Annotated in this window: 106 protein-coding genes, 2 pseudogenes and 1 riboswitch (2 of these 109 running past the window's edge); of the genes and pseudogenes, 33 read left to right on the forward strand and 75 right to left on the reverse strand. The window is 71.5% G+C overall.

Going from position 1 to position 111,750, the window contains the following annotated elements:
- The 3 genes from N1F89_RS00265 to N1F89_RS00275 all read left to right on the forward strand — a co-directional run.
- Positions 1-54, forward strand: partial view of a TRAP transporter small permease gene (locus N1F89_RS00265; protein ID WP_290080382.1) — the end only. It extends 474 nt beyond the left edge of the window; 54 of the gene's 528 nt are visible here — the last part of the coding sequence; its start codon lies beyond the left edge, outside the window; it ends in the stop codon at positions 52-54.
- Between the two features lie 6 nt (positions 55-60).
- The gene (locus N1F89_RS00270) at positions 61-1,371 is read left to right on the forward strand and encodes a TRAP transporter large permease subunit (protein WP_290080383.1); all 1,311 of its coding nucleotides are present in this window, start codon (positions 61-63) and stop codon (positions 1,369-1,371) included.
- Between the two features lie 103 nt (positions 1,372-1,474).
- Complete coding sequence (locus N1F89_RS00275; RefSeq protein ID WP_290080385.1) at positions 1,475-2,767, forward strand: amidohydrolase family protein; 1,293 nt, start codon at positions 1,475-1,477, stop codon at positions 2,765-2,767.
- A gap of 371 nt (positions 2,768-3,138) precedes the next feature.
- On the opposite strand, the gene N1F89_RS00280 is transcribed toward N1F89_RS00275, so the two are convergent.
- From N1F89_RS00280 to N1F89_RS00315, 8 genes and pseudogenes are all read right to left on the reverse strand, one after another.
- Positions 3,139-3,624, reverse strand: coding sequence for a YbaK/EbsC family protein (locus N1F89_RS00280; protein ID WP_290080386.1), 486 nt, complete (start codon positions 3,622-3,624; stop codon positions 3,139-3,141).
- Positions 3,625-3,643: 19 nt separating this feature from the next.
- A complete protein-coding gene (locus N1F89_RS00285; protein WP_290080387.1) occupies positions 3,644-4,462 on the reverse strand; it encodes an MBL fold metallo-hydrolase in 819 nt (272 codons plus the stop codon).
- Positions 4,463-4,466: 4 nt separating this feature from the next.
- Positions 4,467-5,261: a TatD family hydrolase gene (locus tag N1F89_RS00290; protein WP_290080388.1), complete on the reverse strand. Its 795-nt coding sequence runs from the start codon at positions 5,259-5,261 to the stop codon at positions 4,467-4,469.
- Between the two features lie 7 nt (positions 5,262-5,268).
- On the reverse strand, positions 5,269-6,822 hold the full coding sequence (gene metG, locus N1F89_RS00295) for a methionine--tRNA ligase (RefSeq protein WP_290080389.1): 1,554 nt from the start codon (positions 6,820-6,822) through the stop codon (positions 5,269-5,271).
- A 71-nt stretch (positions 6,823-6,893) separates the two neighbouring features.
- Entirely contained in the window at positions 6,894-7,958 is a 1,065-nt protein-coding gene (locus N1F89_RS00300) for a DNA polymerase III subunit delta' (protein WP_290080391.1), read from the reverse strand.
- The gene (gene tmk / locus N1F89_RS00305; RefSeq protein ID WP_290080393.1) at positions 7,958-8,638 is read right to left on the reverse strand and encodes a dTMP kinase; all 681 of its coding nucleotides are present in this window, start codon (positions 8,636-8,638) and stop codon (positions 7,958-7,960) included. Before tmk ends, N1F89_RS00300 begins: the two co-directional genes overlap by 1 nt.
- Before the next feature lie 251 nt (positions 8,639-8,889).
- Positions 8,890-10,002 (reverse strand): D-alanyl-D-alanine carboxypeptidase family protein, encoded by a 1,113-nt coding sequence (locus tag N1F89_RS00310; protein WP_290080696.1) that lies wholly within the window; start codon positions 10,000-10,002, stop codon positions 8,890-8,892.
- 437 nt (positions 10,003-10,439) lie between these two features.
- A pseudogene (locus N1F89_RS00315) lies at positions 10,440-11,087 on the reverse strand (septal ring lytic transglycosylase RlpA family protein); the annotation flags it as partial.
- A 335-nt stretch (positions 11,088-11,422) separates the two neighbouring features.
- Here N1F89_RS00315 and mazG point away from each other — a divergent pair.
- Entirely contained in the window at positions 11,423-12,253 is an 831-nt protein-coding gene (mazG, locus tag N1F89_RS00320; RefSeq protein ID WP_290080395.1) for a nucleoside triphosphate pyrophosphohydrolase, read from the forward strand.
- 55 nt (positions 12,254-12,308) lie between these two features.
- On the opposite strand, the gene hflX is transcribed toward mazG, so the two are convergent.
- The 9 genes from hflX to dusB all read right to left on the reverse strand — a co-directional run bounded on the left by hflX (position 12,309) and on the right by dusB (position 23,892).
- Positions 12,309-13,682, reverse strand: a complete 1,374-nt coding sequence (gene hflX / locus N1F89_RS00325) for a GTPase HflX (protein ID WP_290080396.1) — start codon at positions 13,680-13,682, stop codon at positions 12,309-12,311.
- Complete coding sequence (gene hfq / locus N1F89_RS00330; protein WP_290080398.1) at positions 13,683-13,934, reverse strand: RNA chaperone Hfq; 252 nt, start codon at positions 13,932-13,934, stop codon at positions 13,683-13,685.
- Between the two features lie 140 nt (positions 13,935-14,074).
- Complete coding sequence (locus tag N1F89_RS00335; protein WP_290080399.1) at positions 14,075-14,941, reverse strand: D-amino-acid transaminase; 867 nt, start codon at positions 14,939-14,941, stop codon at positions 14,075-14,077.
- A gap of 128 nt (positions 14,942-15,069) precedes the next feature.
- Positions 15,070-16,446, reverse strand: a complete 1,377-nt coding sequence (gene trkA, locus N1F89_RS00340) for a Trk system potassium transporter TrkA (protein WP_290080400.1) — start codon at positions 16,444-16,446, stop codon at positions 15,070-15,072.
- A 124-nt stretch (positions 16,447-16,570) separates the two neighbouring features.
- On the reverse strand, positions 16,571-17,932 hold the full coding sequence (locus N1F89_RS00345) for a sigma-54 dependent transcriptional regulator (protein ID WP_290080402.1): 1,362 nt from the start codon (positions 17,930-17,932) through the stop codon (positions 16,571-16,573).
- Positions 17,922-20,192: a PAS domain-containing sensor histidine kinase gene (locus tag N1F89_RS00350; protein WP_290080404.1), complete on the reverse strand. Its 2,271-nt coding sequence runs from the start codon at positions 20,190-20,192 to the stop codon at positions 17,922-17,924. The genes N1F89_RS00345 and N1F89_RS00350 overlap by 11 nt, the downstream gene beginning before the upstream one ends.
- Positions 20,193-20,282: 90 nt before the next feature.
- Positions 20,283-21,740 (reverse strand): nitrogen regulation protein NR(I), encoded by a 1,458-nt coding sequence (ntrC, locus tag N1F89_RS00355; protein WP_290080406.1) that lies wholly within the window; start codon positions 21,738-21,740, stop codon positions 20,283-20,285.
- Positions 21,740-22,873 (reverse strand): nitrogen regulation protein NR(II), encoded by a 1,134-nt coding sequence (locus tag N1F89_RS00360; protein WP_290080408.1) that lies wholly within the window; start codon positions 22,871-22,873, stop codon positions 21,740-21,742. The genes ntrC and N1F89_RS00360 overlap by 1 nt, the downstream gene beginning before the upstream one ends.
- On the reverse strand, positions 22,870-23,892 hold the full coding sequence (gene dusB / locus N1F89_RS00365; RefSeq protein WP_290080411.1) for a tRNA dihydrouridine synthase DusB: 1,023 nt from the start codon (positions 23,890-23,892) through the stop codon (positions 22,870-22,872). Before dusB ends, N1F89_RS00360 begins: the two co-directional genes overlap by 4 nt.
- Before the next feature lie 153 nt (positions 23,893-24,045).
- Between dusB and N1F89_RS00370 the strand changes: the two genes are divergently transcribed.
- Both N1F89_RS00370 and N1F89_RS00375 read left to right on the forward strand, forming a co-directional pair.
- Entirely contained in the window at positions 24,046-25,278 is a 1,233-nt protein-coding gene (locus tag N1F89_RS00370) for a bifunctional 2-C-methyl-D-erythritol 4-phosphate cytidylyltransferase/2-C-methyl-D-erythritol 2,4-cyclodiphosphate synthase (RefSeq protein ID WP_290080413.1), read from the forward strand.
- Positions 25,275-25,775: a nicotinamide-nucleotide amidohydrolase family protein gene (locus N1F89_RS00375; protein ID WP_290080415.1), complete on the forward strand. Its 501-nt coding sequence runs from the start codon at positions 25,275-25,277 to the stop codon at positions 25,773-25,775. Before N1F89_RS00370 ends, N1F89_RS00375 begins: the two co-directional genes overlap by 4 nt.
- Positions 25,776-25,870: 95 nt before the next feature.
- Here N1F89_RS00375 and N1F89_RS00380 read toward each other — a convergent pair whose 3' ends face one another.
- The 12 genes from N1F89_RS00380 to eno all read right to left on the reverse strand — a co-directional run bounded on the left by N1F89_RS00380 (position 25,871) and on the right by eno (position 36,875).
- On the reverse strand, positions 25,871-26,335 hold the full coding sequence (locus N1F89_RS00380) for a type II toxin-antitoxin system RatA family toxin (protein WP_290080417.1): 465 nt from the start codon (positions 26,333-26,335) through the stop codon (positions 25,871-25,873).
- A 12-nt stretch (positions 26,336-26,347) separates the two neighbouring features.
- The gene (gene lipA, locus N1F89_RS00385; protein ID WP_290080419.1) at positions 26,348-27,313 is read right to left on the reverse strand and encodes a lipoyl synthase; all 966 of its coding nucleotides are present in this window, start codon (positions 27,311-27,313) and stop codon (positions 26,348-26,350) included.
- 130 nt (positions 27,314-27,443) lie between these two features.
- Positions 27,444-27,698 (reverse strand): GlsB/YeaQ/YmgE family stress response membrane protein, encoded by a 255-nt coding sequence (locus N1F89_RS00390; RefSeq protein ID WP_290080421.1) that lies wholly within the window; start codon positions 27,696-27,698, stop codon positions 27,444-27,446.
- 104 nt (positions 27,699-27,802) lie between these two features.
- Positions 27,803-29,251 (reverse strand): dihydrolipoyl dehydrogenase, encoded by a 1,449-nt coding sequence (lpdA, locus tag N1F89_RS00395; protein ID WP_290080423.1) that lies wholly within the window; start codon positions 29,249-29,251, stop codon positions 27,803-27,805.
- Positions 29,252-29,338: 87 nt separating this feature from the next.
- Positions 29,339-29,608: a DUF465 domain-containing protein gene (locus N1F89_RS00400; protein ID WP_290080425.1), complete on the reverse strand. Its 270-nt coding sequence runs from the start codon at positions 29,606-29,608 to the stop codon at positions 29,339-29,341.
- Between the two features lie 114 nt (positions 29,609-29,722).
- Positions 29,723-30,361, reverse strand: a complete 639-nt coding sequence (locus N1F89_RS00405) for an SGNH/GDSL hydrolase family protein (RefSeq protein ID WP_290080428.1) — start codon at positions 30,359-30,361, stop codon at positions 29,723-29,725.
- A 29-nt stretch (positions 30,362-30,390) separates the two neighbouring features.
- Entirely contained in the window at positions 30,391-30,933 is a 543-nt protein-coding gene (locus N1F89_RS00410) for a DUF308 domain-containing protein (RefSeq protein WP_290080430.1), read from the reverse strand.
- A 41-nt stretch (positions 30,934-30,974) separates the two neighbouring features.
- The gene (locus N1F89_RS00415) at positions 30,975-32,432 is read right to left on the reverse strand and encodes a pyruvate dehydrogenase complex dihydrolipoamide acetyltransferase (protein ID WP_290080432.1); all 1,458 of its coding nucleotides are present in this window, start codon (positions 32,430-32,432) and stop codon (positions 30,975-30,977) included.
- A 12-nt stretch (positions 32,433-32,444) separates the two neighbouring features.
- Entirely contained in the window at positions 32,445-33,914 is a 1,470-nt protein-coding gene (locus tag N1F89_RS00420; protein ID WP_290080434.1) for a pyruvate dehydrogenase complex E1 component subunit beta, read from the reverse strand.
- Positions 33,915-33,926: 12 nt separating this feature from the next.
- Positions 33,927-35,024, reverse strand: coding sequence for a pyruvate dehydrogenase (acetyl-transferring) E1 component subunit alpha (pdhA, locus tag N1F89_RS00425; protein WP_290080436.1), 1,098 nt, complete (start codon positions 35,022-35,024; stop codon positions 33,927-33,929).
- A 174-nt stretch (positions 35,025-35,198) separates the two neighbouring features.
- The gene (locus N1F89_RS00430; RefSeq protein WP_290080438.1) at positions 35,199-35,522 is read right to left on the reverse strand and encodes a septum formation initiator family protein; all 324 of its coding nucleotides are present in this window, start codon (positions 35,520-35,522) and stop codon (positions 35,199-35,201) included.
- A gap of 78 nt (positions 35,523-35,600) precedes the next feature.
- Positions 35,601-36,875: a phosphopyruvate hydratase gene (gene eno / locus N1F89_RS00435; RefSeq protein WP_290080440.1), complete on the reverse strand. Its 1,275-nt coding sequence runs from the start codon at positions 36,873-36,875 to the stop codon at positions 35,601-35,603.
- A gap of 170 nt (positions 36,876-37,045) precedes the next feature.
- On the opposite strand from eno, the gene N1F89_RS00440 reads away from it, so the two are divergent.
- Positions 37,046-37,894 carry a dienelactone hydrolase family protein gene (locus N1F89_RS00440; protein WP_290080442.1) on the forward strand — a complete coding sequence of 283 codons (849 nt, stop codon included), beginning with the start codon at positions 37,046-37,048 and terminating at the stop codon, positions 37,892-37,894.
- On the opposite strand, the gene kdsA is transcribed toward N1F89_RS00440, so the two are convergent.
- Complete coding sequence (kdsA, locus tag N1F89_RS00445) at positions 37,888-38,724, reverse strand: 3-deoxy-8-phosphooctulonate synthase (protein WP_290080443.1); 837 nt, start codon at positions 38,722-38,724, stop codon at positions 37,888-37,890. The genes N1F89_RS00440 and kdsA overlap by 7 nt on opposite strands.
- Positions 38,721-39,635, reverse strand: coding sequence for a VOC family protein (locus N1F89_RS00450; RefSeq protein ID WP_290080444.1), 915 nt, complete (start codon positions 39,633-39,635; stop codon positions 38,721-38,723). The genes kdsA and N1F89_RS00450 overlap by 4 nt, the downstream gene beginning before the upstream one ends.
- 286 nt (positions 39,636-39,921) lie before the next feature.
- Between N1F89_RS00450 and cml the strand changes: the two genes are divergently transcribed.
- Positions 39,922-41,121, forward strand: coding sequence for a CmlA/FloR family chloramphenicol efflux MFS transporter (gene cml / locus N1F89_RS00455; RefSeq protein WP_290080445.1), 1,200 nt, complete (start codon positions 39,922-39,924; stop codon positions 41,119-41,121).
- 82 nt (positions 41,122-41,203) lie between these two features.
- Here cml and N1F89_RS00460 read toward each other — a convergent pair whose 3' ends face one another.
- The 7 genes from N1F89_RS00460 to tpiA all read right to left on the reverse strand — a co-directional run bounded on the left by N1F89_RS00460 (position 41,204) and on the right by tpiA (position 48,188).
- The gene (locus N1F89_RS00460; RefSeq protein ID WP_290080447.1) at positions 41,204-41,944 is read right to left on the reverse strand and encodes an energy-coupling factor transporter transmembrane component T; all 741 of its coding nucleotides are present in this window, start codon (positions 41,942-41,944) and stop codon (positions 41,204-41,206) included.
- Entirely contained in the window at positions 41,932-43,587 is a 1,656-nt protein-coding gene (locus N1F89_RS00465) for an ABC transporter ATP-binding protein (protein WP_290080449.1), read from the reverse strand. Before N1F89_RS00465 ends, N1F89_RS00460 begins: the two co-directional genes overlap by 13 nt.
- The gene (locus tag N1F89_RS00470; RefSeq protein ID WP_290080450.1) at positions 43,584-44,183 is read right to left on the reverse strand and encodes an ECF transporter S component; all 600 of its coding nucleotides are present in this window, start codon (positions 44,181-44,183) and stop codon (positions 43,584-43,586) included. Before N1F89_RS00470 ends, N1F89_RS00465 begins: the two co-directional genes overlap by 4 nt.
- Positions 44,184-44,272: 89 nt before the next feature.
- Positions 44,273-44,884: a YkoF family thiamine/hydroxymethylpyrimidine-binding protein gene (locus N1F89_RS00475; protein WP_290080451.1), complete on the reverse strand. Its 612-nt coding sequence runs from the start codon at positions 44,882-44,884 to the stop codon at positions 44,273-44,275.
- Positions 44,875-44,986: riboswitch (TPP riboswitch) on the reverse strand. (Overlaps the previous gene by 10 nt.)
- A 66-nt stretch (positions 44,987-45,052) precedes the next feature.
- Positions 45,053-46,681 (reverse strand): CTP synthase, encoded by a 1,629-nt coding sequence (locus N1F89_RS00480; protein WP_290080453.1) that lies wholly within the window; start codon positions 46,679-46,681, stop codon positions 45,053-45,055.
- A gap of 221 nt (positions 46,682-46,902) precedes the next feature.
- Positions 46,903-47,283 carry a preprotein translocase subunit SecG gene (gene secG, locus N1F89_RS00485; RefSeq protein ID WP_290080455.1) on the reverse strand — a complete coding sequence of 127 codons (381 nt, stop codon included), beginning with the start codon at positions 47,281-47,283 and terminating at the stop codon, positions 46,903-46,905.
- Between the two features lie 140 nt (positions 47,284-47,423).
- Positions 47,424-48,188 carry a triose-phosphate isomerase gene (gene tpiA, locus N1F89_RS00490; protein WP_290080457.1) on the reverse strand — a complete coding sequence of 255 codons (765 nt, stop codon included), beginning with the start codon at positions 48,186-48,188 and terminating at the stop codon, positions 47,424-47,426.
- Between the two features lie 146 nt (positions 48,189-48,334).
- Between tpiA and N1F89_RS00495 the strand changes: the two genes are divergently transcribed.
- The 6 genes from N1F89_RS00495 (at position 48,335) to lexA (ending at position 54,607) form a co-directional block, all read left to right on the forward strand.
- The gene (locus tag N1F89_RS00495; RefSeq protein ID WP_290080458.1) at positions 48,335-50,221 is read left to right on the forward strand and encodes a SurA N-terminal domain-containing protein; all 1,887 of its coding nucleotides are present in this window, start codon (positions 48,335-48,337) and stop codon (positions 50,219-50,221) included.
- Between the two features lie 5 nt (positions 50,222-50,226).
- On the forward strand, positions 50,227-51,246 hold the full coding sequence (gene trpD / locus N1F89_RS00500) for an anthranilate phosphoribosyltransferase (protein WP_290080459.1): 1,020 nt from the start codon (positions 50,227-50,229) through the stop codon (positions 51,244-51,246).
- Between the two features lie 7 nt (positions 51,247-51,253).
- The gene (trpC, locus tag N1F89_RS00505; RefSeq protein WP_290080461.1) at positions 51,254-52,069 is read left to right on the forward strand and encodes an indole-3-glycerol phosphate synthase TrpC; all 816 of its coding nucleotides are present in this window, start codon (positions 51,254-51,256) and stop codon (positions 52,067-52,069) included.
- A gap of 2 nt (positions 52,070-52,071) precedes the next feature.
- A complete protein-coding gene (gene moaC / locus N1F89_RS00510) occupies positions 52,072-52,575 on the forward strand; it encodes a cyclic pyranopterin monophosphate synthase MoaC (protein ID WP_290080463.1) in 504 nt (167 codons plus the stop codon).
- A gap of 4 nt (positions 52,576-52,579) precedes the next feature.
- On the forward strand, positions 52,580-53,785 hold the full coding sequence (gene glp / locus N1F89_RS00515; RefSeq protein ID WP_290080464.1) for a gephyrin-like molybdotransferase Glp: 1,206 nt from the start codon (positions 52,580-52,582) through the stop codon (positions 53,783-53,785).
- A 105-nt stretch (positions 53,786-53,890) separates the two neighbouring features.
- Positions 53,891-54,607 (forward strand): transcriptional repressor LexA, encoded by a 717-nt coding sequence (gene lexA, locus N1F89_RS00520; RefSeq protein ID WP_290080466.1) that lies wholly within the window; start codon positions 53,891-53,893, stop codon positions 54,605-54,607.
- 409 nt (positions 54,608-55,016) lie between these two features.
- On the opposite strand, the gene N1F89_RS00525 is transcribed toward lexA, so the two are convergent.
- Positions 55,017-57,314, reverse strand: coding sequence for a ComEC/Rec2 family competence protein (locus N1F89_RS00525; RefSeq protein WP_290080468.1), 2,298 nt, complete (start codon positions 57,312-57,314; stop codon positions 55,017-55,019).
- 227 nt (positions 57,315-57,541) lie between these two features.
- On the opposite strand from N1F89_RS00525, the gene gltX reads away from it, so the two are divergent.
- Both gltX and gltA read left to right on the forward strand, forming a co-directional pair.
- On the forward strand, positions 57,542-58,963 hold the full coding sequence (gltX, locus tag N1F89_RS00530; protein ID WP_290080469.1) for a glutamate--tRNA ligase: 1,422 nt from the start codon (positions 57,542-57,544) through the stop codon (positions 58,961-58,963).
- Between the two features lie 171 nt (positions 58,964-59,134).
- The gene (gltA, locus tag N1F89_RS00535) at positions 59,135-60,424 is read left to right on the forward strand and encodes a citrate synthase (RefSeq protein WP_290080470.1); all 1,290 of its coding nucleotides are present in this window, start codon (positions 59,135-59,137) and stop codon (positions 60,422-60,424) included.
- 63 nt (positions 60,425-60,487) lie between these two features.
- Here the strand turns inward: gltA and N1F89_RS00540 are convergent, their stop codons facing one another.
- The 14 genes and pseudogenes from N1F89_RS00540 to N1F89_RS00605 all read right to left on the reverse strand — a co-directional run bounded on the left by N1F89_RS00540 (position 60,488) and on the right by N1F89_RS00605 (position 74,974).
- On the reverse strand, positions 60,488-61,660 hold the full coding sequence (locus N1F89_RS00540; protein WP_290080471.1) for a lipid-A-disaccharide synthase: 1,173 nt from the start codon (positions 61,658-61,660) through the stop codon (positions 60,488-60,490).
- Positions 61,653-62,552 carry a UDP-2,3-diacylglucosamine diphosphatase LpxI gene (lpxI, locus tag N1F89_RS00545; protein ID WP_290080473.1) on the reverse strand — a complete coding sequence of 300 codons (900 nt, stop codon included), beginning with the start codon at positions 62,550-62,552 and terminating at the stop codon, positions 61,653-61,655. Before lpxI ends, N1F89_RS00540 begins: the two co-directional genes overlap by 8 nt.
- Positions 62,539-63,366 carry an acyl-ACP--UDP-N-acetylglucosamine O-acyltransferase gene (lpxA, locus tag N1F89_RS00550; RefSeq protein ID WP_290080474.1) on the reverse strand — a complete coding sequence of 276 codons (828 nt, stop codon included), beginning with the start codon at positions 63,364-63,366 and terminating at the stop codon, positions 62,539-62,541. Before lpxA ends, lpxI begins: the two co-directional genes overlap by 14 nt.
- 1 nt (position 63,367) lies before the next feature.
- A complete protein-coding gene (gene fabZ / locus N1F89_RS00555; protein WP_290080476.1) occupies positions 63,368-63,850 on the reverse strand; it encodes a 3-hydroxyacyl-ACP dehydratase FabZ in 483 nt (160 codons plus the stop codon).
- A complete protein-coding gene (gene lpxD, locus N1F89_RS00560; RefSeq protein WP_290080478.1) occupies positions 63,847-64,896 on the reverse strand; it encodes a UDP-3-O-(3-hydroxymyristoyl)glucosamine N-acyltransferase in 1,050 nt (349 codons plus the stop codon). The genes fabZ and lpxD overlap by 4 nt, the downstream gene beginning before the upstream one ends.
- A gap of 151 nt (positions 64,897-65,047) precedes the next feature.
- On the reverse strand, positions 65,048-67,429 hold the full coding sequence (gene bamA / locus N1F89_RS00565; protein WP_290080479.1) for an outer membrane protein assembly factor BamA: 2,382 nt from the start codon (positions 67,427-67,429) through the stop codon (positions 65,048-65,050).
- Positions 67,430-67,633: 204 nt separating this feature from the next.
- Positions 67,634-68,773 (reverse strand): RIP metalloprotease RseP, encoded by a 1,140-nt coding sequence (rseP, locus tag N1F89_RS00570; RefSeq protein ID WP_290080480.1) that lies wholly within the window; start codon positions 68,771-68,773, stop codon positions 67,634-67,636.
- Positions 68,774-69,064: 291 nt separating this feature from the next.
- A complete protein-coding gene (locus tag N1F89_RS00575) occupies positions 69,065-69,943 on the reverse strand; it encodes a phosphatidate cytidylyltransferase (protein ID WP_290080481.1) in 879 nt (292 codons plus the stop codon).
- A pseudogene (locus N1F89_RS00580) lies at positions 69,940-70,671 on the reverse strand (isoprenyl transferase); the annotation flags it as partial. The pseudogene N1F89_RS00580 and the gene N1F89_RS00575, both read right to left, overlap by 4 nt.
- A gap of 22 nt (positions 70,672-70,693) precedes the next feature.
- Positions 70,694-71,254, reverse strand: a complete 561-nt coding sequence (gene frr / locus N1F89_RS00585) for a ribosome recycling factor (protein WP_290080483.1) — start codon at positions 71,252-71,254, stop codon at positions 70,694-70,696.
- A 4-nt stretch (positions 71,255-71,258) separates the two neighbouring features.
- Positions 71,259-72,017 (reverse strand): UMP kinase, encoded by a 759-nt coding sequence (pyrH, locus tag N1F89_RS00590; protein ID WP_290080484.1) that lies wholly within the window; start codon positions 72,015-72,017, stop codon positions 71,259-71,261.
- 99 nt (positions 72,018-72,116) lie between these two features.
- Positions 72,117-73,040 (reverse strand): translation elongation factor Ts, encoded by a 924-nt coding sequence (gene tsf / locus N1F89_RS00595; RefSeq protein ID WP_290080485.1) that lies wholly within the window; start codon positions 73,038-73,040, stop codon positions 72,117-72,119.
- A 117-nt stretch (positions 73,041-73,157) separates the two neighbouring features.
- Positions 73,158-73,976, reverse strand: a complete 819-nt coding sequence (rpsB, locus tag N1F89_RS00600; protein WP_290080486.1) for a 30S ribosomal protein S2 — start codon at positions 73,974-73,976, stop codon at positions 73,158-73,160.
- A 173-nt stretch (positions 73,977-74,149) separates the two neighbouring features.
- Entirely contained in the window at positions 74,150-74,974 is an 825-nt protein-coding gene (locus tag N1F89_RS00605) for a cell envelope integrity EipB family protein (RefSeq protein ID WP_290080487.1), read from the reverse strand.
- A gap of 131 nt (positions 74,975-75,105) precedes the next feature.
- On the opposite strand from N1F89_RS00605, the gene N1F89_RS00610 reads away from it, so the two are divergent.
- The 3 genes from N1F89_RS00610 to N1F89_RS00620 are packed head-to-tail and all read left to right on the forward strand — an operon-like array spanning position 75,106 to position 77,526.
- Complete coding sequence (locus N1F89_RS00610) at positions 75,106-75,570, forward strand: RidA family protein (RefSeq protein ID WP_290080489.1); 465 nt, start codon at positions 75,106-75,108, stop codon at positions 75,568-75,570.
- A gap of 5 nt (positions 75,571-75,575) precedes the next feature.
- A complete protein-coding gene (locus N1F89_RS00615) occupies positions 75,576-76,286 on the forward strand; it encodes a glycerophosphodiester phosphodiesterase family protein (RefSeq protein WP_290080491.1) in 711 nt (236 codons plus the stop codon).
- Positions 76,287-76,326: 40 nt separating this feature from the next.
- Positions 76,327-77,526: a GNAT family N-acetyltransferase gene (locus N1F89_RS00620; protein ID WP_290080493.1), complete on the forward strand. Its 1,200-nt coding sequence runs from the start codon at positions 76,327-76,329 to the stop codon at positions 77,524-77,526.
- Positions 77,527-77,542: 16 nt separating this feature from the next.
- Here N1F89_RS00620 and N1F89_RS00625 read toward each other — a convergent pair whose 3' ends face one another.
- Positions 77,543-77,872: a multidrug efflux SMR transporter gene (locus N1F89_RS00625; RefSeq protein WP_290080494.1), complete on the reverse strand. Its 330-nt coding sequence runs from the start codon at positions 77,870-77,872 to the stop codon at positions 77,543-77,545.
- A gap of 121 nt (positions 77,873-77,993) precedes the next feature.
- Here N1F89_RS00625 and N1F89_RS00630 point away from each other — a divergent pair, with 121 nt between their 5' ends.
- Complete coding sequence (locus tag N1F89_RS00630; RefSeq protein WP_290080495.1) at positions 77,994-78,428, forward strand: HIT family protein; 435 nt, start codon at positions 77,994-77,996, stop codon at positions 78,426-78,428.
- A 6-nt stretch (positions 78,429-78,434) separates the two neighbouring features.
- Here the strand turns inward: N1F89_RS00630 and N1F89_RS00635 are convergent, their stop codons facing one another.
- From N1F89_RS00635 to N1F89_RS00655, 5 genes are all read right to left on the reverse strand, one after another.
- Positions 78,435-78,782 carry an AzlD domain-containing protein gene (locus N1F89_RS00635; protein WP_290080497.1) on the reverse strand — a complete coding sequence of 116 codons (348 nt, stop codon included), beginning with the start codon at positions 78,780-78,782 and terminating at the stop codon, positions 78,435-78,437.
- The gene (locus N1F89_RS00640) at positions 78,779-79,507 is read right to left on the reverse strand and encodes an AzlC family ABC transporter permease (protein ID WP_290080498.1); all 729 of its coding nucleotides are present in this window, start codon (positions 79,505-79,507) and stop codon (positions 78,779-78,781) included. Before N1F89_RS00640 ends, N1F89_RS00635 begins: the two co-directional genes overlap by 4 nt.
- Positions 79,508-79,936: 429 nt before the next feature.
- Positions 79,937-82,390: an ATP-dependent Clp protease ATP-binding subunit ClpA gene (clpA, locus tag N1F89_RS00645; protein ID WP_290080499.1), complete on the reverse strand. Its 2,454-nt coding sequence runs from the start codon at positions 82,388-82,390 to the stop codon at positions 79,937-79,939.
- Positions 82,391-82,397: 7 nt separating this feature from the next.
- Positions 82,398-82,748, reverse strand: a complete 351-nt coding sequence (gene clpS, locus N1F89_RS00650) for an ATP-dependent Clp protease adapter ClpS (protein ID WP_290080697.1) — start codon at positions 82,746-82,748, stop codon at positions 82,398-82,400.
- Positions 82,749-83,010: 262 nt separating this feature from the next.
- The gene (locus tag N1F89_RS00655; protein WP_290080501.1) at positions 83,011-83,337 is read right to left on the reverse strand and encodes a phasin family protein; all 327 of its coding nucleotides are present in this window, start codon (positions 83,335-83,337) and stop codon (positions 83,011-83,013) included.
- 250 nt (positions 83,338-83,587) lie between these two features.
- Here N1F89_RS00655 and N1F89_RS00660 point away from each other — a divergent pair, with 250 nt between their 5' ends.
- Complete coding sequence (locus N1F89_RS00660; protein WP_290080503.1) at positions 83,588-84,982, forward strand: D-alanyl-D-alanine carboxypeptidase; 1,395 nt, start codon at positions 83,588-83,590, stop codon at positions 84,980-84,982.
- A 55-nt stretch (positions 84,983-85,037) separates the two neighbouring features.
- Here the strand turns inward: N1F89_RS00660 and N1F89_RS00665 are convergent, their stop codons facing one another.
- From N1F89_RS00665 to N1F89_RS00715, 11 genes are all read right to left on the reverse strand, one after another.
- Entirely contained in the window at positions 85,038-85,733 is a 696-nt protein-coding gene (locus N1F89_RS00665; RefSeq protein WP_290080504.1) for a DnaJ domain-containing protein, read from the reverse strand.
- Positions 85,730-86,467: a VWA domain-containing protein gene (locus N1F89_RS00670; RefSeq protein WP_290080505.1), complete on the reverse strand. Its 738-nt coding sequence runs from the start codon at positions 86,465-86,467 to the stop codon at positions 85,730-85,732. The genes N1F89_RS00665 and N1F89_RS00670 overlap by 4 nt, the downstream gene beginning before the upstream one ends.
- 72 nt (positions 86,468-86,539) lie before the next feature.
- Positions 86,540-87,478, reverse strand: a complete 939-nt coding sequence (locus N1F89_RS00675) for a division plane positioning ATPase MipZ (protein WP_290080506.1) — start codon at positions 87,476-87,478, stop codon at positions 86,540-86,542.
- Positions 87,479-87,602: 124 nt separating this feature from the next.
- Complete coding sequence (locus N1F89_RS00680; RefSeq protein WP_290080507.1) at positions 87,603-88,034, reverse strand: DUF1489 family protein; 432 nt, start codon at positions 88,032-88,034, stop codon at positions 87,603-87,605.
- Positions 88,035-88,098: 64 nt separating this feature from the next.
- Positions 88,099-89,499, reverse strand: coding sequence for an L-serine ammonia-lyase (locus tag N1F89_RS00685; RefSeq protein WP_290080508.1), 1,401 nt, complete (start codon positions 89,497-89,499; stop codon positions 88,099-88,101).
- A 607-nt stretch (positions 89,500-90,106) separates the two neighbouring features.
- The gene (locus tag N1F89_RS00690) at positions 90,107-90,238 is read right to left on the reverse strand and encodes a hypothetical protein (RefSeq protein ID WP_290080719.1); all 132 of its coding nucleotides are present in this window, start codon (positions 90,236-90,238) and stop codon (positions 90,107-90,109) included.
- Positions 90,239-90,401: 163 nt separating this feature from the next.
- Positions 90,402-91,277, reverse strand: a complete 876-nt coding sequence (locus N1F89_RS00695) for a YdcF family protein (protein WP_290080510.1) — start codon at positions 91,275-91,277, stop codon at positions 90,402-90,404.
- Positions 91,278-91,302: 25 nt separating this feature from the next.
- Entirely contained in the window at positions 91,303-91,908 is a 606-nt protein-coding gene (locus N1F89_RS00700) for a hypothetical protein (RefSeq protein ID WP_290080511.1), read from the reverse strand.
- Positions 91,902-93,383: an Asp-tRNA(Asn)/Glu-tRNA(Gln) amidotransferase subunit GatA gene (gatA, locus tag N1F89_RS00705; protein ID WP_290080513.1), complete on the reverse strand. Its 1,482-nt coding sequence runs from the start codon at positions 93,381-93,383 to the stop codon at positions 91,902-91,904. The genes N1F89_RS00700 and gatA overlap by 7 nt, the downstream gene beginning before the upstream one ends.
- A 128-nt stretch (positions 93,384-93,511) precedes the next feature.
- Positions 93,512-93,799: an Asp-tRNA(Asn)/Glu-tRNA(Gln) amidotransferase subunit GatC gene (gene gatC, locus N1F89_RS00710; protein WP_290080515.1), complete on the reverse strand. Its 288-nt coding sequence runs from the start codon at positions 93,797-93,799 to the stop codon at positions 93,512-93,514.
- Between the two features lie 204 nt (positions 93,800-94,003).
- Positions 94,004-94,711 carry a metal-dependent hydrolase gene (locus N1F89_RS00715; RefSeq protein WP_290080518.1) on the reverse strand — a complete coding sequence of 236 codons (708 nt, stop codon included), beginning with the start codon at positions 94,709-94,711 and terminating at the stop codon, positions 94,004-94,006.
- Between the two features lie 74 nt (positions 94,712-94,785).
- Here N1F89_RS00715 and ruvX point away from each other — a divergent pair, with 74 nt between their 5' ends.
- Positions 94,786-95,271 carry a Holliday junction resolvase RuvX gene (gene ruvX / locus N1F89_RS00720; RefSeq protein WP_290080519.1) on the forward strand — a complete coding sequence of 162 codons (486 nt, stop codon included), beginning with the start codon at positions 94,786-94,788 and terminating at the stop codon, positions 95,269-95,271.
- On the opposite strand, the gene N1F89_RS00725 is transcribed toward ruvX, so the two are convergent.
- On the reverse strand, positions 95,238-95,549 hold the full coding sequence (locus tag N1F89_RS00725; RefSeq protein WP_290080522.1) for a DUF6105 family protein: 312 nt from the start codon (positions 95,547-95,549) through the stop codon (positions 95,238-95,240). The two genes, ruvX and N1F89_RS00725, sit on opposite strands and share 34 nt — an antisense overlap.
- Complete coding sequence (locus N1F89_RS00730; RefSeq protein ID WP_290080523.1) at positions 95,549-96,061, reverse strand: hypothetical protein; 513 nt, start codon at positions 96,059-96,061, stop codon at positions 95,549-95,551. Before N1F89_RS00730 ends, N1F89_RS00725 begins: the two co-directional genes overlap by 1 nt.
- A 132-nt stretch (positions 96,062-96,193) precedes the next feature.
- On the opposite strand from N1F89_RS00730, the gene N1F89_RS00735 reads away from it, so the two are divergent.
- A complete protein-coding gene (locus N1F89_RS00735; protein ID WP_290080524.1) occupies positions 96,194-97,132 on the forward strand; it encodes an AEC family transporter in 939 nt (312 codons plus the stop codon).
- Here N1F89_RS00735 and N1F89_RS00740 read toward each other — a convergent pair.
- Positions 97,114-98,742: an acyl-CoA dehydrogenase family protein gene (locus tag N1F89_RS00740; RefSeq protein ID WP_290080526.1), complete on the reverse strand. Its 1,629-nt coding sequence runs from the start codon at positions 98,740-98,742 to the stop codon at positions 97,114-97,116. The two genes, N1F89_RS00735 and N1F89_RS00740, sit on opposite strands and share 19 nt — an antisense overlap.
- 164 nt (positions 98,743-98,906) lie before the next feature.
- Between N1F89_RS00740 and N1F89_RS00745 the strand changes: the two genes are divergently transcribed.
- The 4 genes from N1F89_RS00745 to dprA all read left to right on the forward strand — a co-directional run bounded on the left by N1F89_RS00745 (position 98,907) and on the right by dprA (position 103,020).
- Positions 98,907-99,866: an aspartate carbamoyltransferase catalytic subunit gene (locus tag N1F89_RS00745; protein WP_290080528.1), complete on the forward strand. Its 960-nt coding sequence runs from the start codon at positions 98,907-98,909 to the stop codon at positions 99,864-99,866.
- Complete coding sequence (locus N1F89_RS00750) at positions 99,863-101,149, forward strand: dihydroorotase (protein WP_290080530.1); 1,287 nt, start codon at positions 99,863-99,865, stop codon at positions 101,147-101,149. The genes N1F89_RS00745 and N1F89_RS00750 overlap by 4 nt, the downstream gene beginning before the upstream one ends.
- A 123-nt stretch (positions 101,150-101,272) precedes the next feature.
- A complete protein-coding gene (gene plsY / locus N1F89_RS00755; protein WP_290080531.1) occupies positions 101,273-101,884 on the forward strand; it encodes a glycerol-3-phosphate 1-O-acyltransferase PlsY in 612 nt (203 codons plus the stop codon).
- Positions 101,881-103,020, forward strand: a complete 1,140-nt coding sequence (gene dprA / locus N1F89_RS00760; protein WP_290080532.1) for a DNA-processing protein DprA — start codon at positions 101,881-101,883, stop codon at positions 103,018-103,020. Before plsY ends, dprA begins: the two co-directional genes overlap by 4 nt.
- Here dprA and N1F89_RS00765 read toward each other — a convergent pair.
- The gene (locus tag N1F89_RS00765) at positions 102,982-103,185 is read right to left on the reverse strand and encodes a hypothetical protein (RefSeq protein ID WP_290080534.1); all 204 of its coding nucleotides are present in this window, start codon (positions 103,183-103,185) and stop codon (positions 102,982-102,984) included. The two genes, dprA and N1F89_RS00765, sit on opposite strands and share 39 nt — an antisense overlap.
- A gap of 275 nt (positions 103,186-103,460) precedes the next feature.
- On the opposite strand from N1F89_RS00765, the gene topA reads away from it, so the two are divergent.
- The 6 genes from topA (at position 103,461) to rpmG (ending at position 110,973) form a co-directional block, all read left to right on the forward strand.
- Positions 103,461-106,010 carry a type I DNA topoisomerase gene (gene topA, locus N1F89_RS00770; protein ID WP_290080535.1) on the forward strand — a complete coding sequence of 850 codons (2,550 nt, stop codon included), beginning with the start codon at positions 103,461-103,463 and terminating at the stop codon, positions 106,008-106,010.
- A gap of 4 nt (positions 106,011-106,014) precedes the next feature.
- Entirely contained in the window at positions 106,015-108,303 is a 2,289-nt protein-coding gene (gene rnr / locus N1F89_RS00775) for a ribonuclease R (RefSeq protein ID WP_290080537.1), read from the forward strand.
- Complete coding sequence (locus N1F89_RS00780) at positions 108,303-108,737, forward strand: DUF983 domain-containing protein (RefSeq protein WP_290080538.1); 435 nt, start codon at positions 108,303-108,305, stop codon at positions 108,735-108,737. Before rnr ends, N1F89_RS00780 begins: the two co-directional genes overlap by 1 nt.
- 22 nt (positions 108,738-108,759) lie before the next feature.
- Complete coding sequence (locus tag N1F89_RS00785; protein WP_290080698.1) at positions 108,760-109,500, forward strand: NUDIX domain-containing protein; 741 nt, start codon at positions 108,760-108,762, stop codon at positions 109,498-109,500.
- An 18-nt stretch (positions 109,501-109,518) separates the two neighbouring features.
- Positions 109,519-110,703 (forward strand): MFS transporter, encoded by a 1,185-nt coding sequence (locus N1F89_RS00790; protein ID WP_290080539.1) that lies wholly within the window; start codon positions 109,519-109,521, stop codon positions 110,701-110,703.
- Positions 110,704-110,805: 102 nt separating this feature from the next.
- Complete coding sequence (gene rpmG, locus N1F89_RS00795) at positions 110,806-110,973, forward strand: 50S ribosomal protein L33 (protein WP_261514167.1); 168 nt, start codon at positions 110,806-110,808, stop codon at positions 110,971-110,973.
- A 476-nt stretch (positions 110,974-111,449) separates the two neighbouring features.
- On the opposite strand, the gene N1F89_RS00800 is transcribed toward rpmG, so the two are convergent.
- On the reverse strand, positions 111,450-111,750 hold the 3' end of the coding sequence (locus tag N1F89_RS00800; protein ID WP_290080543.1) for a PleD family two-component system response regulator. Its footprint extends 1,067 nt past the window's final position; the window shows 301 of its 1,368 coding nt (coding positions 1,068-1,368); its start codon lies off the right edge, out of view; the stop codon is at positions 111,450-111,452.

Below are 111,750 nucleotides of genomic sequence, written 5' to 3' on the forward strand. Positions count from 1 at the left end.
GGCGCGCTGAAGGACAACCGCGCCGAGGCGCCCCACGACACAACGGACGTGTGACGACGCATGGAGTGGTATCTCGCATTTCTGCTGCTGATCGGGACGTTCTTCTTCCTGATCCTGCTCGGCGTTCCCGTGGTGTTCGCCTTTTTCGGCGTCAACATCATCTATCTCGGCTATTTCATGGGGGAGGCCGGCTTCGAGCTGCTGATCGACGGCGTCTACGGCAGCCTGTCGGTCTTCGTGCTGTTGCCGATCACGCTGTTCATCCTGATGGGCGAGGTGCTGTTCCGAACCGGCATCGCCATGAAGATGATCAACACGCTCGACACCTGGATGGGCGCCATTCCGGGCCGGCTGTCGCTGCTGGCGATCGGTTCGGGCACGCTGCTCGCCACGCTGTCGGGCGCCAGCATCGGCACCACGGCGATGCTGATCCGCACGCTGACGCCGGCCATGCAGGAGCGCGGCTACAGCAAGTCGCTGAGCATCGGTCCGCTGCTCGGCAGCGGCGGCCTGGCGATCATGATCCCGCCGAGCGCGCTCGGCGTCATCCTCGCCGTCATCGCCTCGGTGTCGGTCGGCAAGCTGCTGATCGCCATCATCATCCCGGGAATCCTGCTGGCGCTCGCCTATATCGTCTATGTGGTGCTCGCCAGCCGGCTCGACCCGAGCGCGGCGCCGGCCTATTCGTCCGATCCGGTGCCGCTCGGCGAACGCCTGGTGCTGACGGCGAAATACATCCTGCCGCTGTCGATCATCATCTTCCTGGTGATCGGCGTCGTCTTCCTCGGCGTGGCGACGCCGACGGAGGCGGCGGCGCTCGGCACGGCCGGCGCCTTCGGGCTGGCAGCCTGTTACGGCCGGCTGACCTGGTCGGTCACGGTCGAGGCCCTGATGTCGACGCTGCGCATCTCGGTGATGGTGCTGGCGATCCTGGCCGCCTCCAAGGCGTTCACCCAGCTTCTCGCCTATACCGGCGCGACGCAGGAACTCATCGGCTGGGCGACGGCGTTGCCCATTCCGCCGATCTGGGTCATCGTGATGATGCATCTCATCACGCTGTTCCTCGGCGGGCCGATCGGCGGCATCCCGCTCATCATGATGACCGTGCCGATCTTCCTGCCGGTCGTCACCGCGCTCGGCTACGATCCGATCTGGTTCTGCGTGGCGATGCTCATCAATGTCGAGCTGGCGCAGATCACGCCGCCGTTCGGCGTGCTGCTCTACGTGGCAAAGGGCATCCTGCACGACACGACGATGGGCGAGATCACGCGTGCGGCGGTGCCGATCATCATCTGCAACCTGATCGTGATGGCGCTGTTGATCGCCATCCCGGCGCTGTCGCTGTGGCTGCCGGCGCAGATGCTGCAATGACGGCGGTGGACGCGAAGCCGGCGGCCGGGGCTGCCGGCCGCGACGCCCAGACCGCGAAAGCGACGGCACGGCAGCCGCCGCGCCGGACATGACGAGGACCGCAATGCCGACTTCACACACCAGCACCGTCCTGGCCAACGGCCGCATCGTCGACGGCCGTGGCGCGGTCTTCACCGGCTATGTGGCGTTCGAGGGCGCGCACATCCAGGCGGTGGGCGAGGGGGAGCCCGCCGGGGCAGCGGCGCGCTCCGGGGCGCGCGTCGTCGACCTCGGCGGACGCACGGTTCTGCCCGGCCTGATCGACTGCCACGTCCATCTCTCGATGGACGCGCTCGCCGCGCCGGTCGCGCTCGACACGCCGCAGGCGCAACTCGTCGGCCTGATGACGGCATCGAAGAACGCGCTCGCCTCGCTCGGCAGCGGGCTGACGACGGTGCGCGACTGCGGCACGCCCGGCGGCATCGACTTCGCGCTGCGCCAGGCGGCGGCCGACGGTCTGTGCGTGACGCCGCGACTGGTGCTGAGCGGCCGGGCGCTGTGCATGACGGGCGGGCATGGCTGGCAGCTTCTCGGCGTCGAGGTCGACGGTGCCGATGCCGCCCGGCGGGCGGCGCGCGCGCAGCTCAAGGCCGGCGCCGACAACGTCAAGCTGATCGCAACCGGCGGCATCCTGACCCAGGGCACCGAGATCGGCAGCCCGCAGCTCACCGTCGACGAGATGCGCGCGGCGGTGGAGGAGGCGCACAAGGCCGGCAAGATCGCCGCCGCGCATGCGCATGGCGCCCAGGGCATCAAGAACGCGGCCGTCGCCGGCGTCGATTCGGTGGAGCACGGCTATTTCGTCGACGCCGAGGGCATCGCGCTGATGCTCGAGCACGGCACGACGCTGGTGGCGACGTCGGCAGCGGTGCGCAACGTGGTGCGGCAAGGCACTGCGGCCGGCATCCCGGCGCATTCGGTCGCCAAGGCGCAATCGGCGATCGACGCCCATGTCGCCGGCTTCAAGGCCGCGCACAAGGCCGGCGTCAGGCTCGCCATGGGCACGGATTCGGGCGTGCCTTTCACCCATCACGGCAACAATCTCGACGAGCTCGTCTATCTCGTCGAGATGGGGCTGACGCCGATGGAGGCGATCCTGGTGGCGACGCGCGACAGCGCGGCGATGCTGAAGCTCGACGGCCGCGTCGGCACGCTCGAGGCCGACAAGCTCGCCGATCTGGTGGTGGTCGACGGCGACCCGCTGACCGACATCGCGGTGCTGCGCGACCCGCAGCGCATCCGCCGGGTGGTGCTCAACGGCCGCACGGTCGTCGACCGCGACGCCAGCCGCTTCGTCGTCGGCAGCGCCTTCGCCGGGGCATTGGCCGGCGGCGCGGCCGAGGTCGTGGCGGGCTGAGCGACGCCGCCGGCGACACGGGCGGCCGAAGGCGCTGTCCTTCAAAGCCGTCAGGCGCGCTGGGGCGCGCGACCGGGAAGGCGGCGGGCTTTGCCGGCTGCGTGGTGTCCGTCGGCCGGTCGCATCATGGCGATCCGAAAGTCGCATAAGATGGATTATGGAACTTTCCGGTCATGACGGCAGGGCGGATCCGCGGTCGGCCCGGCGGGTCGCGAACGCGCCTGTTCCGGCGTCGCGCCGCGGCTCACGGGGTCGCTGGGCGGCGCCGACGCCCGTGTTCCGACCCGACCTGGCCGCCGCTGCGACCCTGCGGCGGCAGAACCGCCGCGCTTTCGATGGACGGCCGCGGCGCCGGTGTGCGCGTGCCGCGCTCAGCCCTTGTCGGCGGCCGAGGCGATGTCGGCCAGCCGGGCGCCGGCGGCGGCGATGAGCGCGGCCGGTGCGGCGCTGAACACCGCGTCATGCGCGCCGGCCGCCGCCCACACGACGTCATGCGCGAGCAGCCCGCGGTCGGCATAGACCGTGGGCGCGCTCAGATGGCCGATCGGCGCGACGCCGCCGATCGCGAAGCCGGTCTCGTCGCGCACCCGGCGCGGCTCGGCGCGCGTCAGGTTCTCGCCGGCCAGCGCGGCCGCGCGCGCGTCGTCCAGCCGGCGGTCGCCGGGCACCAGAAAGAGAAACAGCCGGCCGCTGTCGGCGCCTGCGAAGACCAGCGACTTGACGATCTGCGCCGGTTCGCAGCCGCATTGCGCGGCTGCTTCCTCGGCCGTGCGCGTCGAGGCGCCCATGCGGCGGACCTCGATGTCGAGGCCGGCGTCGGCCGCCGCGCCGCGCACCCGCTCGATGCTCTTGCTCATCGCGAAAACCTCTTTCCGATCAATCTTCTGGAAAAGGACGTTCAATCACCATGCCATCGTGGCCCGGCGTCACGTGGTCGGGCGTCTCGGCGCGCACCGTGGCATAGTCGAGCGGAATGTGCATGTGGGTGAGCACCGCGCGGCGCGGCTTCAGCCGGTCGATCCAGGCGAGCGCCTGGCCGAGCGACAGATGGCTGGGATGCGGCTTGTACTGCAGCGCGTCGATGACCAGCGTGTCGAGGCCGGCGAGCCGCGGCACGGTGGCTGAGGGAAAGTCGCTGACATCGGGACAATAGGCGATGTCGGCGATGCGGAAACCGAGCGACAGGATGTCGCCGTGCAGCTGCGGCAGCGGCGTGAAGACGATCGGCCCGGCCGGGCCGTCGATGGCGACGGGATCGTCGTGGCTGATCGCGTGGCCGCGCAGGATCGGCGGATAGCCGCTGCCCGGCGGCGTCTCGAAGCAGTAGCCGAACGCCTCGTGCAGCCGCTCCAGCGTCGGCCGGTCGGCATAGACGTCGATCAGCCGGCGCTGCGCCAGCGCATAGCCGCGCAGGTCGTCGATGCCGTGGATGTGGTCGGCATGGGTGTGGGTGTAGAGCGCGGCGTCGAGCGTGCGCACGCCGGCGTCGATCATCTGCTCGCGGAAATCGGGGCCGGTGTCGATGACCACGCGGGTGGCGCGGCCGTCCGGCGCCAGGCGCTCGACCAGCGCGGCGGCGCGCCGGCGCCGGTTGCGCGGCTCGGCCGGGTCGCAGGCGCCCCAGTCGCCGGTGATCCGCGGCGTGCCGGGCGACGAGCCGCAGCCGAGCAGCGTGAAGCGCAGCGTGTCGCGCACGGCCTCAGCCGGCCTCCAGCGCGGCCGGCGGCACCTTGGCAAACAGCCGCAGGAAGTTTTCCGTGGTCAGCGCGGCGACCGCCTCGGCACTCTCGCCGATCGTCTCGGCGAGCACGCGCGCGGTGTCGGCGACATAGGCCGGCTCGTTGCGCCGGCCGCGGTGCGGCACCGGCGCCAGATAGGGCGCGTCGGTCTCCACCAGCAGGCGCTCGCGCGGCACCTCGGCGGCGATCGTGCGCAGCGCCTCGGACTTCCTGAAGGTCAGGATGCCGGAAAACGAGACGTAGCCGCCGAGCGCGACGCCGGTGCGCGCCAGCCCCGCGCCGGAGGAAAAGCAGTGCAGCACGAAGGGGAAGGCCCCCTTCCCGCTCTCCTCCTCGAGGATCGCGGCCATGTCGGCGTCGGCGTCGCGGGCATGGATGACGAGCGGCAGGCCGGTGGCGCGGGAAGCCGCGATGTGGGTGCGCAGGCCCGTCGCCTGGGCGGCGCGCGGCGCCTTGTCGTAGAAGTAGTCGAGCCCCGCCTCGCCGATCGCCACCACCTTGGGGTGATCGGTGAGCCGGGCGAGCTCGTCGGCCGTGACGTCGAGCTCCTCATGCGCGTTGTGCGGATGCGTGCCGACCGAGCAGAAGACCGCGGGATGGGCCTCGGCGATGGCGCGCACGGCCGCGAAACGCCGCACGCGGGTCGAGATCGTTACCATGGCGCGCACGCCGGCCGCCGCGGCGCGCGCGATCACCGCGTCGCGCTCCTCGGCGAAGTCGGGAAAGTCGAGATGGCAGTGGCTGTCGACCAGCATGGCGCCGCTACCCCGCGGCCGCGTCGCGCTCGACATAGCGCGGGAAGACCGGCTGCGGCGCGGGCAGCGGCGTGCCCGGCTCGAGCGCATGCGCGTCGTCGAGATGGGCGAACAGCCGCGCCTCCTGCGGCACGGCCAGCAGGTCGAGCAGCCGGCCGGCCGAGACCGGCATGTAGGGCAGGCACAGGATGGCGATGCGCCGCACCGCCTCGACCGTCGTGTAGAGCACGGCCTGCATGCGCGCCGGGTCGGTCTTCTTCAGCGCCCAGGGCTCCTGCGCGGCGAAGTAGCGGTTGGCGTTCGCCACCACCGCGAAGACGGCGGCCAGCGCGCTGTGGATCGCCTGCGTCTCCATCGCCTTGCGGCCCGTGGCCAGCGCCCCGGCGGCCTGCTCGAGGATCGCCCGGTCGGCCTCGGTGACGACGGCGTTCTGCGGCACCTTGCCGTCGCAGTTCTTGGCGATCATCGACAGCGAGCGCTGCGCCAGATTACCGAGGTCGTTGGCCAGATCCGCGTTGGTGCGGTTGACGATGGCGTCGTGGCTGTAGTTGCCGTCCTGGCCGAACGGCACCTCGCGCAGCAGGAAGTAGCGCACCGCGTCGAGCCCGTAGTGCTCGACCAGCGCGAACGGGTCGATCACGTTGCCGACCGACTTCGACATCTTCTCGCCGCGGTTGAACACGAAGCCGTGGCTGAACACGCGGCGCGGCAGCGCGATGCCGGCCGACATCAGGAAGGCCGGCCAGTAGACGGCGTGGAAGCGGGTGATGTCCTTGCCGATGACGTGCAGGTCGGCCGGCCAGTAGGCCCAGCGCTCGGCCGCCGCGTCGGGATAGCCGGCGGCGGTGATGTAGTTGGTCAGCGCGTCGACCCAGACATACATGACGTGCCGCTCGTCGCCCGGCACCGGGACCCCCCAGTCGAAGGTGGTGCGCGACATCGACAGGTCCTTCAGCCCCGAGCGCACGAAGCTGACGACCTCGTTGCGCCGCTCCGGCGGGCCGATGAAGGCGGGGTTCTCCTCGTAATGGGCGAGCAGCCGGTCCTGATAGGCCGACAGGCGGAAGAAGTAGCTCTCCTCCTCGACCCATTCGACGGGCGTGCCCTGCGGCCCGTAGCGCACGCCGTCGTCGCGCAGCTCGGTCTCGTCCTCGCCGTAATAGGCCTCGTCGCGCACCGAGTACCAGCCGGCATAGGAATCCAGATAGATGTCGCCGCGCTCGGCCATCGCCGTCCAGATCGCCTGCACGGCAGCGTGGTGGCGCGCCTCGGTGGTGCGGATGAAGTCGTCGTTGGAGGCGCCCAGCACCTCGGCCATGCGGCGGAACTCGGCGGTGTTGCGGTCGGCCAGCGCGCGTGGCGACAGGCCCTCCGCCTTGGCCGTCTGCACCATCTTGAGGCCGTGCTCGTCGGTGCCGGTCAGGAAGAAGACGTCCTTGCCGTCGCAGCGCTGGAAGCGCGCCAGCGCGTCGGTGGCGATCAGCTCATAGGCGTGGCCGATGTGCGGCTTGCCGTTGGGATAGGAGATCGCGGTGGTGATGTAGTACTTGTCGCGGGGCATCGGGCGGGAATCCGGGGCGTGTCGTGCTTGCTGGCGCCCAGATAGCGCATCGTCCGGCCGAAGGCCATCCGTCAGTTCGCCGGCCGGCCGGCGAAGGCGGCGTGCAGCGTCTGCAGCGTGCCGACCACGTGCTGCCGGCGGTCGAGATTGTAGGTCTCGGCCTGGCGCACGCTTTCCGTCAGCGTCTCGCACAGCCGCGCCGCGTGCGCGGCGGCGGCGACGTCGCCGGCCTCGGCGGCAGCGGCCGCGCGCGCGGCGACGAGGTCGAACAGGTGGCGGTTGAAGATGGTGAACTGCACCGCCTTGTCGCGGCCGGTCAGCGCGTCGGCCAGACGCTGCGCGCGCACGATGTCGAAGCGGCCGGTCGACAGCAGCGCCTCGCTCTCGGCGGCGATCTCCAGCCCGCCATACTGGGTGAGCAGGATGGCGTTGCGCGCGCTGCCGAGCGACCGGCCGGCGAGCGCCCGGCGCGCGGCCGGGTCCTGCGGCAGGTCGGCCCCCGCCCCTTCGAGCGCGGCGAGCAGCGCATCGTCGTCGAGCGGCTGGAAGCGCATCACCTGGCAGCGCGAGCGGATGGTCGGCAGCAGCCGGCCGGCCGACTGGGCGATCAGCACGAAGACGGTGCGCGCCGGCGGCTCCTCGAGGTTCTTGAGCAGCGCGTTGGCGGCGTTGGCGTTCATGTCGTCGACCGGATCGACGATGACGAAGCGGTGGCTGCCGTCATGCGCCGTCAGCGACAGGAAGCGGTTGACCCGGCGCACCTCGTCGACGGTGATCATCGTCTTGAAGCGCTTCTCCTTGTCGGCATAGGGGCGCGTCAGGTGAAGCACGGCGGGATGCGCGCCCTGCGCCACCAGGCGCGCGGTCTGGCCGGCCCGGTCGGGCGCGGCGAGCCGCCCGGGCGCGGTCGCGGGGTCGGGATGGGCGAGCACGTGCACGGCGAGCCGGAAGGCGAGCGTCGCCTTGCCGATGCCGGGCGGCCCGACGAACAGCAGCCCGTGCGGCAGCTTGCCGGCGCGATAGGCCGCGGCCAGTCGGTCGGCGATCGCCGCGTGGCCGGCCAGGTTGGGGTTCTCGCACGGCTCCGGGATCTCGGGCAGCGTGTCGAACTGCTCGGGCGCGCGGCGCTCGAACATCAGCCGCGCTCCGCCGCGTCGTGCGGCCCGGCGTCGGCCGTGTCGGTCGCGGGGGAAAGCCGCGGCCACACCGCCTCGGCGATCTCGGCGGCAAGCGCATCGCGCGACTGGCTGGCGTCGAACACGAGGCAGCGCTCGGGCTCGGCCCGGGCGATCTCGAGGAAGGCGCGGCGGCGCGCCTCGTGCACCGACAGCGTCTCCTTCTCGAAGCGGTCCGGCGTCTCCTCGCCGCGCCGCTCGGCGGCCCGGCGCATGCCCTCGCGCGGGTCGATGTCGAGGATGATCGTCAGGTCGGGGACCATGCCGTTGACGGCGACGCGCTCGAGCGCGGTCATGAAATCCGGCGCCAGATCGCCGCCGCCCTGGTAGACGCGCGAGGAATCGAGAAAGCGGTCGCACAGCACCACCGCGCCGCGCGTGACGGCCGGCCGGATCAGCGTCTCGACATGGTCGGAGCGCGCGGCGGCGAACAGCAGCGCCTCCATCGCCGGACCGAACGGCTCGGCCGCCCCCGACAGAAGCACGTGGCGCACCGCCTCGGCGCCCGGCGAGCCGCCGGGCTCGCGGGTGACGACGACCTCGCGGCCGATGCCGCGCAGCGCCTCGGCGAGCAGCCGCACCTGGGTCGACTTGCCGGCGCCCTCGCCGCCCTCGAAGGTGATGAACAAGCCTCGCGGCAAAGCGCTTCGTCCCGTCGCTGCCCGTTGTGTCGCCTTCGCTGTAGTCGAGTCCGGCGCCGAGGTCCAATCCGGCGTGGCGTTCGTGCCGCACGGCGCCGGATTCCCCCGGCCCGTCAGCGATCACCACCCGGTGGCGCGCGGCCGGCGCGCGCGATTCGGTCCTGCGGCCCCTCGCGCTCCGGCTCGCCGTCCCGACGCGCCTCGGACCAAGACGTCAGCCGATCTGCGGACCCGTGAAAGGCAGAGCGGCGCTAGCGCAGCCAGCCGACCAGCAGCTCCTGCAGCGCGTCGAGCGCGCGGCGGTGCAGCGGGCCGCGGCCGACGGATTCGGCGGCGTAGAGCGGCGTCTCCTGGCTCAGCGTGTCGCCGATCCACACCTTCAGATGGCCGATCTCGGCGCCCGCCTCGACCGGCGCCTCGACCGGCCCGTCATAGACGATGCGCGCGATCAGACGGTCGCGGTTGGTGATCGGCACGAAGATCGAGATCGGCCCGCGCGCCTTGAGCGCCACGCCCGCCTTCTCGCCGCCATAGAGGCTCGCCTCGCCGACGATCTCGCCGTCGGCGAAGATCTCGTTCCTCTCGAAGGCGCGGATGCCCCAGTCGAGGATCTTGCGCGCCTCCTCGGCGCGCTGCTCGGCGCTCTGCATGCCGCCCATGGCGACGAACAGGCGGCGATCCTTGCGCTGCACCGAGCCGACGATGCCGTAGCCCGATTCCTCGGTGTAGCCGGTCTTCATGCCGTCGGCGCCGATGTCCATGCGCAGGAGCGGGTTGCGGTTGCGCTGGGTGATGCCGTTCCAGGTGAACTCGGGCTGGGCGTAGTACGCGTAGAAGTCGGGATATTCGCGCCAGATGTGCAGGCCGAGCTCGGCGAGCTCGCGCGCGGTGACGAACTGGCCCTCCGCCGGCAGGCCGGTGGAGTTCTTGAACACCGACGTCTCGAGCCCGATCGCCCGCGCGCGATCGGTCATGAGCTGGGCGAAGTTGGCCTCCGAGCCGGCCATGCCCTCGGCGATGATGATGCAGCCGTCATTGGCCGACTGCACGATGACGCCCTGGATGAGGTTTTCCAGCGTGATCGAGGAGTTGACCTCGGCGAACATGGTCGAGCCACCCGAGGCGGCGCCGCCGGTGCGCCAGGCGTATTCGCTGACGTAGAACGCGTCGTCGAGCGACAGCCGGCCGGTCTTGATGGCGTGGAAGACGACCTCCATCGTCATCATCTTGGCGAGCGAGGCCGGCGGCATCGGCTCGTCCGGATCCTTCGAGAAGAGCACGGTGCCCGTCTCGGCGTCGATCATGTAGGCGGTCTGGGCCTTCGTCTCGAAAAGCTGCGCAGCGGCGCTGCCGAGCTGCCCCATCAGCGCAACGGCGATGAGCAGCGCCAGGCACGGCGCCGTCTTCCACCGGGTCGTGGCCACGGTCCCTACTCCCCTAACGGCCCTTCACGAACCGTTATAGGGACCGCACGGCAGGGTTCAACCGCAGACGTGGCGGTGGAGTGGGAAAGCCGGCTGCGCGGGGCGCGGCCTCAGCGTCCGCGCGTCGCCCGCTCGAAGCCCTGGCGCTTCCAGGACTGGGCGATGTCGGCTGCATCCATGTCGGCACGCACCCGGAGCAGGCGGTCGAACGGGCTGCCGCTCGCCTCGCGCACGCGCTGGTCGGCGTAGGAGAGCACCGGCAGGCGCGGCCGCCGACCGTCCGCCGTGTCGCGCTCCGGCCGCTCGGACAGGAGCGGACCGAGAACCGGCAGCGCCGCCGGATCGCCGACGCCCGGCAGGCTGGAGAAGGCGCGCTCGGCCGCGCCGACCGGCGCGCTCGGCGTCGGCCCGTTCATCGCCACCATCACGCCGGGCGCGGCGTCGTCGCCGCCGGGCCGGTAGGAGGCGAGCAGGAACTCGTCGTCGCGGCCGTGCAGCGGCGCCTTGCCGAGATACTCGACCTCGACCTTGGCGACGCCGGCATGGGTGTAGTCGAGCAGCTCGGCGGCACGCCGCGACAGGTCGATGATGCGGCCGCGGGCGAACGGGCCGCGGTCGTTGATGCGCACCACCACCGAGTTGCCGTTCTTCAGATTGGTGACGCGGGCGTAGCTCGGCAGCGGCAGCGTGGGATGCGCCGCCGTCAGGTGCGTCATGTCGTAGATTTCGCCGTTCGCCGTCAGCCGGCCGTGGAAGGCGTCGCCATACCAGGAGGCCGCGCCGACCGCCTTGTAGTCGGGGTCCTCCTGCGGGCGGTACCAGCGGCCCTTGATCTGGTAGGGCTTGCCGACCTGGTAGCGGCCGCCGCCGCGCGGCAGGCGCGAGCGCTTGTCGCTGACGCGCGGGCTCGCCTTCACGCCGTACTCGGCTTCGGAGAAGTATTCCTTGGTGGTTGAGGTCGACCCGGCCAGACCGAGCTTCGGCTCCGGCGTGCCGCAGGCGGCCAGAAAGACCACGGCTGCCATGGCGGCGGACAGCTTGCCGGCCTTGCGGCCGGTGCGACGCAGGTCTAGGCGCATAGGCGGTGCGTCCCCCAACTCCCTCATCCTCGACCGCCTAAAGCATGCCTGCCCTGTCATGGCAACGGATCCCCGGTCCTTCCCTCGCCGAAACGGCAAGACCAACGATCCTTATGGCACAAACTCTTTAGCGGCCGCTTAATCCCATGTGACCGGAAAGGGGCGAGAATATGACCCCGCCGCGGCGCAGCGGCGCGGCGGCGTCCGGCAACGCTGTGGACAAGCGGGCGGGCGCCGGGCCGGCGGCTCGCAATGCGGCGGGAAGCGGCTAGTCTCCCGGCATGACACCCTCGCGCCACATCGACACGCTGATCGCCATCATGGCCGCGCTGCGCGACCCGGAGACCGGCTGCCCCTGGGACGTGCGGCAGGACTTCGCCTCCATCGCGCCCTACACGATCGAGGAAGCCTACGAGGTGGCCGACGCCATCGCGCGCGGCGACCTCGACGACCTGCGCGAGGAGCTCGGCGACCTGCTCCTGCAGGTCGTCTTCCATGCCCGCATGGCCGAGGAGGCCGGCCGCTTCGCCTTCGGCGACGTCGTCGAGGCGATCACCGGCAAGATGATCCGCCGCCATCCGCACGTCTTCGGCGACGAGACGGCGCGCAGCGAGGGCATGGCCAAGGGCGCCTGGGAGCGCAGCAAGGCCGAGGAGAAGGCCGAGCGCCGCGCCCGGCGCCAGGCCGCCGGCGAGCCGCAGGAGGCCGGCTTTCTCGGCGACGTGCCGGTGGCGCTGCCGGCGCTCACCCGCGCCCTCAAGCTGCAGCAGAAGGCGGCCACCGTCGGCTTCGACTGGGGCGCGCCCGAGCCGGTGCTCGACAAGATCGCGGAGGAGACGCAGGAGCTTCGCGAGGCGCTGGCCGGCGACGACCGCGCGGCGGTGGCGGAGGAGTACGGCGACCTTTTGTTCGCGCTGGTCAATCTCGGCCGCCATCTCGGCGTCGATCCGGAGGCCGCGCTGGCCGGCACGAACGCCAAGTTCCGCCGCCGTTTCCATGCCGTGGAGGCGGCGCTGGCAGCCGAGGGCGGCAGCCTCGAAGCGGCCTCGCTCGACACGATGGAGGCGCACTGGCAGCGCGCCAAGGGAAAGAAGGCCGACGGGGGCCGCTGAGCGGCGCCCTGCCCCGCGGCCGACACAAACCGGTTGCTGCGTCGTCCGGAAACGCTCAGCCGGCGTCGGCGCCGAAGCGGCGGCGGATCTCGTCGCGCACCGCGCCGGTGGCGCGCACCGTCAGCGTCACCTGGCCGTCGTCGCCGTCGATGCGGTCGGTCACCGCGCCGTTGCGGTAGAGCCAGTCGAGCGCCGAGAGCCGGGCCGGCGGGATCGTCACGGTGATCGGCGCGACGGCGCCCGACAGGCGCTCCTCGATCATCGCCACCAGCGTGTCGATGCCCTCGCCGGTCGCCGCGGAGACGAGCGCCGGCGGCGGCGCGCCGCGATGCTGCTCCATCAGGCGCTGGCGGTCCTGCGGGGTCAGCCGGTCGATCTTGTTCCAGACCTCGATCACCCGGCCGCGATCGGCCGCGTCGACGCCGAGGTCGCCGAGGATGCGCTCGACGTCCTCGGCCTGCGCCGTGGCGTCGGGGTCGGAGATGTCGCGCAGGTGGATCACCAGGTCGGCCTCGACCACCTCCTCGAGCGTGGCGCGGAAGGCGGCGACCAGATGGGTCGGCAGGTCGGAGATGAAGCCGACCGTGTCGGACAGGATGATCGGCGTGCCGTGCGGCAGGATGACGCGGCGCAGCGTCGGGTCGAGAGTGGCGAACAGCATGTCCTCGGCGGTGACGCCGGCGCCGGTCAGCCGGTTGAACAGCGTCGACTTGCCGGCATTGGTGTAGCCGACGATGGCGACGACGGGAAACGGCACCTTCTGGCGCTTGGCGCGGTGCAGCTCGCGGGTGCGGCGCACGCGCTCGAGCTCGCGCTTGAGGCGCACGATGCGCTCCTGCAGGAGGCGGCGGTCGGCCTCGATCTGCGTCTCGCCGGGGCCGCCCATGAAGCCGCCGCCGCCGCGCTGGCGCTCGAGGTGGGTCCACGAGCGCACCAGCCGGCCGCGCTGGTAGTTGAGATGGGCGAGATCGACCTGCAGCACGCCCTCCTTGGTGCGCGCGCGGCGGCCGAAGATCTCCAGGATGATGCCGGTGCGATCGAGCACCTTGGCGCCGAGCGCGCGTTCCAGGTTGCGCTGCTGGACCGGCGTCAGCGGATGGTCGACGACGACCAGCTCGGCCCTTTCCTCGCGCACCCGCTCGGCCAGCTCGTCGACCTTGCCCGAGCCGATCAGCGTCGCCGGCCGCGGCGCGGCGACCGGCACGATTTCGGCATGCACGGTGTCGAGCTCGATGGCGTCGGCCAGGCCGACGGCTTCTGTCAGCCGCGCCTCCGGCGCGCGCATCGGCCGCGGCTCGCCGCCGCGTGCGGCTGCCCCGGCGCGCTCGCCACCGGCGAGAACCGGCACCACGACGACGGCACGCGTGGGCGGCGCGTCCTCGCCGGTCGCGCCGTTCCGGCCGTGCCCGGGGCCGTCACGCTCGGCCAATCAGGCGTCCCGCCCCGCGGTCTCGTCGGGCTCGAAGAGCTGCACGGGCTGGCTCGGCATGATCGTCGAGATCGCGTGCTTGTAGACGAGCTGCGAGTGCCCGTCGCGCCGCAGGAGCACGCAGAAATTGTCGAACGACGTGACCACCCCTGTCAGCTTCACGCCATTGATCAGGAATATCGTGAGCGGAGTCTTGTTCTTGCGAACGGAGTTCAGGAACAAGTCCTGCAAGTTTTGCGATCGTTCCGCCATTGTTCTTGTCTTCACCCATCCCCCGCGGCCTCGGCCGGGTAGCAAAGTTGTAGCGGGTCTTCGTCAAGGAGAGGTTCGGCCCCTTCGGGCCGCAGACGACCGCCGACGGCCGCCAGAGCTGCACCCGCGCGTTCGTTTGGTTAACAGGCAGGACTTTTTTCCGCAATGTCAAAAAAGGCCCGCCGCAAGGAAAGCGTGACGGAGCCGGGATGGCCATTGGCCACCGGCGCGTCGTCGATCGCCACGACCGGCATCACCACCGTCGTGGCGGCCGTGATGAAGGCCTCGCGCGCCGCCTTGGCCTCCTCGACGGTGAAGGCGCGCTCCTCCACCGCGATGCCGAGATGGTCGGCGACCTCCATCACCGCCGCCCGCGTGATGCCGCGCAGGATGCCGTGATCGGCCGGCCGGGTGACCAGCGTGCCGTCGGCGGTGACGATCCAGGCATTGGTCGCCGCGCCCTCCTTCACCGTGCCGTCGGGATCGACGAACCAGGCCTCCTGGGCGCCGGCCTCGCGCGCCGTCTGGCGGGCGAGCACGTTGGGCAGCAGGCCGACCGTCTTGATGTCGACCCGCTCCCAGCGGTTTTCCGGCACGGTGATGACCGACACGCCGGCCTCCACCTTGCGGGCGGCCGCGGCGGGATCGGTCTGCTTGGCCGTCACCACCAGCGCCGGGCGCGTGCCGGGCGGCGGAAAGACGTGGTCGCGCCTGGCGACGCCGCGCGTGACCTGGAGATAGACCAGCCCGTTGTGCACCCGGTTGCGGCACACCACCTCGCGCATGATCACCTCGAGCGCCGAGCGGTGCAGCGGCCAGGCGATGGCGAGCTCGCTCAGCGAGCGGTCGAGACGGTCGAGATGGCGGCGCATGTCCATGATGAAGCCGCGCGCCACCTCGCAGACCTCGTAGACGCCGTCGGCGAACTGGTAGCCACGGTCCTCGATGTGCACGGTCGCGGCGCCATGCGGCACGTAGCGTCCGTTCACATAGGCGATGCGCGGCATGGCGGTCCCTCCGTCTGATGGCGCCGGCGGCGCCCGATGCTGTCTCGATTCGGCGCCGCAGCGCCGGCCCCCTCTACCGTTGCGGCAGGGCGCTTTCCAGAGGGCCGCGCGGTTTTGCCGCCCGTGGCCTAAAAGAATTCCAGGCTGACGCGGAACATCTGCTCGACCTGACGCACCGCCTCCTCGAGCACGAAGATGACCACCCGGTCCTTCGGCCGGATGCGCAGCGAGCCGTCCGGCTTCAGCACCTCGCCGTCGCGGTAGACGGCGCCGATGCGCATGCCGTCGGGGAACTCGATCTCGCGCAGCGGCGGGCCGACCAGCGGCGAGGTCTCCAGCGCCTCGGCCTCGATCACCTCGGCCGCGCCGCGCTGGATGTTGTGGACGGCGCGGATGCGGCCGCGCCGCACGTGCTGCAGCACCTTGGAGATGGTCACCGAGCGCGGGTTGACGTGCGCGTCGATGCCCAGCGTGCGGGCGAACTCGTGGTAGGTCGGGTTGTTGATCAGCACCAGGTTGGACTTGCAGCCGAGCCGCTTGGCCATCACGCTCGACAGGATGTTGACCTGGTCGTCGTTGGTCAGCGCCACCATCAGGTCGGCGTGGCGGATGTCGGCCTCGAGCAGCAGCTTCTGGTCGAGCGCGCTGCCGTGCAGCACCACGGTGCGGCGCAGCTGGTCGGCGATCGTGACGGCGCGCTCGCGCGCGTTCTCGATGATCTTGACCTTGGTGCTCGACTGCTTGCGCTCCATGGCGCGCGCGACGTAGAGGCCGATATTGCCGCCGCCGGCGATGACGATGCGCGTCGCCTCCGTCTCCTCGTGGCCGAACAGGCCGAGCGTGCGGCGCACCTGGTCGCGCGTCGTCACCACATAGGCCATGTCGCCGGCGACGATCTGGTCGCCCGAATGCGGGATGAACAGCTTGTCGTTGCGCGACAGGCCGACAACGGTCGACGGCAGGTCGGGAAACAGCTCGGTGAGCTGGGCGAGCGGCGTGTTGATGACCGGGCATTCCTCGAGGCACTCGATCGCCACCATGGCGACGTTGCCGTCGGCGAACTGCACCACGTCGGTGGCGCCCGGCAGCGCGATGCGGCGCAGCACCATCTCGCCGACCTCCACCTCGGGCGAGATGATGACGTCGATCGGCATGTGGTCGCGCGAGAACAGGTCCATGTAGTGCGACTTGAGATAGGACTGCGAGCGGATGCGCGCGATCTTGGTCGGCACGTTGAACAGCGAGTGGGCCACCTGGCAGGCGACCATGTTGACCTCGTCGTAGAGCGTGACGGCGATGATCATGTCGGCCTGCTGCGCGCCGGCGGCGGCCAGCACGTCGGGGTGGGCGCCGTGGCCGACGAAGCCGCGCACGTCGAGCGTGTCGCGCACGCCGCGGATCAGCTCCGGCGAGGTGTCGATGACCGAGACGTCGTTGTGCTCGGCGGCGAGCCTTTCGGCGATGCCGTAGCCGACGCGGCCCGCGCCGCAGATGATGACCCTCATGTCCTGCCCCTACCCCTCAACGAAACGCCGCGCCGCGCCGGCGGCGGCCGAACGCCTTGCGGCGACGCCCTGTCTAACCTTTGCGCGCGCGTGAACGCAAAACCGCCGCACCGGCGCCCGGGCCTCACACGCCGAGCGACTTCAGCTTGCGGTGCAGCGCCGAGCGCTCCATGCCGATGAACTCCGCGGTGCGCGAGATGTTGCCGCCGAAGCGGTTGATCTGGGCGATCAGGTACTCCTTCTCGAACAGCTCGCGCGCCTCGCGCAGCGGCAGCGCCATGATGTGCTGGTCGGTCTGGCTCGGAACGCGCGGCATGACGTCGCCGATCTCGGAGGGCAGCAGGTCGGAGGTGATCGCCTGGTCGGCCTCGCCGTCGCGCGCCAGGATCATCAGCCGCTCGACGTTGTTGCGCAGCTGGCGCACGTTGCCCGGCCAGTTGTGCGCCTGCAGCACGGCGAGCGCGTCGTCGCCCATGCGGCGCGGCCGGATGCCCGACTGGGCGGCGATCTGCCGCATGAAGTGATCGACCAGGAAGGGGATGTCCTCGCGCCGCTCCGACAGCGGCGGCACGACGACCGGCACCACCGCCAGCCGGTGGAACAGGTCCTCGCGGAAGCGGCCCTCGGCGATCATCGCCTCCAGGTTCTGCGCCGTCGAGGAGATGATGCGCACGTCGACCTTGACGCGCTTGGTGCCGCCGACGCGCTCGAACTGCTGGTCGACCAGCACGCGCAGGATCTTGCCCTGCGTCTCGCGCGGCATGTCGGCCACCTCGTCGAGGTAGAGCGTGCCGCGATGCGCCTCCTCGAGCGCCCCGACCTTGCGCTCGCCGCCGTTCGATTCGGTGCCGAACAGCTCGATCTCCATGCGTTCGGGCGTGATGGTGGCGGCGTTGAGCGAGACGAAGGGGCCGGCCTTGCGCGCCGAGCAGGCGTGGATGGCGCGCGCCGCCAGTTCCTTGCCGGAGCCGGACGGGCCCATGATCATGATGCGGCTGTTGGTCGGCGCGACGCGCTCGATGGTCTGGCGAAGCTGGCTCATCGGGCCGGAGGTGCCGATCAGGTCGAAGGTCTCGCCGCTGCGCCGGCGCAGGTCGGAGACCTCGCGGCGCAGCTTCGAGGTTTCCAGCGCCCGCTCGCAGATCAGGATCAGCCGGTCGGCCTTGAACGGCTTCTCGATGAAGTCGTAGGCGCCGCGGCGGATCGCCGACACCGCGGTCTCGATGGTGCCGTGGCCGGAGATCATCACCACGGGCAGCTCGGGATGCAGCGTCTTGACGCGGTCGAGCAGCGCCAGGCCGTCGAGCGTGGAGCCCTGCAGCCAGATGTCGAGCAGCACGAGGCGCGGCACCCGGTCGGCGATGGCGGCCAGCGCGCTGTCGCTGTCGCGCGCGGTGCGCGTTTCGTGGCCCTCGTCGCTCAAGATGCCGGCGACGAGCTCGCGAATGTCTTCCTCGTCATCCACGATCAGTATGTCAGACGCCATTTTCGACCTTCTCGTTCTTCTCCGCGTTCCGCGGCGCGGGTCTGGTCCCGCCGCCCGCGGCCGCCGGCAGCACCATGCGGATCATCGCGCCGACACCGCCGTGGAAGTCGGCCGGCGCGTCGTGCAGCTCCAGCCGGCCGCCATGGTCTTCGACAATCTTCTTGACGATCGCAAGGCCGAGGCCGGTGCCCTTCTCGCGCGTCGTCATGTAGGGCTCGAGCAGCCGCTGGCGGTTCTCGCGCGGCAGGCCCTTGCCGTTGTCGGTCACGTCGACGCGGATCGTGTTGCCGATGCGGCGCGCCACGATGCGGATGGCGCCGCCCTCGCTGTCGCCCGTCGCCTCGATCGCCTCGGCCGCGTTCTTGATGACGTTGCCGAAGGCCTGGCTCATCAGCCGCGTGTCGAAGCGGCCGGTCAGCGGCTCGGCGCCGAAGTCGCGCTCGAAGGCGATGTCGCTGCGGCTGACCTCGATCAGGAAGGAGGCCTCGCGCAGCGGCTCGCGCAGGTCGAGAAGCTGGATGTCGGGCTTGGGCATGCGCGCGAAGGCGGAGAACTCGTCGACCATGCGGCCGATGTCGCCGACCTGGCGGATGATCGTGTCGGTGCACTGGTCGAAGATCTCGCGATCCTCGGTGATGACCTTGCCGAAGCGCCGGCGGATGCGCTCGGCGGAAAGCTGGATCGGCGTCAGCGGGTTCTTGATCTCGTGCGCGATGCGCCGCGCCACGTCGGCCCAGGCGGCCGAGCGCTGCGCCTGCACGAGATCGGTGATGTCGTCGATCGTCACCACGTAGGAGTGCGCGCCGCCCTCGCCCTCGCCCTCCTCCGTGGTGATCTGCACGTTGAAGGTGCGCTCGGCGCCGGCGCGGTAGAAGGTGACCTGGTCGCGGTAGACGCGGCGGCCGGCGCGCCGCCCTGTCTCGAACACGCGGCCGACATGCGGCAGCACCTTGGACAGGTTGCGGCCCACCGTGTCGCCGGCGGCGATCGCCAGCATCGTCTCGGCCGAGCGGTTGACGATCGACACCGTGCCGGTCTCGTCGACGCCGATGACGCCGGCCGTGACGCCGGCGAGCACCGCCTCGGAGAAGCGGCGGCGCTCGTCGATCACGTCCTTGGCCGTCACCAGCTCGTCGCGCTGCGACTTCAACTGGAGGATCATCTTGTTGAAGGTGTCGCCGAGCGAGGCGACGTCGCCGTCGGAGGCGCGCACCGGCACCGAGACCTCGAGATTGCCGGTCGCCACCTCGTCGGCCGCGCCGATGAGCTGGCGGATCGGCCGCACCAGCCGGTCGGCGACCGCGATGCCGGTCCAGATCGCCGACAGGATGATGACCAGCGTGACGACGAGATAAAGCAGCGCGAAGGCGACCTGGGTCTGCACCCGGTTGGCCTCCAGGCCGCGGTACTCGTCGGTGTTGGAGCGCACGATCTGGCGCGCGCGGATCACCTCCGGGTCGAGCAGGCGCGAGGTGTAGAGATAGACGCCGGGGATCTGGCGCAGCTTGACGATGGCGCCGACGAGGTTGCCCTGGCGCGGCTCGATCAGCGCCGTACGGCCCTCGGCGGCGGCCTCGAGCGCGCCCGGCGGCGGCTCGGGCAGGCTCGTCTCGCTGGGCATCTGCGCGGCCATGATGACGGAGCCGTCCTCGCGCATCAGCACCGCGTTGGCGAGCGCGCGGCCGACCGCCTGCTGCGTCAGGAGGTTGCGGAAGCCGTTGCGGTCGAGGCTGTAGACCTGGCGCGCCCGGTCGAGATCGAAGGCCATCGACAGCGTCGTGCCCTGCAGGTTGCGCGCGTTCTCCTGCACATAGGCCTCGGCGATCGACAGCGAGGACGAGATGATGACCTTGGTGCGCAGCTCGAACCAGCGGTCGAGGCCGAGGTCGAGGGTGACGGCGGCGATGACGGCCACCAGGATCGCCGGTATGGCGGCGACCAGCGAGAACATCGCGACGATGCGCACATGCAGCCGCGAGGCCGCGCGGCCGCGCCGGCGCGCGGTGTAGATGCGGTGCGCCTCGCGGCCGATCAGCGCCACCAGGAGCACGATGAAGGCGGCGTTGACCGCCATCAGCGCCAGCGTCGTGGTGTCGTCGGGGGTCAGCGGCGTGAGGCCGAGCAGCACGGCGAAGGAGGCGGCGGCCGTGACCAGCGCGCAGGCGACGGCGATGATGCCCGGCCAGGCGAGCAGGCGGCGGCCTTCGCTCAGGCGCGGTCGCGAGAAAAGCCGTCCGGCGGTCGGCGTCTGGGTGCTCATGGATCGCTACAGCCCGTCGTCTGCGTTGCCCTTATGCAACGCCTTGTGGCGCATGTGCAACAGGCGCCTGCGGCCAATCGTGGGCGCCGGCTAAGGCTGTTTTGAGGCGCGGTAGACGTTGACGCCGAGCTCGCGGATCTTCTTGCGCAGCGTGTTGCGGTTGACGCCGAGCAGCTCGGCCGCCTTGATCTGGTTGCCGCGGGTGGCCGAGATCGCGGCCAGAACCAGCGGATACTCCACCTCGCTGACGATGCGATGGTAGAGCCCCGGCGGCGGCAGCTCGCCGCCGAAGCCGGCAAAATAGCGCTGCAGGCAGTGCTCGACGGCGCGGCCGAGCGACAGGTCCTCGGGCAGATCGTCGCGGCTCGGCTCGGCCGGCCGGCCGGCGCTCTGCAGCTCGGCCTCGACGATCTCGGCCGAGATCTCCTCCTGCGGATAGAGCGCGGCGAGCCGGCGCACCAGGTTCTCCAGCTCGCGCACGTTGCCCGGCCAGCGGTAGCGCTTCATCAGATCGATGCCGGCCGGCACGATCTGCTTGGCCTGCAGCCCCTCGCGCTCGGCCTGGCGGAAAAAGTGGCGCACCAGGTCGGCGATGTCCTCGACGCGCTCGCGCAGCGGCGGCAGGCGCAGCGGCACGACGTTGAGCCGGTAGAACAGGTCCTCGCGGAACAGCCCCTGGTGGATCAGCGCGCGCAGGTCCTTGTTGGTGGCGGCGACGATGCGCACATCGGTGCGGATCGGCGTGCGGCCGCCGACGGTGGTGTACTCGCCCTGCTGCAGGACGCGCAGCAGCCGCGTCTGCGCCTCCATCGGCATGTCGCCGATCTCGTCGAGGAACAGCGTGCCGCCTTCCGCCTGCTCGAAGCGGCCGGAGGAGCGGTACTGGGCGCCGGTGAAGGCGCCCTTCTCGTGGCCGAACAGCTCCGATTCGATCAGGTCGCGCGGGATCGCCGCCATGTTGATGGCGACGAACGGGCCGTTGCGGCGCCGGCCGTACTCGTGCAGCGCGCGCGCCACCAGCTCCTTGCCGGTGCCCGACTCGCCGTTGATCATCACGGTGAGGTCGGTCTGCATCATGCGCGCCAGCATGCGGTAGATGTCCTGCATGGCCGGCGAGCGGCCGACCAGCGGCATCGATTCGGGCTGCTCGTCGGCCGGCGGCGCGCTCGGCCGGCGGCGCGGCTCGGCGAGCGCCCGGCCGACGATGCCGAGCAGCTCGTTGAGGTCGAACGGCTTGGGCAGATACTCGTAGGCGCCGGTCTCCGAGGCGCGGATCGCCGTCATGAAGGTGTTCTGCGCGCTCATCACGACGACCGGCAGCTCCGGCCGCGCCTTGCGGATGCGCGGCAGCATGTCGAAGGCGTCGCCGTCGGGCATCACCACGTCGGTGATGACGAGGTCGCCCTCGCCGGCGGCGATCCAGCGCCACAGCGTGGCGGCGTTGGAGGTCACCCGCACCTCGTGGCCGACGCGCGAGAGCGCCTGGTTGAGCACCGTGCGGATGGCGGCGTCGTCGTCGGCGACGAGGATGCTGCCCGTCGCGCCCATCAGACGACCGCCTCGTCGGCCGTCTCCGCGCCCTCCGCGCCGCCGTCGCGCCAGGCCGGCATCAGGATGCGGAAGACGGTGCCGCGCGTGGTGGAATCGCACTCGATGACGCCGCCATGGTCGCCGACGATCTTGGCGACCAGCGCCAGACCGAGGCCGGAGCCGTTCTGCTTGGTGGTGATGAAGGGGTCGAACAGGATCGGCAGGATGTCGTCGGGCACGCCGGGCCCGTTGTCCTGGACGCAGAACTCGAGCGGCAGCGAGACGCGGTCGCGGGTGCCCGGCACCGACAGCCGCATGCCGGGACGGAAGGCGGTCGACAGGCGGATCTCGCCGTCCTCGCGGCCCTCCAGCGCCTCGGCGGCGTTCTTCACCAGGTTGAGGAAGACCTGGACGAGCTGACTGCGGTTGGCCGGCACGGGCGGCAGCGAGGGGTCGTAGTCCTCGACGATGCGCAGCTTGCGGGCGAAGCCGTTCCGCGCCACCGCCTTCACGTGGTCGAGGATGACGTGGATGTTGACCGGCATGCGGTCGACCGGCCGGTCGTCCGAAAATACCTCCATGCGGTCGACCAGCGAGACGATGCGGTCGGTCTCCTCGGTGATCAGCCGGGTCAGCGCGCGGTCGGCGTCCGACACCGCGCTCTCGAGGAGCTGGGCGGCGCCGCGGATGCCCGACAGCGGATTCTTGATCTCGTGCGCCAGCATGGCGGCGAGCCCGGTGACCGAGCGCGCCGCGCCGCGATGCGTCATCTGGCGGTCGATCTTCTCGGCCATCGACCGCTCCTGGAAGAGCACGACGACCGAGCCCGGCAGCTCCGGCACCGGCGCGACATAGATGTCGACGATGCGGTCGGGGCCGAGCCGCGGCGAGGAGACGTCGACGCGGTACTCCTTGAACGGCGCGCGGCGCTCGCGCACCTGGGAGACCAGCGTGATCAGCGGGCTGCCGAAGGGCACGACGTCCGACAGCCGGTTGCGCGCCAGCACGGCGGCACTGGCGCGGAAGAAGTCCTCCGCCTCGGCATTGGCGTAGCTCACCCGGCCATCGGCATCGACCATGATGACGGGATGGCGGATCGTGTTGAGCACGATCTGCGCGGCCTCGGCCGGCGGCGGCACCGACGCGCTCATGCGGCCGCGCCCCGCGTCTCGCCGGCCGCCAGCAGCGCCGCGCACATCAGCCGCATCACGGTGGCGGGCTCGGCGCCGGTGAGGATCGCGCGGCGCGCCTCGGGTGCGGTCCGCGGCGCATGGCGGTCGAGATACCAGCCGAGATGCTTGCGCGCCTGACGCAGGCCCGACGCCGTGCCGTAGAGCGCCAGCATCGCCTCGTAGTGCGCCGCCACGTAGCCGGCCAGCGCGGCGGCATCGCGCGGCACGCCCGGCGCCGCGCGGCCCGCCGCGGCGGCCGCGATCGCGCCCGCCGTCCACGGCGCGCCGTAGTGGGCACGGCCGACCATCACCGCATCGGCGCCGGAGCGCGCGAGGATCGCCGCGGCATCGGCCGGGCCGGCGACGTCGCCATTGGCGACGACCGGGATCGCCACGGCGCGCTTGACGGCGGCGATGGCGCGCCAGTCGGCGCGGCCCTTGTAGAACTGGCAGCGCGTGCGGCCGTGCACGGTGACCATGGCGACGCCCGCCCGCTCGGCCCGCGCGGCGATCAGCGGCGCGTTGAGCGTGGTGTCGTCCCAGCCGAGCCGCATCTTGACCGTCACCGGCACGGCGACGGCGCCGATCACCGCCTCGATCAGGGCGAGCGCGCGGTCGGGCTCGCGCATCAGCGCCGAACCGCAATAGCCGCCGGTCACCTTCTTGGCCGGGCAGCCCATGTTGATGTCGATGATGTCGGCCCCCTCGCCGGCCGCCACGCGCGCGGCCTCGGCCATCGCCGCGGCCTCGCGGCCGGCGAGCTGAACCATGTGCACGTCGACGTCGGGCCGGCGGATGCGCCGCGCGGTGTCGCCGCGGCCGCGCGCCAGCTCGCCGCTCGCCACCATCTCGGAGACGACGAGGCCGGCGCCGTGACCATGCGCCAGGCGGCGGAAGGCGGCGTCGGTCACGCCGGACATCGGCGCCAGCAAGACGCGGTTGCGGATGGCGACGCCGCCGATCGACAGCGGTTCGGCGAGGCTTGTCGGTTCGCTCATGCACATTCCAAGGGCAACAACTGCCATTGCCTAAATTCTAGACATTCGCGGGCGCGGGCGCAACCGGCTTTGCGGCCAGGGCGCGACAAACCGGCTGGCGCTCGCCGCCCGCGGCGACTACAGCTTCGCACGACGAGGCACAACGGGACCGGCATGACGACGACACGAACGGACAGCGCGACGACGGCGGACGACCGGGTGGCGGTGGTGATCGTGGCCGCCGGCCGCGGCGAGCGCGCCGGCGCAGCGGCCGAGGGCCCCAAGCAGTACCGGACGATCGGCGGCAAGCCGGTGCTGCGCCGCACGCTGGAGGCCTTTCTCGCCCATCCGCGCATCGGTCCGCTGGCCGTGGCGATCCACCCCGACGACGGCGCGCTCTACGCGGCGGCCGTGGGGGGGCTCGAGGGCGACGTGGTCGCGGTGCCGGGCGGCGCCTCGCGGCAGGCCTCGACGCGGCTGGCGCTGATGGCGCTGCGCGAGCGGCAGCCGCGCGCGGTGCTGATCCACGACGGCGTGCGGCCATTCGTCGACGGCGCGCTGATCGACCGCGTGGTGGCGGCGCTCGACGCCGGCGACGGCGCGCTGCCCGCCCTGCCCGTCTCCGACACGCTGAAGCGCGCCGGCGCCGACGCCGCGGTCGGGGAGACGGTGCCGCGCGACGGGCTCTACGCCGCGCAGACGCCGCAGGGCTTTGCGTTCGCGCCGATCCTGGCCGCGCACGAGCGCGCCTTCGCCGCCGGCCGCGAGGACTTCACCGACGATGCGGCGATCGCCGAGTGGGCCGGGCTCGCCGTGCGCATCGTGGCGGGCTCGCCCGACAATGTGAAGCTGACCTGGAGCCGCGACCTGGCGCTCGCCGACAGCCGGCTGACGGCGGCGGCCGCCGCGTTCCCCGACGTGCGCACCGGCAACGGCTACGACGTGCACCGCTTCGGACCCGGCGACCACGTCACGCTGTGCGGCGTGGCGATCCCCTACGAGCGGCGGCTGTCGGGCCATTCCGACGCCGATGTCGGGCTGCACGCGCTGACCGACGCGCTGCTGGCGACCTGCGGTGCGGGCGACATCGGCACGCATTTCCCGCCTTCCGACCCGCAGTGGAAGGGGGCGGCCTCGGCGCTCTTCGTCGCCCATGCGGCGGCGCTGGTGCGGGCGGCCGGCGGGCGCATCGCCAATGCCGACGTGACGCTGATCTGCGAGGCGCCGCGCATCGGCCCGCACCGGACCGAAATGGTCGCCAGCATGGCGCGGCTGCTCGGCCTCGCCGAGACGCGGGTGTCGGTCAAGGCGACGACCAACGAGCGGCTGGGCTTCGTCGGCCGCGGCGAAGGCATCGCGGCGATCGCCACGGCCACCGTCGTCTATCCCGGCGGGCTCGCCGAATGAGCGCCGACCTGACGGCGCTGGCGCGCTCGGTGCTCGGCGCGGCGGAGCACCGCGGGGTGATGATCGCCACGGCCGAATCGTGCACCGGCGGGCTGATCGCCGCGCGGCTGACCGACATCGCCGGCTCCTCGGCGGTCGTCGACCGCGGCTTCGTCACCTATTCCAACGCCGCCAAGACGGAGATGCTGGGCGTGCCGGAGGCGACCCTCGCCGCGCACGGCGCGGTGTCGCGCGAGACGGCGCTCGCCATGGCCGAAGGCGCGCTGGCGCGCTCGCACGCCGGGCTCGCCGTGTCGGTCACCGGCATCGCCGGGCCGGGCGGCGGCTCGACGGAGAAGCCGGTCGGGCTGGTGTGGTTCGGGCTCGCCGCGACCGGCCGTCCGGCGCACGCCTCGCGGCGCATCTTCGCCGACCGCGGCCGCGATTTCGTGCGCCGCGAAAGCGTCGCGGTGGCGCTGCGGCTGCTGCTCGACGCGATCGGCACGCAGGCGCGCTAGGCCGTTCTGCGTTTCACGGAATCGCAGATCGGCTCCAACTCATTGTTTTTACGCGTTTGCGGGCGGCGAACCGGTTGCCACCCCCTGCCGGCGCGTCAGCCGACGCTCGCCGGCTTGCCGTAGACGGCGTCGGCGCGGCGCTCGAAGGCCTCGGCGAACATGCGGAAGGCGCGGTCGAACATGGCGCCCATCAGCGTGGCCAGGATGCGGCTCCTGAACTCGTACTCTATGAAGAAGTGGACGTCGCAGCCGCCCTCGCCGGCCGGCTCGAAGCGCCAGCGGTTCTCGAGATAGCGGAACGGCCCGTCGAGATACTTCACGTCGATGCGCCGCTCCTGCGGCCGCAGCACGACCTGGGTGGTGAAGGTCTCGCGGATCGCCTTGTAGCCGACGGTCATCGCCGCGACCAGCACCGTCACGTCGTCGCGCTGCTTGCGCGAGCGCACGGTGAGCGCCTCGCACATCGGCACGAACTCGGGATACTTCTCCACGTCGGCAACGAGGTCGAACATCCTCTCCGGCGTGTGCCCGACGCGGCGGACCGTCTCGTGTTTCGGCATGATTCCAGCGGTTTAGGCGTGAGTCTTCAGGCGCTTCTCGCGCGCGGCGCGCAGCCGCTCGAAATCCTCGCCGGCATGGTGCGAGGAGCGCGTCAGCGGGCTCGACGAGACCATAAGGAAGCCCTTGGAATAGGCCACCGTCTCGTAGGACTTGAACTCGTCCGGCGTGACGAACTTCCTCACCGGATGGTGCTTGCGCGTCGGCTGCAGGTACTGGCCGATGGTGATGAAGTCGACGTCGGCGCTGCGCAGGTCGTCCATCAGCTGCAACACCTCGTTGCGCTCCTCGCCGAGGCCGACCATGATGCCCGACTTGGTGAACATCGTCGGGTCGAGCTCCTTGACGCGCTGCAACAGCCGCACCGAGTGGAAGTAGCGCGCGCCGGGCCGCACCGTGAGATAGTGCGACGGCACGGTCTCCAGATTGTGGTTGAAGACGTCGGGCTTCGCCTCGACGACGATCTCCAGCGCGCCCGGCTTGCGCAGGAAGTCCGGCGTCAGGATCTCGATCGTCGTGCCGGGCGCGGCACGGCGGATGGCGGCGATCACGTCGGCGAAATGGCGCGCCCCGCCGTCGGCCAGGTCGTCGCGGTCGACCGATGTGACGACCACGTGGTTGAGCCCCATCTCACCGACCGCGCGCGCCACGCTTTCCGGCTCGGCCGCGTCGAGCGGCGCCGGGATGCCGGTCGCCACGTTGCAGAAGGCGCAGGCGCGGGTGCAGATCTCGCCCATGATCATGAAGGTGGCGTGCTTCTTGTCCCAACATTCGCCGATGTTGGGGCAGCCCGCCTCCTCGCAGACCGTCACCAGACCGTTCGACTTGACGATCTCGCGCGTCTCCAGATAGCCGCGCGAGGCGGGCGCGCGCACGCGGATCCATTCCGGCTTGCGCAGCACCTCCTGGTCGGGCCGGTGCGCCTTTTCGGGATGCCGCGGCCGCGGCGCGGCGGAAACGGTGTCGAGGATGGTGACCAAGGGTCGCTTTCCCTGTGTGAGACGGTGGCGCCACGGCCGGCGCCGTCACCCGTCCATATAGCCCTTCACGCGCACAAAAACAGCCCGGCGGGCGATGGCCCGCCGGGCTGTCGGCAGCACGTGCCGCCGCTCAGCCGCGGCCGCGGATCGCGCGGTAGACCCAGATCAGCAGCGAGGCGCCGATCACCGCGATGATGAGCTGGCCGATGATGCCGCCGAGCGTCGAGCCGATCAGCGCCAGCAGGATCGCGTTGAGCACCAGCGCGCCGACGATGCCCAGCACGATGTTGGTGAGAATGCCGTGATCGGCCTTCATGATCTTCTCGGCGATCCAGCCGGCGAGGCCGCCGATGATGATCGTCAGTATCCAGCCCAAGCCTTCCATGAATGTCTCCTGTCGGACGTTTCGTTGTCGCCGCCACAACGGCGGGGACCGGCGGCAGGTTCCTCCCTCGCCAGCCGGGACCGGTGCCGACCGCAGCACCGGCGTCAGGCGTTGAGCGCACGGCCATAGGCATCGAGCACGCTCTCCTTCATCATCTCAGACAATGTCGGATGCGGGAAGATCGAGTGCATCAGCTCGGCTTCCGTGGTCTCCAGGTTCATCGCCACGACGAAGCCCTGGATGAGCTCGGTCACCTCGGCGCCAACCATGTGGGCGCCGAGCAGCTCGCCCGTGGCGGCGTCGAACACCGTCTTGACCAGTCCCTGATCCTCGCCGAGCGCCACGGCCTTGCCGTTGGCGGCGAACGGGAAGCGGCCGACCCGCACCTTGCGGCCGGCCTCCTTGGCCTGCGCCTCGGTCAGGCCGACGGAGGCGACCTGCGGGTGACAGTAGGTGCAGCCGGGCACGCGGTTGCGGTCGAGCGGATGCACGTCCTTCAGCCCGGCGATCTTCTCGACGCAGATCACGCCCTCGTGCTCGGCCTTGTGGGCAAGCAGCGGCGGCCCGGCGACGTCGCCGATGGCGTAGAGGCCGGGCACGTTGGTGCGGCAGTAGCCGTCGATCACGATGGCGCCGCGCTCGGTCTTCACGCCGAGCGCCTCGAGGCCGATGTTCTCGACGTTGCCGACGACGCCGACGGCCGAGATCAGCCGGTCGGCCGTCACCTTGGCGACCTTGCCGTCCTTGCCCTCGATGTGGGCGGTGACGGATGCGTCGGCCTTGTCGACCGTCTTCACCTTGGCTTCGAGATGGAAGGTGATGCCCTGCCTCTCGAAGCGCTTGCGGGCAAAAGCGGAGATCTCGGCATCCTCGACCGGCATGATCGTCGGCATCATCTCGACGACCGTCACCTCGGCGCCCATCGTGCGGTAGAAGGAGGCGAACTCGATGCCGATGGCGCCCGAGCCGACGACGATCAGCGACTTGGGGATCGCCTTCGGCACCATCGCCTCGAAATAGGTCCAGATCAGCCTGCCGTCCGGCTCGAGGCCCGGCAGCACGCGCGGCCGCGCGCCGGTCGCCACGATGATGTGCTTGGCGGTGTAGGTGCCCTCCTCGCCCTTGACGGTCTTCGGCTTCGGCGGCTGCGGCTCCATCGGCTTCTTCGCCGGCCTGGCAACGGCGATCTCGCCCGGCTTGGTGAGCTTCGCCTCGCCCCAGATGACGTCGACCTTGTTCTTCTTCATCAGCATGCCGACGCCGCCGTTCATGCGGCCGGCGACGGCGCGCGAGCGTTTCACCACGGCCTCGACGTCGGGCTTGAGCGTGCCGTCGAGCGTCAGCCCGTAGTCGGCGGCGTGGCTTGCCTGGTGCAGCACCTCGGCCGAGCGCAGCAGCGCCTTGGTCGGGATGCAGCCCCAGTTCGAGCAGATGCCGCCGAGATGCTCGCGCTCGACGATCGCCGTCTTGAAGCCGAGCTGGGCGGCGCGCACGGCGGTGACGTAGCCGCCGGGGCCGCTGCCGATGATGATGACGTCGTAGTCCTGTGCCATGGCGGCTTGCGCTCCTCGTATCGCGTCAGCGGCGCCGGCAGGGGCCGGCACGCCGCCGCCGGACGGGAAGCGCGAGCGCCGCTGCGCTCAGCTTTCCGTCGGCGATTCGGGCACCGGCTCGTGCCGCGCCATCATGGTGTAGAGCTCGTCCTTCAGCCGCATGCGCTCCTTGCGCATCTCGGCCATGCGGAAGTCGTCGACCGGCTCGATGTCGGTCTCGGCGCGGTGAATGGCGCGGTTGATCTCGTGATAGGCGTGCGACAGACGGGCGAAATGCGCATCGGTCTCGCGCAGGTGGTGCATCAGGCTGACATATTGCGGGAAGTCTTCGGCCAGTTCGTGCGGGGTGTTCGACATCGGGCATGCTCCATGGTTGCCATGCCCGCAGGCTAGGCCGCCGGCCGCCCGCCTCCTTGATCTCCGTCAAGCGCGGGGCCGCGCCCGCCGCTTTGCGCGCCGCGTCTGCCATCGTCAGAGCCCCAGCATCATGCGCACCATCGGCTCGAGGCCGCGGCCGAGCGCGCGCGTCGCCGCGGCGTCGAGATGCACGCCGTCGACCGGCGTCGTGCGGGCGACGGAGCCGGCGTCGTAGAAGCCGCAGTCGAGCGCGTCGGCAAGATCGGCATAGAGCGAGGCGAGCATGGCCGATTCGTCCAGCGCGCCCTCGAACATCGCCGCGAAATCGGGGTCGGCCGTCTCGCAGAGCGGCGGCGGGGCGACGATCAGCACGTCCGGCGCGGCCGCCTCGACCGGCCACGGGTGATGGCGCACGATCTCGACCAGCCGGCGCATGCCGGCCCGCGCGGCGGCCGCCCGGCCGGCGATCCACGGCTTCAGGTCGTTGGTGCCGAGCATCACGACGACGAGGTCGAGCGGCGCGTGGCTGGTCAAGAGCGTCGGCAGCAGCCGCGCGCCGTTGCGGTCGGCCGGTGCGCCATGGTCGTCATAGGCGGTGGTGCGGCCGTTCAGCCCCTCGGCGACGACCTCGACGCGCGGCCCGAGGGCGGCGGCGAGCACGTTCGGCCAGCGGTCGGCGACGGCATGCCGGGACGGACCGGCCACGTCGTAGCCCCAGGTCAGCGAATCACCGTAGCACAGCACCGTCTTCATCGGCGCGCCGTCCCTCACCGCCGGCCGCCTCAGCGCCCGCGCAGCCCGAAGGCGACGACGAGGCAGAAGACGCCGTTGGAGATCAGCTCGACGGCGAGCAGGACGCCGAGCACGGCGGCCGCCGACCAGGGAAAGTTGGCCAGGATCATCAGGCCGAGCACCACCGACAGCAGGCCCGACAGGAGCGGCAGCAGCCAGCCCGGCAACGGCCGGTAGGCGAGCGCGTAGAGCACCTTGACCGCGCCGAGCACGAGGAACAGCACCGCCACCAGCACGGTGAGCGAGATGACGCCGGCGGCCGGGTCGAGCAGCAGCGAGACGCCGACGACCACGGTGACGAGGCCGAGCAGCAGCGACCAGGTGAAGCCGCGCCAGTCGCGCATGCGGGTCGCCTGGAGAAGCTGCAGCACGCCGAAGATGAGAAACGTCCAGGCGGCCAGCATCTCCGCCGCCAGCGTGGCGGCGAAGGGATTGGCGAGCGCCAGCACGCCGCCGATCAGGGAGACCGCGCCGACGATCGCCAGCCAGATCCAGGCGCTGTGCTGCCGGCTCGGTTCGCTCGTGTCGGTCATCGCTCGTGTCCCCCTTGGCGTCAGCGGCGCGCGGCCGCGTGTCAGACCAGCATGCCCATCGGGTTTTCGATCAGCCGCTTGAAGGCGGCCAACAGCTCGGCGCCGAGCGCCCCGTCGACGGCGCGGTGGTCGGTCGACAGCGTCGCCGACATCACGGTCGCCACCGCCACCGCACCGTCGCGGACGACGGCGCGCTGCTCGCCGGCGCCGACGGCCAGGATGGTCGCGTGCGGCGGGTTGATGACGGCCGAGAAGTGCTTGATGCCGTACATGCCGAGATTGGACACCGCCGTGGTGCCGCCCTGGTACTCCTCCGGCTTGAGCCGGCGGTTGCGGGCGCGCGCGGCCATGTCCTTCATCTCGTTGGAGATCACCGACAGCGACTTCTCCTCCGCGCGGCGCACGATCGGCGTGATCAGCCCGCCGGGGATCGCCACGGCGACGCCGACATCGGCGTGCTTGTGCCTGAGCATCGCCGCCTCGGTCCACGAGGCGTTGGCGTCGGGCACCTCCATCAGCGCCAGGGCCATCGCCTTGATGACGAGATCGTTGACCGACAGCTTGTAGGCCGGCTTCTCGCCATCCTCGGTCTTGCGCATCGGCGCGGCGTCGTTGAGCTGCTTGCGCAGCGCCAGCAGCGCGTCGATCTCGCAGTCGAGCGTCAGGTAGAAGTGCGGCACGGTCGCCTTGGCCTCGACCAGGCGGCGGGCGATGGTCTTGCGCATGCCGTCGTGCGGCACGCGCTCGTAGGAGCCTTCCTCGAACAGGTTGAGGATCGCCTCGTCGGCCATCGGTGCCGGCGCGGCGGCCGGTGCGGCGGGCTTGCCGGCCGGCTTTTCCTCGGCGGCCCGGGGCTGCGGCCTGGCGGTGCCGGCCTCGGCCGCCGCCTCGACGTCGGCCTTGACGATGCGGCCGTGCGGGCCGGAGCCGGAGATCGCGGCAAGCTCGATGCCGGCCTCCTTGGCGAGGCGGCGGGCGAGCGGCGAGGAGAAGACGCGCTTGCCGTCGGCGCGCGGCGCCGGCCCGGCCGCGCTTTCGGCCGGCCGGTCGGCGGCGGGCGCCGCGTCCGCCTTCGGCGCGGCCGGCCTCTGCGCCGCGCGCTCCGCCTGGTCCGCGGCGGGCGCCGCATCGGACCCGGCCTTCTCCGGCTTCTCCGGTTTCTCGGCCTGCTTTGCCGGCTCGCCTTCGGCCTTTGCCGGCTTTTCCTCGGACTTGCCGCCGGCCTCGGCCGCCCTGGCGGCCTCGGCGGCATCCTCGCCCTCGGCGGCGAGCACGGCGATCAGCGCGTTGACCTTCACGCCCTCGCTGCCTTCCGGCACGACGATGCGCGCGACGGTGCCCTCGTCGACGGCCTCGACCTCCATGGTCGCCTTGTCGGTCTCGATCTCGGCGATGACGTCGCCCGGCGCGACACGGTCGCCCTCCTTGACCAGCCAGCGGGCGAGGTTGCCCTCCTCCATGGTCGGCGAGAGCGCGGGCATGGTGACTTCGATCGGCATCGCGCGGCTCCCTCAGTCCCTGTAGGTGACGGCCTTCACCGCCTCGATCACCTCGGCGGCGCTGGGCAGCGCCAGCTTCTCGAGATTGGCGGCATAGGGCATCGGCACGTCCTTGCCGGCGACGGTGATCACCGGCGCGTCGAGCCAGTCGAAGGCGCGCTGCATGACCTGGGCGGCGATGTGGTCGCCGACCGAGGACTGCGGGAAGCCCTCCTCGACGGTGACCAGCCGGTTGGTCTTGCGCACCGAATCGAGCACCGTGTCGAGGTCGAGCGGCCGGATGGTGCGCAGGTCGATGATCTCGGCGTCGATGCCCATCCCGCTCAGCTCGGCCTCGGCCTTGAGCGCGTAGGTCATGCCGATGCCGAAGGAGACGATGGTGACGTCCTTGCCGGTCTTGTGGACGCGCGCCTTGCCGATCGGCAGCACGAAGTCGTCGAGCTTCGGCACGTCGAAGCTCTGGCCGTAGAGGATCTCGTTCTCCAGGAAGATCACCGGATTGGGATCGCGGATCGCCGCCTTGAGCAGGCCCTTGGCGTCGGCCGCGGTGTAGGGCATCACCACCTTGAGGCCGGGAATGTGGCCGTACCAGGCGGCGTAGCACTGCGAGTGTTGCGCGGCGACGCGCGCGGCCGCGCCGTTCGGCCCGCGGAAGACGATCGGCGCACCCATCTGGCCGCCCGACATGTAGAGCGTCTTGGCCGCCGAATTGACGATCTGGTCGATCGCCTGCATGGCGAAGTTGAAGGTCATGAACTCGACCACCGGCTTGAGGCCGGCGAAGGCCGCGCCGACGCCGACGCCGGCGAAGCCGTGCTCGGTGATCGGCGTGTCGACGACGCGCTTCGGCCCGAACTCGTCGAGCAGGCCCTGGGTGACCTTGTAGGCGCCCTGGTACTCGGCCACCTCCTCGCCCATGACGAAGACGTCGCCGTCGCGGCGCATCTCCTCGGCCATGGCATCGCGCAGCGCCTCGCGCACGGTCGTCGGCACCATCTCGGTGCCCTCGGGAATGTCGGGGTCGCCGGCGACGTCGACCTTGCGCGGCTCGGGATGCACCTTGCCCTCGGCCGGCACGCGGCGCGCCTCGATGTCGGCGACCGCCTCGCCGGCGGCCGGCGCGGCGGTCGCCGGCTCGTCGTCGCCGCCATCGTCCTTCGCCTCGTGCGCCGCGGGCGCCGGACCGTCGCCGGACGAGGCCGGCGCGGCGGCAGCCTTGTCGAGATCCTCGGCGCTCTCGCCCTCGCCCAAGAGCAGTGCGATCGGCGTGTTGACCTTGACGCCCTCCGTGCCCTCGGCGACCAGGATGCGGCCGAGCGTGCCCTCGTCGACCGCCTCGACCTCCATGGTCGCCTTGTCGGTCTCGATCTCGGCGACCACGTCGCCGGCCGAGACCTGGTCGCCTTCCTTCTTCAGCCACTTGGCGAGATTGCCCTCCTCCATCGTCGGCGACAGGGCGGGCATGAGGATTTCCGTCGGCATGCCAGCGCCCCCTCAGCGTACGATGTCGGTGTAGAGCTCGGAGACGTCCGGCTCGGGATCGGTCTGGGCGAAGTCGGCGGCCTCGGCGACGATCTCGCGCACCTCCTTGTCGATCGCCTTGAGCTCGTCCTCGTCGGCCCACTTGCGCTCGATCAGGCGCTGCTTGACCTGCTCGATCGGGTCGTGCTCGGAGCGCATCTTCTGCACCTCGTCCTTGCTGCGATACTTGGCCGGGTCGGACATCGAGTGGCCGCGGTAGCGGTAGGTCTGCATCTCCAGGATGATCGGCCCCTCGCCCGAGCGGCAGCGCTCGGTCGCCATGTCGGCGGCCGCCTTGACGGCGCGCACGTCCATGCCGTCGACCTGGATGCCGGGAATCTTGAACGACAGGCCGCGGTGCGACAGGTTGGTCTCGGCCGAGGACCGGGCGACCGACGTGCCCATGGCGTAGCGGTTGTTCTCGATGATGAAGATGACCGGCAGCTTCCACAGCGCGGCCATGTTGAAGCTCTCGTAAACCTGGCCCTGATTGGCCGCGCCGTCGCCGAAATAGGTCAGCGAGACGTTGTCGTTGTCGCGGTAGCGGTTGGCGAAGGCGAGGCCCGTGCCGAGCGGCACCGGCGCGCCGACGATGCCGTGGCCGCCGTAGAAATGCTTCTCCTTGGAGAACATGTGCATCGAGCCCCCCTTGCCCTTGGAGTAGCCGCCGCGGCGCCCCGTGAGCTCGGCCATGACGCCGCGCGGGCTCATGCCGGTGGCCAGCATGTGGCCGTGGTCGCGGTAGCCGGTGATCACCTGGTCGCCCTCCTTGAGCGCCATCTGCATGCCGGTGACCACGGCCTCCTGGCCGATGTAGAGGTGGCAGAAGCCGCCGATGAAGCCCATGCCGTAGAGCTGGCCCGCCTTCTCCTCGAAGCGGCGGATCAGGAGCATGTCGCGGTAGGCCTTGAACTCCTCGTCCTTGGTGAACTTGAGCGGCGCCGGCGCCTTGAGCTCCGGCGCGGCGTCGCGGGCGGCGCCGGAGCGCGACCGGCTGGCCGACCTGGTGGAGGATTTCGCCTTGCTCGAGCTCGACTTGCTCGACGTGGACTTTCGCGCGGCCGTCGCCATCCGGTGCTCCCTGGCTGCCTCTCGGTGGTCATGAAGGCGGGGACCGGCAGGACGCCGATCCGGTTCTGCCAAGGCTAGCATGCGTGCCGCGCCCGGGCCATGCGAAAAATGCATGGCTGGTCTTCCGGCAAGCTACTGAAACGATTACGCTTTATAGGCTTGACCAGATTTCGGTCAAGGCTGCTCACGGGTGCGAAAGATGACGACCTCGCGCTCGTGGGCGAGATTGAGCGCACGCCGCGCCTGCTCGTCCAGCATGTCCTTTTCCAGGGTGCCGTCATGCAGCAGCCGGACGCGGTGCTCGAGCTCGGCGCGCGTCGCGCGCAGCGCGGCGAGCTCGCTCTCGAGCTCGGCCGTGCGCGCCTCCAGGCGATACTTGGCATAGATGCCGTAGTCGCCGTGATAGGCGTGAAAGCCGAAATAGCTGAGAAAGAGCGCGGCGATGGCCGGCACGATCAGCCGGCCGGTCCGTCGTCTCTTGCGCTGGCGCGTCCACATGGCGGCAAAACCCCTTGCCGCCCCATGTGGCCCGATCCTGCTTAATGGAGGGTTACGCCGAGGCGATCCCGCACGCCGTCAGGCGCGCAGGATGTCGCGCCCGGCGTAGCGTGCCTGCGCGCCGAGCTCCTCCTCGATGCGGATCAGCTGGTTGTACTTGGCCAGCCGGTCGGAGCGCGCCAGCGAGCCGGTCTTGATCTGCCCGCAATTGGTCGCCACCGCCAGGTCGGCGATGGTGGCGTCCTCGGTCTCGCCCGAACGGTGCGACATCACCGCCGTGTAGCGCGCGCGCTGCGCCGTCTCGACGGCGTCGAGCGTCTCGGTCAGCGTGCCGATCTGGTTGACCTTGACGAGGATGGAGTTGGCCGCGCCCATGCGGATGCCGTCGCGCAGGCGCGCCGAGTTGGTGACGAACAGATCGTCGCCGACGAGCTGCACGGTGTCGCCGAGCCGCTCGGTGAGGATCTTCCAGCCCTCGAAATCGTCCTCGGCCATGCCGTCCTCGATCGACACGATCGGATAGTCGGCGCACAGCTTGGCGAGGTAGCGCGCCTGCGCCCGGGCGTCGCGCGTCTTGCGCTCACCCTCGTAGACATAGCTGCCCTCGCGGTAGAACTCGGTCGCCGCGCAGTCGAGCGCGATCGCCACGTCGTCGCCCGGCGTGTAGCCGGCCTTCTCGATCGCCGTCAGGATGAAGTCGAGCGCCGCCTTGGCGCTCTTCAGGTTGGGCGCGAAGCCGCCCTCGTCGCCGACCGCGGTGGCGTGGCCGGCGGCCTTGAGGTCGGCCTTCAGCGTGTGGAAGATCTCCGCGCCCCAGCGCACCGCCTCGGCCAGGCTCTCGGCGCCGAGCGGCATGACCATGAACTCCTGGAAATCGATCGGGTTGTCGGCATGCGCGCCGCCGTTGACGATGTTCATCATCGGCACCGGCAGCACATGCGCCGAGGCGCCACCGACATAGCGGTAGAGCGGCAGGCCGGAGGCCTCGGCGGCCGCCTTGGCGACGGCCAGCGAGACGCCGAGGATGGCGTTGGCGCCGAGCCGGCTCTTGTTGGGCGTACCGTCGAGCGCGATCAGCGCCCTGTCGATGTGCATCTGGCCCTCGGCCTCCATGCCACCGATCGCCTCGAAGATCTCGCCGTTGACGGCGGCCACCGCCTGGGCGACCCCCTTGCCGAGATAGCGCTCGCCGCCGTCGCGCAGCTCGACCGCCTCGTGCGCGCCCGTCGAGGCGCCGGAGGGCACGGCGGCGCGGCCCATCGAGCCGTCCTCCAGCACGACGTCGACCTCGACCGTCGGGTTGCCCCGGCTGTCGAGGATCTCGCGGCCGACGATGTCGATGATGGCGGTCACGGGCAGGCTCCTTGGCTCGATCGAAAGTCGGCCCCCTCATAGCCGATGACGCCGAAAAGACAACGCCCGGCCGCACCGCCGCGCGGCGTCGGTTGCCGCCGGCCGCGCGACCCGGCTATGCAGGACGACGCCGCACGGGCGCACCGTCGCAAGACCGGCAGGGAGGCCTCATGTCCGCGACCTGGAAGCCACCGGCGAAGGGCGGGCTTCGCGCCGCCATCGTCGCCGCCGCCGCCGTCATCGGGCTCGTCGCGGCGACGACCGGCGCCGGCGCGGCCGAAAGGCTGGCCGGCGCGGGCTGGCGCGCCACGCTGAGCGTGCCCGAGCGCGCCGCGCCGGTTCCGGCCGTCGTGCTGATGCCCGGCTGCACGGGCCTCGGGCCGCCGGCGGTGCGGGCGGGACTGTCCGCGCATGGCGCGGCGCTGCTGCGGCGCGGCCATGCGGTGGCGGTGCTCGACGTGCTCGGGCCGCGCGGCCGCGCCTCGATCTGCGCGGATGCCGCGGCGCTCGCGCGGCTGGAGCGCGCGGCCGTGCGGCACGCCGGCGAGCTTGCGGCGCGGCTTGGCGCCGATCCGCGAATCGACGGCCGGCGGCTCGCCTTTCTCGGCCAGAGCTTCGGCGGCTCGGTGGCGCTCGCCCTCGCCTCGCCGGCGGCGCGCGGCGGCGGTGCGGCGCCGTTCGCCGCTGTCGTCGCCTACTATCCGTGGTGCCGCGCGCGCTACGGGCCGGCGGACGGGCGGAGCGACTTCGACGTGCCGGTGCTGATCCTCGCCGGGGCGGCCGACAGCTGGACGCCGGTGGCGCGCTGCCGGCGGCTTTCGCCGCGTGCCGGCTCGCGGGCCACCCGCGTCGTCGCCTATCCCGGCGCCGTCCACTCGTTCGATCTCGTGACGCTCGACCGCGGCATGGTGGCCGGCGTCGACGGGGCGCATCCGGTCGGCGGCGACGGCGCGGCCGCGCGGGCAAGCCGGCAGCGCTATCTCGCCTTCCTGACGGTGGCGCTGCGGCGCCCTCAGTAGCCCTTGACCACCCGGTCGAGCGCGACGAGGCGGTCGAGCAGCGCCGGCATGTCGGCGAGCGGCACCATGTTGGGGCCGTCGGACGGCGCGTTGTCGGGGTCCTGGTGCGTCTCCACGAAGACGCCGGCCACGCCGACGGCGACGGCGGCCGAGGCGAGCGGCGCGACGAAGCGGCGCTCGCCGCCCGAGGCGCTGCCCTGGCCGCCCGGCTGCTGCACCGAATGGGTGGCATCGAAGACGACCGGCGCGCCGGTCTGCTCGGCCATGATGGGCAGCGCCCGCATGTCGGAGACCAAGGTGTTGTAGCCGAAGGAGGCGCCGCGCTCGGTGACCAGCACGTTGGCGTTGCCCGAGCCGGTCAGCTTGGCGACGACGTTGGCCATGTCCCACGGGGCGAGGAACTGGCCCTTCTTGACGTTGACGGCGCGCCCGGTCCGCGCCGCCGCGACCAGGAGATCGGTCTGGCGGCAGAGAAAGGCGGGAATCTGCAGCACGTCGACCGCTTCGGCGACCGCCGCGCACTGCTCCGGCGCGTGCACGTCGGTCAGCAGCGGCACGCCGAGCTCGGCGCGCAGGGCGGCGAAGACCGGCAGCGCGGCCTCGAGCCCCGCGCCGCGGCGGCCCGACAGCGCGGTGCGGTTGGCCTTGTCGAAGCTCGTCTTGTAGACGAAGCCGAGGCCGCGCGCGCGCGCCATCTCCTTGAGCGCGCCGGCCATGTCGAAGGCGTGGCCGCGCGATTCGAGCTGGCACGGGCCGGCGATCAGCGTCAGCGGCGCGTCGTTGGCGAAGACGGCGTCGCCGACGGCGACCCGCGCATTGGCGCGCGTCATGCGTGCTCCTCGAAGGCGAAGATGGCGCCCTGGCCCTCGGCCGGCGGCACGATCAGCCAGCCCGCGTGGCGCATCGCCTCGATGCCGTCCTCGGCGAGCGCGGTGTGCACGCGCTCCAGATCGGGCGCGCGGAAGACGATGGCGCGCAGCCGCAGGTCGTCGCCGTCCTCCGGCGCGATCGCCAGCATCGCCTTGACGCCGGAGTCGTTGAGCAGCGACACCAGGCCGTTGGCCGCGTGGTAGTCGGTGCCGCCGGGGAAGGCCTCGACGTGCGCGCTGCCGGTCACCGCGCGCATCAGCGCCTCGTGGCTGTCGGGCTCGACGCAGGACAGAACCACGCGGTCTATGCCGGTGACGCCGTTCTGGTGGCGCGTCAGCGCCACACGGTCGACCTGCGGCGCGCGCACCCGCTCGCAGGCGAAGAAGAAGGCGCCGGGCTGGTCGCCGGGGGCGGTCGCGAAGGCGAGCTTGAAGCGGGCCTCGTCCTCGCCGCCCGCCGCATCGCGCACCGGGCGCGAAAAGGCGAGCTCCGGCCCGGCCGAAAGCCCTTCGGCGACGAAGCGCGCATGATCGGCATCGGCGTCGTCGGTGCGCATGACGAGCGCGGAGAACCCCTCCTCGCCGCAATGGGCGCGGAACAGCCGGTCGCGCGCGACGAACACGTTGTCCGTCGCGACGGCCGCGTCGGCGGCCGCCGCGTCGCCGACGGCCAGCGCCTCGAGAAAGGTGTCGTCCTTGAAGTAGACGCAGGCGTTGCGCGTGCCGAAGGGATGGCTGCCTTCCGGCGCGACGGTGAAGCCGAGCGCCGTCAGGCGCTCGCGCGCGCGCTCGAGATCGGCGGTCGGCAGGACGCAGTGATCGATCGCGCGGGGCGCGCTCGGGCGAGCGGAGGCGGTCTGTGCGGCTGACATGCCTGCCGTTTGCCCCAAGCCGCGCCGCTTTTCAAGGCAATGTGCGGCGCGCGACGGCGGTTGTGCCCCGCCGGCGCCCTTGCTAGGAGCGTGGCGGCGCCGGCCGGCGCCGCGGGGTCCGCGCCCCGCGCCGAACCGGAGACGCGCCATGCGAGGCAAGAAGACAGCACGCCGATAAGCCGCAGCGACAGCCCACCCGTTGCTGCGGCGCCTGCCTGCAAAGATCCGATATCCGCTTCCGATCCGGCAGTCGCCGCGAATGCCCTCATTCGCGCGGAGCGACCGCATGTCCTTCTTCAAGCCCGCCCCCTGGAGCCACAGCCTGCCCTATGCGCTGCTGCTGATGGCGCCGTTCGACATCCTCGCCTCGCTGGCGATGGACATCTACCTGCCCGTCGTGCCGGCGATGCCGGCAGTGCTCGCCACGACGCCGGGCGTCGTGCAGCTCACGCTCAGCCTGTACATGGTGACGCTCGGGCTCGGCCAGCTCGCCTTCGGGCCGCTTTGCGACCGCTTCGGCCGCCGGCCGGTGCTGCTCGGCGGCGCGCTGCTCTACGCGCTCGCCTCGCTGCTGCTGGCCGCCGGCAGCGACGCGACGGCCTTCGTCGTCCTGCGCGTGGCGCAGGCGGCCGGCGCCTCGGCGATGCTGGTCGCCACCTTCGCCACGGTGCGCGACGTCTATGCCGAGCGGCCGGAGGGCGCGGTCATCTACAGCCTGTTCGGCTCGATGCTCGCCTTCGTGCCGGCACTCGGGCCGATCGTCGGCGCGCTGATCGCGGAGCTCGCCGGCTGGCGGGCAATCTTCCTGACGCTGGCCGCCCTCGCCGCCGTCGCGCTCGGCCAGGCGCTCCTGCGCTGGCCGGAAACGCGGCCGGCGGCACCGCCGGCTGGCGGGCCGGGCCCCGGCACCATCCTGGCGAGCGCGCGGTTTTGGACCTACACGCTCGGCTTCGCCGCGGCGATGGGCGCCTTCTTCGTCTATTTCTCGACCGCGCCGCGCGTGCTGATCGAGCGGGCGGGGCACGCGTCGACCGGCTTCAGCCTGCTGTTCGGCTCGGTCGCCGTCGTGATGATCGTCACGGCCCGCTTCGTGCGGCCGCTGGTGGCGCGCCACGGCGCGGCCGGCATGCTGGCGCGCGGCATGCTCGTCATGCTGGCCGGCGCCGGGTTTCTCGCCTTCGGCGCGCTCACGGCGGCGCCGTCGTTCTGGAGCTTCGTGCTGCCGATGTGGCTGGTCGGCGTCGGCATCGTGTTCACCAGCGCGGTCGCCGCCAACGGCGCGCTGGCCGAGTTCGGCGACGCGGCCGGCCTGGCGGTGGCGCTCTACTTCGCCATCCAGAGCGTCGTCGTCGGCGCGGCCGGCACGCTGGCCGTGATCGCGCTCGGCGGCGACACCGCCTGGCCGCTGGTCGGCTTCATCGCCGTGGCCGCGGGCACCGTGCTGGCCGCCCTCGCCCGCCTGGCGCAGCGCGGCGCCGCGCCCTGAAAGAACGCGCAAAGCACGGCGCGGCCCTGACGTGGCGCATCGTGCTTTCCGAAAACCGGGAGCCGGGTTTCGGGCCGATGCGCTAAAACACGACCGGCGGCAGCGGCCGGGCGATCAGCAGGCCGAGCAGGCCGAAGGCGAGGACGGCGAAGACCGCGTCGGCGCGGCCGAAGCCCGGCACGTTGAGCATGGTGCGGTGGCCGGCGGCGGTGAAGCCGCGCGCCTCCATGGCGAGCGCGGTGCGGCTCGCCCGGCGGATGGCGAAGGCGAGCAGCGGCACCACCAGCGCCACGGTCTCGGCCGGCCGCGGGATGCGCGTCAGCGGCCGGCCGCGCCGCATCGCCCGGCTCATGCGCTGCTGCTGCGCCTCGACGGCCAGCGCCGGCACCGTCTGCAGCGCGGCGAACAGCGCGTAGCCGACGCTCTGCGGCAGCCGCGCGCGGGCCACCAGGGCGCGCACGAAGCCGCCGGCGTCGCTGGTGAAGGCGAAGAACACCGAGATCATGCCGCAGGCCACCGCGCGCAGGCCGAGGGTCACCGCCGCCCCCACCGTGCCGCTGTCGAAGACGGCGGCCGACGAGGTCGCCACCACGCCGCCGTCGGCGCGAAACAGCATGTGGGTGACGACGAAGCCCAGTCCGAACAGCACGAGCGGCACCGAAATCGCCGCCAGCACCACCGGCCGGATGCGCCGCGTGACGAGCAGAAAGCCGGCGACGAGGACGATGACCGCCGCCTGGAACACCGGATCGAGCAGCAGCGTGGCGGTGGCAAACCACACCAGGCACATGACAAAGGTCACGATCGGATTCACGGCAGACATGCAGCCTCCTGCGCGGCGAGCCAGTCGGCCGCCGCCATCGCTTCGGGGCGCACCAGCCCGGCCGTCTCCAGCGCCGCGGCGTCGGCCAGCATCTCGGCCGTCGGGCGCAGCGGGCCGACCGTGCCGCCGGCGACGAGCGCGCAGCGCGTCGTCAGGCCGAGCACGGCTTCCGGATCGTGCGTGATGAGGACGACCGCCGTGCCCCGTTCCGCCAGCGCGGCGAGGCTCGCCGCCAGCCGGTCGCGGCCGCGCGCGTCGAGGCCGGCCGTCGGCTCGTCGCAGACGAGCAGCGGCCAGCGGCCGGCGGCCGTCAGCGCGGCGAGCGCCAGCCGGCGCTTCTGGCCGGCCGAAAGCTCGAGCGGGTGCTGCGCGGCGAGCCCGTCGAGCGCCCACAGCGCCAGCGCGTCGGCGACCGCGGCGTCCGCACCGGCACGCGCCGATGCAGGCAGGAAGCGGGCCGCCTCCTCGGCCACCGTGGCGGCGGTGAACTGCGCCTCCGGCCGCTGGAAGGCCATCGCGCCGGGCGGCCCGCGGCGGCGCCCCGCCTTGAGCGGCAGCAGGCCGGCGAGACAGGCGCCGAGCGTCGTCTTGCCGGCGCCGTTGGGGCCGATCAGGCCGACGATCTCGCCGGCCGGAACGGCGAGCGAGACGTCGGTGAGCACCGGGCGGGCGAGGAACGGCGCGCAGGCCGCGCGTTCGAGCGCGACGACCGGCGGCGCGGACCCGGCCGGCGCGGCGGGCGGCGCCGTCCGGTCGGCGAGGAAGGCCGCGACCGCAGCACGGCTGCCGGCCTCGCGCCGGGTGCCGGCCAAAAGCCCGGCGATGCCGGCGAGGCCGTCGCGCGCCGGCCGGCCGAGGCGGCGGGCGAGCGTGACCGCGGCCGGCAGCCACACACCCTCGCGGGCCAGCCGCGCGCCGTGCGTCTCGAAGACCGCGTCCGGCGGGCCGTCGGCGATCAGCCGGCCGTCACCGCCGAGCGCCACCACCCGGTCGACCTCGTCGAGACGGCCGGCGAAGGCGTGGTCGACGATCAGCGTCGTCTGGCCCGGGCGCGGCCGGCCCATCATGCGGTAGAGCCGTTCGGCGGCGCGCGGCGCCAGGTGCCCGGCCGGCTCGTCGGCGACGAACAGATCGGCGTCGACGACGGCCATGGCGGCAAGCGCGACGAGCTGCTTCTCGCCGCCCGACAGCGTCGCCGTCTGGCGCCGGCGCCAGCTTGCCGGCAGGTCGAGCGCGGCCATCGCAGCCTCGACGCGCGCGGCGATGGCGTCGGCCGGCAGGGCGCGGTTCTCCAGACCGAAGGCGATCTCCTCCTCGACGCGCATGCCGCACAGCGTCTGCTCGGCATCCTGGAAGAGCTGCGCCACGCGCTCGGCCCAGGCCGCCGGCGGCCGGCTGTCGACCGGCACGCCGAACAGCGCGATGCGGCCGGCGACGGCGGCCGGGATGGTCGCCGGCACGAGCCCGGTGAGGCCGAGCAGCAGGCTCGACTTGCCGCAGCCCGAGGGGCCGAGCATCAGCACCCGCTCGCCGCGGCCGATCGCCAGCTCGACCGGCCCCACCGCGTCGCGCGCGGCGAAGCGGTAGCGCACGGCGAAGCCTTCGGCGGCGATCACCGGGCCCTCGGCCAGCGGTGCGGTCACAGCGCGCCCTCAGCCGCGCCGGCGGTGCGCCGGTCGGCATCGATGGCGAAGCCCGACAGCGCGCCGGTGCGGTAGAGCTGGTCGACGATCACCTTGCCGAGCCAGCCGCCGAGCAGCGCGCCGCTGGCGCAGCGCAGCACGAACATGACGACCAGGATGGTCGGGTCGAGGGCGCCGTAGTCGAAGCGCACCCAGGTGTAGGCGTAGCTGAAGACGGCCGCGCCGACGCCGGCCGCCATCAGCACCGGAAGCGAATAGTTGCGCCAGCGCGTGGCGGCGAAAACCGTTTCCGCGCCAAGCCCCTGGATGAAACCGCTGACGATCAGCATCAGACCCGCCGGGCTGCCGATCAGCACCTGGACGGCGGCCGCCAGGACCTCTGCGACGAGCGCCACGCCGGGCTTGCGCACGATCGCGGCGGCGACGATGGAGGCGACGAACCAGAAGCCCATGAAGATGTCCATGGACAGGCTGCCGATCGCCGCCTGGGCGATCAGCCAGAGCTGCACCCAGCCGAGATAGAGCAGCGCGAAGACGGCGCCGATGACGGCGACGACGAGGGTTTCCCTGAGAGTCCACACGTTGGAACGGGACATGACACGTCTCCTGAGGATGGCGGATGGAAGAAGCGAAAGGAGGCCGCGACCGGCCTGCGGGCCCGCGCCACGGCGCGGGCGGCGGCCTGTCAGCCGCGGCGGCTCGGGCTGTTGGCCGACACCGTCACGTCGAGCGCGACATGCGCCTGCGGCGCGCCGAAGGCGACGAAGGCCTGGCCGAGCGTGGCGAACACCCGCCCCGCATCGCCGTCGAGCCGGGTGCAGAAGTTCTTGGCGCGGCCGAACACGCCGGAGCGCTTGACGAAGTCGATGCAGGCGTAGATCTCGTCCATGTGCTCTGCGGCGCCGAGCGGGTAGAACGAGAACTGCGCGGCGACCGTCAGGCCGGTCTCGGGTGCCGCCTCCACGGCGGCGAGCGCGGCCGCGATGCGCTCGTCCATCGAGCCCGCATGGGCCGATGGCGCCAGCGGGGTGCAGCGCGGGTCGTCCGGCTCGCCGGGGCAGCCGCGCGACACGGCGGCCGACAGCACGCAGTGGACGCCGTCGCGCGAGGCGGCGCCGTGCAGGTCGCGCATCGCCGGGAACAGGTCGTCGGCCGGCCCGACGATCAGCGTCGACAGGTCGTCGGTCTCGATGCGCAGACGCTCGCGATAGGGATCGAGCGCCGACAGGCTCGACAGGATCACCGGCACGAAGTCGCCGGTCATCGGATAAAGGGAAAATTGCGCGCCAGAGAACATGTCCGCCTCGCTCCGCTGGTATTACCCAGATCAGCTTGAGGGTTTGAGGACATGCCGCCCTCCTCTCAGCCCCGGCCGTACGGAGCACCCCTGTGGTCGCGGCGAGTCATACGGCGGGCGGCGGCCGGTTGCAAGCCCGCGCGGCCCGCGAGAGACGAGAAAAGCGGATCAGACCAGGCGCGCCTGCTCGAGCGCGGCGGCGACGAAGCTGGCGAACAGCGGATGCGGCTCGAACGGCCGGCTCTTCAGCTCGGGATGATACTGCACGCCGATGAACCAGGGATGGTCGGGATACTCGATCGTCTCGGGCAGCACGCCGTCCGGCGACATGCCGGCGAAGACGAGACCGCACGCCTCGAGCCGCTCCTTGTAGTCGATGTTGACCTCGTAGCGGTGGCGGTGGCGCTCGGAGATCTGCGTGCTGCCGTAGATCTGCGCGATGCGCGAGCCGGGCTCGAGCTCGGCCGGATAGGCGCCGAGCCGCATGGTGCCGCCGAGGTCGCCGGCCGCCGCGCGGCGCTCCAGCATGTTGCCGCGCAGCCACTCCGTCATCAGGCCGACGACCGGCTCGTCGGTCGGGCCGAACTCGGTCGACGAGGCGTTCTCGATGCCGGCCAGCGACCGCGCCGCCTCGAGGCAGGCCATCTGCATGCCGAAGCAGATGCCGAAATACGGCACCTTGCGCTCGCGGGCGAAGCGGGCGGCGAGGATCTTGCCCTCCGCGCCGCGCTCGCCGAAGCCGCCCGGCACCAGAATGCCGTGCACCTTTTCCAGCCACGGCGCCGGGTCCTCCTTCTCGAAGACCTCCGCCTCGATCCATTCGAGGTTGACGCGCACGCGATTGGCCACGCCGCCGTGCGACAGCGCCTCGTTGAGCGACTTGTAGGCGTCCTTCAACCCGGTGTACTTGCCGACGACGGCGATCGTCACCTCGCCCTCGGGATTGTGGATGCGCTCGGCCACCTCGCGCCAGCGCTCCATGCGCGGCTTCGGCGCCGGGTCGATGCCGAAGGCGGCAAGCAGCTCCGAATCGAGGCCCTCCGCGTGATAGGCGGTCGGCACGTCGTAGATGTGCGCCACGTCGAGCGCCTGGATGACCGCCGTCTCGCGCACGTTGCAGAACAGCGACAGCTTGCGCCGCTCCTCCGGCGGGATCGGCCGGTCGGCGCGCACCAGAAGGATGTCGGGGGCGATGCCGATCGAGCGCAGCTCCTTGACGGAATGCTGGGTCGGCTTGGTCTTGAGCTCGCCGGCCGCCGGGATCCACGGCATCAGCGTCAGATGGATGTAGACGGCGCCGCCGCGCGGCAGGTCGTTGCCGAGCTGGCGAATCGCCTCGAGGAACGGCATCGCCTCGATGTCGCCGACCGTGCCGCCGATCTCGCACAGCACGAAGTCGTAGTCCTCGTTGCCCTCCAGGATGAAGGCCTTGATCTCGTCGGTGACGTGCGGGATCACCTGGACGGTGGCGCCGAGATAGTCGCCGCGCCGCTCCTTCTCCAGGATGTTCTTGTAGAGCCGGCCGGTGGTGATGTTGTCGTGCCGGTCGGCCGAGCGGCCGGTGAAGCGCTCGTAGTGGCCGAGGTCGAGGTCGGTCTCCGCGCCGTCGTCGGTGACGAACACCTCGCCGTGCTGGTAGGGCGACATCGTGCCCGGGTCCACGTTGAGGTACGGGTCGAGCTTGCGGATGCGCACGCGGTAGCCGCGCGCCTGCAGCAGCGCGCCGAGTGCCGCTGCCGCTATGCCCTTGCCGAGTGAGGAGACCACGCCGCCGGTGATGAAGACATATCGCGCCATGGGAGTCATCGCTTAGCTGCACGAAGCCGATTCCGCCAGCCCAAAAATCGCCCCGCGGCGGGTTTTCCCGGCCGGCATCGCAGCGCGACCCGACGGTCGCGCCGCGCCGCACATGCAGCCGCGAAAAGGCCGCATCGGGTGTGGCCGATCAGCATGTTGGACGGATTTTCCGATGTGTCCCGAGAGGCTCTCGGCCGGCCGCGCGCGGCCGGACGGAGCGGCTACTGCCCGGTCGGCACCGAGGGCGTGGGCTGACCGGTCTCGGCCGGCGGCTCGGCCGGCGACGGCGCGCCGCCCAGCTCGTCGAGAATGCCCGCACCGCCGTCGTCGGCCGGCACGCCATCCTCGGCCGGGACGCGGTCGAGAATGTCGATCGGCTGCTCGCCGTAGCGCGCGATGATCGACAGGGTGAGCGAGGTGGCGAAGAAGGCCACCGCCAGGATGGCCGTGGTGCGCGTCAGCGCGTTGGCCGCGCCGCGCGCCGTCATGAAGCCCGAGCCGCCGCCGATGCCGAGACCGCCACCTTCCGAACGCTGCAGCAGGACGACGCCGACCAGCGCGACGACGACCATGAGGTGGATGACGATGATGATCGTTTGCATGGGGCTTCCGGTGATTGACGGTGGCGGCGCCGCCCGGCCTGCGGACGCGGCTCATTACACAGTCTTGGCGGCTTTTCCAAGCCCTCCCCCATATGGGGACGGCGATTGTGATCGCAAGCGGCGCGGCCGGCGCCGCTCGCTCACAGGCCGCGGTAGGCCTCGGCGATGCCGAGGAAATCGGCCGCCTTCAGGCTGGCGCCGCCGACCAGCGCGCCGTCGACATTGGCGATCGCCAGAAGCGTCGCCGCGTTGGCCGGCTTGACAGAACCGCCGTAGAGAATGCGCATGCGTCTTGCTTCCGCGCCGCAGCGCGTCTCCAGCACGGCGCGGAGATGGGCGTGCGCGGCGGTCACGTCCTCGACGGTCGGCGTGCGCCCGGTGCCGATCGCCCAGACCGGCTCGTAGGCGACGACCGTGTTGGCCGCCGTCGCGGTTTCCGGCACCGATCCCGCGATCTGGCGCGACAGCACGGCCAGCGTCTCGCCGGCGTCGCGCTCGGCCTCCGTCTCGCCGATGCACACGATGGCGACGAGCCCGGCGCGCCAGGCCGCCTCGGCCTTGCCGGCCACCATCGCGTCGCTCTCGCCGTGGTCGGCGCGGCGCTCGGAATGGCCGACGATGACATGGCTGGCGCCGCAGTCCTTGAGCATCTCGGCGGCGATGTCGCCGGTGTGGGCGCCGGACGGCGCGGCGTGGCAGTCCTGGCCGCCCGCGGCCACCGGCGTGGCGGCGAGGATCTGCGCGGCGCGCGCCAGCAGCGTGGCCGGCACGCACACGAGCGCCTCCGTCTCGGCGTCGAGACCCGACTGGAAGCCGTGGCCGATGGCGTGCAGCTCGCCGGTGTCGGCGCTCGTGCCGTTCATCTTCCAGTTGCCTGCGACGAGGGGGCGGATGCCGGGGGTCATGGGCGCGTCCGTTTGAGCGGTTGACGATGGGCCGTCTTCCCTAGCAAAAACGACCCATAAAGCAATCGACACCGCCGGCGGGGGGCGCTATTGCCCTCGCTCGGCAAGAAACGCGTGCGTCAGCGCGCCATCCGATCGGGAGCGCCATGCTCGACAGTCTCCGCAACGCCGCCAGATCCTGGGTGGCAAAGCTGCTTCTCGGCCTGCTGGTGCTCAGCTTCGCCGTGTGGGGCATCTCCGGCCAGATCTTCGGCGGGCTCGGCCGCGACGTGGTGCGCGCCGGCGACACCGCGGTCTCGGTGCTCGACTACCGGCTCGCCTACGACCGGCAGATCGCGCAGCTCTCGCAGCAGTTCGGCACCCGCATTACGCGCGAGCAGGCCAAGGCGCTCGGCGTCGACGAGCAGGTGCTGGCGCAGCTCGTCGCCGGCGCCGTGCTCGACGAGCAGGCGCGCCAGCTCGGCCTCGGCCTGTCGCGCGACAAGCTGGCCGAGCTGACCGCCTCCGACCCCGCCTTCCAGGGGCCGGACGGCCGCTTCGACCGGCAGCAGTTCACCTTCGTGCTCAACCAGATCGGCATGCGGCCGGACGACTACATCCGCAACCGCGAGCAGGTGGCCAAGCGCCAGCAGATCGTCGAGGCGGTGTCGGAGGGCATGGCCGCGCCGGACGCCTTCCTGCGCGCCGTGGCGCTGCATCGCGGCGAGGATCGCACCATCGAGTATGTGGCGCTGCCGCGCAGCCTGGTCGAGCCGGTCGAGGCACCGTCGGAGGCCGAGCTGCAGGCCTGGTTCGAGGAGCGGCAGGCCGACTACCGCGCGCCCGAGTACCGCAGCCTGTCGCTGGTCAAGCTCGAGCCGGAGGACATCGCCGATCCGGCGGTGATCTCCGACCAGCAGGTGCGCGACTACTACGAGGCGAACGCCGGGCGCTACACCACGCCCGAGCGCCGCACCATCGAGCAGATCGTGTTCACCAGCGAGGAGGCCGCGCAGGCCGCCTATGAGAGCACGCGCACCGGCGCCACCTTCGAGGATCTCGTCGAGGCGCAGGACCGCACGCTCGAGGACGCGCGCATCGGCACCTTCACCCGCGAGGAGGTTGCCGACCCGGCGGTCGCCGAGGCGGCATTCGCGCTCGAGGTCAACGAGATCAGCCGTGTCGTCGACGGCGCCTTCGGGCCGGTGCTGGTGCGCGTCACCGACATCGAGCCGGAGGACACCCGCCCGCTGGAGGCGGTGCGCGAGGAGATCCGCAGCGAGCTCGCCCTCGACGAGGCCAACCGCGTGCTGCTCGACGTCTACGACGCCTACGAGGACGCGCGCGCCGGCGGCGCGACGATGCGCGAGGCGGCCGCGCGGCTGAAGCTCGAGATGCGCTCGGTCGAGGCGGTCGACCGCCAGGGACGCCGGCCGGACGGCACGGTGATCGACGACCTGCCGGAATCGCAGGCGCTGCTGCGCGACGCCTTCGAGACCGAGGCCGGCATCGAGAACCCGCCGATCAACATCGGCAGCGACGGCTTCCTGTTCTACGAGGTCGATTCGGTGACGCCGGCGCGCGACCGGCCGCTCGAGGAGGTGCGCGAGACGGTGCTGGCCGACTGGCGCGCGCAGGAGGTGGAGGCGCGGCTCGCCGAGCGCGCGGCGACCTATCGCGAGCAGCTCGCGGCGGGCAAGAGCCTCGACGAGATCGCCGCCGAGATCGACCAGGACAAGCAGGTCAAGCGCGGCGTGCGGCGCACCGCCGACGATCCCGATCTCGGCCGCGCCGGCGTGCAGGCGGTGTTCGGCGTGCCGAAGGGCGGCACCGGCACCGTCCAGAGTCCGACCGGCGACGCGCGGCTGCTGTTCACCGTCACCGAGGTGTTCGAGCCGGCCGGCGCCGGGCCCGACGCGGTGCCGCAGGACGTGCGCCAGACCTTCGCGCGCGGCTTTTCCGACGACCTGCTCGACCAGCTCGTCACGCGGCTGCAGGACAAGTACGAGGTGACGATCAACCCCGGCGCGATCGAACAGGCGCTGAGCTTCTGACCGCCATGACCGACCTCAAGCGCCATATCGCCAAGGCCGCCGCCGGCCAGCCGCTCGATTTCGAGGAGGCGCGCGCGGCGTTCGACGTGATGATGTCGGGCGAGGCGACGCCGAGCCAGATCGGCGGCTTCCTGATGGCGCTGCGGGTGCGCGGCGAGACGGTCGACGAGATCTCCGGCGCCGTGGCCACCATGCGCGCCAAGATGCTGCGCGTCAGCGCGCCGGCCGACGCGGTCGATATCGTCGGCACGGGCGGCGACCAGTCGGGCACCTACAACGTGTCGACGGCGGCCGCGCTGATCGTCGCGGCGGCCGGCGTGCCGGTCGCCAAGCACGGCAACCGGGCGCTGTCGTCGCGCTCCGGCGCGGCCGACACGCTGGCCGCGCTCGGCGTGGCGATCGAGATCGGCCCCGAGCGGATCGCCGCCTGCATCCGCGAGGCCGGCGTCGGCTTCATGTTCGCCCCGGCGCACCATGCCGCGATGCGCCATGTCGGCCCGTCGCGCGTCGAGCTCGGCACGCGCACCATCTTCAACCTGCTCGGCCCGCTGTCGAACCCGGCCGGCGTGTCGCGCCAGCTCGTCGGCGTCTACGCGCCGGAATGGGTCGAGCCCCTCGCCCACGTGCTCAAGGCGCTCGGCTCGCAGGCGGCCTGGGTGGTGCATGGCGACGGCCTCGACGAGATGACGACGGCGGGCACGACGCGCGTGGCCGCACTCGAGGACGGCACGGTGCGCAGCTTCGAGCTGACGCCGGAGGACGCCGGCCTGGCGCGCGCCGCGCCGGCCGACCTCAAGGGCGGCGACGCCGAGCACAACGCCGCGGCGCTGCGCGCGGTGCTGTCGGGCGCGCGCAACGCCTATCGCGACATCGCGCTGCTCAACGCCGGCGGCACGCTGGTGGTGGCCGGGCGGGCGGCGACGCTGGCCGAAGGCGTGGCGATGGCGGCGGACGCCGTCGACAGCGGCGCGGCGACGGCGACCCTGACCCGCCTCGTCCAGGTTTCCAACGACACGACGGCGTGAGGCGGCGATGGCCGACATCCTGAAGACGATCGAGGCCTACAAGCGCGACGAGATCGCCGCGGCCAGGGCACGGCTGCCGCTGGCCGAGATCGAGGCGCGGCTCGCCGACGCGCCGCCGCCGCGCGGCTTCGCCGCCGCGCTCGACGCGCGGCTTGCCGACGGCGGCTTCGCGCTGATCGCCGAGATCAAGAAGGCGAGCCCGTCGAAGGGGCTGATCCGCGCCGATTTCGAGCCGGCCGCCCTCGCCCGCGCCTATGCGGCCGGCGGCGCGGCCTGTCTGTCGGTGCTGACCGACGGGCCCTCCTTCCAGGGCGCGCCGGCCTATCTCGGCGAAGCGCGCCAGGCGGCCGACCTGCCGGCATTGCGCAAGGATTTCCTGTTCGAGCCCTACCAGGTGGCCGAGGCGCGGCTGTGGGGCGCCGACGCGATCCTCATCATCATGGCGGCGGTGAGCGACGACGAGGCGGCGGCCCTCGAGGCGGCGGCGCAGCATCACGGCATGGACGTGCTGGTCGAGGTGCACGACGAGGCGGAGCTGGAGCGCGCGCTGCGGCTCGACAGCCGGCTGGTCGGCATCAACAACCGCGACCTGCGCAGCTTCGTCACGACGCTCGCCACGGCCGAGCGGCTGGCGCCGCAGGTGCCCGGCGACCGGCTGGTGATCGGCGAGAGCGGCATCCACAGCCATGCCGACTGCCGGCGGCTGGAACGCGCCGGCATCCGCAGCTTCCTGGTCGGCGAGAGCCTGATGCGCCAGGCCGACGTCGAGGCCGCCACCCGCGCGCTGCTGGCGCCGGCCTCCGCCCCGGCCGCGGCGGGCTGACGATGGCCGGCGACCGGCACGGCTCGGGCCTCACCCATCTCGGCGCCGACGGCCGCGCCGACATGGTCGATGTCGGCGACAAGGCCGAGACGCGGCGCAGCGCCACCGCGCACGGCGCAGTGCGCATGAGCGATGCGACGCTCTCGGCGATCCTGGCCGGCAACGCGGCCAAGGGCGACGTGATCGCCACCGCGCGCATCGCCGGCATCATGGCGGCCAAGCGCACGCACGAGCTGATCCCGCTCTGCCATCCGCTGATGCTGTCGAAGGTCGCCGTCGACATCGCCCCCGACCCCGCCCTGCCCGGCCTGCGGGTCAGCGCCACGGCCGAGCTGACCGGGCGCACCGGCGTCGAGATGGAGGCGCTGACGGCGGCCTCCGTCGCCTGCCTGACGATCTACGACATGGCCAAGGCGCTGGAGAAGGGCATGACGATCACCGACATCGCCCTGGTCGAGAAGACCGGCGGCAAGTCCGGCGACTGGCGCGCCGGCGACGGCGGCTGAACGCATGGCGCTGCTGCCGGTCGACGAGGCGCTGTCGCGGCTGCTTGCCGGCGCCGCGCCGCTCGCCGCCGAGACGGTGCCGCTCGACGCGGCGGCCGGCCGGGTTCTGGCCGCATCGCTCGCCGCGCGGCGCACGCAGCCGCCCTTCGACGCCTCGGCGATGGACGGCTATGCCGTGCGCGCTGCCGACGTGGCCGAGGCCGGCGCCCGGCTGCGCGTCGTCGGCCGCTCGGTCGCCGGCGCACGCTTTGCCGGCACGCTCGACGCCGGCGCGGCGGTGCGCATCTTCACCGGCGCGCCGGTGCCGGGCGGCGCCGACACGATCCTGCTGCAGGAGGACGCCGAGAGCGCCGGCGACGGCACGATCGTCGCCCGCGAGGCGGTCGCCGCCGGCCGCCACATCCGCCGCGCCGGGCTCGACTTCCAGGCCGGCGACACGCTGCTCGAGGCCGGGCGTCTGCTCGATCCGGCGGCGCTGTCGCTGGCGGCGGCGGCCAACCATGCCCGCCTTTCCGTCGTGCGGCGGCCGCTGGTGGCGGTGCTGGCGACCGGCGACGAGCTCGTCGCGCCCGGTGGCGCGCCGGGACCCGACCAGATCGTCGCCTCGAACGGCGTCGGCATCGCCGCCCTGGCGCGCGCCGACGGCGCGACGGTGATGGATCTCGGCATCGTCGGCGACAGCGACGCGGCGATCGCGGCGGCCGCCGGCCGCGCCCGCGCGGCGGGCGCCGACATCCTCGTCACGCTCGGCGGCGCCTCGGTCGGCGAGCACGACCTGGTGCAGGGCGCGCTTGCCGGCATCGGCATGACGCTCGACTTCTGGAAGATCGCCATGCGGCCCGGCAAGCCGCTGATGGTCGGCCGGCTCGGCGCCAGCCACGTGCTCGGCCTGCCCGGCAATCCGGTCTCCAGCCTGGTCTGCGCGCATCTCTTCCTGCGCCCGCTGATCGCCCGGCTGGCCGGCCGCACGCACCGGCCCGACCTGCGGCCGGCCGTGCTCGGCGCGGCGATGCGCGCCAACGACCGGCGCCGCGACTATGTGCGCGCCCGGGTGGACACCGTCGACGGACGGCTGACCGCCACCCCCTTCGCCACGCAGGATTCCTCGATGCTGACGACGCTGGCCGCGGCCGACGGGCTGGTGGTGCGCGAGCCCTTCGCCGCCGCCGCGGCGGCCGGCGAGGCCTGCCGCGTGCTGATGCTACGCTGAACAAATCGTCAACGAATTCATGAAAATTTAATCTGTTGCGGAACAACACTCGAACATATAGAGTATGTTCTGGGTTTGTTTTTACGATTCTGCCGGGGCGAAGCGATGCTGACGCGCAAGCAACACGAACTGCTGCTGTTCATCCACGAGCGTCTCAAGGAGACGGGCATCCCGCCCTCCTTCGACGAGATGAAGGAGGCGCTCGACCTCGCCTCGAAATCCGGCATCCACCGGCTGATCACGGCGCTCGAGGAGCGCGGCTTCATCCGCCGGCTGCCCAACCGGGCGCGCGCGCTGGAGGTGGTGCGGTTGCCCGAATCGATCGCGCCGGGCCTCGGCGGCGGCCGCCGCTTCTCGCCGAGCGTCATCGAGGGCAGCCTGGGACGCAGCGAGCCGGTGCGCAAGCCGGCGGCCAAGGCGGCCGAGGCCGAGACGGCCGGCGCCGTCTCGGTGCCGGTGATGGGCCGCATCGCGGCCGGCGTGCCGATCGACGCGATCCAGCACCAGACGCACAGCGTCACCGTGCCGCCGGACATGCTGACGGGCGGCGAGCACTATGCGCTGGAGGTCAAGGGCGATTCGATGATCGAGGCCGGCATCTTCGACGGCGACACGGTGATCATCCGCCAGACGCAGACGGCCAATCCCGGCGAGATCGTCGTGGCGCTGGTCGACGACGAGGAGGCGACGCTGAAGCGCTTCCGCCGCAAGGGCGCCTCGATCGCGCTGGAGGCGGCCAATCCGGCCTACGAGACGCGCATCTTCGGTCCCGACCGCATCAAGGTGCAGGGCCGGCTGATCGGCCTGATCCGGCGCTACTGAGGCGCAGGCCGGACGGGCCGCCGCCGCGCGTCCCTGCCCTCGGCGCGTCCGCCGGAAGGCGTTGCCGGGCGATGCGGCAACCGGTTTGCCGTGCGGAAACGCGACGTATCGGGTGTGCGAGCCGATCTGCGATTCGCCCGGAAAGCGCGCCAGCGCCGGGGCGGAAGGGTGTTGGCGGTCCGCACCCTTCGACGCCGCCGCCGCCGCCCTGGCCGCGGCTTTTCGGGGCGTTTCCAGCCGAAGTGGACACCGGTTCGCCGTCCGCAAACGCGGCAAAGCAACAAGTTCGAGCCGATCTGCGATTCCATGAAGAGCAGAACGGCTCTGGCAGGTCCGCCGGCGTGGTGCGGAGGGCTTGCAACCGGAGCGCCGGGCGGTGCGACGGCCGGTTTTCCATGTGCAGCCGGCCTCAGTCGTCGCGACGGTAGGGCGGCAGGCCGCGCGCGGCGCGGCCGTATTGCCGCTGGTCGTGCCAGGGCCGGCGGGCAGCGCCGATGGCATAAGTGACGATGGCGTGCGGCCGGCCGTCGCGGACGGCAAAGCGCAGCGCCGCCGCGCCCCGGCGTGCCAGGTCGCGCTTGGTCAGCACCGTCGCGCCGCGGCCGCAATCGAGCCGCGCGGTGGCGTCGTCGACGACGATCACGGCGGCCGCCGCGCAGTGGGGCCGCGCGGCCGCCGCGTCGGCCGCATGCACGACCAGCGCGCCGGAGGCATGGCGCGCCAGGCACAGCGTCTCGCTGCAGACGAAGCGGCCGTCGGGCGGCAAGGCGGGCGATCCGGCGGCCGACGCCGCCCCGGCCGGAGTCGACGGCGCCGGGCCGTCGGCGTTTGCCGGCGCCGGCCGATCCGCCGCGCGCGGGCCGACATGGCCGTCGGCGCCGAGCGCGCGCAGCCAGTTGTCCATCAGAAATCCGTTCGGCCGGGCGCGGTTGACCGCCACGCTGCCGGCCGGCATGCGCAGGGCGACGAGCCGGCCGTCTTCGGCGACGAGCGCGTCCGGCAGGTCACGCGCGACGATCAGCGCCAGCCCGGCGGCCGCCAGCGGCAAGGCGGCGAGCCTGAGCCGCGTGGTCGCCACGCTCGCCACGACGAGGGCCGCGGTCAGCGCGAGCACGGCGGCGGCCGGTATCGCGCCGGTCTCGTCGAACAGCGTGTTGCGCGAACACCATTCGGCGACCGCGATCACCGCGGCGAGCCCCTTGCCCATCACGTAGAGCGGCAGGGCGTCGAGGCCGAAGGGCAGCAGCGCCAGCGCGAAGACGGCGGAGGGCATGACGACGAGCGAGACGATCGGCATCGCCGCGAGATTGGCGACGAGCCCGAGCGGCGCGGCGCGCTGGAAATGCCAGACGCCGAAGATCGTCGTCGCCGCGCCGGCCATCAGCGAGGTCGCTGCGAGCCCGGCGGCGTAGAGGACGACGAGCCGCGCGGCGCGCGCGGCCGGCCCGCGCTCGACCAACGGCCGCTGCGCATGGCGGCGCTCGCGCCGGGCGTTCCACGCCGCGTAGCCGGCGATCAGCGCGGCGGTCGCGGCGAACGACATCTGGAAGCTCGGCCCGACGATCTCGTGCGGCGCGAGGGCGAGGATGACGAGCGCGGCGATCGCCAGGTTGCGCATGGTGATCGCCGCCCGGTCGGCGAGCACGGCGGCCAGCATCACCGCCAGCATGATGAAGCTGCGCTGGGCGGCGACGGCCGCGCCCGACAGGGCGAGATAGAAGGCACAGGCCGCGAGCGCCGCCGCGGCGGCGTATTTCTTGACCGGGCGGCGCGCGGCGAAGCCGGGAAAGGCGGCGCAGCCGAGACGGATCGCGCCCATCACCGTGACGGCGAACAGCGCCATGTGCAGGCCGGAGATCGCCAGGATATGAGCCAGGCCGGCGCGGCGCAGCGCCTCGTTGACCGGCTCGGGAATGCCGGCGCGCACGCCGGTGACGAGGGCGGCGGCGATCTCGCCCTCGGGGCCGGCGACGCGGGCGCGCACCCGCTCGGCAAGTGCCAGCCGCAGCGTCTCGATCCAGGCGGCGAGCCGGGCGACCGGCGGCGCGGCAGCGTCGAGGGCGACCGGCACGGGATCGCGCAGGAAGAAGCCGACGGCGCCGAGGCCGGCGAAATAGCTCTCGAAGGAGAAGTCGAATCCGGACGGCCGCACCGGGCCGGAGGCGGCCATCAGCCGCACGAGGCCGCCGACCCCTGTGCCCGGCCGGATCGCCGGATCGACCCGGCGCGCCGTCAGCCGCACCCGCTGCGGCGCATAGCGAAGCTGCGGCCGCTCGGTCGCGGTGACGTCGACCGTCAGCCGGTAGCGGCCGCCGGCCTGGCGCTCGACGCGCACCACGCGGCCGGTCAGCCGGGTGGTGACGTCGGCGCCCAGCATGGCGGTGTCGCGGCGCGCGGTCTCGAACTGGCCGGCGGCCATGCCGGCGAGGAAGGCGAGCAGCGCGGCGGCGAGCGGGCCCGCCGGAAAGCGGTCGCGGACGACGAAGGCCAGCAGCGCGGCCAGGCCGATGCCGCTCGCCAGCGCGTGCGCGGCCGGCTCGACGGGCATGACGAAATAGCCGAGGGCACCCGCCCCCATCAGCACCGGCAGGCACAGAAAGGCGGCGCCGCGCTGCCATTCGCGGCCGAACGCGGCGGTCAGGCCGCGGCCGAAGGCGCCGGCACGGCGCGGCCGTGCAGGTCCGCGCGCCGCGTCGCGGCCAGGCACGGACGGTGCGCCGGGCCCGGCGGCCGCACCGCGCGGCGCGGGCTCGCCGGCGGCCGTCGCGGCCAGGTGCGGGCGCTCGTCGGGCATGGCGTGCCGGACCGGCCGGCATGCCGGCGATCCGCCCCAAACGCTTGCGCCCCAACCGCCCTATGCTACATGAGGCGCGGAAAAACGCCACCGAGGCGGCCGGCCGCGGCCGCCGCCCGTCCCCAAACAACGGAACGCTCATGACCGGGACCGTCGTCACCCGATTCGCGCCCTCGCCGACCGGCTACCTGCACATCGGCGGCGCCCGCACGGCGCTGTTCAACTGGCTCTATGCGCGCCACACCGGCGGCCGCATGCTGCTGCGCATCGAGGACACCGACCGCGCGCGCTCGACCGAGGCGGCGACGGCGGCGATCCTCGACGGGCTGGCCTGGCTCGGCCTCGACTGGGAGGGCGAGCCCTATTCGCAGTTCGCGCGCGCCGAGCGGCACCGCGAGGTGGCCGAGACGCTGGTCGAGAACGGCGCGGCCTACCGCTGCTACGCCTCGGCCGAGGAGCTCGAGGCGATGCGCGAGACGGCGCGCGCCGAGGGCCGGCCGCCGCGCTACGACGGGCGCTGGCGCGACCGCGATCCGGCCGAGGCGCCGGCCGGCGTCGCGCCGGTGATCCGCATCAAGGCGCCGCGCGAGGGCGAGACGGTCGTCGAGGACCGCGTGCAGGGCACGGTGCGCTTTCCCAACCGCGACCTCGACGATTTCGTCATCCTGCGCTCCGACGGCAGCCCGACCTACATGCTGGCCGTGGTGGTCGACGACCGCGACATGGGGGTCACCCACATCATCCGCGGCGACGACCACCTGACCAACGCGGCGCGCCAGACGATCATCTACCGGGCGATGGGCTGGGACGTGCCGGTGATGGCGCACATCCCGCTGATCCACGGGCCGGACGGCGCCAAGCTGTCGAAGCGGCACGGCGCGCTCGGCGTCGACGCCTACCGCGCGATGGGCCTGCTGCCGGCCGCACTGCGCAACTATCTGGCGCGGCTCGGCTGGAGCCACGGCGACGACGAGGTGATGTCGACCGAGGACATGATCCGCTGGTTCGAGATCGAGGACATCAACCGCGGCGCGGCGCGCTTCGACGTGCAGAAGCTGGAGGCGCTGAACGGCATCCACATGCGCCAGAGCGACGACGCAGCACTGCTGGCGCTGTTTGTCGACACGCTGCCGCACCTGCCGGGCGGCCCCGCCTTCGCCGCCAGGCTCGACGCGGCGGCGCGCGAGCGGCTGGCCGCCGCCCTGCCCGGCCTCAAGGAGCGGGCGCGCACGCTGGTCGAGCTGATGGACGGTGCCGGCTTCCTCGTCGCCGAGCGGCCGCTGGCGCTCGACGACAAGGCGGCCAAGCTCGTCGAGGCGGACGGCCGCAGCGTCCTGGCGGGGCTCCTGCCGCGGCTCGAGGCGCTCGCCGAATGGAGCGCCGAAAGCACCGAATCGGCGGTGCGCGCCTATGCCGAGGAGGCCGGTCTCAAGCTCGGCAAGGTCGCCCAGCCGCTGCGCGCGGCGCTGACCGGGCGCACCACGTCGCCGGGAATCTTCGACGTCCTGGCCGTTCTGGGCCGCGACGAAAGCCTCGGCCGCATTCGCGACCAGGCCGGCTGAGGCGGGCGAAAGACGCTTGCATTGGCCCCCTGTTGCAGTGCAGCATCCGGCCGCCGGCCAGCTTGGCACGGGGTGTCAAATGCGCTAGCACAAGCCCGCGAAGCGGCATCGCCGTGCGCCGTTCTTGTGTGCGTGCCTGCGCCAAGTTTCCAATAAAAGAGGGTTTGTACGATGACCAAAGCGACTGCGAAGCTGGAGATTGGCGACAAGGCCCACACGTTCGACATCCGCTCGGGCTCGATCGGACCGGACGTCATCGACATCGGCGCGCTGTACAAGGAAACCGGCGCGTTCACCTACGATCCCGGCTTCACGTCGACGGCGAGCTGCGAATCCAAGATCACCTACATCGACGGCGACGAGGGCATGCTGCTGCATCGCGGCTACCCGATCGAGCAGCTCGCCGAGCAGGGCGACTTCCTGGAGGTCTGCTACCTGCTGCTCTACGGCGAGCTGCCGACCAAGGTGCAGAAGGACGACTTCGACTACCGGGTCACCCACCACACGATGATCCACGAGCAGATGTCGCGCTTCTTCACCGGCTTCCGGCGCGACGCGCACCCCATGGCGGTGATGTGCGGCGTGGTCGGCGCGCTGTCGGCCTTCTACCACGACTCGACCGACATCTCCGACCCGCACCAGCGCATGGTCGCCTCGATCCGCATGATCGCCAAGATGCCGACGATCGCGGCGATGGCCTACAAGTACCACATCGGCCAGCCCTTCGTTTATCCGCGCAACGAGCTCAGCTACTCGGCCAACTTCCTGCACATGTGCTTCGCCGTGCCGTGCGACGACTACAAGGCGAACCCGGTGCTGGCGCGGGCGATGGACCGCATCTTCATCCTGCACGCCGACCACGAGCAGAACGCGTCGACCTCGACGGTGCGGCTGGCCGGCTCGTCGGGCGCCAACCCGTTCGCCTGCATCGCGGCGGGCATCGCCTGCCTGTGGGGCCCGGCGCATGGCGGCGCCAACGAGGCGGCGCTCAACATGCTGGCCGAGATCGGCAGCGTCGACCGCATTCCCGAGTTCATCGAGCGGGCCAAGGACAAGAACGACCCGTTCCGGCTGATGGGCTTCGGCCACCGCGTCTACAAGAACTACGACCCGCGCGCCAAGATCATGCAGAAGACGACGCATGAGGTGCTCGGCGAGCTCGGCATCAAGGACGATCCGCTGCTCGACGTGGCCATGGAGCTGGAGCGCATCGCGCTGACCGACGACTATTTCATCGAGAAGAAGCTCTACCCGAACATCGACTTCTATTCCGGCATCACGCTCAAGGCGCTCGGCTTCCCGACGACCATGTTCACCGTCCTGTTCGCGCTGGCGCGCACGGTGGGCTGGATCGCCCAGTGGAAGGAGATGATCGAGGACCCGAACCAGAAGATCGGCCGGCCGCGCCAGCTCTACACCGGCGAGCCGCAGCGCGACTACGTGCCGATCGCCAAGCGGTAGCGGCCGCCGGGGCCGAGGAGACACCGCGAAAGGGCGCCGCTGCGGCGCCCTTTTTCGTTTCGGTCAGCGCTGCGGACCGGCCGCGATGCGCGACAGCACCACGTCGGCGGCGAGCGCCCCGGTCGGCCGCGCGGTGGCGAGCGCGCGCGCCACGGCGGCGAAGCCCGCCTTCTGCATGCGGCGCATCGGCGTGTCGGCCCATAGCTGCTCGATCTCGCGCACGAGGATGTTCGGCCGCAGGAACTGGTTGTAGTGCTCGGGCACGATCGGCCAGTCGGCGATCAGGTTGGGCAGCGAGGCCGACCAGGTGGTGATGAGCCGCGACAGCGCGCCCCACAGCGGGTCGGTGCGGTAGGCCGCCGTCAGCGGCACGCCGGCGAGCGCCAGCTCGAGCGTCACCGTGCCGGAGCAGGCGAGCGCGGCGTCGGCGGCGCCGAAGGCGGCATACTTGTCGGCCGGACCGGCGAGGATGCGCGGCCGCCGCAGCCAGCCGGCCGTCAGTCGCTCGACCTCGGCGGCGACATGCGGCACGGTCGGCAGCACGACCTCGAAGGCGTGGCCGCGTCCGGCCAGAAGCGCGATCACCTCGCCGAACGGGCCGGCCAGGCTGCGCACCTCCGAGCGGCGCGAGCCGGGCAGAACCAGGAGCGTCTTCGGCGCGTCGGCGGGCGGCACGGTGCGCTCGCGCTGCGCCCGCGCGGCCGCCTGCAGCCGCTCGTCGCGGCTCAGCCGGTGGCCGACGAAGGTGCCGGGCGGGCCGCCGAGGCGGGCCAGCGCCTCCGGCTCGAAGGGCAGCAGGCACAGCACGTCGTCGACATGCGGCCGCATCTTCGGCGCGCGGCCTGGCGCCCAGGCCCACACGCTGGGGCAGACATAGTGGACGATCGGGATCGACGGATCGGCGGCGCGCACCTTCTTGGCGACGCGCAGGCCGAAGGCCGGGCTGTCGATGGTGACCAGGCAGTCCGGCCGGGCGCGCACCACCGCCTCGGCGGTCTCGCCGATGCGCCGCACCAGGCGCGGCAGGTCGCGGACGACCGCCGTCACGCCCATCAGCGCGATGTCGCCGGCCGGAAACAGCGAGGCGAGCCCGAGCGCCTGCAGGTGATCGCCGCCGACGCCGGCCAGCGCGACGTCGCGGCCGCTGGCGCGCGCCAGCGCCTCCACCAGGTCGGCGCCGAGCAGGTCGCCCGATTCCTCGCCGGCGACGACGGCGATGCGCAGCGGCTCAGCCATGGCCGTCCCTGCCCCGCTCCGGCAGGCCGTAGAGGAACAGGCCGGCGCGGTCGGCGCGCTCGACCGTGCGCGCGAAGTCGAGCACGAAGGCGCGGCCCGCCTCGACGGCGATGCCGGCAAGCCCCGCCGCCTTGGCGCCGTCGACGGTGGCGGGACCGATGGCCGGCAGGTCGGAGCGCAGCTCCTGGCCGGGCTTGGCGCATTTGACGAGGACGCCGCGCCGGCGGCCGGCCAGTCGGCCGTGGTCGCGCAGGTCGCGCACGCGCGCCAGCAGGCCGTCGGTGCCGTCGATGTCCTCCAGCGCGATGGCGCGGCCGCCGATGGCGACGGCGCCCTGGCCGATGTCGAGCGCGCCGAGCGTGCGCGCGGCCTCGGCCGCCGCCGCGATGTCGCGCCAGTCGGCGCGCGTCGGCCGCTTGCGGCTCATCAGCCCTTCCGGCGCCGTGAGATCGGGCACCAGATCGTGCGCGCCGACCACCGTCAGCCCGCGCCGCTCGACCAGGGCGATGATGACACGCAGCAGGCCGTCGTCGCCGCGCGCATAGGCGGCAGCGAGGCGCGGCAGCAGCGTCAGAACGTCGAGGCCGAGGCGCAGGCGGTGGATCGCGGGCCGGCGGGCGACGCCGCCGGCCAGCACCAGATGGGTGATGCCGGCCTGGCGCAGCAGCGGCGGCGTGGTGCCGAGACGCTCGAGCGGAACCGGCCGCACGGTGGCTCCTTCGGGAAACGCGGCCGCATCGGCCTCGCCCTCGATGGCGAGCACCAGCGGCGTGCGCCCCTCGGCGACGAGCCTTTCGGCGACGTCGACCGGCAGGCGGCCGCTGCCGGCGACGATCGCCACGCGGTCGCCGGCGGCGAGCGCGGCGCGCGCCTTCGTGTCAGGCCGCGTCATCGTCGGCGGCCGCCCCGGCGGCGGCCGGCACGGTGAGATAGCGGCGCTGGCGGTCGCCGATGAAGTCGAGCATGTCGCGCACCGGGGCGAAGTCGCCGTGCTCGGCGCGCACCGCGGCGATCGCCTCGGCGAGCGGCCGGTCGCGGGCAAACAGCGCACGGTAGGCCTGGCGCATGCGCGTCAGCTCGCTGCGCGTCATGCCGCTGCGCTTCAGCCCGACCAGGTTGAAGCCGCGCAGCACCGCGCGGTCGCCGGCCGCCATGCCGTAGGGGATGACGTCGCCGACGACCATGGCGAGCCCGGCGAGAAAGGCGTGGTGGCCGATGCGGACGAACTGGTGGACGGCGGCATAGCCGGAGACAATGACGTGGTCGCCGATCTCGACGTGGCCGCCGAGGCCGGCATAGTTGGCCATGGTCACGTCGTTGCCGAGCGCGCAGTCGTGCGCGACATGGCTGTTGGCCATCAGGAAGCAGCGGTCGCCGATGCTGGTCAGGGCGCGGCTGGTGTCGGTGCCGGCATGCACGGTGACGCCCTCGCGGATCGTGCAGTCGTCGCCGATCACCAGCGCCGAGCGGCCGCCCTCGTGCTTGAAGTTCTGCGGCGGCGCGCCGAGCACGGCCGTGGGGTAGACCGTGCAGCGGCTGCCCAGCGTGGTGTCGCCGAGGATCGCGACATGGCTGACCAGCCGCGTGCCCGGGCCGAGCCTGGCGCCGGCCGAAACGGTGCAGAACGGGCCGACGCTGACGCCGGCGCCGAGCTCGGCGCCCGGCTCCACCACCGCGAGGGGATGGACCGAGACGGCGTCCGCCATCTCAGCCCTGGTCCGCGTCGGCGTGCGCCATCATGGCCGAGATCTCCGCCTCGGCGACCTTGGCGCCGTCGACCGTCGCGATGCAGGCGAAGCGCCAGATGGTCTTTCGCTGCTTGAGCTTGCTGACGTGGATCTCCAGCCGGTCGCCGGGCACGACCGGACGGCGGAACTTGGCCCCGTCGATGGTCATGAAGTAGACGACCGCCGGCGTGCCGCCGCCGGCCGCGTTGAGGCAGATGGCGCCGGCCGTCTGCGCCATCGCCTCGACGATCAGTACGCCCGGCATGACCGGCTGGCCGGGGAAGTGGCCGGTGAAATGCGGCTCGTTCATCGTCACGTTCTTGATGCCGACGGCCGAACGGTCGCCGTCGATGTCGACGATCCGGTCGACGAGCAGGAACGGGTAGCGGTGCGGCAGGAGCGCGAGGATGCGCTGGATGTCCATCGTCTCGAGCGTCTGGGTCGCGGGGGCGTCGGCGCTCATCGGCGGCCATCCTTCTGTTTCTCGACCAGGCTGCGGATCGCAGCGTATTCGCGCATCGCCTCGCGCAGCGGCCGTGCCGGCGACCCGCCCCAGCGCTCGCCGTCGGGGATGTCGGTCATCACGCCGCTCGAGGCGGCGAGCTGGACGCGCGAGCCGATGGTGACGTGGTCGGCGATGCCGACGCGCCCGCCCATCATGACGAAATCGCCGAGCGTCACGGAACCGGAGATGCCGCAATTGCCGGCGATCACGCAGCCGCGCCCGATGCGCACGTTATGGGCGATCTGCACCAGATTGTCGATCTTGCTGCCCTCGCCGATCACCGTGTCGGACAGCGCGCCGCGGTCGACCGTGGTGTTGGCGCCGATCTCGACGTCGTCCTGGATGACGACGCGGCCGATCTGCGGGATCTTCTCCGGCCCCTTCGGCCCGGCGAGATAGCCGAAGCCGTCCTGGCCGATGCGGCAGCCGGCATGCAGGACGACGCGGTCGCCGACGAGCGCGTTCGCGAGCGAGACGTGCGGTCCGACATAGCCGTCGCGGCCGATGCGGCAGCCCGCGCCGACGACGGCGCCGGCGGCGACGGTCGTGCCGCGGCCGACCGCCGCGCCCGGGCCGATCACCGCCCCGGCCTCGACGGTGGCGCCCGCCTCGATCTCGGCGTCTCCGGCGACCACCGCACGCGGCGAGACGCCGGTCTCGCCGGTGACGGATGCAGGCACCAGCGCCTGCGGATACATGGCGCGGGCGACGGCGACGAAGGCGCGCTGCGGCCGTTCCGTCACCAGCCCGGCGATGCCGGCCGGCACCGCCTCGGTCAGGTCGGGCGTGCACAGAACGGCGGCCGCCCGCACGGCCGAAAGCACGGCCGCGTGCCGCTTGCCGTCGGCGAAGACCAGCCGCCCGGCGCCGCCCTCCGACAGCGCCGCGAGCCCGCGCACGACGACGCCGGCCTGGCCCTCGTCAAGCAGCCGGGCGCCTGTCAGGGCGGCGATCTCGCCGGCCAGGAACTGGCGCGAGGGAGTGAAGAACACCGGATCGGTCATGTCCGCCTTCCGGCGCGGGCCGCCGGGCCCGCGCCCGCTCGGAAACGCCTGGGGCTCGGCGCGTTCCGACACTGCCGGAACGCGCGCCCTATCTCTTTGCCATTGCATCGCTGTCGGCGAAAGACCCGCATCCGCCTGGTCGCACGATGCTCTAGAAGCGCGTGGAGACGCCGAAGCTGAAGTTCTGCACGCGGTCGGTCGGTTCCTTGAGGATCGGGAACGCGTAGTCGAGACGCAGCGGCCCGAACGGCGAGGCCCAGATCAGGCCGGCACCGACCGACGCGCGCCAGGCCATGGCGGTGCCGCTGGTGTTGGCGAGATCGCTGCCGAACAGCGTCGCCGCGTCGGCGAAGACCGCACCGCGCACGCCGAAGCCCTGCGGCAGGACCGGCAGCGGGAACTGCGCCTCGGCCGTGGCGTGCAGGTAGCTCTTGCCGCCGACCTGGCGAAGCTCGCCATTGCCGTCGGGCTGAACCGGCCCGATGCCGTTGTAGTCGAAGCCGCGGATGATGCGGTCGCTGCTCTCGAAGTGATCGAAGACGCGCAGGCTGCCGCTGTAGGCCTCGACATGCCCGCCGCCGGCACGCACCAGGCCGACCACGTCGAGCTCTTCCGACAGCGTGCGGTAGTAGTTCGCCTGGCCCGTCACCTTGACGAACTTGGCGTCGCCGCCGACGCCGGCGAACTCCGTCGTCGTCGAGGCGTAGAAGCCGTCGCGCGGGTTCTTCGGGTTGTCGAGGGTGTTGTAGACCAGCGTGCCGCTGATCGACGACTTGACCCAGGTGCCGAAGCCGATGGCCGTCTGCACGGACGGCGGCACCGGACAGGGCGTGCCGGAGCCCGGCTCGGGGTCGGTACAGACCGCCTGCGCGCCGCCACTGTAGGCGTAGCTCTCCTGCGAGTAGTTGTAGGCCACCTGGGCGGCGAGCGCCTCGGTGATCGGCAGGCCGAAGCGCACCGTGCCGCCGGTCGTCTCGCTATCGTAGCTCGAATACTCGCGCGTCTGGCGGAAGATGTCGAAGCCGGCCGCGATGCGGCGGCCGAGGAAATACGGCTCGGTGAAGGAGAAGTTGAAGTCGCGCGAGTTCTGGCCGCCGGCAACCGCCACGCGGATGTACTGGCCGCGACCGAGGAAGTTGCGCTCGGCGACCGAGCCCTCGAGCGTGAAGCCGCCGCCGGTGCTGCTGCTCTGGCCGGTCGCATAGCCCGCGCCGATCGAGAACTCACCGGTCGCCTTCTCGATCACGTCGACGACGAGAACCACCTGGTCGGGCTGCGAGCCCGGCACGGTGGCGATGTTGACGACCTCAAAGAAGTCAAGCGCCTCCAGCCGGCGCTTCGCGCGCTGCACGAGCACCTGGTTGAAGGCGTCGCCCTCGCTGAGGTCGAACTCGCGGCGGATGACGTAGTCGCGCGTGCGCGTGTTGCCGCGGATCTCGATGCGCTCGATATAGGTGCGCGGCCCCTCGTCGATCGAATAGACGATGGAGATCTCGCGCGTCTCGAAGTTGCGGTCGCCGCGCGGCGTGACCTGGGCGAAGGCGTAGCCGCGGCCGGCCATCGTCTCGGTCAGCTCGATCAGCGTGTCCTCGACCTTCTCGGCGCTATAGACGGCGCCCTGGCGGGTCTTGATGTCGGAGCGCAGGCTGGTCGTGTCGACGCCCTCGATGGTCGTCTCCACGTCGATGGCGCCGAAGGTGTAGCGCTCGCCCTCGTCCACCGTGATGGTGATGACGTACTCGTTCTCGGTCTCGTTGAGGTCGGCCGACGACGAGATGACGCGGAAATCGGCATAGCCGCGGTTGTAGTAGAAGCGGCGCAGCGTCTCCTCGTCGGCGCGCAGACGGTCCTCGTCATAGACGTCGTTGCGGAACAGGAAGGAGAACAGGTTCGAGCGCTTGGTGGCGATCACCTCCTGCAGGCGGCGGTCGCTGAAGGCGTTGTTGCCGACGAAGTTGATCGACGCGATCTTGGTGCGGCCGCCTTCCTGGATCTCGAAGATCACGTTGACGCGGCCCTCGTCGAGCTCCTGCACGCGCGGCACCACGGTGGCGTCGTCGCGGCCGACCCGGCCATAGGCCTCGCGGATGGTCTCGGCGTCCGCCTCGAGCAGCGCCTGCGAGAACGGCCGGCGCGGCTGGAGCTGCACCTTCTGGGCGAGCTCGGCGTCCTTGATCTTCTTGTTGCCCTGGAAGAGCACCTGGTTGACGATCGCGTACTCCTCGACCTCGACCACCAGCGTCGAGCCCACCTGGTTGATGGTGACGTTGGCGAACAGGCCGGTGCCGAACAGGCGCTTGACCGCCTCGTTCAGGTCGCCGCGGTCGAACGGGACGCCGGGCTGCACGGCGATGTAGTTGCGGATCGTCTCGGCATCGACGCGCCGGTTGCCGCGCACCTCGATGCGACTGACCGTCGCGGCCTCCACGACCGACACGGATGCGAGGTGAGCGACGACCGCACCGGGAATCGCCACGCCGACCGAAAGGGCGACCGCCGAGGCGGCGCTCATGAACCTGGAGGCTGCCTTCATTGGGCTGTAGAACCTTTTTTCTCTATGTCCCCACGTCGAGAAAACCGGCCATCGCGGTCTAAGTCCCCACCGTAATAGCCGGATTTTCCATACACGCAAGGCTTCTGGTTAAAACGCATTTACTAATCCCGAGCGCGTGGCATTCGCGTCACGCCTATCGATCCGCATGGTAAACAACCCCTCAATGTCCCCCGCGTCCGTCCGTCAGCACCCGAAGATGTCGTTCCAGAAGACGAACCCCATGAACATCAGCACCAGGAGCAGGCCCACCCGGTAGACCATCTCCATGACGCGCTCGGGCACCGGACGCCCGATCAGCGCTTCGATGGCGTAGAACAGAAGATGCCCGCCATCAAGCGGGGGGATCGGCAAAAGGTTGAGAATTCCGATGCCGACCGACAGCAGCGCGACGAGTTGTACCAGCCATTCGAAGCCGAGCTGCGCGGCCTGGCCGGACATCTCGGCGATCTTGACCGGCCCGCCGAGCTGGCAGCGGTCCTCGCGCCCGGCGACGAAGCGCTTGAGGAACTGGCCGGTGCGCTCGATGATGCGGCCGGTCTCCAGCACCGCCTCGCCGAGCGCGGCGAGCGGCGTGTATTCGACAAGCCGCGGCTGGCCGAGCTCCTCGTTGTTGACGACGCCGATGACGCCCATCTGCACGGTGTTGCCGAGCGCGTCGGTCTGCTCCATCGCCTCCGGCGTGGCGACCAGCTCGACCTCCTCGCCGTCGCGCAGCACCACGAAGACCAGCGCGTCGCCGGTGCGGCCGGAGACCAGGCGCTGCACGTCGCCGAAGGTCTCCACGCGGGTGCCGTCGACCGAGACGAAACGGTCGCCGGGCTCGAACCCGGCCTCCGCCGCGGGGCTGTCCGGCCGCACCTCGGCCACCGTCGGCTCGGCGACGAACCGGCCGAAGACGGCGAACATCACCGCGAAGACCGCAATGGTCAGCAGGAAGTTGAACATCGGTCCGGCGAGCACGGTGAGGAAGCGCTTCCACACCGGCTGGGTGTGGAAGGCGACGGCGCGCTCCTCCGGCGACAGGGACTCCAGTTCGGCGTCGTCCGGCTCGCTCGTCACCGCGACGTCGCCGACGAACTTGACGTAGCCGCCGAGCGGGATGGCCGACAGCTTCCAGCGCGTGCCGTGGCGGTCGTCGAAGCCGACGATCTCCGGCCCGAAGCCGATCGAGAAGGCCTGGACGCCGATGCCGCACCAGCGGCCGACGAGATAGTGGCCCATCTCGTGCACGAACACGACCACCGTGAGCACGAAGAGGAACGGCACCAGGGTGCCGATCAAAAGCCCGTCGGTGGCAAACAGCGTCGAAAGCAAGTCCGTCAAGGCCGCCCCTTCCCACCAAGTGCTGCCGCCGGCACGCAGTCTGAGCCCAAAACGGGCGAATCCGTGGCGCCCGCTCCGCAGCCGCCCTGCCTGTCACGGAACCGCAGACCGGCTCCCGGCCGTCGTCGCGCCGCGCCTCCAGACGGCGAAGCGGCTGCCGCTTCGCCCGGAAACGCGGCGAGGCACGATAGCGAAGCGTGTGACACGGCGCCTGCCGACATCATGGCCCATCCGGATTGTCGCGCCGCACGCAAAGCGATTCCGTGCGGCCGCGCCATGCCCTAGCAGCCCTCAGGGCGCGAAGAAACCGTGCGCCGGGGTCTGCGGACCCGACAGAAGCGCACCGACCACATAGAGCGCGACGGCGGAGGCGAGAAGACCGTCGACGCGGTCCATCATGCCGCCATGACCGGGAATGAGGTGGCTCGAATCCTTCACTCCGTGGCGCCGCTTGACGGCCGATTCGAACAGGTCGCCGAACTGGGCGACCACCGACAGGCCGAGCGCCAGCACGGCGATGGCGGGAAGGCCGACGCCGCTTCCCGCGATCAGCGCCACCGCCAGGCCGGCCGCCATGCCGCCGAGCGCGCCGCCGACCGCACCGCTCCACGTCTTCGACGGCGAGACCCGCGGCGCGAGCTTCGGCCCGCCGAGGCCGCGGCCGGAGAAATAGGCCAGGGTGTCGGTCGCCCAGACGACCGCGAACAGGAGCAAGACCGCGACGAGGCCGGGCGCATCGGCACCGCGCAGATAGACCAGCGCCAGGCCCGGCACGCCGGCATAGGCGAGCGCGGTGACCATCCAGTAGTCGCGGCGGCGCACCAGCGCATAGACCAGGCTGACGACGACCGCCGCGGCCAGCACGCCGAAGGCGAGCGCCGGCCCGGCCCCGAACAGCAGCACCACGACGACGAGCGCGAACAGCGGCGCGGCGAGCCAGCGCGTCGTGCGGTCGGCGCGCGGCCGCGCCATCACCGTCCACTCGGCGAACACGGCGACGATGACGGCGGCGACGAGAACCCGGAAGGCGGCGCCGCCGAGATAGGTGAGCGCCAGGACGACCGCCGCCAGCACCAGCGCGGAGGCGACGCGAAGCTGCAGATTGCCCGGCGTGCGGCGTTTCGGCGCGCCCGGCCCGGGCCCGGCGTCGCCGCTCTCCCCTTGGCTCATGAAACGGCTTCGCGGGCGTCCACCCCGCCGAAGCGGCGGTCGCGCGCGGCGAAGGCGTCGATGGCGGCGGCCAGGTCGGCGCGGCCGAAATCCGGCCAGTTGCAGGGCAGGAAGACGAACTCGCTGTAGGCGGCCTGCCAGAGCAGGAAGTTGGACAGGCGCTGCTCGCCGCTGGTGCGGATGATCAGGTCGGGATCGGGAATGCCGGCGGTGTCGAGATAGGCGCCCAGCGTCTCGGCGGTGATGCCCTGCGGGTCGAGCACGCCGCGCGCGGCCTCGCTCGCCAGCCGCCGCACGGCGGCGGCGATCTCGTTGCGCGAGCCGTAGTTGAAGGCGATCACCAGGTTCATCGCGTCGTTGTCGCGCGTCAGGCTTTCGGCCTCCTCGAGCAGCGCGCGGATGTCGGGCTCGAGGTCGTGCCGCTCGCCGACGATGCGCACGCGCACGCCGTTGTGATGCAGCTCGGCCAGATCGCGGCGGATGAAAAGCTTGAGCAGGCCCATGAGGTCGGAGATCTCCGACTTCGGCCGCGACCAGTTCTCCGAGGAGAAGGCGTAGACGGTGAGCCAGCGGATGCCCATGTCGCCGGCCGCGCGCACCGTGTTGCGCAGCGCCTCGACGCCGGCGCGGTGGCCGGCCGTGCGCGGCAGGCCGCGGGCGCGCGCCCAGCGCCCGTTGCCGTCCATGATGATCGCGACATGCACCGGCTTCACCGCCATTTCCTCTTTGCTCGGACGGCGGGCCGTCCGGTCAAACGTGCATGATCTCGGCTTCCTTGTCGCCGAGCAGCCGGTCGATCGCCGCGATGGCGTCGTCGGTCATCTTCTGCACCTTGTCGGACTGCGTGCGCAGCTCGTCCTGGCTGATCTCGCTGTCCTTCTCCGCCTTCTTCAGATGCTCCATGCCGTCGCGCCGCACGTGGCGCGCCGCCACGCGCGCGTTCTCCGCATACTGATGCGCAATCTTCACCAACTCCTTGCGCCGCTCCTCGTTGAGCTCGGGCAGCGGGATGCGCAGCGTCGTGCCGTCGACGATGGGATTGAAGCCGAGATTCGATTCGCGGATCGCCCGGTCGACGGCCTGCACCATCGACTTGTCCCACACGGCGACGGAGATCATGCGCGGCTCGGGCACCGAGACCGTGGCCACCTGGTTGATCGGCATGGCGGTGCCGTAGGCCTCGACCTGGATCGGATCGAGCAGGTTGGCCGAGGCGCGGCCGGTGCGCAGCGACGCCAGATCGTGCTTGAAGGCGTTGACGGCGCCGTCCATGCGGCGCTGCAGGTCCTTGAAGTCCACCCCGTCGGTCATCGGATCAACCCCTTGCCGTTTCCGCCTGCTGGGCGGCCGCAGGTTCGTCGGCGACGATCGTGCAATGGCCCTCGCCGCGCAGAATCGACCCGAACCCGCCTTTTTCGTGAATCGAGAAGACGATTATCGGAATGTGGTTCTCCCGCGCAAGGGCAATCGCGGCGGTATCCATGATCGCCAGGCCCTCGCGCAGCACGCGCTCGTGGCTGATGCGCTCATAGCGCACGGCGGCCGCGTCGCGGCGCGGATCGGCCGAGTAGACGCCGTCGACCAGCGTGCCCTTGAACAGCGCGTCGGCGCCGATCTCGGCGGCGCGCAGCGCGGCGGCCGAATCGGTGGTGAAGAAGGGATTGCCGGTGCCGCCGGCGAAGATCACCACCTTGCCCTCGTTCATGTAGTGCGTCGCCTGGCGCTGCGAGAAGCTCTCGCACAGCTCGGGCATGGCGATCGCCGAAAGCACGACCGACTCGACGCCGATCTTGACCAGCGAGGTGCGCAGCGCCAGCGAGTTGATGACCGTGGCGAGCATGCCCATGTGGTCGCCGGTCACCCGGTCGCCGCCCTTGGAGGCGACGGCGACGCCGCGGAAGATGTTGCCGCCGCCGATCACCACGCCGACCTCGACGCCCAGCGCGCGCGCCTCGGCGATGTCGGCGGCCATGCGGTCGACCACCGACACGTCGATGCCGAATCCCTGCTTGCCCATCAACGCTTCGCCGGAAGCCTTCAAGACGACACGGCGATAGGCGGGGGCTTGCGGCATGGCGACCTCTGCGGGGGTTGCGGAACTGGCCCTGCGATACACGACGGGCGCCGGGATGTCACCCGGCGCCCGCAGCGCAATTCACCGTCCGGCCGCGGCCTATTTCTTGGCGGCGGCCGCCACCTCGGCAGCGAAGTCCGACTCCTCGCGCTCGACGCCCTCGCCGAGGGCGAAACGCACGAAACCGGTCAGCGTGGCCGGCGCGCCGATGTCCTTCTCGGCCTCCTTGAGCGCCTTCTCCACCGTCAGGTCGGGATTGATGACGAAGGCCTGCTTGAGCAGCACCACCTCCTCGTAGAACTTGCGCATGCGGCCCTCGACCATCTTCTCGATGATGTTCTCGGGCTTGCCGGAGGCGCGCGCCTGGTCGGAGTAGATCGCCTTCTCGCGCTCGACGGCGGCCGCGTCGACCTCGCTCTCGTTGAGCGCCAGCGGGTTGGTCGCCGCCACATGCATGGCGACCTGGCGGGCGAAGGCGCGCGCGGCTTCCGCGTCGCCGCTCGTCTCGATGCCGACCAGCACGCCGATCTTGCCGAGATTGTCGGCCACGGCGTTGTGCACATAGGTGGCGACCGCACCGGCCGACACCGACAGCTTGGCCGAGCGGCGCAGCGCCATGTTCTCGCCGATCGTGCCGATCGCGTCCTTGATCGTGTCGGAGACCGACTTCTCGCCGCCCGGATAGGGCGCCGCGCCGAGAGCCTCGACGCTGCCGTCGGTCGTCAGCGCAACCTCGGAGACCTTGCGCACGATGTCCTGGAAGGCGTCGTTGCGGGCCACGAAGTCGGTTTCGGAGTTGACCTCGACGACGACCGCGGCGGTGCCCTCGGCGGCGACGCCGATCAGACCCTCGGCCGCGGTGCGGCCGGCCTTCTTGTCGGCCTTGGAGATGCCCTTCTTGCGCAGCCAGTCGACCGCCGCGTCCATGTCGCCGCCGGTCTCGGCCAGCGCCGCCTTGCAATCCATCATGCCCGCGCCGGTCATGTCGCGGAGCTGCTTGACCTGTGCCGCAGAAATGCTCATCGCTGCCTCTTCAATCCCACCGTCTCAAACAGATGGCGCACCGGGATGGGGTCCGGGTGCGCCGGTCTCGCTGTCGCAGATTCTCGTGCCCGAAGGCGGGGCCGCGGCCCCGCCGGCTCAGGCGTCCTTCTGGCCGCTCTCGGCCTGCGCGGGCGTCGCGGCCTCGGCGGCAGGCTCGGCCGGCGTCTCGACGGCCTGCTCGACGGGCGCCTCCTCGGCTTCGCCGATGTCGACGCCCATGGCGCCCTGCTGGCGGGCGATGCCGTCGATGGCGGCACGCGAGATCAGGTCGCAGTAGAGCGTGATGGCGCGCGCGGCGTCGTCGTTGCCCGGGATCGGATAGTCGATCTCGTCGGGGTCGCAGTTGGAATCGACGATCGCGACCACCGGGATGCCGAGCCGCTTGGCCTCCTGCACCGCGATCGCCTCCTTGTTGGTGTCGATCACGAACATCAGGTCGGGCGTCGAGCCCATGTCGCGGATGCCGCCCAGCGCGCGGTCGAGCTTGTCGCGCTCGCGATCCAGGTTGAGGCGCTCCTTCTTGGTGAAGCCGGAAGCCTCGCCGGACAGCAGCTCGTCGAGCTTGCGCAGCCGCTGGATGGAGTGCGAGATCGTCTTCCAGTTGGTCATCATGCCGCCGAGCCAGCGGGCGTTGACGTAATACTGGGCCGAACGCTTGGCGGCGTCGGCGACGATCTCGGAGGCCTGGCGCTTGGTGCCGACGAACAGCAGGCGGCCGCCATTGGCCACCGTGTCGGACACAACGGTCAGCGCCTGGTGCAGCAGCGGCACGGTCTGGCTGAGATCGATGATGTGGACGTTGTTGCGCGCGCCGTAGATGTAGGGCGCCATCTTCGGGTTCCAGCGGTGCGTCTGGTGGCCGAAGTGGACGCCAGCTTCCAGGAGCTGGCGCATGCTGAAGTCTGGCAGAGCCATCTGTCGTCTTCCTTTCCGGTTCGAACCTCCACGGACCGCAAGGCGGCAGCGCCGCCACCGGAGGCGTCAGCCGGATGTCTCCCGGTCAGATACCATGGTCCGTGTGTGGAATGCCGGCGCATATAGAGGCAACCGCCGGCCAATGCAAGCGCCGCCCGGCGGCGGCGCGCCGGTCAGTCCGGCGCGCACTCCGCGTCCGGCTCGAAGGTCGCCAGGTCGACCAGCCGGCCGGCGATGGCGTACTCGCCGTAGTCCATCGTCAGGTCGGCGCTGACGCCGTTGTCGTAGAGCTTGAAGCCGATATGGTAGCTCGGCGTCTGCTCGCCGCCGGTGCTCGCGGCGTCGAAATAGGCGATGGTGACCGGCCGGAACGGCTCGTCGGCCAGCTCCCCCAGCACCGCGTGCTCGGGCGCGTCGGCGGCCAGCGTCTCCGGCTTGCCGATCACCACCGTCGTCGTCATCACCTCGTCGGCGTCGCCCGAACCGTCGTAGATCGGCGCCTCGTAGAAGGTCGTGCCGGCGGCCGCCTTCTCCATGAGCTCGAGCAGGTGGGCGGTGGGAAACCGCGCCGGCGGCAGCGTGAAGGTACCCGCCTCCGGCTTTTCCAGGCTGACCTCGGTGCCTTCGGGCGTGGCGCGTGCGGTGCCGCGGCTCTCGAACTCGAGCGACTGGTCGACGAAGGAGCGGGTGGCGAAGCGCAGCAGATCGCCCTCGCCGCTCTCGAAGGTGGTCGTCTGCTGGTCGGTGATGCGGGCGATCTCGTCGGTCTGGATCTCGGCGACGTGGCGGAAGGTCACCGTGTAGCCGGCGCAGCGCGAGCCGGAGAACTCGTAGGCGAGTCGGCCGGAGATCGCGCCGATGCCCGAGCGGTCGCTGGCGCGCTCCAATTCCAGATCGTAGACGGCGCGGTGCGGCACGAGGCCGCCGGCCACGGCGACGCCGGGCACCGCGGCCAGCAGTCCGGTGGCGGTGAGAATCAGGGGGCGCCAACTGCGCATTCGGCAAACTCCGCTTCGGCCGGCCTGTCGCAGCGGCCCGTGTTCCTGTATCACGGTCAAAGCACCGCGGCGGCCGTGACGCAAGCCTTGAGGCCGGCGCGCCAGCGCATCACCGAAGACCGGGGGTATCCATGGAGAGGACCATCGAAAAGCGGCTGCTCGAACTCGGCGTCGAGCTGCCGCAGGCCGCCGCGCCGGCGGCCAACTACGTTCCCTTCACCCGGATCGGCAACCTGCTCGTCACCTCCGGGCAGTTGCCGATCAAGGACGGCAAATTGATGGCGATGGGCGTGCTGGGGCGCGAATTGGGCACGGAAGCGGGCAAGCTGGCGGCCAAATGGTGCGCGGTCAACGTGCTCGCCCAGGCGCGCGCCGCGCTCGGCGACCTGGAGCGGATTCGCGCGATCGCCAAGATCACCGTGTTCGTCGCCTCGACGCCCGACTTCTCCGAGCAGCACCTCGTCGCCAACGGCGCCTCGGACTTCCTGGTCGCGGCGCTCGGCGAACGCGGCCGCCACGCCCGCTCGGCGGTCGGCACCGCCTCGCTGCCGATGGAGGCGCCGGTCGAGATCGAGGCGCTGATCGAGGCGGACTGAGCGGCATGGCGGCAATCGAATGGCTGACCCGGCGGCCGATCGCCCATCGCGGGCTGCACGACCTCAACCGCACACGCTGGGAGAACACGCCGTCGGCCTTCGCGGCCGCCTGCGCGGCCGGCTATCCGATCGAGTGCGACGTGCAGCTCGCCGCCGACGGCACGCCCGTCGTCTTCCACGACGACGCGCTGAAGCGGCTGACGGGCACGCAGGGCATGGTGTGGGAGCGCAGCGCGGCCGCGCTCGGCCAGCTTGCCGTCGGCGGCACGGCCGACCGCGTGCCGACGCTCGCCGCCATGCTGGCCGAGGTCGCCGGCCGGGTGCCGCTGGTGATCGAGCTCAAGGCGGCCGAGGGCCACGACGAGCCGTTGCCGGCCGCGGTCGCCGCGCTTCTGGCGCGCTATCGCGGCGCGGCGGCGGTGATGTCGTTCGCGCCGCGGCTGGTGCGCGACCTGGCCGCGCGCATCGACGACCGGCCGGTCGGGCTGACCGCCCATGGCCGCGACGACGAGGCGGTGGAGGCGCATTTCGCGATGCTGGCGCACGGTATCGCCTTCACCTCCTACCATGTCGCCGATCTGCCCAACCGCTTCGTCGGGTTCGTCCGCCAGCGGCTCGCCATGCCGGTGATAAGCTGGACGGTGCGCGACGCGGCGACCGCCGCGCACAGCGCCGCGCACGCCGACCAGATCACCTTCGAGGGCTTTGTCCCTTGACCGCCTTGCCGTGTTGCGGCGCAGCGATATCTAGCCGCTGATGAGCGTGGGCAAAGGCGAGGCGGCGGACGACGGGGCGGCGGTGACGATCACCGTCAACGACAGCCTCGGCGCATTCGAGCCCGGCGAATGGGCGACGCTCGCCGGCACGGCGCGCGGCGGCCCGGGACCCTACAACCCGTTCCTGTCGCACGCTTTTCTGAGCGCGCTGGAGGATTCGGGCTGCGCGGTGCGGCAGACCGGCTGGCTCGGCCAGCATCTCAGGCTCGACGACGCCGACGGGCGGCTCATCGGTGCCCTGCCCTGCTATCTGAAGTCGCACAGCCAGGGCGAATACGTCTTCGACCACGGCTGGGCCGACGCCTTCGAGCGCGCCGGCGGGCGCTACTATCCCAAGCTGCAGGCCTCGGTGCCGTTCACGCCGGTCACCGGGCCGCGGCTCCTGGTGCGCGACGGCGCGCCGGAGGGCGCCGTGCGCGCCGCCCTCGCCGACGGGCTGAAGACGCTGACCGGGCGGCTCGGCGTGTCGTCCGCGCACGTCACCTTCGCCGAGGAGGCCGACATCGCCGCGCTCGACGCGGCCGGCTTCCTGCTGCGCACCGACCAGCAGTTCCACTTCCTCAACCGCGGCTATGCCAGCTATGACGACTTCCTCGCCTCGCTCGCCTCGCGCAAGCGCAAGGCGCTGAAGAAGGAGCGGCGCACGGCCGTGGAAGCCGGCATCGCCATCGACTGGCTGACCGGGCGCGACCTCACCGAAGCGGTGTGGGACGACTTCTACGCCTTCTACATGGACACCGGCAGCCGCAAGTGGGGGCGGCCCTATCTCAACCGCCGCTTCTTCTCGCTGATCGGCGAGCGCATGGCCGACGACGTGCTCGTCGTCGCGGCGCGCCGCAACGGACGCGCCATCGCCGGGGCGATCAACTTCATCGGCTCGCACGCGCTCTACGGCCGCAACTGGGGCTGCCTGGAGCACCATCCCTTCCTGCACTTCGAGGTGTGCTACCACCAGGCGATCGAGTTCGCCATCGCGCACGGGCTCGAGCGCGTCGAGGCGGGCGCGCAGGGCGAGCACAAGCTGGCGCGCGGCTACGTGCCGGTCACCACGCGCTCGGCCCACCACCTGGCGCATCCCGGCCTGCGGCGGGCCGTCGCCGACTATCTCGAGCATGAACGGCGCGACGTGGCGGAGATCGGCCGGCTGCTCCAGGCGCACGCGCCCTTCCGCAAGGGCTGACGCACCCGGCCCGCGCTCAGTGCGCGACGGTCTTCGAGAACAGGTTGATGACCAGCACGCCGGCGACGATCAGGCCGATGCCGACCAGCGCCGGCCAGTCGAGCGTCTGGCGGAACCACACCCAGCCGATCGCCGTGATCGCCAGGATGCCCATGCCCGACCACAGCGCATAGACGACGCCGACCGGCATGACGCGCAGCGTCAGCGACAGGAAGTAGAAGGCGAGGCCGTAGCCGACCAGCGTGATGACCGAGGGGGTCAGCCGGGTGAAGCCGTCGGTCTGCTTGAGTGCCGTCGTGGCGGCGACCTCGAAGAGGATCGCCACGGTCAGATAGACATAGATCACGGCCGCGCCCTTTCGCCTCGTGCGGGGTCCGGCCGTCCGCCACGACCGCCCCCGGCTCGCTTGACGGGCGCCACTCTAGCGCCGAAAACAGCGGCGGCAACCGACCAAGCGCGAGGCGCAGATGACCCAGTCCTACGACGACGACAACGTGTTCGCGAAGATCCTGCGCGGCGAACTGCCCGCCCACAAGGTCTACGAGGACGAGGACACGCTGGCCTTCATGGACATCATGCCGCGCGGCGACGGCCACTGCCTGGTGATCCCGAAGATGCCGGCGCGCAACCTGCTCGATGCCGACCCGGCCATGCTGGCCGCGGTGATGCGCACCGCGCAGACGGTGGCGCGCGCGGCGGTATCGGCGTTCGGTGCCGACGGCATCACCGTGCAGCAGTTCAACGAGCCGGCCGGCGGCCAGGTGGTCTTCCACCTGCACGTGCACGTCATCCCGCGCTTCGAGGGGGTGCCGCTGCGCCCGCACACCGGCGAGATGGCCGATCAGGACAGGCTCAAGGCGCAGGCGGAGACGCTGCGCGCGGCGCTCGCCGACGCCGGCTGACGCGCCTCACAGCAGCGCCATGCCGGCGAACAGCGCCGCCTCGCCGGCCAGCACGCCGACGATGATGTGCCGGCCGCCGAGGAGATAGGCGACGAAGCCGGCCGCCGCCGCGCCGACCCGCAGGGCGAGCGGCACGCCGGCCAGCGCGCCGTTGGGAAACACCACCAGATTGGCGATCACCGCCGCGACGAGCGCCGTGGCGATGCAGCGCACCAGCACCAGAAGGTCGGATTCCTCGGCGATGCGGCCGCCCAGATAGACGCCGAGGAAGCGCCAGGCATCGGTCGCCAGCCAGCCGGCGAGCAGGATGAAGGCGTAGGGCCACCACCACGCGTCGATCGCCTCGAAGGTCACGGGCGCCCCCTGCGCATCCGGTGCCAGGCATAGGCCAGACCGCCGCCCGTCAGCCCGGCGGCGAGCAGCGCCAGGTCGGGGACGATCAGGTGGAACAGCGGCCCGAGCGCCAGGCCGACCAGCATCGCGACATGGCTCGCCCGCTCGCGCGCCGAGCCCCACAGCGAGGTGAGGAAGTAGAGCGGCGTCAGCAGGAACAGGCCGGCCGAGACCAGCGGCGGCAGCCTTTCGGCGATCACGAAGACGATAGCGACCACGCCGACGTTGATCGCCACCAGCGTGCCGCCGAGGCCGCCGTAATAGGCCGTGCGCATCGGCCGCGGAATGTCGCGGAAGGCCCGCATGGCGATCACCCAGGAGGTGACGGCGATGAAGTGCGACAACAGGTAGAGCACCCAGCCGCGGGTGCGCGGCGCGCGCATCTCCGGCACCAGCGAGACGACCATCGGCGTCAGCCGCACCGAGGACAACGCCACCGCGAAGGCGGCGGCGAGCAGGCCGTTGCCGGCGATCACCGCGCCGACCAGCACCACCTTGGCCGGCAGCGCCCACACGGTGGCGGTCATGAACACCGTCTGGGCGAGGGTCAGCCCCGCCTCGCGCGCCAGCCCGGCAAAGCCGACGAAGGCGCTGGCCAGGATCAGGCCGGGAATCGAGAAGCAGGCGGCCGCCCCGCGCAGGAACCAGCGCAGGCGGCCCGGGGCGGATCGTCCGGCTGCGCTCAACGGGCGCTCCGGTCGGCGGCACGCGCGACGGCCGTCGGACGAGGTCGCGCCACGCGTCGGTCGAACGGCACCACGATCCCTCTCCCTGGCTCTGCCCGGTCGCCCGCTTGCAGCACGATCGATCGGCCGGGCCGACCGGCCGAAGAGGACCGCCGCACGCCCTGCGGCAAGCATGCTGCAGAGCATCGCGCGAAATGAGCGGGGCCGGCTTTGCGCAAACGACGATGCGACCGCAAATCGATAGAACGCCCGTTCCGATTCCCTCGGAACACACCGTCCTCTAGCAAGCGACGGCCGGCGCGGCCATGCCCGCCGCCCCGCTTTTGCTTGGACCAGCGGCCGGCGCGCGGGCGCGCGGGCCGAAACGACACGGGGCCGGCGCATGCGCCGGCCCCGCCTCGCGAGCCTGTGGCGTCGGCCGGCCGCGGCCTACGACTTGCGCGGCAGCTGCGGCACGATGGAGCGCTTGGGCAGCTCCTTTGGCTTGGGCGGCGCCTTCGGCTTGGCGGCCTTCGGCTTCTTGCGCGCCGGCTTCTTCGCCGCGGGCTTGGCCGGCGGCGCCTCGCGCTTCGGCTTGACCGGCGCCTCGTCGGGCAGCGCCTCGAGCACCAGGACGTCCTCGCCGGCCTCGTTCGGGCCGACGTCGACGCGCACCGTGCCGCCCTTCCTCAGCTTGCCGAACAGCACCTCGTCGGCGAGCGGCTTCTTGATGTGCTCCTGGATGACGCGGCCGAGCGGCCGCGCGCCCATGCGCTCGTCGTAGCCCTTGTCGGCGAGCCAGGCGATCGCCCGGTCGCTCAGGTCGAAGGTCACGCGGCGCTCGGCGAGCTGCGCCTCGAGCTGCATGACGAACTTCTGCACCACCTGGTGGATCACCGGCACCGGCAGCGCACCGAACGGGATCACCGCGTCGAGCCGGTTGCGGAACTCCGGCGAGAACATGCGGTTGATCGCCTCCATGTCGTCGCCCTCGCGCTTCGACGAGCCGAAGCCGATGGCCGGCCTGGCGAGGTCGGCGGCGCCCGCATTGGTGGTCATGATGAGGATCACGTTGCGGAAGTCGATGCGCTTGCCGTTGTGGTCGGTCAGCTTGCCGTGGTCCATCACCTGCAGCAGGATGTTGAACAGGTCGGGATGCGCCTTCTCGATCTCGTCGAGCAGCAGAACCGAGTGCGGATGCTGGTCGATGCCGTCGGTCAGCAGGCCGCCCTGGTCGAAGCCGACATAGCCGGGCGGCGCGCCGATCAGCCGCGAGACGGTGTGGCGCTCCATGTACTCCGACATGTCGAAGCGCAGCAGCTCGACGCCGAGCGAGGCGGCAAGCTGGCGGGCGACCTCGGTCTTGCCGACGCCGGTCGGGCCGGAGAACAGGTAGGAGCCGATCGGCTTTTCCGGTTCGCGCAGGCCGGCGCGGGCGAGCTTGATCGACGAGGCGAGCGCCTCGATCGCCTGGTCCTGGCCGTAGACGACGCGCTTGAGCTCGGTCTCCAGACCGGCCAGCACCTTCTCGTCGTCGGCCGACACCGTCTTGGGCGGAATGCGCGCCATGGTGGCGATCGTCGTCTCGATCTCCTTGACGCTGATCGTCTTCTTGCGCCGCGATTCGGGCAGCAGCATCTGCGAGGCGCCGGTCTCGTCGACCACGTCGATCGCCTTGTCCGGCAGCTTGCGGTCGGAGATGTAGCGCGCCGACAGCTCCACCGCCGCCTTGATGGCGTCGTTGGTGTAGCGCACCTTGTGGAACGTCTCGAAATAGGGCTTCAGCCCCTTCATGATGGCGATCGCGTCCTCGACCGTCGGCTCGTTCACGTCGATCTTCTGGAAGCGGCGCACCAGCGCCCGGTCCTTCTCGAAGAACTGGCGGAACTCCTTGTAGGTGGTCGAGCCGATGCAGCGGATGGTGCCCGACGACAGCGCCGGCTTGAGCAGGTTGGAGGCGTCCATCGCGCCGCCCGAGGTGGCGCCGGCGCCGATCACCGTGTGGATCTCGTCGATGAACAGCACCGCGCCGGGGAACTCCTCGAGCTCCTTGACGACCTGCTTCAACCGCTCCTCGAAATCGCCGCGATAGCGCGTGCCGGCCAGCAGCGCGCCCATGTCGAGCGCGAAGATGGTCGAGCCCTTCAGCACCTCCGGCACCTCGCCCTCGACTATGCGCTTGGCCAGGCCTTCGGCGATCGCCGTCTTGCCGACGCCGGGATCGCCGACATAGAGCGGGTTGTTCTTGGAGCGCCGGCACAGGACCTGGATGGTGCGGTTGATCTCCGAGGCGCGGCCGATCAGCGGGTCGATGCGGCCGGCGCGCGCCTTGGCGTTGAGGTTGACGCAGTAGGCCGACAGCGCGTCCTGCTGCTTCTTCTTGGCGCCCTCCTCGGCCTCGGTGCCGGCGGTTCCGGGCTGGTCCTCCTCGGCGCCGCGCGGGGTGCGCGCCTCCGTCGCCCCCGGCCGCTTGGCGATGCCGTGGCTGATGTAGTTGACCGCGTCGTAGCGCGTCATCTGCTGTTCCTGCAGGAAGTAGGCGGCGTGGCTCTCGCGCTCGGCGAAGATGGCGACGAGCACGTTGGCGCCGGACACCTCCTCGCGGCCGGACGACTGGACATGGATGACGGCGCGCTGGATGACGCGCTGGAAGCCGGCGGTCGGCTTGGAATCCTCGTCGTAGCCGGTCACCAGGTTGTCGAGCTCGGTGTCGACATAGGTCAGCACCGTCTGACGCAGCTCGTCCAGGTCGACGTTGCACGCGCGCATCACCGCGGCCGCGTCGGCGTCGTCGATCAGCGCCAGCAGCAGATGCTCGAGCGTCGCGTACTCGTGATGGCGCTCGTTCGCGTAGGTCAGCGCCTGATGGAGAGCGCGCTCCAAGCCTTGCGAGAAAGCCGGCATTAGTACCTCACTTCTTCTCCATCACGCATTGCAGCGGATGCTGATGCTGACGGGCAAAGTCCATGACCTGGGACACTTTGGTCTCGGCCACTTCGAATGTATAGACCCCGCACTCGCCGACACCGTGGTTGTGAACGTGCAGCATGATGCGGGTCGCGGCCTCGCGGTCCTTCTGGAAGAACCGCTCCAGCACGTGGACGACGAACTCCATCGGCGTGTAGTCATCGTTCAGCAGCAGGACGCGGTACAGGCTGGGCTTCTTGGTCTTCGTCTTCGTCTTGGTGATCACCGCGGTGCCGCGGCCGCCACCATCGCCATCGCCTTCGCCATCCTGCATGCGCACGAACCGGCCTCGCATGGCTTCCCCGTCGGTCGTCAAAACCCCAGATACCCTTTCGCCTTCGCCTGACCTCGGACCCGAGATGTAAGCACTCATGCGATAATTTTAAGGCCTTCGCAGCCGCTGACAATACGGCCGGAAGGGGCGGCGGCGGCAAATCCGCGTGATTGGCCCCGGCAAGGCCGCGCGCAGCGCAAAAAAGCCCGGCCGCGCACTGCGCGACCGGGCCTTGCCGGGTGCGCCGAAGCGCCCCGGAACGGCTGAAACCGGCTGCCGGAGCCTACTTCGCCTTGGCGAGGGCCGACTCAAACGGCTTGTAGACGTCCTTCGCCATGTCGGCGTAGAGGTCGCCCATGCGGCTGGTCTGGCCGACGAAGCCCTCATAGGCCTGGCGGGCGAAATCGCTCTGCAGCTCGAAGGCCTTCTCGAGCGATTTGGCCGACACCAGCTTCTCGAAGCTGGCGGTGCCCTGCTCGAAGGAGCGCTTGGAATACTCGGCCGCCTCGACGTTGATCGCCTGCAGGCCCTTGGACATGGCGGCAAAGCTCTCGAGGGAGCTGTCCATCAGCTCCTTGCTCATCTTGCTGATCTGGTCGAACTGGAACATCGGTGCCTTCCTTGCCGGCCGCGCATCGCGGGCGGCCCTTGTTTGTGCGATGCGGCATCATTTAGTGTGCACTGCACAATTTGTCAAGCCGGCCGGATCACGGCCGCCGGCGGCCGATCGGTCGAATGCGCATAAAGTCGCAGCCAACCCATCAACCACACGGTTACCATAAACGGATTGGTAACGTGCCGGCCCCTAGGGTTGCGGGAAAGGCGCGGCACTGCCGCATCATCTGCAACACGATCGTCCAATGGGTGCCATAGTGCGTATGGGGTTGGCTCACCTCGCCGGGCCGTTCCGGCTTTCCCGCAAGATCGTCCCTGTCTTTCTCGTCGCGTTCGCGCTGGTGGTCTCGGCCGCCGGCGGCGCATCGGCGAACCCGAAATATGCCGGCCTGGTGATCGACGCCAAGACCGGCAAGACGCTCTATGCCGACAACGCGGATGCCTATCGCTACCCCGCCTCGCTGACCAAGATGATGACGCTCTACATGGTCTTCGAGGCGCTCTCGAGCGGGCGCATCTCGCTCGGCACGCGGATTCCCGTGTCGCGCAAGGCGGCGGCCGAGCCGCCGTCGAAGATCGGCCTGCGCGCCGGCGGCACGATCACCGTGGAGAACGCCATCAAGGCGCTGGTCACCAAGTCGGCCAACGACGTGGCGACGGCGGTCGGCGAGTTCCTCGGCGGCTCGGAGGACGGCTTCGCGCGGCTGATGACGGAAAAGGCGCATCAGCTCGGCATGAGCCGCACCACCTTCAAGAACGCGCACGGCCTGCCCGACAGCCGGCAGAAGACGACGGCGCGCGACATGGCGCGCCTCGGCCTGGCGCTGCGCGAGCACCATCCCAAATATTACGGCTACTTCTCGACGCGCTCCTTCACCTATGGCGGCCGCCGCTACGGCAACCACAATCGCCTGCTCGGCCGCGTCAAGGGCGTCGACGGCATCAAGACCGGCTACATCCGCGCCTCGGGATTCAACCTCGTCACCTCGGTGGTCGACGGCAACCGCTCGGTGGTCGCGGTGGTGATGGGCGGGCGCTCGGGCGCCAGCCGCAACGCGCACATGACCGACCTGCTGCGCCGCTACCTGCCGAAGGCCTCGACCGGGCGCGACCGGCTGCTGGTCGCCGACAAGGGCGGCACGCCGGCTTTCGTCGCCGGCATGATCCCCGGCAACCAGGTGCCGCTGCCGACCAGCCGGCCGCAGGCCCCCGCCCCCGTGGTCACCGCCTATGCCGCCGAGACGGCCGCGACGGTGCCGATGCCGCTGGTCGAGCCGAAGCGGCCGCCGCAGCCGGTCGACCCGGTGCGCACCGCCTCCACGACCGCCGCGCCGGTGACCGCCGCCGTGCAGGCCGAACCGGAGCCGCAGCCGGCGGCCGGCAGCCGGCTGCCGAGCGGCTGGGTCGTGCAGGTCGCCTCGATGCCGTCCGACGCGGAAGCGCGCGCCTTCCTCGACGCCACCAAGGACCAGGTCGGAACGCTGCTCGCCCAGGCGACCGGCTTCACCGAGACCTTCGAAAAGGGCGGCGTCACCTACCATCGCGCGCGCTATGGCGGCTTCGCCTCGAAGGACGCCGCGTGGGACACCTGCAACGCGCTCAAGCGCAAGGGGATTTCCTGCTACGCCGTCGCCCGCTGAGGCGCCGGCGCCGTCCTCCTCCCTCCTCCTGGAAAAGTCTGTCGTCGAAGGAGAGCTAGTCGTGATCGGACAACAGGATGTCCTTGGCCTCGTTGATGCGCGCCGCCAGAAAAGACGAGCCGCCCATGTCCGGATGCAGGCGCTGCATCAGGCGGCGGTGCGCCTTGCGGATCTCCGCCGGAGCGGCGCCGGCTTCAAGACCAAGGATCTGGTAGGCCTCCTCCTTAGTCATGGCGCCCGCAGTCGCCGTGCCGCCCTGCCTATCGCGCTCGTGCGCATTCGCGCCTTCGCGCCAGACGGGAAAATGGCTGTCAAGATAGGCCTCGAGTAGCTGCCGGCTCTCCGCGTCGCCGGCGATCTCGCCGTGCAGCGCCAGCAGCTCGCCGAGCTGCATGTCCGACAGGTCGCGCCCCTGGTAGCGGCCCGTCAGAACGGTGCCGCGCAGCGCGCCGCTGTCGTGATCGAGCTCCATCTCCAGCGCCGCCGAGCGTACGCTCGAACGCTGGCCGGGGCTGCGCCGGGCGCCGCGCTTGCCGCGCTGCGCGCCATACCAGGCGAGCGCGCCGGACATCAGCATGGCGCCGGCGCCGGCGCGCCCGGCCAGAAGCAGGATGCCGCCGGCCGCGCCGAGCAGCACCGGCCCGACGAGCCGCAGCGTGCCGGCGATGCGCGCCGGACTGGTCCTCACCAGCATCAGCGCCGCCAGCAAGCCGACGAGCAGCAGCGCGAAGAACATGAAGGGGACGGTCATCGGTCCTTGCCGGACCGCATGTGGCCGATCATCAGCCGGTCCTCGGGCCGGTCGCGCGCCTCGAGCGCGGCGAGGCCGCCGGCGGCATAGACGGCGACCGACGACAGAAGCTTCGCCAGCGTGTCGGCGGAATTGCGGTCGAAGCGGAAATAGGCCCCCTTGGAGAGCCGCGCGATCTCGCGATAGGCGGTCTCGGCGACAGGATCGCCGCCCTCCTGGAACAGGAAGACCGGCACGCCGTGCAGGCCGAGCTCGCCGGCTTTGGCGGCCAGATCGTCGACCGGCTCCTCCATCGCGTCGCCGATATAGACCAGCGCGTTGACCTTGCCGCGGCGGCTTTCCCTGAGCGCGTGCGACAGGACCTTGCCGATCTGCGTGCGGCCGCCGCGGCAGTCGATCCGCGTCATCAGGTTCTTCAGCGCCTCGGTGTCGCGCACGAAGCGCGAGGCGCGGCACTCGCCGAAGCCGCGGAAATAGACGAGCTGGACGTCGAGCGTGCCGATTCCGCCGACGGCATCGAACATGCGCGCCTGCAGCGCGCAGGCAAGATCCCAGGTCGGCTGCCGGCTCATCGTCGCGTCGAGCGCGAGAACCAGCCGCCCGCCGCCCTTGCCGGCCGGCGTGGCGATGGCGCGCGCCTGGCGCAGAAAGGTCTCGACGTCGCCGGCGCTCGAGCGCTTCTGCGCGAGGTCGCCGCGTCGGCCGGTCGTCGTTGGTGTGTTCCTGTCACCCATGGCCAGAAGATGTGGCGCAACGCGGGCGGTTGCAAGCCGGCGCGAGCGCCCGCGGCCGGCCGCGCGGCGGTTTTACCCGGCGAATATGTCGGGCATGGCGAGCGGCCGGCTGACGGTCTCGGCATAGCGCCGGCGCGCATCGGCACGGCGATGGCCGCGCTCGTCGGTCGGCAGGCGCAGCGCCGACAGGAGCTGGCGGATCTCCTGGCGCGCGGCCAGATGCGACAGCGTCGGCTTCGAGCCCAGCACGTGCTCCTCGAAATCGTCGAGCGCCGTCAGGCCGATCGGGAAGAACTCGCGGAAGATGACGCGCTCGGAGATGCCGTCGGCGATGCGGAAGCCGAGCTGCATCGACAGGTCGCGCAGGCAGCGGTCGATCTTCTGCTCGTTGCGCGAGGTGATGCTCGACATGCGGTTGCGCAGCACGACCCAGTCGAGCACCGTGCCGTCGGTGCGGCGGCGCTCGCGCCGGGCCTCGCGCACGGCGGCGGCATACTGCGAGACCTCGACGATCTCGTGGCTCAGCGGGTCGACGCGCGCCAGCACGTCGAAATCGATGAAGGAATCGTTGATCGGCGTGATCAGCGTGTCGGCGATGCGGTGGGCCAGCCGGTTGAGGAAGCTGTCGGCGCCCGGCGTGTCGATGACCACGAAGTCGTGCGCGGTCTGGATCTCGGCGATGATGCGGCTGAGATGGGCGAACTCCTCGCTCTCGGCGTCGCTGACGCTGTCGCGGCGCGCCGGCGGCACGTGGAAGTGCTGCGGCACCGCGAGGTCGAGGCTGCCCCTGGCCGACCAGCGGCGGCGGTTGTCGACATAGCGGGTGAGCGAGAGCTGGCGGCCGTCGAGGTCGACCGTGGCGACGCGGTGGTCCTGCTTGAGAAGCGCGACGGCGATGTGCATCGCCGTGGTCGACTTGCCCGAGCCGCCCTTCTCGTTGCCGCACACGATGACATGCGCGTTGCCGCGATCCGATGCGGCCGGCTTCGCCGAAAAGCCCGTCTCCCACATGGCCGTACTCCACACCCGCTGGAAAGATGCCTGCTTTCGCGGCTTTTTTCAACGCTGCGGCGGGGACGGCTTCCAGCCATGGTAAAGTGTGTCCGCGGCCGGACAGACCGGCGGACGCGCAGCGCTACAGCAAGCCGAGCTCGGCGAGTTCGCGATGCAGCGCCGGCGGCAGGTCCTCGTCGCCGCCGGCGGCGAGGTCGGCCGGCGCATCCTCGGCCCGCAGGTAGCGCCAGCCCTGGAACGGCCGGCGCGGCTGGAAGGCGGTGCGCACGAGCTGCGGCGCCATCACCAGCCGGCAGCGGCCGACGCCCTCGCCATCGGTGAAGGGGCGGATGTCGATCAGCGGCTGGCGGCACTGCACGGTGCCCTTGATGACCCAGTAGAGCGAGCCGCCGTCGAGCAACGCGTCGCGGCGCTTCGGCACCATGCGGGTGGTGTGGATGCTCTCGGCCGGTTCGCCGCGCCGCCGCTTCTCCTCCAGCCGGTGGGCGATCCAGCCTTCGAGATCCTCGACGCTGTCGCAGCCGACACACAGTTTCAGCAGGTTGAGGGCCATGGCCGAGGATGTAATGGCGCGGCGCGCCCGGTCAACGCGCGGCAGCGGTTCTCCACAGGGCGGCTCAGCATTCGATGACGTTGACGGCCAGCCCGCCCTGGCTCGTCTCCTTGTAGCGCTCGCTCATGTCGTGGCCGGTCTGGCGCATGGTCTCGATCGCCGCGTCGAGCGGCACGAAATGCGTGCCGTCGCCCTTGAGCGCGAGCGAGGCGGCGGTCACCGCCTTGACCGCGCCGAGCGCGTTGCGCTCGATGCACGGCACCTGGACCAGCCCGCCGACCGGGTCGCAGGTCATGCCGAGATGGTGCTCGAGCGCGATCTCGGCGGCGTTCTCGACCTGCGCCGGCGTGCCGCCCATCACAGCGGCGAGCCCGGCCGCCGCCATCGCCGAGGCCGAGCCGACCTCGCCCTGGCAGCCGACCTCGGCACCGGAGATCGAGGCGTTGTGCTTGACGATGCCGCCGACGGCCGCCGCCGTCAGCAGGAAGTCGCGGATGCCGCCATGCTCGGCGTCGACGTGGAAGCGCTGCCAGTAGCGCAGCACCGCCGGCACGACGCCGGCCGCGCCGTTGGTCGGCGCCGTGACGACGCGGCCGCCGGCGGCGTTCTCCTCGTTGACGGCCATGGCGTAGACCGACAGCCAGTCGTTGGCGAGCAGCGGGTTCGGCCGGTTGGTGCGCCACTCGTCCTCGAGACGGTCGTGAAGCTGGCGTGCGCGGCGCCGCACCTTGAGCCCGCCGGGCAGCGTGCCGTCCTGCGACAGGCCGCGCTCCATGCAGGCGTGCATCGCCTGCCAGATGCGGTCGAGCCCGGCGTCGAGCTCGGCGCGCGACATGCGCGTCTCCTCGTTGGCGCGCTTCATCTCGGCGATCGACAGGCCGCTGGCGGCCGCCATGTCGAGCATCTGCCGCGCGCTGGCGAAGGGATAGGGCACGTCGGTCGCCGGCGGCCGGTCGCCGGCCGCCTTGAGCGCCTGCAGCTCCTCCTCCGACACCACGAAGCCGCCGCCGACGGAATAGTAGACGCGCCGCAGCAGCAGCCGGTCGTCGGCATCGAAGGCGCTGAAGGCCATGCCGTTGGCGTGGCCGGGCAGCGGCGTCTTGCGGTCGAGCAGCAGATCGCTTTCGGGATCGAAGCGGTAGGCCGGATGGTCGGGCGGCGCGACGCGCCGCGCGGCGGCGATATCGGCGAGCATCGCCTCGGTGCGGTCGGGATCGACCGTCAGCGGCGTCTCGCCGGCCAGGCCGAGGATGACCGCCCGGTCGGTGCCGTGGCCGACGCCGGTGAAGGCGAGCGAGCCGTGCAGGCTGACGGCAAGCCGCGCCACCCGTGCGCCGGCCGGGCGCGGCCAGTCGTCGCCGGCGATCTCGTCGAGAAAGCGGCGGGCCGCCGTCATCGGCCCCATCGTGTGGGAGCTCGACGGGCCGATGCCGATCTTGAACAGCTCGAATACCGACAGGAACATGCAGCGCCTCCAGATCGCACGGGCGCGGGCCCGCGGCCCGATCCTTAGACCATGATGCCGAGCGGCGTGAAGCCACTTACCGATGACCGTGGCCTTGCCGGTCGCCTTCTCCGCGTCCAGAACCGTTCTGGTTTCACGGAATCGCAGATCGGCTCCAGCTTTTTGTTTCGACGCGTTTGTGGACGGCGAACCGGATTCCACTGCGCCTGGAAACGCTTTGGCCTGACGCGTTTGTGGACGGCGAACCGGTTCCCACTTCGCCTGGAAACGCTTGTTGGCTTGACGCGTTTCCGGACGGCGAACCGGTTCCCACTTCGCCTGGAAACGCTTTGGCGCCGCCGGCCGCGCATCCGGCCGCACCATGCTCCAGCCGGCCGGCGGATGCCGGGCCTGGCCGCGACGGCGCGTCGTCGGCCAGCGACATGGGCCGGCGCGGCGACGGCGCCAAAGGAAAGGCGCGGCGTTGCCGCCGCGCCCTGCCCGTCTCTGTCGCCGCTCCGCGTTTCGGCCGAATCGCAGAGCGGCCTTGATGCGTCGTTCCGATCCGTCTCCCGGTGGCGAACCGGTTGCCCCTTCGCCCGGGAACGCGCCGGACCCTTTCGAGACGTCAGCTCGAGGCAGCGACCACCGCTGCCGTCTCGGCCCCGGCAAACAGCCAGGCGAGCAGGATGATGCCGGCGAAACCGATCACTGCCTTGGCGGTGACGCCCCAGCAGGATTTGTGAACGCTGTCGTCCATGATTATCCCGTGCTTGTTGTCGTCGGGTCGGGGGCGATTCGCTCGCGCAACGCCGACCGTCACGGCGTCCGGATACTCCGCCTGCAGCGCGCCTGCAACCGCAAATGCGGCGAGGCCGGGGCGCAAACGGGACAGCGGACCGAAGCGGCCGGAAAAGATTCTTTTATTTCAAGTTCTTGGCTTGTTCGCGCCGTTCACCATTCGTCAACAGGTGTGGCGAATTCGCGGCGTCGTCCGGCGCTTCCCGCGGAGCTGGCAGCAGCGTGCGCGTGCGCCCCGTCAGCCGATAGGCGACAAGGCCGATCCATTCGCGGATGGCGAGCGAGGTGTTCTCGAGCGAGTCGAGCGCGTTGTCCTCGGCCGGCCCGATGCATTCGGCGCCGCTCGTGCGGTAGTCGGTCGGCCACGGCACGACGGCGAAGCCCTGGGCGCGGAAGACGCCGACGGCGCGCGGCATGTGGAAGGCCGAGGTGACGAGCAGCCAGGTCTCGCCCGGCGCCGGGTCGGCCAGCCGATGCGCGTTGACCGCGTTCTCGTGCGTGTTGCGCGCCGCGTTGTCGAGCAGCAGCCGCTCGCGCGCCACGCCGAGCGCGGCCAGGAGGCGCGGCGCGGTGGCCGCGTCGCCCTCGCCTTCGAGCAGCAGCGCGCTGGTGCCGCCCGTCACCAGCACGCGCGCGTCCGGATGGCGGCGGGCGAGAGCGGCGGCTTCGACGAAGCGGTCGCCGGCGCTGTTGAGCTCGTAGCCGCCGCGCACGCGGTTGACGCCGCCTTCCAGGCCGCCGCCGAGTACGACGATGCCGGTGACCGGTCCCGCCAGCGTCGGCGGCCGGACGAAGCGGTCCTCCAGGGGATGCATGAGGAGCGCGCCGAGCGTCGTCCAGCCGGCCAGCGCCAGGATCAGAAACGCGCCGCCGACCGCGCCGGCGGCGGTGCGCCGCCAGCCCGCGGCGAGCAGGACGAGCGCCGCGGCAAGCAGGATCAGCGACAGCGAGAACGGGCTCGCCAGCGCCCAGAAGACCTTCGACAGGACGAAGAACACGGCGCCGCCTCCCGTCCCGGCCGGCTCAGCCGTCGGCCGCGCCGGCGGCGAGCGGCTCGTCGGGCGCGGCGAAGCGGGCGACGAATTCCTGCAGCAGCACCAGCACCGCCTCCGCCTCGCGGTCTTCGAGGCCGATGCCGACCGTGTGGTCGCTGCCGTCCAGCGTGAAGCCGATGCGTCCGGCGGTCGGCCCGTAGACGCCGCCCGCCCGGCGCCGGTCGACGAGCCGCAGGCCGGTGATGCGCGCGGCCTCGTAGAGCCGCCGGCGCTGCAACGGGCCGATGCCGGACTGCGCGACGAGCACGCCGTCGTCGAGCAGGAACAGCCGCTCGCTGCCGGCCACCTGCCAGGCGATGCCCGCGGCGACGGTGAGCCCGCCGACCGTCCAGGCGACCAGCCACAGGGCGAGGAACAGGAAGACGGGCAGCGGCGCGCCCTCGGCGATGGTGGCGAGGACGAAATACTCGCCCGCGCCCCAGCCGGCGAGCCAGACCAGCAGGAACAGGATCATCGGCAGCGAGCGGCGCGCCGGGTTGTAGATTCCGGTGCCGTCGCCGGTGCGGCGGATCAGGATGCGGCTGCCGACGGCAGCCGGCGAGATGACGGGTTCGGTGTCGGGCGCGGCTACCACCAGCGCCGCGGCGCGAAGTGGCCGGCCGCCTCCTCCAGCACGTGGGCCGTGGCGAACAGCGTTTCCTCGTCGAACGGCCGGCCGATGAGCTGCAGGCCGAGCGGCAGGCCCTTGCCGTCGAGCCCCGCCGGCACAGCGATGCCCGGCAGGCCGGCCATGTTCACCGTCACGGTGAAGACGTCGTTGAGGTACATCTTGACCGGGTCGGCGGCCATGTCCTGATCGCCGATGCCGAAGGCGGCCGACGGGGTCGCCGGCGTCAGGATGGCCTCGACGCCGGCCTCGAAGACGTCCTCGAAATCCTTCTTGATCAGCGTGCGCACCTTCTGGGCGCGCAGATAGTAGGCGTCGTAGTAGCCGGCCGACAGCACGTAGGTGCCGATCATGACGCGGCGCTTGACCTCGGCGCCGAAGCCCGCCGCGCGCGTGTTCTCGTACATCTCCAGAAGGTCGCGGCCCGGCACCCGCAGGCCGTAGCGCACGCCGTCGTAGCGGGCCAGGTTGGACGAGGCCTCGGCCGGCGCGACGATGTAGTAGGCCGGCAGCGCATATTTGGTGTGCGGCAGCGAGATGTCGACGATCTCCGCCCCCGCCGCGCGCAGCCAGGCGATGCCCTGCTGCCACACGGCCTCGATCTCTCCGGGCATGCCGTCCATGCGGTATTCCTTCGGAATGCCGATGCGCATGCCCTTCACCGAGCGACCGATCGCCGCCTCGTAGTCGGCCACCGGAACGTCGGCCGAGGTCGTGTCCTTGTCGTCGACGCTGGCCATCGACCTCAGCAGGATCGCCGCGTCGCGCACGTCGCGCGCGATCGGCCCGGCCTGGTCGAGCGAGGAGGCGAAGGCGACCGTGCCCCAGCGCGAGCAGCGGCCGTAGGTCGGCTTGATGCCGACGGTGCCGGTGAAGGCGGCCGGCTGGCGGATCGAGCCGCCGGTGTCGGTGGCGGTCGCGCCGGCGCACAGCCAGGCGGCCACGGCGGCCGCCGAGCCGCCCGACGAGCCGCCGGGCACCAGCGCCTTGTCGTCGCCCTCGGCGCGCCACGGATTGACGACCGGGCCGTAGTGGGACGTCTCGTTCGACGAGCCCATGGCGAACTCGTCCATGTTGAGCTTGCCCAGCATCACCGCGCCGTCGGCCCACAGATTGGCCGTCACGGTCGATTCGTAGGGCGGCCGGAAGCCGTCGAGGATGTGGCTGCCGGCCTGGGTGTGCTCGCCCTCGGTGGCGAACAGGTCCTTGACGCCGAGCGGAATGCCCTCGAGCGCGCCGGCCGTGCCGGCGGCCAGCCGCGCGTCGGAGGCCGCCGCCATGGCGCGCGCCTTGTCCGCGGTCACCGCGACATAGGCGTTGAGCGTCGGATTGGCCGCCTCGATCGCCGCCAGATAGGCGTCGGTCAGCTCGGCCGCGGTGATCTCGCGCTTCTCGAGGCGCGCGCGCGCCTCGGCAATCGTCAGGTTCGTGAGTTCGCTCATCGGGCGTCCGTTCGGGCTGCGTCGGCGCCGCTCGGCGCCCTGGAAGGATAGTCCGGCCGCGGCGCGCCGCGATGGCCGGGCCCGGCTGCGCAGCGCGCGCAGCCGCGGCGGTCGGGGGCGGCCACCGCCTACTCCACGACCTTGGGCACCAGGAAGAAGCCCTCCTCGCTGGCCGGCGCGTTGGCCAGGATGTCGGCGGCGCGGCCGCCGTCGGTGACGGCGTCCCGGCGCTTCTTCATGGCGATCGGAATCACCGAGGTCATCGGCTCGACGCCCGTCACGTCGACCTCGCCGAGCTGCTCGACGAAGCCGAGAATGGCGTTGAGCTCGCCCGTCATGCGCTCGGCATCGTCCTCGCCGATGGCGATGCGTGCGAGATGCGCCACGCGCTTGACCGTGTCCCTGTCGACCGACATCGTGCTCTCCGAAAGGCTGCTTCCCGAAGCCGATCTGCTTTTCACGGAATCGCAGACCGGCTCCAAGTTATTGCTTTGACGCGATTGCGAACGGCGAAATGGTGTCCACTTCGCCTGCAAACGCTGCAGGACCGCCCGTGCGCTATACTGGCGGCGGCTCCGGCACGCAACAGCGCAGACGCGCGGCGCCGCCGCGCGGCGCGGCTACAGCGTCACCGGCTCGCCTATCTTGGGCACCAGCACGTCGGTGTCCGTGCCCTTCATGCCCTCGACGAACGTCTCAGCGCTCGCGTCGATGATCGGGAAGGTGCCGTAGTGGCACGGGATCGCCGTCTCGAACTTGAAGAAGCGGCGGCAGGCGAGCGCGGCGACGGCGCCGCCCATGGTGAAGCGGTCGCCGATCGGCACCAGGCCGATCTTCGGCTCGTGCAGCTCGTTGATCAGCGCCATGTCGCCGAAGATGTCGGTGTCGCCCATGTGGTAGAGCGTCTTGTCGCCCGGGAAGTGCAGCACCAGGCCGAGCGGGTTGCCGAGATAGGTGTTGCCGCCGCCGTCGCCGCCGAAGGAGGAGGAATGCAGCGCATTGACGAAGGTGGTGGTGAAGCCGCCGCAGTCGACGGTGCCGCCGTGGTTGCCGGGGTTGATGCGGTCTTCCGCCGCGCCCTGGCCGACCAGGTACATGCACACCTCGTAGGCCGCGACCAGCATCGCGCCGCTCGCCTTGAGGATGTCGAGCGTGTCGCCGACATGGTCGTTGTGGCCGTGCGTCAGCAGCACGTGGGTGACGCCCTCGGCCGGCCCTTCCCAGCCGCCGTCCCACGACGGATTGCCGCTCAGGAACGGGTCGATCAGGATCCTGGCGTCGCCCGATTCGACGCGGAAGGTGGAATGGCCGTACCAGGTGAGCTGCATGGGAAAACCTCCTCGCTGAACGTCGGCGGCAAGGATAGTGGTCCGCGCGACGCTGTCAAAAGGGGGATGCGACGATGACCGTGGTGGACATCGCGGCGCTGGCCGAGGCGCTGGCGCCCGGCGCGACGCTGGCCGGGCTCGACCTCGGCACCAAGACGATCGGCCTGGCGGTGTCCGACCGCGGCCTGTCGCTCGCCAGCCCGCGCGGCGTCATTGCGCGGCGCAAGTTCACGCGCGACGCCGAGGCCCTGCTGGCGGCCTTCGAGACGGATGCGGTCGGCGGCGTCGTCGTCGGCCTGCCGGTCAACATGGACGGCAGCGAAGGCCCGCGGGCGCAGGCCACGCGGGCCTTCGTGCGCAACATGGCGCGGCTGACCGACCTGCCCTTCGCCTTCTGGGACGAGCGGCTGTCGACGGCGGCGGCCGAGCGCGCGCTTCTCGAGATGGACGTGTCGCGCGCCCGGCGCGCCGCGCGCATCGACGCGGCGGCGGCCGCCTTCATCCTGCAAGGGGCGCTCGACCGGCTTCAGGCGCTGGGCAGGGAACGGGCGCCGAAATAGCGCGCGCGCAGGCCGCGCACCCCGCCGATCAGCGCGCGGCGGCGGCGGAAGCCGTAGATGGCGAAGATCAGCCCGGTGTCGACGACGCAGGCCTTGGCGACCAGGCCGGGAATGATCTCCGGGTCGATGCCGAGCATCTGGCCGTAGAGATCGAAGGCGAGGTCGTGCACGGCGCGGCTGAGGAACAGGTAGCCGAAGTGCATGTCGTTGTAGGACAGGAAGTACCAGCCCCAGAACAGGCCGAGCGGCAGCGCCCAGAAGATCAGGATGTAGCGCATCAGCCGTGCCCCTCGGGCCCTGCCCCCTGCCAGGTGCCGCGCCGCCCCAGGACGCTGGCATGCGCCGCGCCGAGCGCCATCAGCCGGGCGGTGGCGCGGCTTTCGCGGCCGGCCGCGTCGGCCGGACGCGCCTCGCCGGTGCCGCGCAGCAGCACGACGACGTAGCTCGCCACCAGCGCGGCCACCACGGCGGCCTGCGCCTGATCGGCAAAGACGGACAGGCCGGCCGCCTGCGCGCCGACCAGGAGCACCAGCGCGCCCACCGTCGCGAGCCGCGCCAGGGCGAGCGAGTGCCCCTCTTCCACGCAGCGCTCGAACAGCAGGCTGACCGCCGCCCAGAGGAACAGCGCCGCCACCAGCCCGCCGCCGAGCAGCAGAACGAGCCCGCCGCCCGACACCGCGCCGAGGCCGGTCGAGACCGGCCCGGCAACGCGATCGAGGCCGCCGGTCACCGCCAGGGCGAAGGCGATCGTCCAGTAGATCATGAGCAGGGCTGTGAAGAGGCGCGCCATCGTATCCTTTCCTCGTGCTGCGACAGTGGACGCCGCGCCGCGCGCCCGCAACGCATACCATTCGTTAAGGTTAACGGAGCACGGGTCGCGCTTTACAGGCGCGTGCGGCCGGCCTAACAGCAGCGGACCACCATGCCGGCCGTCTTCGAAAGCATCCTGCCGATTTTCCTGCTGATCGCGGCGGGCAACCTGCTGCGCCGGTTTCCCGGCGTCGACAACGCCGCGTGGCCGGGCCTCGAGCAGCTCGGCTTCTGGTTCCTCTACCCGGCGCTGCTGTTCGTCACCATCGTCAACGCCGATTTCTCGGGCCTGGGGCTCGACGCGCTGTTCGCCGCGCTGCTCGCCGCCATCGCGCTGATGATCGTGCTGCTTCTGGCGCTGTGGCCGCCGCTGCGGGCGAGCGGCCTGGTCGCCCGGTCGCAGTATTCCTCGCTGTTCCAGACCGGGCTGCGCTGGAACGGCTTCATGGCGCTGGCGATCGCCGAGGAGCTGTTTCCGCCGGCCGGCGCGGCGGTCGTGGCGCTGGTGATGGCGGTCATCATCGTGCCGGTCAACGCCGCCTCGGTGCTCGTCGTCACGCGTTTCGCGCAGACCGGCGGCGGCTGGCGCCGCGTCTTCCGCGGGCTGGCGCTCAATCCGCTGATTCTCGCCTCGCTCGCCGCGCTGGCGGTGCGCTGGCAGCCGTTCGGGCTCTACGGCCCGCTCAACGAGACGCTCGACCTGGTCGGCCGGGCGGCGCTCGGCATGGGGCTGCTGGCGATCGGCGCCGGCCTGCGGCCGGGCGACGTGCTGCGGCCGCGGCTTTCGATGTGGATCGCGGTGGCGCTCAAGCTCGCCGTCTTCCCGCTGCTGCTGATCTCGATCGCCGTCGGCTTCGGGGTGCGCGGGCCGGAGCTGCACTATCTCGGCCTGTGCGCGGCGGTGCCGACGGCGATGAACGGCTATCTTCTGGCCCGCCAGCTCGGCGGTGACGCCGGCTTCTACGCCGCCGTCGTGACGCTGCAGACGGCGATCGCCTTCTTCACGATTCCGCTCGTCCTGTCGGTGACCGCTCAGCTCGCCTCGGGGTAGAGCATGTCGACGATGGCGCCGGCGTCGAAGCGGGCGTCGAGCATGCCGTAGGTGGCGCGCCACTGGCCGGCCAGCCGGGTTTCCACGAAGGCGTCGGCGATGCGCCCGGCGCCGAGACGGCGCAGCTCGGCGGCGGCCGCCGCCAGCGCGAGCTGCTCGGTGAGGATGCGCGCCGAGCCCTCGTCGGACTGGCACACCCGCATCGCCGCGCGCAGCACCTCCATGGTGCCCTGCCCGACCTCGCCGAGATCGCGGCCGATGCCGTCGAGCACCTCCTCGAACAGGCCGGGCGCCCGGTTGAGGACGCGCAGAACGTCGAGCGCCATGACGTTGCCCGAGCCCTCCCAGATGGCGTTGAGCGGCGCCTCGCGGTAGTGGCGCGCCATCGGCGCCTCCTCGACGTAGCCGTTGCCGCCCAGGCACTCCATCGCCTCGTAGGTGAGCGCCGGCGTGATCTTGCACACCCAGTACTTCACCGCCGGCGTCAGCGCGCGGGCGAAGGAGGCCTCGGCGCGGCTGTCGGCCGCCTCGTCGAAGGCGCGCGCCAGGCGGAACGACAGCGCCGTGGCCGCCGCCACGTCGAGCGCCATGTCGGCCAGGACGCGCGTCATCACCGGCTGGTCGACGAGCGGCTTGCCGAACACCTGGCGGTGGCGCGTGTGATGCACCGCCTCGGCGAGCGCGGTGCGCATGATGCCCGACGAGGCGACCGCGCAGTCGAGCCGCGTCAGCGTCACCATGTCCATGATCGTCTTCACGCCCTCGCCCGGGCGGCCGACCATGTCGGCCTCGGCGGCCACGAACTCGACCTCCGAGGAGGCGTTCGAGCGGTTGCCGAGCTTGTCCTTGAGACGCTGGAAATGCAGCCCGTTGCCGGTGCCGTCCTCGGCGATGCGCGGCACGAGGAAGCACGACAGCCCCTCCGGCGCCTGGGCGAGCACCAGGAAGGCGTCGCACATCGGCGCCGACATGAACCATTTGTGGCCGGTGATGCGGTAGCGGCCGTCGCTAGCCGGCTCGGCCCGCGTCGTGTTGGCGCGCAGGTCGGTGCCGCCCTGCTTCTCGGTCATGCCCATGCCGAGCGTGACGCCGGTCTTGTCGCCGGCCGGACGGTGCGAATGGTCGTATTTGCGCGTCGTCACCAGCGGCGACCAGCGGCGATAGAGCTCGGGGCTGGCCATCAGCGCGGCGAGCGAGGCGCTGGTCATGGTGATCGGGCACAGATGGCCGCATTCGAGCTGCGCCATCATGTAGAAGCGGGCGGCGCGGATCTGGTGGCGGCGGCCCTTCTCGGCGTTGCTCTCCTCCCACACCGAGGCGTGCAGGCCGAGCGCCACCGAGCGGCGCATCAGCGCGTGGTAGGCGGGATGGAACTCGACCAGGTCGGCGCGCCGGCCGTAGCGGTCATGGGTGCGCAGCACCGGCGTCTCGGCGTTGGCGAGGCGGGCGAGATCGACCGCCTCCGGCGTGCGCACGAAGCGGCCGAGCGCATCGAGGTCGCGGCGCACGGGGTCGGCGAAGTCCTCGGCGAGCTGGACAAGAAGCGGGTCGCCGCGCCAGGCATTGGTGCCGGTCATCGGCGGCGGCTGGTTGATAACCTCGTCGGTCACGCATGCTCCTCTCGAACGCCACGCGCCCGGGCCGTCCGCGGCGCGCCGGCCCCCTTATAACCAGAGGCCGGGGGCGCACGCCAAGAAAAACCGGGGAAGACACGGTGCCGCGCACAGGCGCGGCTTGCCGGCGGCGGCCGGGCCGCCTATAGCCGCTCCTCGAGATGACCGCCGCCCCGGATTCCACGCCGTTCCGCCACCGCCACCTGCTCGGCATCCGGCAGCTTTCGCCGCCCGACATCACCTTCCTGCTCGACCGCGCCGACGCCGCGGCCGCGCGCGCGCAGGCCGGCGAGCGCAAGAGCGACGCGCTGCGCGGCCGCACGCAGATCAACCTGTTCTACGAAGCCTCCACGCGCACCCAGTCCTCCTTCGAGCTGGCCGGCAAGCGGCTCGGCGCCGACGTGATGAACATGGCCGTGGCGCGCTCCTCGACCTCCAAGGGCGAGACGCTGATCGACACGGCGATGACGCTCAACGCCATGCATCCCGACCTGCTGGTGATCCGCCACGCCTCGGCCGGAGCGGCCGCGCTGCTCGCCCAGAAGGTCGGCTGCGCCGTCGTCAACGCCGGCGACGGCGCGCACGAGCATCCGACCCAAGCGCTGCTCGACGCGCTGACCATCCGCCGCGCCAAGGGCCGCATCGCGGGCCTGACGGTGGCGATCTGCGGCGACGTGCTGCATTCGCGCGTGGCGCGCTCCAACATCATCCTGCTCAACGCGCTCGGCGCCGCCGTGCGCGTGGTGGCGCCCTCGACGCTGCTGCCGGCCGGCGCCGCGCAGATGGGCGTGCAGGTCTTCCACGGCATGGCCGAGGGCCTGGCCGACGCCGACGTGGTGATGATGCTGCGGCTGCAGCGCGAGCGCATGGCCGGCTCCTTCGTGCCGTCCGTGCGCGAGTACTTCCGCTTCTTCGGCCTCGACGCCGACAAGCTCAGGGCGGCCCGGCCGGACGCGCTGGTGATGCATCCCGGGCCGATGAACCGCGGCGTGGAGATCGCCTCGGAGGTCGCCGACGGCCCGGCCAGCGTGATCCAGGCGCAGGTCGAGATGGGCGTCGCCGTGCGCATGGCGGTGATGGAGGCGCTGATCGCGGCGCGCCGGGCGGAGGACGTCCAATGAGCGTCACGGTGTTCGACAACGCCCGCGTCGTCGACCCCTCGCGCGGCATCGACGCGCGCGGCGCTGTGATCGTCGAGGACGGCACGATCCGCGCCGCCGGTCCGGAGGCGCGCGGCCAGGGCGCACCGGAGGGCGCGGAGATCGTCGACTGCGCCGGCGCGGCGGTGATCCCCGGCCTGGTCGACGCGCGCGTCTTCATCGGCGAGCCGGGTGCGGAGCACCGCGAGACCATCGCCTCGGCGAGCCGCGCGGCGGCCGCCGGCGGCGTCACCTCGCTGGTCATGATGCCGGACACCCAGCCGGCCATCGACGACGTCGCGCTGGTCGAGTTCGTGCTGCGCACGGCGCGCGAGACGGCGGTCGTCAACGTCTTCCCGGCGGCCGCGCTGACCAAGGGCCTGAAGGGCGCGGAGCTGACCGAGTTCGGCCTGCTGGCCGGCGCCGGCGCGGTGGCACTGACCGACGGTCGCGCCACGCTGTCGAGCGCGCTGGTGATGCGCCGGGCGATGACCTATGCCGGCGACTTCGACATCCTGGTGGCGCAGGAAACGCAGGACCCCGACCTCGCCGCCTCGGGCGTGATGAACGAGGGGCTGACGGCGAGCTGGCTCGGCCTGCCCGGCATTCCGCGCGAGGCCGAGGCGATCCCGCTCGAGCGCGACCTGATGCTCGCCCGGCTGACCGGCGCGCGCTATCACGCGGCCAAGATCTCCACCGCGCTGTCGGCCGGTGCGGTGGCGCGCGCCAAGGCGGACGGCGCGGCCGTGTCGGCGGGCGTGTCGATCAACCACCTGTCGCTCAACGAGAACGACGTCGGCGAGTACCGCACCTTCTTCCGGCTGTCGCCGCCGCTGCGCGCGGAGGCCGACCGGCTGGCGATGGTCAAGGCGCTGAAGGATGGCACGCTCGACGTCATCGTGTCGTCGCACGACCCGCAGGACGTCGACACCAAGCGGCTGCCCTTCGCCGACGCGGCGGCCGGGGCGATCGGTCTCGAGACGCTTTTCGCCGCCGCGCTGCGGCTGCACCACAACGGCGAGGTGCCGCTGATGCGGCTGGTCGAGGCGATGGCGACGGCGCCGGCGCGGCTGTTCGGCCTGCCCGGCGGCACGCTGCGCCCCGGCGCGCCGGCCGACCTCGCCGTCGTCGACCTGGACGAGCCGTGGCTGTTGCGCGAGGCCGACATCCGCTCGCTGTCGAAGAACACCTGCTTCGAGGGGGCGCGGCTGCAGGGCCGGGTCTTGCAAACCCTGGTGGCCGGCCGCACAGTGTTCCGTCTCTAGCGCATCGCGCGGGCGGGCCGATGACGGCCGGCCACGGCGATGCGTCGCTTCATCAGCCGTCAGCGCCCGGCGTCCCGGCAGGAGGATGCGGCGCGCCGGCGGGTCTTTTCGGGGGTCGTTGCCATGTCCGAGGCCGTCTGGTCCGACGCGCTGCCGATGCTGATCGCCGGTCTCGTCTTCGGCTACCTGCTGGGGGCGATCCCGTTCGGCCTGCTGCTGACGCGCATGGCCGGGCTCGGCGACGTGCGCACGATCGGCTCGGGCAACATCGGCGCCACCAACGTGCTGCGCACCGGCAACAAGGGACTGGCCGCGCTGACGCTGACGCTCGACGCCGGCAAGGGCGCGATCGCCGTGCTGCTGGCCGCGCTCTACGGCCCGCCGGCCGCGCTGGCGGCCGGCTTCGGCGCCTTTCTCGGCCATCTGTTTCCCGTCTGGCTCGGCTTTCGCGGCGGCAAGGGGGTGGCGACCTATCTCGGCGTCCTGATCGCGATCGCCTGGCCGGCCGCGCTGGTCTTCGCGCTGGCCTGGCTCGGCACGGCCTTCGTCACCCGCTACTCCTCGCTCGCCGCGCTGGTGGCCGCACTCGCCGTTCCGGCCGCGCTCGTGCTGATGGGCGACGCGGATGCCGCGATCCTGTTCGCGCTGATGAGCCTGATCGTCTTCGTCAAGCACCGCGCCAACATCGCCCGGCTCGCCGCCGGCACCGAATCACGCATCGGAGCCAAGGGGTGACGCCGCCGTCCGGCGGGGCGGCACGCCGCCTGTCGGACCGCCAGCGGCTCAACTGGCTGCGCCTGATCCGCACGGAAGGCGTCGGCCCGGCCACCTTCCGCGACCTCATCAACCGCTTCGGCTCGGCCGAAAGCGCGCTCGACATGCTGCCGGAGCTGGCCGCGCGCGGCGGCTCGGCGCGCCGACCGCGCATCGCCAGCGAGGCCGAGGCGCAGGCCGAGATGGCGCGCGCGGCCGCCTTCGGCGCCCGTTTCGTCGCCGTCGGCGAGGCCGACTATCCGCCGGTGCTGCGCCACATGGACGCGCCGCCGCCGCTGATCGCGGTGAAGGGCGAGGCGGCGGTGCTGCAGCTTCCGGCGGTCGCCATCGTCGGCGCGCGCAACGCCTCACTCGCCGGCATCAAGTTCGCCCGCCGGCTGGCCGCCGAGCTCGGCCGCGAGGGTTATGCCGTGGTCTCAGGCCTGGCGCGCGGCATCGACGCGGCCGCCCACACCGGCAGCCTCGACACCGGCACCATCGCCGCGCTCGCCGGCGGGCTCGACCGCCCCTACCCGCCGGAGAATGTCGACCTGTGCGAGGCGATCGCCGCGCGCGGCGCGCTGGTCTCGGAGATGCCGTTCGGCTGGGAGCCGCGGGCGAAGGACTTTCCGCGCCGCAACCGCATCGTCGCCGGCCTCGCGCTCGGCCTCGTCGTGGTCGAGGCGGCGCGGCGCTCCGGCTCGCTGATCAGCGCCCGGCTGGCCGGCGAGATGGGACGGCTCGTCTTCGCCGTGCCCGGCTCGCCGCTCGACCCGCGCGCGGCCGGCACCAACGGCCTGCTCAAGCAGGGCGCGATCCTGGTGACCGGCATCGACGACGTGGTCAGCCAAGTGGCGCCGCTCGCCGGCCGGCCGCCGCCGGTGCCCGACGCGCTCGACGAGCCGCCCGACTTCTCCGCCACGCCGCCGCCCGGCGACGACGACCGCGCCCGGGTGGTCGAGGCGCTGGGGCCGACGCCGGTCGATGTCGACGAGATCATCCGCCACACCGGCCTGCATCCCGCACAGGTCTTCATGATCCTGCTCGAGCTCGACCTCGCCGGCCGGCTGGAGCGCCATTCAGGAGGCGCGGTCTCGCTTCTCGTCGACGATGCGTGAGGGCCGCTCGCCGCGCAGGATGTCGCCGGCCTCCACATAGGCCATCTCGATCAGGTAGGCGAGCATGTCGCAGCGCTCCGCCTCGGCCATGCCGCGCAACTGGCCGAGCATCGCCTGCATGTAGTCGAGGGTGGCTGTCCGGCGGCGCTCTTGCTGGTCCGTCATCGGATCGTGCTCCCCGCTGCCGCGGCCGGCCCCGCCTCTGCGGCGTTCCCCGGGGCCGCGGCACCTTCAACCAAGAGGGGAAGCGAAGTGCAGCGCATTGTCTATAAATTGCACGGTTCGAAAATGCGCGCAATGGTTGTATCCGGTGGTGCTGCGGCGCGAATTTCGGCCGCCGCCCTTGACCGCCAGTCAAAGCGCCGCCATGTCACAGCACCGCGAAACCAGAAGCCGCCGGCCGCCGATCATCCGCGCCGGACCGGGGAAAATTGCCGCTCATGAACGTCGTCGTCGTCGAATCCCCCGCCAAGGCCAAAACGATCAACAAGTATCTCGGCAAGGACTACAAGGTTCTGGCCTCCTACGGCCATGTCCGCGACCTGCCGCCCAAGGACGGCTCGGTGCGGCCGGACGAGGACTTCGCCATGTCGTGGGCCGTCGACAACGCCTCGGCCAAGCGGCTCAACGAGATCGCCCGCGCGGTGAAGGAGGCCGACGGGCTGATTCTCGCCACCGACCCCGACCGCGAGGGCGAGGCGATCTCCTGGCACGTGCTCGAGGTGCTCAGGCAGAAGCGCGCGCTCAAGGACAAGCCGGTGCGCCGCGTCGTCTTCAACGCGATCACCAAGCAGGCGGTGCTCGACGCGCTGAAGAACCCGCGCGACGTCGACGCGCCGCTGGTCGAGGCTTATCTGACGCGCCGCGCGCTCGACTATCTGGTCGGCTTCACGCTGTCGCCGGTGCTGTGGCGCAAGCTGCCCGGCGCGCGCTCGGCCGGCCGCGTGCAGTCGGTCGCCCTGCGCCTGGTGTGCGACCGCGAGGCCGAGATCGAGCGCTTCGTGCGCGAGGACTACTGGCAGATCGCCGCGCAGCTGCGCACGCCGCGCGACGACGGCTTCGAGGCACGGCTGACCGCGCTCGACGGCAAGAAGCTGCAGAAGCTCGACATCAAGAGCCAGGAGGAGGCCGACGGCATCAAGGCGATGCTGGAAGCGGCCACCTTCCGGGTGCTGTCCGTCGAGGCCAAGCCGACGCGGCGCAACCCGGCGCCGCCCTTCACCACCTCGACGCTGCAGCAGGCCGCCTCCTCGCGGCTCGGCTTCTCCGCCTCGCGCACCATGCAGGTGGCGCAGCGCCTCTACGAGGGCATCGACGTCGGCGGCGAGACGGCCGGCCTGATCACCTACATGCGGACCGACGGCGTGCAGATGGCGCCGGAGGCGCTCGACGCGGCGCGCCGGGCGATCGGCGACACCTTCGGCGCCCGCTACCTGCCGGAGAAGCCGCGCCACTATTCGACCAAGGCGAAGAACGCCCAGGAGGCGCACGAGGCGATCCGCCCGACCGACTTCACGCGCACGCCGGATTCGGTGCGCGGCAAGCTCGACCCCGACCAGGCGCGGCTCTACGAGATGATCTGGAAGCGCGCTGTGGCGAGCCAGATGCAGGCCGCCGAGATCGAGCGCACCACCGTGGAGATCGAGGCCGCGGGCGACGGGCGCAACGCAGGGTTGCGGGCGACCGGTTCGGTCGTGCGTTTCGACGGCTTCCTCGCCGCCTACACCGAGCACAAGGACGAAGACGCCGAGGACGAGGAGAACCGGCGCCTGCCGGAAATCCACGACGGCGAGACGCTAGCCCGCGAGACGGTCACCACGACCAAGCACACCACCGAGCCGCCGCCGCGCTACACCGAGGCCTCGCTGATCCGCAAGATGGAGGAGCTCGGCATCGGCCGGCCGTCGACCTATGCCGCGACGCTGAAGACGCTGGTCGACCGCGACTACGTGTCGATCGACAAGCGCCGGCTGACGCCGCAGGCCAAGGGCCGGCTGGTGACCGCCTTCCTGGAAAGCTTCTTCGACCGCTATGTCGAGTACGACTTCACCGCCGACCTGGAGGAGAAGCTCGACCGCGTGTCCGACGGCAAGCTGTCCTGGAAGGAGGTGCTGCGCGACTTCTGGCGCGACTTCTCCGGCGCCGTCGACGACATCAAGGAGCTGCGCGTGGCCGACGTGCTCGACGCGCTCAACGAGGAGCTGGCGCCGCTCGTCTTCCCGCCGCGCGAGGACGGCGGCGACCCGCGCACCTGCCCGCGCTGCGGCGAGGGCAAGCTGTCGATCAAGCTCGGCCGCTACGGCGCCTTCGTCGGCTGCTCCAACTATCCCGACTGCGGCTTCACCCGCCAGCTCGGCGAGGCCGGCGGCGACAACGAGGCGCTGGAAGCGGCTAATGACGGCAACAAGCCGCTCGGCAGCGACCCGCACACCGGCGAGGAGATCACGCTGCGCTCCGGCCGCTTCGGGCCCTACGTGCAGCGCGGCGAAGGCAAGGAGGCCAAGCGCTCCAGCCTGCCGCGCGGCTGGAAGCCGGAGGAGATCGACCACGAGAAGGCGCTGGCGCTGCTGTCGCTGCCGCGCGACGTGGGCCAGCACCCGGAGACCGGCAAGATGATCTCGGCCGGCATCGGCCGCTACGGCCCCTTCCTGCTGCACGACGGCAGCTACGCCAATCTCGAGACGGTCGAGGACGTCTTCACCGTCGGCCTCAACCGCGCCGTCTCGGTGATCGCGGAGAAGAAGTCGAAGGGCGGCCGCGGCCGTACGCCGGCCGCGCTCAAGGACCTCGGTCCGCATCCCGACGGCGGCGGCAACGTCACCGTGCGCGACGGCCGCTACGGCCCCTATGTCAACCACGGCAAGGTCAACGCGACGCTGCCCAAGGGCAAGGACCCCGAGGGCGTGACGATGGACGAGGCGGTCGAGCTGATCGCGGCGAAGGCGGCCAAGGGCGGCAAGAAACCGGCCCGCGGGCGCAAGAAGGGCTGACGGCTTGGCCCGCGCCCCCGGCCGCAAGGCGCCTGCCGGCGACAGGGCGGAAAGCCGCCTGCCCTCGCGCGAGGCGGTGCTGCGCTTCATCGCCGAGAATCCCGACCGCGCCGGCAAGCGCGAGATCGCCAAGGCGTTCGGCATCAAGGGCGGCGACCGCGTGTGGCTCAAGGACACGCTGGCCGCGCTGCAGGACGAGGGGCTCGTCAAGAAGCGCGGCAAGCGGCTGGCGCGGCCCGGCAGCCTGCCGGGCGTGATGGTGCTCGACATCGTCTCGCGCGACGCCGGCGGCGCGCTGATCGCCCGCCCGGCCGAGCGTGACGTCGACGCGGACGAGGCCGAGACGCTGGTCGCCATCCGGCCCGGCCGGCCCGGCCGCGGCCCCGCGCCCGGCGTCGGCGACCGGGTGCTGGCGCGGCTGTCGCCGAGCGACGCGGACACCGGCCCCGCCTATGCGGGGCGGGTGATGAAGGTCTTCGAGAAGCGGCGCCAGACGGTGCTCGGCGTGGTGCGCGGGCTGGCCGACGGCACGCACCGCCTGGTGCCGATCGAGCGCGGCAAGCCGGAGCTGGCGCTCGAGGGCGGGCTCGGCGCGGCGTCCGACGGCGACCTGGTCGAGGCCGAGCCGGTGCGCGGCCCGCGCCACGGGCTGCCGCGCGCGCGGGTCGTGTCGGTGGTCGGCGACCAGGTGACCGAGAAGGCGGTCTCGATGATCGCCATCCACGCGCACGAGATCCCGCACGTCTTCCCGCCCGAGGTGCTGGCCGAGGCGGAGGCGATCGCGCCGGCCGGTGCGAACGGCCGCGAGGACTGGCGCGCCATGCCGCTGGTGACCATCGACCCGGCCGACGCCAAGGACCACGACGACGCGGTGCACGCCGAGCCGGACGACGACCCGAAGAACCCGGGCGGCGTCGTCGTCACCGTGGCGATCGCCGACGTGGCGGCCTATGTGCGGCCCGGCTCGCCGCTCGACCGCGAGGCGCTGAAGCGCGGCAACTCGGTCTATTTTCCCGACCGCGTGGTGCCGATGCTGCCCGAGCGCATCTCCAACGATTTGTGCTCGCTGCGCGAGGCCGAGGATCGTCCGGCGCTCGCCGTGCGCATGACGTTCGCCGCCGACGGGCGCAAGGTCCGGCACGCCTTCCACCGCGTCATCATGCGCTCGGCGGCCAGGCTGTCCTACCCGCAGGCGCAGGCGGCGATCGACGGCGCGCCCGACGACAAGACCGAGCCGCTGCTCGCAGCGGTGCTGCGGCCGCTGTGGGACGCCTATGCGGTGCTGACGCGCGGCCGCACGACGCGCGAGCCGCTCGAGCTCGACCTGCCGGAACGCAAGATCGTGCTCAAGCCGGACGGCACCGTCGACCGCGTGATCGTGCCAGAGCGCCTCGCCGCCCACCGGCTGATCGAGGAGTTCATGATCCAGGCCAACGTGGCGGCGGCCGAGACGCTGGAGGGCAGGCGCCAGGCGCTGGTCTACCGCATCCACGACGCCCCGTCGCTGGCCAAGCAGGAGACGCTGCGCGAGTTCCTCGAGACCCTCGGCCTCAGCCTGGCGCGCGGCGCGCAGATGCGGCCGGCGCAGTTCAACCGCATTCTGGCGCGGGTCGCCGGCTCCGAGCACGAGGAGCTGGTCAACGAGGTGGTGCTGCGCTCGCAGAGCCAGGCCGCCTACGCGCCGCAGAACATCGGCCATTTCGGCCTCAACCTGAAGCGCTACGCCCATTTCACCTCGCCGATCCGGCGCTATGCCGACCTGATCGTGCACCGCGCGCTGATCGCCGCGCTCGGCCTCGGGCCGGACGGGCTGACGCCGGCCGAGGAGGAGCGGCTGGAGGAGACCGCCGCGCTGATCTCGGCCGCCGAGCGGCGCGCCATGGCGGCCGAGCGCGAGACCGTCGACCGGCTGATCGCCGCCCACCTGTCGGCCCGCCTCGACGAGGAGTTCGAGGCGCGCGTGTCCGGTGTCACCAAGGCGGGCCTGTTCGTGCAGTTGCGGCAATACGGCGCGGACGGCTTCATTCCGGTATCGACATTGGGCGATGACTACTATGTGTTCGACGAGGCGCATCATGCGCTGGTCGGCCGCTCGAGCGGCCTCGGCTACCGCCTCGCCGACACCGTGTCGGTGCGGCTGGTCGAGGTGGCGCCGGTCGCCGGCGGCATGCGTTTCGAGATGCTGAGCCCGCCCCGGCCGCAGCCCGGCGGGCGGCGCTCGTATCACAAGGCGAAGCGGCAGAAGCGCGGGCCCCAGCGCGGCGCGGCGAAGCGGCGGACAAGGAGACAGTGATGAGCGAACACACCTTCGGCGGCCAGGCCGCCTCCGCGCGCCCGCAGCGCCCCCTCGTGCCGGCCATGCGGCGCGGCGCGGCCGGCCGCTGCCCGCGCTGCGGCGAGGGCCGGCTGTTCGGCCGCTTCCTGAAGAGCGTTGAGAGCTGCGACGCCTGCGGCGAGACGATCGGCCACCACCGCGCCGACGACCTGCCGGCCTATCTGGTGATCTTCATCGTCGGTCACATCGTGGTCGCCGCCTTCATGGGCGTCGAGGCGGCGACGGACTGGTCGTCCTGGCTGCACCTGGCGCTCTGGGTGCCGCTCACCGTGGCGCTGTCGGTGGCGCTCATCCAGCCGGTGAAGGGCGCCGTGATCGGCCTGCAGTGGGCGCTTTACATGCACGGCTTCGGCGGCGAGCATGCGGCCCTCGAAACGCATCCCGAGCAATGATGCCGCAATGGCCGAGCGCAGCATGGAAGGTCTGAGCCGGGCCCAGCTCGACAAGGCCGAATCGAAGGACTTCGCGCTCGGCGGCAAGCCGATGCGGCCGCGCGACGCGGGCACGCTGATGCTGCTCGACCGGGCCGGCGACACCGTGCGCGTGCTGCTCGGCCGGCGCCACCGGCGGCACGCCTTCATGCCCGGCAAGTTCGTCTTTCCCGGCGGGCGCACCGACCCGGCCGACGCCCGCATCGCCATCGAGGCGGGCCTGCACCCGGCCGAGGAGCAACGGCTGATCGACACGGTGCGCCAGCGCACCGCCTCGCGGGCGCGCGCCATCGCCATGTCGGCCGTGCGCGAGACCTACGAGGAGGCCGGCCTGATGATCGGCCGGCGCGGCGCCTTCGACACGCAGAGCCCGCAATGGCGCGCCTTCGCCGAGCACGGCGTGCGCCCGGCGCTCGACCGGCTGCGCTTCGTCGCCCGCGCCATCACGCCGCCCGGCCGGGTGCGCCGCTTCGACACCCGCTTCCTCGCCGCCTGGCGCGACGACGTGGCGCTGGAGCTCGCCGAGGGCGGCCCGACGGACGAGCTCGAGGAGCTGGTCTGGCTGCCGCTCGCCGAGGCGATGCGGGCCGACATCCCGCTGATCACCAAGACGGTGCTCGGCGACCTGGAAAAGCGGCTCGCCGCCGATCCGGCGCTCGAGCCGGGCCGGCCGGTGCCCTTCTACCACATGCGACACAACAAGTTCCTGCGCGACGAGATCTGACGACGGGAGCGGCCGGTCATGGTGTCGATACCAGGCGCACATGGCGGAGGCTCCCACGGGCGGACGCGCTGGCTCGGCATCGCCGCGGCGATCGCGGCGATCAGCGTCGTCGGCATCGCGCTCGGCCTCAGCGTGCCGCTGCTTTCGGTCATCCTCGAGGGGCGCGGCCATTCGGCCAGCATGATCGGTCTCAACACGGCCGTCGCCGGCCTCGCCTCGATCGCCGCCGCGCCGCTCGCCACGCCGCTGGCGGTGCGCTTCGGCGTCGTGCCCACCATGGCCGGCATGCTGCTCGTCGCCGGCTTCTCGTTCCTCGGCTTCTACGTCGCCGAGGCCTTCGTGTGGTGGTTTCCGCTGCGCGCGCTGCTGCACCTGGCGCTGACGACGCTGTTCATCCTGTCGGAGTTCTGGATCAGCGCCTCGGCACCGGCGATGCGCCGCGGCTTCGTGCTCGGCGTCTATGCCACGGTGCTGTCGCTCGGCTTCGCCTTCGGCCCCTGGCTGTTCGCGCAGGTCGGCAGCGACGGCTTCCTGCCCTTCGGCCTCACCTTCGCGCTGGTGATGGTCGCCCTCGTGCCGGTGCTGGCCGGCTGGCGCGCCAGCCCCGACATGCGCGGCGAGGCGGGCAGCGGCGGGCGCTTTCTGTCCTATGTCTGGCTGGTGCCGTCGGCGACCGCCGCCGTGCTCGTGTTCGGCGCGGTGGAGACCGGCGGCTTCGCGCTGTTTCCCGTCTACGGCGTGCGCATCGGCTACACGGAAGCCGAGGCGGCGCTCTTGCTGAGCGCCATCGGCCTCGGCAACGTGCTGCTGCAGATCCCGCTCGGCCTCCTCAGCGACCGCATGGCCGACCGCCGCGTGCTGCTCGTCGCCTGCGCGGCGGTCGGGCTTGCCGGCATGGCCGTTCTGCCGGCGCTTCCCGGCCGCTGGATGGCGAGCGCGGCGGTGCTGTTCGTGTGGGGCGGCGTGGTCGCCGCGCTCTACACGGTCGGCCTGGCGCATCTCGGCTCGCGCCTGTCGGGCCGCGACCTCGCCTCGGCCAACGCCGCCTTCGTGTTCTGCTACGGCATCGGCATGCTGGTAGGGCCGCAGGCGATCGGCCTCGGCATGGATGCGCTCGGCCCGCACGGCTTCGCCGCGACGATGGCGGCCTTCTTCGCCTTCTACATCGTCGTCGCCGGTCGGCGGCTCAAGGCGCGGGCTTGACATTCGGGGCTTTGCCGTTATGTCTCGCGCGAGCTTTCTGCCGGCGCCGCGAAGCGGATCCTGCGCCGCAGCGCCCTGCAACACAATTCACGGACCAGAGCCATGGCCAAGGCCACGACCATCAAGATCAAGCTTCTGTCGACGGCCGACACCGGCTTCTTCTACGTCACCAAGAAGAACAGCCGCACGATGACCGAGAAGATGACCAAGCGCAAATACGACCCGGTGGCGCGCAAGCACGTCGAGTTCCGGGAAGCCAAGATCAAGTAGAGCGGCCGCCGGCCGGCGCGCCCGGCCCCCCCCCCTCGATCGCACATGGCGGCGCCGTCCCTTCGCGGGCGGCGCCGTTTTCGTGCGGCCGCAGGCCGCCGCGCGCGGACGGCCCGGTGCCGCACAGGTGCGCGGCAGGCTGCGACGAGCGAACGCGGCTTCGGGCCGGTGTGGAGAAAAAAATGGGGGCCGGTCGGCATCTGGCAGCGGTACGAGGAGGCCACTTAGCACCAGCGCCGACCGGCCGACCCCACGGACCCAGGAGATGCGGCGGACCTGAGCATCATGGGGTTTGCCGGAATTCGGGACCGATCAGACGCCTCGTACCGGTCCCGTTCCCCTTGACCGTGACACTCGCGCAAGAGCGTATGAAAATCAACAGTTTCTTAACCTTTCACCCTGATTCGCTCGAATCAGGGTAAACGGCGCGCGCCAAGGCCGCCGCGGGCATGGCGAAACGCCCCTGCCCGCACCGCTCACGCGGCGGCGGCGACGACCCGGTTGCGGCCGCCGTTCTTGGCCTCGTAGAGCGCGCTGTCGGCCCGCTTCATCAACGCCGCGACGGCATCGCCGGGCGGCGTCAGCGAGGCGACGCCGAGGCTGACGGTGACGGCGATCTCGCCGCCGCCGGGCAGCGGGAACGGCCGCTCGGCCACCGCGCCGCGCACCCGCTCGGCGACGATGCCGGCAAGGCCGGCCGGCGTCTCCGGCATGACGACGACGAACTCCTCGCCGCCGTAGCGGCACACGAGGTCGATGCCGCGGATGCGTGCGCGC

It is taken from the genome of Aquibium sp. A9E412 (assembly GCF_030398335.1).
Taxonomy (GTDB): domain Bacteria; phylum Pseudomonadota; class Alphaproteobacteria; order Rhizobiales; family Rhizobiaceae; genus A9E412.

Bases quoted from the DNA above. Each gene is read 5' to 3' on its own strand.
- N1F89_RS00350 (WP_290080404.1), bottom strand. From the start codon at position 20,192: ATGAGCACCCAGACGCCGACCGCCGGACGGCTTTTCTCGCGACCGCGC.
- N1F89_RS00680 (WP_290080507.1), bottom strand. From the start codon at position 88,034: ATGGCCCTCAACCTGCTGAAACTGTGTGTCGGCTGCGACAGCGTCGAG.
- N1F89_RS00450 (WP_290080444.1), bottom strand. From the start codon at position 39,635: ATGTCAGCCGCACAGACCGCCTCCGCTCGCCCGAGCGCGCCCCGCGCG.
- lpxD (WP_290080478.1), bottom strand. From the start codon at position 64,896: ATGACCGATCCGGTGTTCTTCACTCCCTCGCGCCAGTTCCTGGCCGGC.
- N1F89_RS00665 (WP_290080504.1), bottom strand. From the start codon at position 85,733: ATGACCGTCCCCTTCATGTTCTTCGCGCTGCTGCTCGTCGGCTTGCTG.
- gatA (WP_290080513.1), bottom strand. From the start codon at position 93,383: ATGAGCGAACTCACGAACCTGACGATTGCCGAGGCGCGCGCGCGCCTC.
- N1F89_RS00780 (WP_290080538.1), top strand. From the start codon at position 108,303: ATGAGCGAACACACCTTCGGCGGCCAGGCCGCCTCCGCGCGCCCGCAG.
- N1F89_RS00370 (WP_290080413.1), top strand. From the start codon at position 24,046: ATGACGACGACACGAACGGACAGCGCGACGACGGCGGACGACCGGGTG.
- N1F89_RS00715 (WP_290080518.1), bottom strand. From the start codon at position 94,711: ATGCAGCTCACCTGGTACGGCCATTCCACCTTCCGCGTCGAATCGGGC.
- gltX (WP_290080469.1), top strand. From the start codon at position 57,542: ATGACCGGGACCGTCGTCACCCGATTCGCGCCCTCGCCGACCGGCTAC.
- N1F89_RS00660 (WP_290080503.1), top strand. From the start codon at position 83,588: ATGGGTGCCATAGTGCGTATGGGGTTGGCTCACCTCGCCGGGCCGTTC.
- rpmG (WP_261514167.1), top strand. From the start codon at position 110,806: ATGGCCAAGGCCACGACCATCAAGATCAAGCTTCTGTCGACGGCCGAC.
- N1F89_RS00610 (WP_290080489.1), top strand. From the start codon at position 75,106: ATGGAGAGGACCATCGAAAAGCGGCTGCTCGAACTCGGCGTCGAGCTG.
- N1F89_RS00785 (WP_290080698.1), top strand. From the start codon at position 108,760: ATGGAAGGTCTGAGCCGGGCCCAGCTCGACAAGGCCGAATCGAAGGAC.
- lpxI (WP_290080473.1), bottom strand. From the start codon at position 62,552: ATGACGCGGCCTGACACGAAGGCGCGCGCCGCGCTCGCCGCCGGCGAC.
- N1F89_RS00605 (WP_290080487.1), bottom strand. From the start codon at position 74,974: ATGCGCAGTTGGCGCCCCCTGATTCTCACCGCCACCGGACTGCTGGCC.
- metG (WP_290080389.1), bottom strand. From the start codon at position 6,822: ATGCCCCGCGACAAGTACTACATCACCACCGCGATCTCCTATCCCAAC.
- N1F89_RS00390 (WP_290080421.1), bottom strand. From the start codon at position 27,698: ATGGAAGGCTTGGGCTGGATACTGACGATCATCATCGGCGGCCTCGCC.
- N1F89_RS00275 (WP_290080385.1), top strand. From the start codon at position 1,475: ATGCCGACTTCACACACCAGCACCGTCCTGGCCAACGGCCGCATCGTC.
- N1F89_RS00470 (WP_290080450.1), bottom strand. From the start codon at position 44,183: ATGTCCCGTTCCAACGTGTGGACTCTCAGGGAAACCCTCGTCGTCGCC.
- N1F89_RS00670 (WP_290080505.1), bottom strand. From the start codon at position 86,467: ATGGGTGACAGGAACACACCAACGACGACCGGCCGACGCGGCGACCTC.
- N1F89_RS00415 (WP_290080432.1), bottom strand. From the start codon at position 32,432: ATGCCGATCGAAGTCACCATGCCCGCGCTCTCGCCGACCATGGAGGAG.
- N1F89_RS00685 (WP_290080508.1), bottom strand. From the start codon at position 89,499: ATGTTCCTGTCGGTATTCGAGCTGTTCAAGATCGGCATCGGCCCGTCG.
- N1F89_RS00745 (WP_290080528.1), top strand. From the start codon at position 98,907: ATGACCGCCGCCCCGGATTCCACGCCGTTCCGCCACCGCCACCTGCTC.
- N1F89_RS00735 (WP_290080524.1), top strand. From the start codon at position 96,194: ATGCCGGCCGTCTTCGAAAGCATCCTGCCGATTTTCCTGCTGATCGCG.
- N1F89_RS00765 (WP_290080534.1), bottom strand. From the start codon at position 103,185: ATGACGGACCAGCAAGAGCGCCGCCGGACAGCCACCCTCGACTACATG.
- N1F89_RS00420 (WP_290080434.1), bottom strand. From the start codon at position 33,914: ATGCCGACGGAAATCCTCATGCCCGCCCTGTCGCCGACGATGGAGGAG.
- frr (WP_290080483.1), bottom strand. From the start codon at position 71,254: ATGACCGACGGGGTGGACTTCAAGGACCTGCAGCGCCGCATGGACGGC.
- glp (WP_290080464.1), top strand. From the start codon at position 52,580: ATGGCGCTGCTGCCGGTCGACGAGGCGCTGTCGCGGCTGCTTGCCGGC.
- trpC (WP_290080461.1), top strand. From the start codon at position 51,254: ATGGCCGACATCCTGAAGACGATCGAGGCCTACAAGCGCGACGAGATC.
- N1F89_RS00540 (WP_290080471.1), bottom strand. From the start codon at position 61,660: ATGGCTGAGCCGCTGCGCATCGCCGTCGTCGCCGGCGAGGAATCGGGC.
- N1F89_RS00345 (WP_290080402.1), bottom strand. From the start codon at position 17,932: ATGGCGTCTGACATACTGATCGTGGATGACGAGGAAGACATTCGCGAG.
- topA (WP_290080535.1), top strand. From the start codon at position 103,461: ATGAACGTCGTCGTCGTCGAATCCCCCGCCAAGGCCAAAACGATCAAC.
- hfq (WP_290080398.1), bottom strand. From the start codon at position 13,934: ATGGCGGAACGATCGCAAAACTTGCAGGACTTGTTCCTGAACTCCGTT.
- N1F89_RS00310 (WP_290080696.1), bottom strand. From the start codon at position 10,002: ATGGGGCAGCTCGGCAGCGCCGCTGCGCAGCTTTTCGAGACGAAGGCC.
- N1F89_RS00675 (WP_290080506.1), bottom strand. From the start codon at position 87,478: ATGTGGGAGACGGGCTTTTCGGCGAAGCCGGCCGCATCGGATCGCGGC.
- ruvX (WP_290080519.1), top strand. From the start codon at position 94,786: ATGACCGTGGTGGACATCGCGGCGCTGGCCGAGGCGCTGGCGCCCGGC.
- trpD (WP_290080459.1), top strand. From the start codon at position 50,227: ATGACCGACCTCAAGCGCCATATCGCCAAGGCCGCCGCCGGCCAGCCG.
- bamA (WP_290080479.1), bottom strand. From the start codon at position 67,429: ATGAAGGCAGCCTCCAGGTTCATGAGCGCCGCCTCGGCGGTCGCCCTT.
- pdhA (WP_290080436.1), bottom strand. From the start codon at position 35,024: ATGGCGACGGCCGCGCGAAAGTCCACGTCGAGCAAGTCGAGCTCGAGC.
- lpxA (WP_290080474.1), bottom strand. From the start codon at position 63,366: ATGGCGGACGCCGTCTCGGTCCATCCCCTCGCGGTGGTGGAGCCGGGC.
- N1F89_RS00405 (WP_290080428.1), bottom strand. From the start codon at position 30,361: ATGAAGACGGTGCTGTGCTACGGTGATTCGCTGACCTGGGGCTACGAC.
- cml (WP_290080445.1), top strand. From the start codon at position 39,922: ATGTCCTTCTTCAAGCCCGCCCCCTGGAGCCACAGCCTGCCCTATGCG.
- gltA (WP_290080470.1), top strand. From the start codon at position 59,135: ATGACCAAAGCGACTGCGAAGCTGGAGATTGGCGACAAGGCCCACACG.
- lexA (WP_290080466.1), top strand. From the start codon at position 53,891: ATGCTGACGCGCAAGCAACACGAACTGCTGCTGTTCATCCACGAGCGT.
- N1F89_RS00750 (WP_290080530.1), top strand. From the start codon at position 99,863: ATGAGCGTCACGGTGTTCGACAACGCCCGCGTCGTCGACCCCTCGCGC.
- N1F89_RS00460 (WP_290080447.1), bottom strand. From the start codon at position 41,944: ATGTCTGCCGTGAATCCGATCGTGACCTTTGTCATGTGCCTGGTGTGG.
- lpdA (WP_290080423.1), bottom strand. From the start codon at position 29,251: ATGGCACAGGACTACGACGTCATCATCATCGGCAGCGGCCCCGGCGGC.
- N1F89_RS00620 (WP_290080493.1), top strand. From the start codon at position 76,327: ATGAGCGTGGGCAAAGGCGAGGCGGCGGACGACGGGGCGGCGGTGACG.
- N1F89_RS00375 (WP_290080415.1), top strand. From the start codon at position 25,275: ATGAGCGCCGACCTGACGGCGCTGGCGCGCTCGGTGCTCGGCGCGGCG.
- tsf (WP_290080485.1), bottom strand. From the start codon at position 73,040: ATGAGCATTTCTGCGGCACAGGTCAAGCAGCTCCGCGACATGACCGGC.
- mazG (WP_290080395.1), top strand. From the start codon at position 11,423: ATGACACCCTCGCGCCACATCGACACGCTGATCGCCATCATGGCCGCG.
- N1F89_RS00630 (WP_290080495.1), top strand. From the start codon at position 77,994: ATGACCCAGTCCTACGACGACGACAACGTGTTCGCGAAGATCCTGCGC.
- N1F89_RS00730 (WP_290080523.1), bottom strand. From the start codon at position 96,061: ATGGCGCGCCTCTTCACAGCCCTGCTCATGATCTACTGGACGATCGCC.
- N1F89_RS00690 (WP_290080719.1), bottom strand. From the start codon at position 90,238: ATGGACGACAGCGTTCACAAATCCTGCTGGGGCGTCACCGCCAAGGCA.
- N1F89_RS00380 (WP_290080417.1), bottom strand. From the start codon at position 26,335: ATGCCGAAACACGAGACGGTCCGCCGCGTCGGGCACACGCCGGAGAGG.
- N1F89_RS00400 (WP_290080425.1), bottom strand. From the start codon at position 29,608: ATGTCGAACACCCCGCACGAACTGGCCGAAGACTTCCCGCAATATGTC.
- clpS (WP_290080697.1), bottom strand. From the start codon at position 82,748: ATGCGAGGCCGGTTCGTGCGCATGCAGGATGGCGAAGGCGATGGCGAT.
- N1F89_RS00615 (WP_290080491.1), top strand. From the start codon at position 75,576: ATGGCGGCAATCGAATGGCTGACCCGGCGGCCGATCGCCCATCGCGGG.
- pyrH (WP_290080484.1), bottom strand. From the start codon at position 72,017: ATGCCGCAAGCCCCCGCCTATCGCCGTGTCGTCTTGAAGGCTTCCGGC.
- tpiA (WP_290080457.1), bottom strand. From the start codon at position 48,188: ATGACCCCCGGCATCCGCCCCCTCGTCGCAGGCAACTGGAAGATGAAC.
- trkA (WP_290080400.1), bottom strand. From the start codon at position 16,446: ATGAGGGTCATCATCTGCGGCGCGGGCCGCGTCGGCTACGGCATCGCC.
- N1F89_RS00430 (WP_290080438.1), bottom strand. From the start codon at position 35,522: ATGTGGACGCGCCAGCGCAAGAGACGACGGACCGGCCGGCTGATCGTG.
- clpA (WP_290080499.1), bottom strand. From the start codon at position 82,390: ATGCCGGCTTTCTCGCAAGGCTTGGAGCGCGCTCTCCATCAGGCGCTG.
- gatC (WP_290080515.1), bottom strand. From the start codon at position 93,799: ATGTCGGTCGACAGGGACACGGTCAAGCGCGTGGCGCATCTCGCACGC.
- N1F89_RS00440 (WP_290080442.1), top strand. From the start codon at position 37,046: ATGTCCGCGACCTGGAAGCCACCGGCGAAGGGCGGGCTTCGCGCCGCC.
- N1F89_RS00290 (WP_290080388.1), bottom strand. From the start codon at position 5,261: ATGCTGGTCGACAGCCACTGCCATCTCGACTTTCCCGACTTCGCCGAG.
- N1F89_RS00575 (WP_290080481.1), bottom strand. From the start codon at position 69,943: ATGAGCCAAGGGGAGAGCGGCGACGCCGGGCCCGGGCCGGGCGCGCCG.
- kdsA (WP_290080443.1), bottom strand. From the start codon at position 38,724: ATGACGCGCGCCAATGCGCGGGTCGCCGTCGGCGACGCCGTCTTCGCC.
- N1F89_RS00475 (WP_290080451.1), bottom strand. From the start codon at position 44,884: ATGTTCTCTGGCGCGCAATTTTCCCTTTATCCGATGACCGGCGACTTC.
- N1F89_RS00360 (WP_290080408.1), bottom strand. From the start codon at position 22,873: ATGAGCGCGTCGGTGCCGCCGCCGGCCGAGGCCGCGCAGATCGTGCTC.
- N1F89_RS00300 (WP_290080391.1), bottom strand. From the start codon at position 7,958: ATGTTCGAGCGCCGCGCGCCCGAGCAGTTCGACACGCTGCCCGAGATC.
- N1F89_RS00790 (WP_290080539.1), top strand. From the start codon at position 109,519: ATGGTGTCGATACCAGGCGCACATGGCGGAGGCTCCCACGGGCGGACG.
- dusB (WP_290080411.1), bottom strand. From the start codon at position 23,892: ATGAGCGAACCGACAAGCCTCGCCGAACCGCTGTCGATCGGCGGCGTC.
- secG (WP_290080455.1), bottom strand. From the start codon at position 47,283: ATGCAAACGATCATCATCGTCATCCACCTCATGGTCGTCGTCGCGCTG.
- moaC (WP_290080463.1), top strand. From the start codon at position 52,072: ATGGCCGGCGACCGGCACGGCTCGGGCCTCACCCATCTCGGCGCCGAC.
- N1F89_RS00270 (WP_290080383.1), top strand. From the start codon at position 61: ATGGAGTGGTATCTCGCATTTCTGCTGCTGATCGGGACGTTCTTCTTC.
- N1F89_RS00335 (WP_290080399.1), bottom strand. From the start codon at position 14,941: ATGCCGCGCATCGCCTATGTGAACGGACGCTACGTGCCGCATGGCGCC.
- rpsB (WP_290080486.1), bottom strand. From the start codon at position 73,976: ATGGCTCTGCCAGACTTCAGCATGCGCCAGCTCCTGGAAGCTGGCGTC.
- plsY (WP_290080531.1), top strand. From the start codon at position 101,273: ATGTCCGAGGCCGTCTGGTCCGACGCGCTGCCGATGCTGATCGCCGGT.
- fabZ (WP_290080476.1), bottom strand. From the start codon at position 63,850: ATGAGCGCCGACGCCCCCGCGACCCAGACGCTCGAGACGATGGACATC.
- ntrC (WP_290080406.1), bottom strand. From the start codon at position 21,740: ATGGGCGCGACGGGCAGCATCCTCGTCGCCGACGACGACGCCGCCATC.
- N1F89_RS00725 (WP_290080522.1), bottom strand. From the start codon at position 95,549: ATGCGCTACATCCTGATCTTCTGGGCGCTGCCGCTCGGCCTGTTCTGG.
- N1F89_RS00410 (WP_290080430.1), bottom strand. From the start codon at position 30,933: ATGACCGACACGAGCGAACCGAGCCGGCAGCACAGCGCCTGGATCTGG.
- N1F89_RS00495 (WP_290080458.1), top strand. From the start codon at position 48,335: ATGCTCGACAGTCTCCGCAACGCCGCCAGATCCTGGGTGGCAAAGCTG.
- N1F89_RS00280 (WP_290080386.1), bottom strand. From the start codon at position 3,624: ATGAGCAAGAGCATCGAGCGGGTGCGCGGCGCGGCGGCCGACGCCGGC.
- N1F89_RS00480 (WP_290080453.1), bottom strand. From the start codon at position 46,681: ATGGCGCGATATGTCTTCATCACCGGCGGCGTGGTCTCCTCACTCGGC.
- N1F89_RS00655 (WP_290080501.1), bottom strand. From the start codon at position 83,337: ATGTTCCAGTTCGACCAGATCAGCAAGATGAGCAAGGAGCTGATGGAC.